At 32.3% G+C, this 115343-nt stretch carries 93 protein-coding genes and 1 pseudogene (1 of these 94 cut by a window edge); 32 read left to right on the top strand and 62 right to left on the bottom strand.

All coding sequences use genetic code 11. From position 1 onward, the window contains the following. The 15 genes and pseudogenes from N456_RS00750 to N456_RS00685 form a co-directional block, all read right to left on the bottom strand. Positions 1–4378, bottom strand: the 5' portion of a protein-coding gene (locus N456_RS00750) for a helicase-related protein (RefSeq protein ID WP_062052856.1). It extends 794 nt beyond the left edge of the window; 4378 of the gene's 5172 nt are visible here — the first part of the coding sequence; the start codon lies at positions 4376–4378; its stop codon lies beyond the left edge, outside the window. 98 nt (positions 4379–4476) lie between these two features. Next, positions 4477–4959, bottom strand: coding sequence for a hypothetical protein (locus N456_RS00745; protein WP_062052854.1), 483 nt, complete (start codon positions 4957–4959; stop codon positions 4477–4479). Between the two features lie 6 nt (positions 4960–4965). Continuing rightward, positions 4966–5400, bottom strand: coding sequence for a DUF1896 family protein (locus tag N456_RS00740; protein WP_205410237.1), 435 nt, complete (start codon positions 5398–5400; stop codon positions 4966–4968). 66 nt (positions 5401–5466) lie between these two features. After that, positions 5467–7539, bottom strand: a complete 2073-nt coding sequence (locus N456_RS00735) for a type IA DNA topoisomerase (RefSeq protein WP_062052852.1) — start codon at positions 7537–7539, stop codon at positions 5467–5469. Positions 7540–7541: 2 nt separating this feature from the next. After that, positions 7542–8927, bottom strand: coding sequence for a DUF3945 domain-containing protein (locus N456_RS00730; protein ID WP_062052850.1), 1386 nt, complete (start codon positions 8925–8927; stop codon positions 7542–7544). 147 nt (positions 8928–9074) lie between these two features. Next, positions 9075–9371 (bottom strand): helix-turn-helix domain-containing protein, encoded by a 297-nt coding sequence (locus N456_RS23560; RefSeq protein WP_082422387.1) that lies wholly within the window; start codon positions 9369–9371, stop codon positions 9075–9077. Between the two features lie 3 nt (positions 9372–9374). Continuing rightward, positions 9375–9704, bottom strand: coding sequence for a helix-turn-helix domain-containing protein (locus tag N456_RS00725; RefSeq protein WP_062052847.1), 330 nt, complete (start codon positions 9702–9704; stop codon positions 9375–9377). Between the two features lie 138 nt (positions 9705–9842). Next, on the bottom strand, positions 9843–10673 hold the full coding sequence (locus N456_RS00720) for an RteC domain-containing protein (protein ID WP_062052845.1): 831 nt from the start codon (positions 10671–10673) through the stop codon (positions 9843–9845). A 407-nt stretch (positions 10674–11080) separates the two neighbouring features. Further along, positions 11081–11680 (bottom strand): DUF6624 domain-containing protein, encoded by a 600-nt coding sequence (locus N456_RS00715; RefSeq protein ID WP_062052843.1) that lies wholly within the window; start codon positions 11678–11680, stop codon positions 11081–11083. A gap of 103 nt (positions 11681–11783) precedes the next feature. Beyond that, positions 11784–12083: a type II toxin-antitoxin system RelE/ParE family toxin gene (locus N456_RS00710; protein WP_062052841.1), complete on the bottom strand. Its 300-nt coding sequence runs from the start codon at positions 12081–12083 to the stop codon at positions 11784–11786. Then, on the bottom strand, positions 12076–12327 hold the full coding sequence (locus N456_RS00705; RefSeq protein WP_062052839.1) for a type II toxin-antitoxin system ParD family antitoxin: 252 nt from the start codon (positions 12325–12327) through the stop codon (positions 12076–12078). Before N456_RS00705 ends, N456_RS00710 begins: the two co-directional genes overlap by 8 nt. A gap of 89 nt (positions 12328–12416) precedes the next feature. Continuing rightward, entirely contained in the window at positions 12417–13772 is a 1356-nt protein-coding gene (locus N456_RS00700) for an IS110 family RNA-guided transposase (RefSeq protein ID WP_062052837.1), read from the bottom strand. A gap of 309 nt (positions 13773–14081) precedes the next feature. Then, a complete protein-coding gene (locus N456_RS00695) occupies positions 14082–14732 on the bottom strand; it encodes a peroxiredoxin family protein (protein WP_158447799.1) in 651 nt (216 codons plus the stop codon). 61 nt (positions 14733–14793) lie between these two features. Continuing rightward, positions 14794–15183: a DUF4369 domain-containing protein gene (locus N456_RS00690; protein WP_062052832.1), complete on the bottom strand. Its 390-nt coding sequence runs from the start codon at positions 15181–15183 to the stop codon at positions 14794–14796. Positions 15184–15246: 63 nt separating this feature from the next. After that, positions 15247–15682, bottom strand: a pseudogene (locus N456_RS00685) (tyrosine-type recombinase/integrase); the annotation flags it as partial. Positions 15683–15770: 88 nt separating this feature from the next. On the opposite strand from N456_RS00685, the gene N456_RS00680 reads away from it, so the two are divergent. The 4 genes from N456_RS00680 (at position 15771) to N456_RS00665 (ending at position 19273) form a co-directional block, all read left to right on the top strand. After that, a complete protein-coding gene (locus N456_RS00680; protein ID WP_062052828.1) occupies positions 15771–16322 on the top strand; it encodes a toll/interleukin-1 receptor domain-containing protein in 552 nt (183 codons plus the stop codon). Between the two features lie 420 nt (positions 16323–16742). Next, positions 16743–17138, top strand: coding sequence for a hypothetical protein (locus N456_RS00675; protein ID WP_062052827.1), 396 nt, complete (start codon positions 16743–16745; stop codon positions 17136–17138). Positions 17139–17182: 44 nt separating this feature from the next. Further along, positions 17183–17770 (top strand): penicillin-binding protein activator LpoB, encoded by a 588-nt coding sequence (locus tag N456_RS00670; RefSeq protein WP_062052825.1) that lies wholly within the window; start codon positions 17183–17185, stop codon positions 17768–17770. A 78-nt stretch (positions 17771–17848) separates the two neighbouring features. After that, positions 17849–19273 (top strand): COG3014 family protein, encoded by a 1425-nt coding sequence (locus tag N456_RS00665; protein WP_062052823.1) that lies wholly within the window; start codon positions 17849–17851, stop codon positions 19271–19273. Between the two features lie 32 nt (positions 19274–19305). Here the strand turns inward: N456_RS00665 and hemL are convergent, their stop codons facing one another. Genes hemL through N456_RS00645 form a run of 4 tightly spaced genes read right to left on the bottom strand, consistent with a single transcriptional unit; the run spans position 19306 to position 22795 of the window. Beyond that, positions 19306–20592, bottom strand: a complete 1287-nt coding sequence (gene hemL, locus N456_RS00660; protein WP_062052822.1) for a glutamate-1-semialdehyde 2,1-aminomutase — start codon at positions 20590–20592, stop codon at positions 19306–19308. Between the two features lie 3 nt (positions 20593–20595). Beyond that, entirely contained in the window at positions 20596–21519 is a 924-nt protein-coding gene (locus N456_RS00655) for a glucosaminidase domain-containing protein (protein WP_062052820.1), read from the bottom strand. A 4-nt stretch (positions 21520–21523) separates the two neighbouring features. Then, positions 21524–22468, bottom strand: a complete 945-nt coding sequence (locus N456_RS00650) for a 1-aminocyclopropane-1-carboxylate deaminase/D-cysteine desulfhydrase (protein ID WP_062052818.1) — start codon at positions 22466–22468, stop codon at positions 21524–21526. Beyond that, positions 22469–22795, bottom strand: coding sequence for a hypothetical protein (locus N456_RS00645; RefSeq protein ID WP_062052816.1), 327 nt, complete (start codon positions 22793–22795; stop codon positions 22469–22471). A gap of 47 nt (positions 22796–22842) precedes the next feature. Between N456_RS00645 and N456_RS24165 the strand changes: the two genes are divergently transcribed. From N456_RS24165 to N456_RS00635, 3 genes are all read left to right on the top strand, one after another. Then, positions 22843–23001, top strand: a complete 159-nt coding sequence (locus tag N456_RS24165) for a C1orf53 family protein (RefSeq protein ID WP_420834717.1) — start codon at positions 22843–22845, stop codon at positions 22999–23001. A gap of 84 nt (positions 23002–23085) precedes the next feature. Further along, a complete protein-coding gene (locus N456_RS00640) occupies positions 23086–23613 on the top strand; it encodes a DUF4136 domain-containing protein (protein WP_062052813.1) in 528 nt (175 codons plus the stop codon). 90 nt (positions 23614–23703) lie between these two features. After that, positions 23704–24318 (top strand): DUF4230 domain-containing protein, encoded by a 615-nt coding sequence (locus tag N456_RS00635; RefSeq protein ID WP_062053030.1) that lies wholly within the window; start codon positions 23704–23706, stop codon positions 24316–24318. Here the strand turns inward: N456_RS00635 and N456_RS00630 are convergent. The 3 genes from N456_RS00630 to N456_RS00620 all read right to left on the bottom strand — a co-directional run bounded on the left by N456_RS00630 (position 24315) and on the right by N456_RS00620 (position 26366). Further along, on the bottom strand, positions 24315–24851 hold the full coding sequence (locus tag N456_RS00630) for a GNAT family N-acetyltransferase (RefSeq protein WP_062052810.1): 537 nt from the start codon (positions 24849–24851) through the stop codon (positions 24315–24317). The genes N456_RS00635 and N456_RS00630 overlap by 4 nt on opposite strands. After that, positions 24844–25536 (bottom strand): nitroreductase family protein, encoded by a 693-nt coding sequence (locus tag N456_RS00625; protein WP_062052808.1) that lies wholly within the window; start codon positions 25534–25536, stop codon positions 24844–24846. Before N456_RS00625 ends, N456_RS00630 begins: the two co-directional genes overlap by 8 nt. A gap of 131 nt (positions 25537–25667) precedes the next feature. Beyond that, entirely contained in the window at positions 25668–26366 is a 699-nt protein-coding gene (locus tag N456_RS00620) for a DUF4377 domain-containing protein (RefSeq protein WP_082422386.1), read from the bottom strand. A gap of 284 nt (positions 26367–26650) precedes the next feature. Here N456_RS00620 and N456_RS00615 point away from each other — a divergent pair, with 284 nt between their 5' ends. Together N456_RS00615 and N456_RS00610 are read left to right on the top strand one after the other, a co-directional pair. Further along, positions 26651–26983 (top strand): single-stranded DNA-binding protein, encoded by a 333-nt coding sequence (locus N456_RS00615; protein WP_062052804.1) that lies wholly within the window; start codon positions 26651–26653, stop codon positions 26981–26983. Positions 26984–27294: 311 nt separating this feature from the next. Next, on the top strand, positions 27295–27870 hold the full coding sequence (locus tag N456_RS00610) for a helix-turn-helix domain-containing protein (RefSeq protein ID WP_082422385.1): 576 nt from the start codon (positions 27295–27297) through the stop codon (positions 27868–27870). Between the two features lie 55 nt (positions 27871–27925). Here the strand turns inward: N456_RS00610 and N456_RS00605 are convergent, their stop codons facing one another. From N456_RS00605 to N456_RS00580, 6 genes are all read right to left on the bottom strand, one after another. Next, positions 27926–28618: an HAD hydrolase-like protein gene (locus N456_RS00605; protein WP_062053028.1), complete on the bottom strand. Its 693-nt coding sequence runs from the start codon at positions 28616–28618 to the stop codon at positions 27926–27928. A 7-nt stretch (positions 28619–28625) separates the two neighbouring features. Further along, complete coding sequence (locus N456_RS00600; RefSeq protein ID WP_062052800.1) at positions 28626–29780, bottom strand: TIGR03364 family FAD-dependent oxidoreductase; 1155 nt, start codon at positions 29778–29780, stop codon at positions 28626–28628. Further along, positions 29767–31050, bottom strand: a complete 1284-nt coding sequence (locus N456_RS00595) for a DUF5690 family protein (RefSeq protein ID WP_062052798.1) — start codon at positions 31048–31050, stop codon at positions 29767–29769. Before N456_RS00595 ends, N456_RS00600 begins: the two co-directional genes overlap by 14 nt. A gap of 170 nt (positions 31051–31220) precedes the next feature. Further along, on the bottom strand, positions 31221–32102 hold the full coding sequence (locus N456_RS00590) for a hypothetical protein (RefSeq protein ID WP_062052795.1): 882 nt from the start codon (positions 32100–32102) through the stop codon (positions 31221–31223). Between the two features lie 245 nt (positions 32103–32347). Beyond that, positions 32348–36763, bottom strand: a complete 4416-nt coding sequence (locus N456_RS24910) for a fibronectin type III domain-containing protein (RefSeq protein WP_082422383.1) — start codon at positions 36761–36763, stop codon at positions 32348–32350. Between the two features lie 382 nt (positions 36764–37145). Further along, complete coding sequence (locus tag N456_RS00580; protein ID WP_062052791.1) at positions 37146–38015, bottom strand: bile acid:sodium symporter family protein; 870 nt, start codon at positions 38013–38015, stop codon at positions 37146–37148. Positions 38016–38442: 427 nt separating this feature from the next. Here N456_RS00580 and N456_RS00575 point away from each other — a divergent pair, with 427 nt between their 5' ends. Together N456_RS00575 and N456_RS00570 are read left to right on the top strand one after the other, a co-directional pair. Beyond that, positions 38443–41007 carry a M1 family metallopeptidase gene (locus tag N456_RS00575; protein ID WP_062052788.1) on the top strand — a complete coding sequence of 855 codons (2565 nt, stop codon included), beginning with the start codon at positions 38443–38445 and terminating at the stop codon, positions 41005–41007. A 191-nt stretch (positions 41008–41198) separates the two neighbouring features. After that, positions 41199–41423, top strand: coding sequence for a hypothetical protein (locus N456_RS00570; protein ID WP_148639126.1), 225 nt, complete (start codon positions 41199–41201; stop codon positions 41421–41423). Between the two features lie 486 nt (positions 41424–41909). Here N456_RS00570 and N456_RS00565 read toward each other — a convergent pair whose 3' ends face one another. From N456_RS00565 to N456_RS00545, 5 genes are all read right to left on the bottom strand, one after another. Beyond that, complete coding sequence (locus N456_RS00565; protein ID WP_062052784.1) at positions 41910–45233, bottom strand: VCBS repeat-containing protein; 3324 nt, start codon at positions 45231–45233, stop codon at positions 41910–41912. Positions 45234–45309: 76 nt separating this feature from the next. Next, positions 45310–47085 carry a RagB/SusD family nutrient uptake outer membrane protein gene (locus N456_RS00560; protein WP_062053026.1) on the bottom strand — a complete coding sequence of 592 codons (1776 nt, stop codon included), beginning with the start codon at positions 47083–47085 and terminating at the stop codon, positions 45310–45312. Between the two features lie 12 nt (positions 47086–47097). Further along, positions 47098–50541: a TonB-dependent receptor gene (locus tag N456_RS00555; RefSeq protein WP_082422382.1), complete on the bottom strand. Its 3444-nt coding sequence runs from the start codon at positions 50539–50541 to the stop codon at positions 47098–47100. 143 nt (positions 50542–50684) lie between these two features. Next, positions 50685–51692, bottom strand: a complete 1008-nt coding sequence (locus N456_RS00550) for a FecR family protein (RefSeq protein ID WP_062052780.1) — start codon at positions 51690–51692, stop codon at positions 50685–50687. A 150-nt stretch (positions 51693–51842) separates the two neighbouring features. After that, positions 51843–52394 carry an RNA polymerase sigma factor gene (locus N456_RS00545; RefSeq protein WP_062052778.1) on the bottom strand — a complete coding sequence of 184 codons (552 nt, stop codon included), beginning with the start codon at positions 52392–52394 and terminating at the stop codon, positions 51843–51845. 1094 nt (positions 52395–53488) lie between these two features. Here N456_RS00545 and N456_RS00540 point away from each other — a divergent pair. The 9 genes from N456_RS00540 to N456_RS00505 all read left to right on the top strand — a co-directional run bounded on the left by N456_RS00540 (position 53489) and on the right by N456_RS00505 (position 65606). Then, positions 53489–55027: a serine hydrolase gene (locus tag N456_RS00540; protein WP_062053024.1), complete on the top strand. Its 1539-nt coding sequence runs from the start codon at positions 53489–53491 to the stop codon at positions 55025–55027. Between the two features lie 682 nt (positions 55028–55709). Beyond that, a complete protein-coding gene (locus tag N456_RS00535) occupies positions 55710–56687 on the top strand; it encodes a hypothetical protein (protein WP_148639125.1) in 978 nt (325 codons plus the stop codon). Between the two features lie 746 nt (positions 56688–57433). Continuing rightward, the gene (locus N456_RS00530) at positions 57434–58072 is read left to right on the top strand and encodes a hypothetical protein (RefSeq protein WP_062052774.1); all 639 of its coding nucleotides are present in this window, start codon (positions 57434–57436) and stop codon (positions 58070–58072) included. 312 nt (positions 58073–58384) lie between these two features. Beyond that, positions 58385–58543 (top strand): hypothetical protein, encoded by a 159-nt coding sequence (locus N456_RS24160; RefSeq protein ID WP_158447797.1) that lies wholly within the window; start codon positions 58385–58387, stop codon positions 58541–58543. 81 nt (positions 58544–58624) lie between these two features. Further along, the gene (locus N456_RS00525; RefSeq protein WP_062052772.1) at positions 58625–59113 is read left to right on the top strand and encodes a DinB family protein; all 489 of its coding nucleotides are present in this window, start codon (positions 58625–58627) and stop codon (positions 59111–59113) included. A gap of 628 nt (positions 59114–59741) precedes the next feature. After that, the gene (locus N456_RS00520; protein ID WP_062052770.1) at positions 59742–60326 is read left to right on the top strand and encodes a hypothetical protein; all 585 of its coding nucleotides are present in this window, start codon (positions 59742–59744) and stop codon (positions 60324–60326) included. 745 nt (positions 60327–61071) lie between these two features. After that, on the top strand, positions 61072–61605 hold the full coding sequence (locus N456_RS00515; protein ID WP_062052768.1) for a sigma-70 family RNA polymerase sigma factor: 534 nt from the start codon (positions 61072–61074) through the stop codon (positions 61603–61605). A 216-nt stretch (positions 61606–61821) separates the two neighbouring features. Beyond that, on the top strand, positions 61822–62769 hold the full coding sequence (locus tag N456_RS00510) for a FecR family protein (protein ID WP_062052766.1): 948 nt from the start codon (positions 61822–61824) through the stop codon (positions 62767–62769). Between the two features lie 188 nt (positions 62770–62957). Further along, positions 62958–65606 (top strand): TonB-dependent receptor, encoded by a 2649-nt coding sequence (locus tag N456_RS00505; protein ID WP_062052764.1) that lies wholly within the window; start codon positions 62958–62960, stop codon positions 65604–65606. 438 nt (positions 65607–66044) lie between these two features. Here N456_RS00505 and N456_RS00500 read toward each other — a convergent pair whose 3' ends face one another. From N456_RS00500 to N456_RS00415, 18 genes are all read right to left on the bottom strand, one after another. Next, the gene (locus tag N456_RS00500; protein ID WP_062052762.1) at positions 66045–68144 is read right to left on the bottom strand and encodes an alpha-ketoacid dehydrogenase subunit alpha/beta; all 2100 of its coding nucleotides are present in this window, start codon (positions 68142–68144) and stop codon (positions 66045–66047) included. Positions 68145–68212: 68 nt separating this feature from the next. Beyond that, a complete protein-coding gene (locus N456_RS00495; RefSeq protein ID WP_062052760.1) occupies positions 68213–69286 on the bottom strand; it encodes a branched-chain amino acid aminotransferase in 1074 nt (357 codons plus the stop codon). 145 nt (positions 69287–69431) lie between these two features. Then, the gene (locus N456_RS00490; protein WP_240315458.1) at positions 69432–70703 is read right to left on the bottom strand and encodes a dihydrolipoamide acetyltransferase family protein; all 1272 of its coding nucleotides are present in this window, start codon (positions 70701–70703) and stop codon (positions 69432–69434) included. 114 nt (positions 70704–70817) lie between these two features. Further along, positions 70818–71417, bottom strand: a complete 600-nt coding sequence (locus N456_RS00485) for an acyltransferase (protein WP_062052756.1) — start codon at positions 71415–71417, stop codon at positions 70818–70820. Between the two features lie 157 nt (positions 71418–71574). Beyond that, entirely contained in the window at positions 71575–72327 is a 753-nt protein-coding gene (locus N456_RS00480; RefSeq protein WP_062052754.1) for an enoyl-CoA hydratase/isomerase family protein, read from the bottom strand. 143 nt (positions 72328–72470) lie between these two features. Then, positions 72471–72677: a GIY-YIG nuclease family protein gene (locus tag N456_RS00475; protein ID WP_338021341.1), complete on the bottom strand. Its 207-nt coding sequence runs from the start codon at positions 72675–72677 to the stop codon at positions 72471–72473. Between the two features lie 69 nt (positions 72678–72746). Further along, entirely contained in the window at positions 72747–75248 is a 2502-nt protein-coding gene (paaZ, locus tag N456_RS00470; RefSeq protein ID WP_062052752.1) for a phenylacetic acid degradation bifunctional protein PaaZ, read from the bottom strand. 77 nt (positions 75249–75325) lie between these two features. Beyond that, on the bottom strand, positions 75326–76534 hold the full coding sequence (gene pcaF / locus N456_RS00465) for a 3-oxoadipyl-CoA thiolase (protein ID WP_062052750.1): 1209 nt from the start codon (positions 76532–76534) through the stop codon (positions 75326–75328). A gap of 134 nt (positions 76535–76668) precedes the next feature. Further along, the gene (locus N456_RS00460) at positions 76669–77091 is read right to left on the bottom strand and encodes a PaaI family thioesterase (RefSeq protein WP_062052748.1); all 423 of its coding nucleotides are present in this window, start codon (positions 77089–77091) and stop codon (positions 76669–76671) included. Positions 77092–77393: 302 nt separating this feature from the next. After that, the gene (locus tag N456_RS00455) at positions 77394–77774 is read right to left on the bottom strand and encodes a four helix bundle protein (RefSeq protein WP_062052746.1); all 381 of its coding nucleotides are present in this window, start codon (positions 77772–77774) and stop codon (positions 77394–77396) included. 424 nt (positions 77775–78198) lie between these two features. Then, positions 78199–79377, bottom strand: a complete 1179-nt coding sequence (locus N456_RS00450) for a 3-hydroxyacyl-CoA dehydrogenase NAD-binding domain-containing protein (RefSeq protein ID WP_062052744.1) — start codon at positions 79375–79377, stop codon at positions 78199–78201. A gap of 251 nt (positions 79378–79628) precedes the next feature. Continuing rightward, entirely contained in the window at positions 79629–80408 is a 780-nt protein-coding gene (locus N456_RS00445) for an enoyl-CoA hydratase-related protein (protein WP_062052742.1), read from the bottom strand. A gap of 177 nt (positions 80409–80585) precedes the next feature. Further along, entirely contained in the window at positions 80586–81089 is a 504-nt protein-coding gene (gene paaD / locus N456_RS00440; RefSeq protein ID WP_062052740.1) for a 1,2-phenylacetyl-CoA epoxidase subunit PaaD, read from the bottom strand. A gap of 86 nt (positions 81090–81175) precedes the next feature. Next, entirely contained in the window at positions 81176–81931 is a 756-nt protein-coding gene (paaC, locus tag N456_RS00435) for a 1,2-phenylacetyl-CoA epoxidase subunit PaaC (protein WP_062052738.1), read from the bottom strand. 100 nt (positions 81932–82031) lie between these two features. Next, positions 82032–82316, bottom strand: a complete 285-nt coding sequence (paaB, locus tag N456_RS00430; protein WP_062052736.1) for a 1,2-phenylacetyl-CoA epoxidase subunit PaaB — start codon at positions 82314–82316, stop codon at positions 82032–82034. 33 nt (positions 82317–82349) lie between these two features. Next, positions 82350–83306: a 1,2-phenylacetyl-CoA epoxidase subunit PaaA gene (gene paaA / locus N456_RS00425; RefSeq protein WP_062052734.1), complete on the bottom strand. Its 957-nt coding sequence runs from the start codon at positions 83304–83306 to the stop codon at positions 82350–82352. A 12-nt stretch (positions 83307–83318) separates the two neighbouring features. Continuing rightward, entirely contained in the window at positions 83319–84392 is a 1074-nt protein-coding gene (locus N456_RS00420) for a 2Fe-2S iron-sulfur cluster-binding protein (protein ID WP_062052732.1), read from the bottom strand. Positions 84393–84491: 99 nt separating this feature from the next. After that, on the bottom strand, positions 84492–85061 hold the full coding sequence (locus N456_RS00415; protein ID WP_062052730.1) for a TetR/AcrR family transcriptional regulator: 570 nt from the start codon (positions 85059–85061) through the stop codon (positions 84492–84494). A 113-nt stretch (positions 85062–85174) separates the two neighbouring features. Here N456_RS00415 and N456_RS00410 point away from each other — a divergent pair, with 113 nt between their 5' ends. Continuing rightward, positions 85175–85612 (top strand): META domain-containing protein, encoded by a 438-nt coding sequence (locus tag N456_RS00410; RefSeq protein ID WP_062052728.1) that lies wholly within the window; start codon positions 85175–85177, stop codon positions 85610–85612. A 95-nt stretch (positions 85613–85707) separates the two neighbouring features. Here N456_RS00410 and N456_RS00405 read toward each other — a convergent pair whose 3' ends face one another. Further along, positions 85708–87378 (bottom strand): trypsin-like peptidase domain-containing protein, encoded by a 1671-nt coding sequence (locus tag N456_RS00405; RefSeq protein WP_158447796.1) that lies wholly within the window; start codon positions 87376–87378, stop codon positions 85708–85710. A 112-nt stretch (positions 87379–87490) separates the two neighbouring features. On the opposite strand from N456_RS00405, the gene N456_RS00400 reads away from it, so the two are divergent. After that, positions 87491–89242, top strand: a complete 1752-nt coding sequence (locus N456_RS00400) for an aromatic amino acid hydroxylase (protein ID WP_062052724.1) — start codon at positions 87491–87493, stop codon at positions 89240–89242. Positions 89243–89548: 306 nt separating this feature from the next. Here the strand turns inward: N456_RS00400 and N456_RS00395 are convergent, their stop codons facing one another. Further along, a complete protein-coding gene (locus N456_RS00395; RefSeq protein WP_062052722.1) occupies positions 89549–90499 on the bottom strand; it encodes a GSCFA domain-containing protein in 951 nt (316 codons plus the stop codon). A gap of 55 nt (positions 90500–90554) precedes the next feature. Next, on the bottom strand, positions 90555–93185 hold the full coding sequence (gene alaS / locus N456_RS00390) for an alanine--tRNA ligase (RefSeq protein ID WP_062052720.1): 2631 nt from the start codon (positions 93183–93185) through the stop codon (positions 90555–90557). A 210-nt stretch (positions 93186–93395) separates the two neighbouring features. Here alaS and N456_RS00385 point away from each other — a divergent pair, with 210 nt between their 5' ends. From N456_RS00385 to N456_RS00360, 6 genes are read left to right on the top strand one after another with little or no spacing between them, the layout of a single operon-like run. After that, positions 93396–94373: a M23 family metallopeptidase gene (locus N456_RS00385; protein ID WP_062052718.1), complete on the top strand. Its 978-nt coding sequence runs from the start codon at positions 93396–93398 to the stop codon at positions 94371–94373. A 7-nt stretch (positions 94374–94380) separates the two neighbouring features. Beyond that, complete coding sequence (locus N456_RS00380) at positions 94381–95487, top strand: CapA family protein (protein ID WP_062052716.1); 1107 nt, start codon at positions 94381–94383, stop codon at positions 95485–95487. A gap of 3 nt (positions 95488–95490) precedes the next feature. Beyond that, positions 95491–95820 (top strand): MerR family transcriptional regulator, encoded by a 330-nt coding sequence (locus N456_RS00375; RefSeq protein WP_062052714.1) that lies wholly within the window; start codon positions 95491–95493, stop codon positions 95818–95820. 25 nt (positions 95821–95845) lie between these two features. Beyond that, positions 95846–96469: a LemA family protein gene (locus tag N456_RS00370; protein ID WP_062052712.1), complete on the top strand. Its 624-nt coding sequence runs from the start codon at positions 95846–95848 to the stop codon at positions 96467–96469. Then, on the top strand, positions 96469–96909 hold the full coding sequence (locus N456_RS00365) for a TPM domain-containing protein (RefSeq protein WP_062052710.1): 441 nt from the start codon (positions 96469–96471) through the stop codon (positions 96907–96909). The genes N456_RS00370 and N456_RS00365 overlap by 1 nt, the downstream gene beginning before the upstream one ends. Continuing rightward, entirely contained in the window at positions 96910–97710 is an 801-nt protein-coding gene (locus N456_RS00360) for a TPM domain-containing protein (RefSeq protein ID WP_062052708.1), read from the top strand. It abuts the gene before it with no gap. Between the two features lie 606 nt (positions 97711–98316). Here N456_RS00360 and N456_RS00355 read toward each other — a convergent pair. The 4 genes from N456_RS00355 to era form a co-directional block, all read right to left on the bottom strand. Then, positions 98317–99147: a hypothetical protein gene (locus N456_RS00355; protein WP_062052706.1), complete on the bottom strand. Its 831-nt coding sequence runs from the start codon at positions 99145–99147 to the stop codon at positions 98317–98319. A 137-nt stretch (positions 99148–99284) separates the two neighbouring features. Next, positions 99285–100592 carry a ribosome biogenesis GTPase Der gene (gene der / locus N456_RS00350; protein ID WP_062052704.1) on the bottom strand — a complete coding sequence of 436 codons (1308 nt, stop codon included), beginning with the start codon at positions 100590–100592 and terminating at the stop codon, positions 99285–99287. Between the two features lie 239 nt (positions 100593–100831). Beyond that, the gene (locus N456_RS00345; protein ID WP_062052702.1) at positions 100832–102361 is read right to left on the bottom strand and encodes a choice-of-anchor I family protein; all 1530 of its coding nucleotides are present in this window, start codon (positions 102359–102361) and stop codon (positions 100832–100834) included. Between the two features lie 150 nt (positions 102362–102511). Continuing rightward, positions 102512–103399 carry a GTPase Era gene (gene era / locus N456_RS00340; protein WP_062052700.1) on the bottom strand — a complete coding sequence of 296 codons (888 nt, stop codon included), beginning with the start codon at positions 103397–103399 and terminating at the stop codon, positions 102512–102514. A gap of 231 nt (positions 103400–103630) precedes the next feature. Between era and N456_RS00335 the strand changes: the two genes are divergently transcribed. Further along, the gene (locus tag N456_RS00335; protein ID WP_240315457.1) at positions 103631–105634 is read left to right on the top strand and encodes an OmpA family protein; all 2004 of its coding nucleotides are present in this window, start codon (positions 103631–103633) and stop codon (positions 105632–105634) included. 22 nt (positions 105635–105656) lie between these two features. On the opposite strand, the gene N456_RS00330 is transcribed toward N456_RS00335, so the two are convergent. The 4 genes from N456_RS00330 to N456_RS00315 all read right to left on the bottom strand — a co-directional run bounded on the left by N456_RS00330 (position 105657) and on the right by N456_RS00315 (position 110015). After that, entirely contained in the window at positions 105657–107021 is a 1365-nt protein-coding gene (locus N456_RS00330; RefSeq protein WP_062052698.1) for an alanine/glycine:cation symporter family protein, read from the bottom strand. A gap of 122 nt (positions 107022–107143) precedes the next feature. Beyond that, positions 107144–108463: a DUF8202 domain-containing protein gene (locus N456_RS00325; protein ID WP_148639123.1), complete on the bottom strand. Its 1320-nt coding sequence runs from the start codon at positions 108461–108463 to the stop codon at positions 107144–107146. Between the two features lie 123 nt (positions 108464–108586). Further along, a complete protein-coding gene (locus N456_RS00320) occupies positions 108587–109060 on the bottom strand; it encodes an RNA methyltransferase (RefSeq protein ID WP_062052694.1) in 474 nt (157 codons plus the stop codon). Between the two features lie 115 nt (positions 109061–109175). Further along, positions 109176–110015 carry an N-acetylmuramidase domain-containing protein gene (locus N456_RS00315; protein ID WP_062052692.1) on the bottom strand — a complete coding sequence of 280 codons (840 nt, stop codon included), beginning with the start codon at positions 110013–110015 and terminating at the stop codon, positions 109176–109178. A 715-nt stretch (positions 110016–110730) separates the two neighbouring features. Here N456_RS00315 and N456_RS00310 point away from each other — a divergent pair. The 3 genes from N456_RS00310 (at position 110731) to N456_RS00300 (ending at position 115300) form a co-directional block, all read left to right on the top strand. After that, entirely contained in the window at positions 110731–111306 is a 576-nt protein-coding gene (locus N456_RS00310; RefSeq protein ID WP_062052689.1) for a hypothetical protein, read from the top strand. A 173-nt stretch (positions 111307–111479) separates the two neighbouring features. Then, positions 111480–114539 carry a sensor histidine kinase gene (locus N456_RS00305; RefSeq protein ID WP_062052687.1) on the top strand — a complete coding sequence of 1020 codons (3060 nt, stop codon included), beginning with the start codon at positions 111480–111482 and terminating at the stop codon, positions 114537–114539. Positions 114540–114550: 11 nt separating this feature from the next. Beyond that, positions 114551–115300, top strand: a complete 750-nt coding sequence (locus N456_RS00300) for a LytR/AlgR family response regulator transcription factor (protein WP_062052685.1) — start codon at positions 114551–114553, stop codon at positions 115298–115300. The last annotated feature ends 43 nt before the right edge of the window (positions 115301–115343 follow it).

The following is a 115343-nucleotide window of genomic DNA, read 5'->3' as shown; positions in this document are numbered from 1 at the left end:
CCGATTTTTCATCCATACTTCCTTCGTCAATGGTACGTTTTCCGAGGTTATTTTTCTTTAATTGGTCTATAAATAATTGCTTGTTATGTAGTAAATTGAACTTATAACTATCCAACGATTTTTCAACAGCATAAATTAGTACATCTACCTTATTGTCAGCGAAATGTTTTGAAATTTCATTACCTTTTCTAATGGCTCTACCATCTCGTTGTGCTAAATCACTCGGTCTCCAAGGGGTATCTAAATGATGAATAGCAACCGCTCGTTTTTGGGCATTAACACCTGTTCCCAACATTTCCGTAGAACCGAATAACACACGGATTTTTCCTTCATTCATTTGCTTAATAAAACTTTTACGAGCATTATCTGTTTTGGCTTCTTGTATAAATCGGATTTCACTCTCTGGAATACCATAATTCTCAACCAATTTTCGTTTAATTTCGGAATACGGATTCCACTGATTAGGCTTGTACGTTCCTAAATCTGAAAACACAAACTGTGTTCCTTTTTGCGCTTTGTATTTTTGATAATAATCGTTAATTTTCTTGGCACAATGTGAGGCTTTGTTGTTGATATGGTCGCTGTATCCTTGTGAAATCATTCGCATATCCAACGACATTTTTCGTGCATAGTTGGTGGCAATTAACATTTTGGCTTTTTCTTCAGATTTTGATAAAGGTTCTCTTCCTAAAATAGTCGCATCACCCGATTTTGCAAACTTCATTAACCGTTGAATAAAATCTTCTTGTTCAGGAGTTGGTGGAATATTGTATAATATTTCATTCTTTTCAGGACGGTCGATACCAATATCTTTAGCGGTTCGGTAATCGGTAATTTCTGAATAGAATTGTGCCAATTCAGGTACTTTGATAAAATATCGAAACCGCTCTTTTTGAACGATGTTATTGGTTACTGAAAATTCATAATCGGTTGTTTTTTTAGCGTAAATAGCCGACCAAGCATCAAAACAATGAATGTTTTGCTTTTCCAATGCTTTTGGTCGTAAGTACTTAAACAATAAATACAATTCTGTTAAGGAATTAGAAATCGTAGTACCTGATAGAAAGGTCGCCCCTAAATCTTTACCTGTTTTTTGTTGAATGGTACGCAATGCAAACAATAAATTCAATGCACGTTGACTTCCTTGTGAATTCCCCAACCCTGCCACTCTATCGTGACGTGTGTTGAACATCAAATTTTTAAATTTATGGCTTTCATCTACAAACAAATGGTCAATACCCATAATTTTAAAATCTATCATATCGTCCTTACGTTGTTCAATATCATAGGCGATTGATTTTAGTTTTACTTCTAAATTTTCTTTGCGTTTATACATTCCTCGAATCATTCCTCTCGACACTTCTTCTCCTTGTTTTTCTAACAGCCATAGATTAGTTTCTACGGTTTCTAACTCGGCTTGTAAAATTTCTTGTTGTACTTCTGCCGACTGCGGAATTTTACCAAATTGGTCGTGGGTTAAAATAACCGCATCCCAATCATTGTTTTTTATATCCGCAAAAATTCGTTGTCGTTTATTAGGTGTAAAATCTTGTTTGCCAGGATATAAAATTCGAGCATTCGGATAAGCTTTTCGGTAGGTTTCTGCAATTTCGTGAACATTGGCTTTCAAACCAATAATCATAGGTTTGTTGGCTAATCCTAATCGTTTGAGCTCATAAGAAGCACAACACATTACCAAGGTTTTTCCTGCACCTACTTCATGGTCGCAAATCGCACCTCCGTTGTTTTTAATCATCCAAACAACATCTTTTTGGCTATCGTATAAATCCTCAATTCCTAACCCTTTTCGGTCTAAATCTGGAAAGGTTTGATGAATTCCATCATAATCTGGACGTACAAAACAATTAAACGTATTGTTATATAGATTGGTCAATCGCTCTTTAAACTCGGGAGTTTGAGCCTGTAACCAATCTACAAATTCACTGCGTATTTCATCAACTTTACTATTGGCTAATTGGATGGCCTCGCTATCAGGAATTTTGACCTCCTTTTCATCGATGGTTGCTTTTTTAGTGATTTTTGGTGTGGTATTAACCAAAGCGTGTTTCATTAAGGCAATACCATCATAGTTTCTGCTTTCGCTTTTTACGTTGCATTTATCCCAAATAGTAGCATTTTTACGATTGCATTGTACTGAAAAAGTATCGCCATTGGGAGTATAACGAATATTCACATCGGTATCAAACAAGTGCGAAGCAAACCGACTGTAAATTTTTGTAGGAATCCAACGTTCGCCCAAGTTAAAATCCAATTCTTCAAATTCAATTTTTCGAGGAAAAACTGCTTTTAATTTGTCTAAAGATTCGTTTATTTCTTCTGAAAATTCATTCGTAGGATGTTCATTTTGATACGCTTCTATCGCTTTAGCTTTTTCAATAACATTACCTGCTAAAAACTGGTCGGCGATTTGATACTCGTTAACTAATGGATGATAAAAAACACGGTCTTTTAAATCGGATTTTAATGTTGTTATATCAATTCCACTGATTTTTTGCATATAGTCAAAATCAACCTTTGAAAACTTGTTTAGCGAAGCACTCAAGGCTTCGTTTGCGTTGGCAACCTCGGTAATTTCATTAGGATTAAAAGCAACAGGACGGTAAAAAATATCAGCTTTTTTAAACGTGTTTCCCTGACTACGTTCCAAGTACAAAATATCATTGCCAATGGTATCCATTTTCAATAATTTTATAGTATTGGAATTGTTTAAATTTCCGTTAGCCTTTACATAAGCATCGTAGTATGTATTGAGGTTTCCTCGTAGTTTTGGTTGTTCGGTTTGCGTTTCCGTTTCCTGCTGATACAACTCAAAATAAGCATCTCGAATAGGCAAGTAATTTTTGATACGTTGCTCTTGTAATGAGTTTAAAAACACAGGATGAAACATTGGTGTCGTTTCGTTCAACGATTTTAAGTAGCCTATTTGAGTTTCATAAAGCACCAAACACCCGTCTTTATAATGTGGTAAAATCGTATTTAAAAACGGCCGTGGTTCTTCTGAAATTTTGGGCAGTTTAGGAGTTTTGACAGGTGTTATTCCTGATTTTTGTTTCTTGTTTCGTTTTGCCTTTTTAGGTTTGTAATTCGGGTTGCGTTCTTCTTCGGTAAAATTGAATAAATCGTACAAAGTTACAAGAGGTTCTTCTTGAATGGCATTGCTTGATTTTACTTCCTTTTGAACATTTTTAGCAACTATTTTTTGCTGTTGTTGTACCTCTTGTAAATAAAGCTGTTTGTTGAAATTTGTCGTTATATCCTTTTGTAAAATAGTAGCAAAATCTTCTGAAATTTGAGTAATACCTTCAGTATGTAAATGAATAATTGCAGGTTTTCCGTAAGGGTCGGTATCAATAAAACTCTTATTCGTAACAATGTTATCAAACGATTGAAACAAACGACTGTTGGCAATGCCCTTTTCGGTAGTATAACTTTCAATAAAATTTTGTTCCTGTGGTGTTAATTGTTGCTTGTTGCTATCTTTTTGCAGTAAAATAAAGTCGCTTCCTACTTCCGTTCCTGCGTTTTCTGTAAATAGATTATTGGGTAAACGGATAGCGGTTATTAAGTGTGATTTTTCCAACAAACGCTCACGAACAACTTTATTTTTAGCACTGTTTAAAACACCTCGCGAAGTAACAAAGGCTAACAATCCGCCTTCACGGAGCGTGTCCATCGCCTTTAAAAAGAAATAATTATGAATGGTTTTAGATGCTTGTTTGCTAACTGCATCGGTACTTTTTGAAAAATCGGGGTCAAAAACCTGCATATCGCCAAACGGAATATTACTACTTACCACATCAAAATAGTTGTGATATTGCTTGTCAATGGTTTCAAATCCTTGTGCTTTTACAAGTGTATCAGGATAGGTATATTGTAACATTTTTGCGGTAAGTAAGTCCTTTTCAAAAGCTACGGAACTGTTGTTGCCTAAAGCCGACAAAAACACTCCCATTCCTGCGGAGGGATCTAAAAAACGATTAATTTGAATATTGTTATTTTGTAGCGTTTGCCCTAATTTGTGTACAAGTTCATTTGGTGTGTAAAAAGCGGTAAGCACACTGCTTCTAATACTATCAATATAGCGTTTGTAGGTCTTTTCGTTGGGTGTGTTTTCTTTTATAATGCGATGTAATTCGCTTACTAACGAAAATAAATCCAATTCCGAGTTGGACCAATGCGCAATATCACTAAACGAATTTGCTGGATGAAGTACGCATTTTAATCCGCCAAAGCCAACGTATTTTTGTAATTTTTGAAGTTCCTTATACGTGGCTTGTCGCTGTTCTTTTTCTAACTGAAAAACCGTTTGAATTGCTTCAATATTTTGTTGAAGATGTGCTTTTTTTGAAAATCCCATAGTTATGAATTGATACTTTTTTTAAAAGTACCCACTGAACTAATCGGATTTTAATTCGTTGTGTTTTTGGCGTTGTTTGGCGGTTTAGTTGCTGTATTTTACAGCCTTTTTAATGAAAGTAGTTTTCGTGTATGCAATAGTAATCGAACAGGAAACATGACCACACCCACAGCAATAGAAAGCAAAAATTTCACAATAAAATATATGCCCCAACCAACAAGGGGTAGAAATAAAAACACACTTGGGGTGATATAGGTTAAGGTTTTCCAACCTGCAACCAAGGCTCCACCTGCATAAAACCCAAAAAGAACGGACAATACAACACTAAAAGTTCTCGTTTTTAGGTTAGCAGAATCATGATGTCCAAAGAATTGAGAAAATAAATAATATCCCACACACCCAAAAACAAACATTAAAAATAACTCTTTGTAAATCGCTTTCTTTTCAGACTGCTGTCTTCTCTTGTTACAATCGCGACAAATAGGAAAAGAAAAAAGACTTGCACACGTAGTACACAAGCCTTTTTGGCAGTCTTGACAAGAAGCCACTGCATTTTCTTTTATATGGTTAAAACAATTCATTGCTTATTAATTTTCTTCTAGCCAAATTTGAATAGTTCCTGTAAGTTCGGTGTACAATGGGTCGTACATTTCATCATCCTCAAAATCTTTATGTAATTCGTACTTATCAAAAACCTCTTGACACACAGGAAGCATTTGTTCGGCAAATGAGCGAAGTTCATCATTCGCAATATCTCGATAAAACTCATCACAAACTACCTTAAAAACTAAATCCATTTTTGAAAACGGTAAATTAGCAAATAACACTTGATTAGCCTCATAAGATGCTTCTAAATGAGTATCGCCTCTCTTAATTACATCGACATAGGTATCTACTGCTAAATCACCTCGTGCGCTTATAAAATCTTGATCCTTGGCTAATTCAGGATAACTTTCTATTAAAAGTTCTTGTAAACGCAACTCAAAGTATGACATATCTCTTATTTCCATTGTTGTTTCCATAATCTTTAGGTTTTAAAAAGTCAAAACACTCACTATCAACAGTTATTGAACGAAAATTTAAACTTTTTATTTCTTTCTTTTTACAGGAAATTTAAAACAAGTAGTTCCGTCTTTATGTAATACCAAATACGCATCAAAAATTTTATTCCCTTTACTTTGTAAGCCTTTTAATAACGGACTTTTCCCTTTCTCCAATAACGTTGAAATAGCTTTTTCAGTCATTGTTTTGCCACAAATAGTTCTAAAAACAAGCCAATCGCAATCTTCCGCTGTACATTTTGCTACTTTTGGATATATTTTTACAGAAGACTTCTTGCATTTTGGACAACATAATTGTTGCTTTTTTGGAAGTGATTTCACCTCACTTTGCAACAGCTCTCTGGTAATTTGTTGTGTGTGAATTTCAATAGCTTTTTGAAAACTTGCCTCACTTATTTCACCTTTTTCTATACCTGCTAATGACCTTTCCCACATTCCTGTCATTGCTACATCGGCAATACGTTTGTCTTTTACAATTTGATACACTTGTAAGCCTTTTTCGGTAGGAAGTAATGCCTTTTTTTGGCGTTTAATATAATCACGTTTAAATAAGGTTTCGATACTATTCGCACGCGTAGCTGGCGTTCCTAAACCTACTTCTTTTATGACTAATCGCTCTTCTTTATTTTCAATAGTTTTTCCAGCGTTTTCCATTGCAAAAAGTAAGGTCGCCTCGGTAAGTAATGGCTTCGGTTGTGTTTGTTTTTCAACTAATTTAATTGCTTTTATCGTTAGCTCTTTTTTATCAGACACATCAGGTAATTGTTGAGTTGTGGTTTGCTCAAAATATCCTCGTATCGCTCTCCAACCTTCGGATACAATAACAGTTCCATTTGTTGTAAAGCGTTCGTCTTTTGCTATGCAACGTATCTGCGTAAGCTCTTTAACACAAGGCGCTGACACCGACTCTAACAATCGAGAAGCGATTAGTTGATAAAGCGTTTTTTCTTCATTTGAAATGGATGCTGGCATATAATCAGTAATCAACAAAGCGTGGTGATCGGTTACTTTTTCATCGTTTACAATGCGTTTTTGTAATTTTTGTAATCGCAAAAATTTAGCGTGTTCTTTTAAGGTTTCATTTCTTTCTAAAAATTGAATTAATTCAGGTATTTTCTGCCACATATCTTCAGAAATATAACGACTTCCTGTGCGTGGATAACTAATGAGTTTTTTCTCGTACAACGACTGTGCAATTTCCAAGGTTTTGGATGCCGAAAAGTTATATTGAACGTGTGCTTCTTTTTGTAAAGCGGTTAAATCATACAGCAAAGGCGGTTGTTCCTTTTTCTCTTTTTCAACAACTTCAAGTACTGTTACCGTTTTTACAAATGCGATGCTTTCAATCAGCTTTTCGGCAGTTTCTTTATTAAAAAAAGAGGTTTCAGATTGCGTATAAAAAGTAGTGCCTAATACCGAATGTTGAAGTTGAATGTTCCAATATGTTTCAGACGCAAAGTTTTTGTTTTCCAAATAGCGTTTACAAACCATTGCTAGCGTTGGTGTTTGTACTCTTCCTAATGAATAAATTCCGTTATTTGCTTGAACACTCAACGCTTGTGTAGCGTTGATACCAATAAGCCAATCGGCTTGACTGCGTGCTTTAGCTGATTGATACAAGGTATCGAAATTAGTTCCGTTTTGCAGATTTTTAAAACCTTTAGTAATCGCTTCGTAAGTTAACGAGCTTATCCATAAGCGTTGAAACGGTTTTTGACACTGTAAATACTGATAAATGTATCTGAAAATGAGTTCGCCCTCACGACCCGCATCGGTTGCTACAATGATACTTTCGCATCGCTCAAATAATTCTTTGATGATTTGTAATTGCTCAAAAGCACGTGCATCGATTTTGTAACCACCTCGTACTTTCAGTTGACGAGGCATTAACAAAAAATCTTTGGGAATAATCGGTAAATTGTCTCGTTGAAATCCGTTAATACCGTAGCTTTCTGGTAGTGCTAATGTTACTAAATGTCCGTAAGCCCACGTTATCGCATACCCCTTACCCAACCAATAGCCATTTTTGCGTTGGGTAAGCCCTAGATGTAGCGCTAAATCTTTCGCTACACTGGGCTTTTCTGTAAGTATTACTTTCATCTTTATAGTTTTTTACCCTTTGTTTTGGTTGGTTTATCGTCGGTTTTTTCTGCTTTACCTTTGCTTGTTTCTTGTCCGACTTTGTCCTCTTTTTTATTCGGATTTTTAAATGAAAAATCTACTTTTCCGTTTTTGCCATCCAACTTTAAATAGCCGTTATAGGCACTACCGCTTTTACTTAAAAATCCACTGATGTAAATGGTTTTTCCGTCTTTTAAAAGCTGACGTTGTTCTTCGGTAAGTTCTTTACCTCGTATCATTTTTGGAATTTCTTCTGATGGCATTTGCTCTTGTTTTTGCTGTTTGTTTTGCGTTGGTTTGTCAAACAGAAATTCTACATATCGCTTATCTGCATTGAACTGAACATTGGCACTAAAGGCTTTACCTTTGCTTGAAGTCATGCCTTCTAAATACAACGATTTTCCTTCTTGAAGCGTTTGTTTTTGGTCTTCGTTTAGTGTAATTCCTTTAATCTCATTAGGAATTTTGATGTATTCTGACTTTAAAGCAACTAATTCATTGGTTAGTCTATCTACACTTATTATTGAGGGGATCATTTCTCCTGTTTTTAGGTTTTGTAAATCGACAACGCGTCCCATATTACCTGTGTTTTTGAGGTTTTGTTTGTCTTCATCACTAAATTGATGTCCGAAAAATGGATAGTTGAGCATTGGTTCTCTACGGATACCGTGAATCGCCATTGTTATTTTTCCTTCGGCATTTTTTTGAAGTGATAAACGGGCATCTAATCGGCTAATTACCGTATCTACATTGAGACTTATATTTACTAATTCATTCGTTTTATAGCCTTTTAAAAGTGGTTCTAATAAGTTTCGCTTTTCTAATTTTTCTTTGGTAATACCAAAATTGGATAAGGTTGCCCAATCGATATCTTTTTCTTGATATTTGTAATCGCTGGTATGGGTTTTTGTTCCTTTCTTTTGAGGTTCTTGTTTTGGTGTTTCCTCTTGAGTGTTTGTGTCTTGTGGTTTTGCTTGTGTTGCCATTGTTGTTTCTTTTTTTGTGTTAAATTTTGATGTATCTACTTCGTGATGTTTCATCATCTCACTCATCGCTTTTGTAGGGTTCTTTAATTGTTCTTTAAAAATTTTTACTATTTTTTCTACTTGCTTTTTAGGAACTTTAAAAAATTTAAAGCGGGTTGGGTCTTTTGCTTGACGGAAGTAATTCAGAAAAAAATTAGACAGCATATCGCCGTGTTTATCCACCTTTAAAAACTCATTTTCATTTGCTTTTTTAGGGTCGGTGGTTTCTAAATTCCCGTTTTTATCAATGCCTTTTACGGCTCTGATTTCCTTTTTTTCTTGGTCTAATACCAATAGAATATCCGAAAACTGTTCGGGTAATTCTTGATGTGTTTCACTCATGTTTTTCTGATTTTAATCGCAGAGGGATAGCCAAGTGTTTAATTATCCGAGGCTTTTCTGAGATGGTTCATTTAAAATCGAAAGTACAATGTGTGATTTCTGAAAAAATAATTCTATTGATTTTGACCTTGTTTGACCTACAAAAACCTATTTTGGCGTTACAGGATGTTTGAATAGCGACTTGATAAAGTGGTTTACATCCGATAAACGGTAGTAGGTTTTTCCGCTGATAGAATAATACGGTAGCTTTCCTGATGAACGATAACGTTGTAAGGTGCGTTGGCTTACTTTTAAAATCGTTAGCACATCTTGATTGTCTAACAATTGTTCGCCCTCAACTACGTTTTTCTGCCGTTGTAATCGGTTTAGTTTTTCGTCTAGCAAATCGAAACGATCCTGGATTCTGTCCATCCACGCAAAAAATTCTCGTCTATCCAAATTCATAGCTTATTGTTTTAGGTATTTTTTGGCTTGGTCTGTAAGATTTTTGAGATATTCTTCTTTGGAAGGTACTGCATGTTTGTTTAGCAATTCTTCAATAGCTCCAATGGTATAAAAGTATTGTCGTCGGTTTTCAGAGTAGGTAATTTCTCCTGCTTTTCGCATTCGAGTAAGCGTTCGAGAACTGATGTGTAAATACTCACAGACTTCACGATGGTTGAGCCATACGTTTTTATATAACTCGCTGTCTTTAGGTGGTTGAAGATGTTCGTGTATAGTGTTAATTTGAGCTTGTAGTTGCGTCCATACTTCGGATTGTAGTGTGATAAGTTCCATCGTTAAAAAGATTTAAAATGATGGAGCAAAATTGAAAAGGTTGGATATGTTTTATTGCCAAGTTCTTGCCAATGGGTATGAAATTTAACAGTTTTTAGTGCAAAAAAAATCAGTCTCAACAAGACTGACAATTGCTCTTCAAGCATCGCTTACTTGAAGTTGATGTTCTAAAGAAATTTTTAGTCTGTCTAAAAAGAGGGTTCTACTGTTACTTCTGGATTTCATTCGGTGATACGTATGATGTATGTCGCCTAATTTTATTCTGAATAATTCTTCAAATGAACTGGCTATACTACGAATACTTACTCCTTTTACAGATTGTGAAGAATATAATGCGTAAATTAATTCAACCAAAGAGCTTTTTGAAGCTAACCATTGCAAATTTTCTGATTGTGCCTCAACGCTATACACCTTACCTTCTTTTCTTTCAATAAAGTGAAGAAGTTTTTCTTCCGAATAAATTAACGATAATAAACAATCATAAAATGTGGTAAATTTCGTATCAATAAAATTAAACGAATCGTAATTTTTGAAAACAATGTCTTTATTTTTTTGTTGTGTAAAAAAGACTTCATCTTTGTCAGTTCTCCCAGATTTAAAATATTGATAAAATGAATTTTTACAATATTTTTGTTGGTTTCTTTCTGATAGTTCTTTATAAAATTTTCGATAATGAATAATTATATTATCTCTACAACCTATAGGACAGGAAGTTTCTATGTGATAGATGTACTTGTAGTACAGTAGCATTCCTTGAATTTGTGGTTTTACCTCTTTAAAAAAAGTAATTTCATCATCAACCGTTTCAAAACCATATGATAAAACATATTCCTTAACTTTTTCTAATTGACTTTGAGTAAACAATGCCATTTCTTTGGCAGTTTTAATAGGAGATATATTCAAAACTTCTTGTATCTGCTCTTCTTTTTTCCAGATTTCATTTAGCGTTGTTGCAAATAATGGGTTCATAACTTTTGTTTTAAAGGGTTAGAAATATTTGATTAAAAATCGGAATGGTCGTTGATGATTTTTAGTATTTATTCCTCATAAAAAAGTGATGATTTTGAATTTACATCAAGGCTCTATTTTAAAAATGTCGTACACTTAAAACGATTAATTTCCTTTTTTATTGAATGTGAGTAGATTTTTTTGTTAAAGTTTAGAAAACTATCATTTAAGATACCTAACTTTGTGGAAGTTATTTGAAATTAAACGAAAGAAGAAGTTAGTTTCGTTACTAAATCATTACTTGTTTTTTTGAAATCTTATATATCTCCTATAAATAAAGGCTTTTTTATTTACTTTGGAAATTCCTGCGGATTTTCAGAAGTAGCCGAGAACAAGCAATTACTTATAACCATTGTTATGGACTGGTTTTATTTTGTCCAACCAACAGTTTTTTTCCATTCCTCAATTTCCTGTTTTCTTTTTTCAAAGTCTGTCGGTGGCGATTGTTTATTATTTTTAGCTTGTTTTCTTATAATTTTAGTTTGTTCTTCAATTGAATTAAACCCAATAGATTTTCGCCTTTGATTCACTTTTTTCAAGTCATCAAAAATATTAGGGCTCAATTCTCCGCTTTCATCCCAATCAAATTGAGTTCCATAAAGTTGTGGTTTATTCTCAAAAACTGCTATTCGGTCAGTCAAGTACGCTAAATTTTTTGAATTGGCTTTATTTTGATGAACAGCAATTTCTAATAATTTCACACATTTTTTCATAAAGTTAGGTTGTCCGATAGAATGTTGTATTATTAACCAAGTTGCTTCATTTGCTTCTTTGCCAACTTTGTCAAGCGTTGGATAACCTATTTTATTTATTATTTCATTTAGAGTTTTGGCATTTTTGTTGTGAATTTCAGCCATTTCTTTATTGTAGCCTTCACTAAGTTTTCCACTTTCAATTAGCTTTTCACGAAATTCCAAATCAGTATTTTTCAGTTCGATTATTTTTTCTGCAATTTCGTTGTAATTCATTCTGCTAATTGTGTTGTGTTCAACTTGCCCATAACGTTTCTTGTATGGTGCGTTTGCTTCCCGAAGGGAGCAAATGAACTATACAAATTGTTGTGGGTAGTTTTTATTCCAGTATTCGTTTCTTTAAATCCATTCTTTCGTGCAAAATCCTTGTAATTTCCACATAATTATCATCAACATTTCGATAGAAAATAATGTGTCGATTCGATTTTACTCCGAATAGATTTTTAGTAATTCCATTGTAGTTTTTTCCTAAATCTGGATTATCAGCTATTTCTTGGCAATTAGAAATCAACATTTCATAATATTTGTCAGCTTGTTTTTCTGACCAAACCTCAAAAGTATAATCCCAAATCTTTGATAAATCCTCAACTGCTTTATTGGTCAGTTTGAATTTAGCCATTCGAGTGTTTTTTTGCTTTTAGAGATTTAAGATGTTTTTCTGGGTTAAAATCGTGAGCAATTCCGCTGTCAATTCCTTCTTGAATAGCATTTTTTAGAGCTACAGCTTTACTTTCCTCTTCTTCTAAAAGTCTTAATCCAGCACGGATTACTTCACTTACATTTTTAAATCGTCCCTCACGTATTCGACTCTGAATGAATTGGTCAAAATAATTTCCGAGTGATATTGATGTATTTTTACTCATTTTAACATTATTTAGTTCAAAAATACCGAAAATTGGTAAAAAATACAAGTTTACAGATTCTGACTAACGTCAATTTTATTTATTCAAAATCAGGGAGTTTTAAATTCAAGATCTTCTGGTTTGATGTCAAATTTATCAATTTGTTTTTTAATTCTTTTGACGAGTCCAAGTTTTCTTTTTTGGTCAAGGTATAAGTATCCTTCTGGATTTTGATATGGTTTAGCCTTGACAATCATATTCCAGATAATTATAGCAAGTTTTCTAGCAGTTACTGTAATAGCTGAGACTCTTCCTTTTCTAAAATTTATTCTGTGGAAAAAATCTCTAAGCGGAGTACTATCTTTTAAATTTCCAATCGCATTTGCAGCATTTCTTAGAGCTATTTTGAGTCTACTACTTCCTTTACCTATTTTACTGGATAATACTTTTCCTCCACTTACTTTGTTATTAGGGGCTAATCTGAGCCAAGATGTAAAATGTTTAGCTGTTTTAAACTTATGAATACCTTCATATCCAATTTCACTCATTATGGTGAGTGCTGTATTGTAACTCGTTCCTTCTATTGCTAATAAATCTATTCCTTTGAAGATTTGATAAGATTTAAGATTGATATCAATATTTTTTGGAGTGTTTTTATTGATTCTTTTATGCTTTTTCTTATCTATATGATGCTCTTTTTTTTCAGGATCTTTACCAATGATGTCATCAATTTTCAAAGCTATTTGATCATCACATTTTCTAATTTTTTCTTGTAAATAGTTATATGTATCCAATTCATCATTTAATGCGTACAAATAATCATTTCTTCGGTTTGTGTGTAAAGCTTTAGCTATTTCTTCTTCACTTTTTCTACAGTTATAATGTCTTAAACTAGCTAGTTTTTTAGGATCTGTTTCTCCCAAACAAATAGCTGTAATAATTTTCAATCCTGTAAGTCCTACAATATCTTTCACTACAACATCTAATCTTATATTCATAAGCCTTAGATATTTTTGCATTTTTTTTGATGAAGCAGCAGCTTGCTGGATTAGGTTTAAACGATGTCTGGTAAAAGTTCTTAATATTTCTGTGTCTTCATCGGGTAAGAAGCTTGAAGAAAGTAATCCCAAAGCATGCAATTTTTGTATCCATTGGCAATCAATTACATCTGTCTTTTTTCCTTTTATATTTTTGGTAAACTTTCCATTACAAAGAGTAACTTCAAATCCATTGGCAATTAAAACAGCGTGTAAGTTTTGCCAATAATTACCTGTACTTTCCATAGCTACTGAGGTAATCTTATGTTCTCTAAGCCAATCTGCTAGAGCGTATAAATCTTCATTATATACTCCAAATTCTTTAATATCAGACTTTTTTTGACCGACGGCTACCCAATGACTACGACTACCAATATCAATACCAGCAGCATTTTTGTTTACGATTTCTAATGTCATTTGTTGTTCCATAACTTACGATTTTAAAAGCTCTAAGGAAATGTGCTTTAGGCAAAAAGAAATATTCTGAACGGGGTCCTAAGATTTAGGCCGCCAATGTACTAAATGGCAAACATTTCAACCAGGATTGCGCACGTGCTTACACAAAGTAGCAACACTTTAAAAAACGGCCTTACAAAGAGCTTAAATTATTTAGAGTGTAAAAATAAGACTTCGTTAGCATAGTACTAAAGGGTTTTCGGAGCTATGAGGGATTGCGCACAACGTTAAATATAACAAACGTTGTTATCCCGAAGGGCAATTATGTTTTGTTATATAATGTTAAAGGCTGGCTTTTTTTTCAAATATTTCTTTTAACTTATTTTTTAATTTATCTCCTCTTAATCTTCTTTCTATAATAATTCCATTTTGATCCATTAAGAAATTATCCGGTATTCCATTTACTTCATAAATTAAACTTATATCACCTTCAAACCCCTTTAGGTCAATTATATTTGGCCAAGTAAGACTATCTTTTTTAATAGCTTCGATCCAACTTTCTTTATTCTTGTCTAATGAAACTCCGATTATTTCAAAACCCTGAGCTTTATATTTTTTATACTCCTTAACTAGCTCAGGATTAGATTTTCGACAAGGCCCACACCAAGAAGACCAAAATTCTATTAAAGTATATTTTGCATTTATATCCGAAAGTTTAATTTCTTTTCCTTCAATATTTTTAAGTGAAAAGTCTACAAACTTTTCTCCAATTTCTGGTTTTTTGGGTAAACTTAGGTAATGAGAAATTTCTTTTCCATAATCTGACTCTTTTATATCGATATTCATCTTCGAGAATAATTCATTACTAATCTCTTTACCCCAATCTCGCATATACCTATTTAATACTTTAGTACTTTCTAAACAGTTAGGATACTCTTCTATGAATTTTTTACTTATTTCTGCCTCTTTTGGAATTAAGCGACTGTATTTCATAACCATAGAGTCTCTATAAGACTGAGTCAGACTTTGATCAATCGATAAGTTATAAAGACTATCAAAAAGCTTTTTTTAGTGGTTTTATTCTCGCATAATGTATGTCCGCTTGCCTCTGAGATTCAGAACCAGTAATCACCCTATCAATAAATTTGCCTTTTTCAGCGATAAAATTTATTTTACTATTTTCAATCCATAATTCTGAATAATCTCTAGTACCTTTTATTCTTAGGATAACATTTTCAGGTTTTTCTGTTTTTCCTATAAATTGAAATTTTTCTCCAATAACAAAAGTAGAATCAGTGGGCTTAAAAAAATCACCAAATGTAACCATTGTACTATCAGGAACGTTTTTAATAATTCCACTGATTTCATATCCATCAATCTTTGCTTCTTTTTGACAAGATGCTAAAATTAATATTGTAAAAATAAAAAGTCCAATTTCTCTCATAATTTTGTTTTGCTTGACTGTAACAATGATATATAGGATATATGTCCTATATATTCCATTTATTTATAAATCTAGTGGATTTCTGATTAACTTAAAATTATTTATAGCTACCTGAGTATAAATTTCTGTTGTTTTTGTACTACTATACCCCAAAAGAGTTTGTATATATCTTAAATCTGTTCCACTCTCTAATAGGTGAGTTGCAAAACGAATGCCTAAGTATATGTGGTGTAACCCTTCTTTTGATATTTGCTTTTAAAGCAGCTCTAGCAACAATTACTCCTACACTTTTTCCAGAATATTTCATCCCATTTGGGGGTTCAAAAAGATATTTTTTAGGTTTCCATTGCTTATAATACGCTCTTAAGTCTTTTAATGTTTTTTCAGATAGTAATGAATATCGGTCTTTATTATTCTTAGCATTCCTTACATAAACCGTCATTCGTTTACTATCAATATCAGTTAACTCTAAATTTAATATTTCATTTCTTCTTAATCCATTCTATAATCTCTTTAAATAAAAATCATCACAACAAAACTCATAACTCAATCGTTAAACATCTGTATAAAAACATGTTACAAAACGGATGAATATATTGTCAAAATATGGATTACTACAGTTTAGAAACAATGCTAGGATATACAATAAGTCTGTCATCAAAAGCTTGCAACTCTTTAAAGAAGAAACAAAGCTCCTTAAAACCTTACTATTTCTTTCTTACAAATATGATGAATTAGAAGAACTTGATAGCGCCATTAATTTCCTAAAAGGATTTAGAATACTTATTCACGTAGATTATATATTAGAAGAAATAACATCAGAAGATAAAATGGTTACTAAACGTATACAAGAGCAGATAGAGGATAAAATAAAAAAGAGTCGTAAGTTTATTTTTATTGCTACAGAAAACGCCATTAGTTCTAAACACTGTAAATGGCAAATCAGATATGCTAATACTCAAAAATCGATAGATCATATTGCAATTTTACCTATACGAGAAGATTACGCTGATTATAGTGGAAAAGAATATTTACAAAAATACCCCTATATTCAAAAGAATGAAATGAATCCAATTGTATATGAAGTAAAGTTCCCTAATGGGGATATAATAGAATTAGGTGATTGGCTAGCCCTATAACTTTATAATCATCTAACTTAAAATTAAATCCATCATCTTATTTTATTAAAACAACTAATCAATACTTATTTTTAACATCAATTTGTTTTTAGAAATACTTAAAAAACAAATAACAATTTTTGATTTAAATAAAAAAGTAACCAAAATATAACCCCAGTCAGTTTTATTTTGAAGTATTAATAACTATCTGATATATTATAGTTTAAGGTGTAAGCGATACCCTATTTTTTTAACTAACTTTAGCAATGTCCCTATAAAAAAACGTTATTTTTTATATAAAATATAAACTATTACATAACATTGTGCAACCTTTTTATTTTTAAATTGTCAGTATTTATTATTAATAAAACAAATCTTGACCATTCATTTTTGGCATAATGATTGATATTTGTTAAAATAACTAACTAATAATAAAGTATTATGAAAAAAATAGTTTCAATACTCGTTTTCGTTATTATAGGATTAACGAGTTATGCACAAAAAACCACAACTCTAGTAGAAGATCAAAATCCTAACTATAAAAAAGCTATGGATAAATTCTTAACAAATAGCAATGAATATACATTAGCTCAGGGAACTACTCTACAAGAAACTTATAAAGCTATTGATCCTCTAGAAGAGAAAAGAGAATTACGTTCTTTAAGAAGACAATATCGTGCTCAAAGACCATACTGGAGGCATCAACGAAGATTAGAGCGTGCTAGAAACACGACTTATTACGAAAACTATGGGTATTCTGGGTTTAACTCTGGTTATTACAATTACGGAAGTGATTTATTAACATTAGGATTATTAGGAGCCTGTCTTATCTGGTAAAGATACCTTAATCTATATAAAAACACCTTAATAAAAATCATATAATGAAAAAATCAATAGTAACAACTATAGTAGTGCTATTAGCAGTAGTCATAAACACCTCATGTTCCAGAAAAGTTACCCGAGTAGCTACAGATGCACAAATTGATATTAGTGGTCGTTGGAACGATACTGATTCTAGACTTGCTGCAGAAGAACTTACTGACGAAGTACTTACAGGAAATTGGATAACTGACCATATCCAAGAAAAAGGCAAAAAACCTGTAGTTATAGTTGGACTAGTACGAAACAAATCACATGAACATATCGAGAGTGAAACTTTTATTAAAGATATAGAAAAAGCATTTATTCAACGTCAGAAAGTTAGAGTAGTACAAGGTGGTAAAATGCGAGAAGAGCTAAGAAGCGAACGTGCTGACCAACAAAATAACTCCTCTGTATCAACGATGAAAAAATTTGGATTAGAGACAGGTGCAGATTATATGTTGCAAGGGAATATCAACTCTATAGTAGATGCTCATAACAGACAAAAAGTAGTTTACTATCAGATTGATTTAGAATTAACTAATATCCAAACTAATGAAAAAGTGTGGATTGGTGATAAGAAAATTAAGAAGTTTGTTAAAAACTAATTTTAAATTAGCTAAATAAAAAAAATAAGCACCTACTTACAGTAAGCTTTCTTAGGAAAGCTTTTTTTATAATTGACCATGATTTGTATAAAAATAAAATCAGCTTTCTTTAGTATATTATTATATTCAACTCTATTAATACTTAGTAGTTGTAGCAGTTATCATACCAAGAGTGTACTTTTTCAAACAAAAGTACAACAAGGGGATATACAAGGAGCCCTTACTGTTATCGATAAGAACAAATTTTTAACCAAACCAAGAAACCAGCTCTTATACTTATTTGAAAAAGGAAAATTAGCATATCTAACAGGAGATCACACCCTTAGTAATGAGTTATTTAACAAAGCTGATCTACTTATCGAATCTAATAAAAAAGCTCTAGGAAATCAAATATTAGGTGTTCTTTTAAATCCGCAAAAAGAGACATATAAAGGTGAAGATTTTGAAAAAGTAGCAATACACTATTATAAGGCACTTAATTACATGTTTTTAAATAAGTATGATGAAGCCATTGTAGAAGCTAAACGCATTACTTTACAATTACAAAAAATAAACGAAAAATATCCTTCTGGAAAAAAAAACAGATACAAAGACGATGCTTTTGCACACACATTACAAGGGTTATTATATGAAGCTTCTGGAAATATCAATGATGCATTCATATCCTATCGTAATGCTGTGGATTTATACCTAAATAATCAAGGAACCTATATTGGCGTCCCCTTACCCAGTCAACTTTGTCAAGATATGTTACGAACTGCACATATCATGGGATTTGATAGCGAAGTAGAACGTTATGAGAAACTATTAAATATTTCTTATGTTCCTAAAAACAATACCGAGGGAGGTGAAGCTATCGTTTTTTGGGAAAATGGATTAGCACCATATAAAGACCAGACTTATTACACCTTCACTATTTTACCTGGTAATAACACAGGAATGGTAACGATCATAAACGAAGAACTTTCACTAAACCTTCCTTTACCTATATCTACAGGTGGAAATGGACGTTCTGATTTTTCTGACATAGACATATTTAACGTAGCCTTTCCTAAATATGTTAGTCGACAACCTCTTTATAGTAATGCAGAGGTACAACTAGATAGTGTATCTTACCCATTCCAGTTAGCACAAAATTATAATGAAATAGCATTTAAAACATTAAAAGACAGAACTCTAAGAGAAATTGGAAAAGTAGCGTTGCGATTAGCAACCAAGAAAATTTCTGAATATACTCTAAAAGATCAAAATAGTGATCTTGGTGCTTTATTGGGGCTGTTTAATGCCTTGACAGAAGGAGCTGATACTCGTAACTGGCAAAGTTTACCTAATACAATATTCTATACCCGAGTACCTTTAAAAAAAGGAAAAAATAATTTAACAGTGCAATTAAAATCAAATCAACAGGTTATAAATTCGAGAAATATTAATACACAAGGAACTGGCAAAATTCAATTTGAAAAAATAGTTACTCCAGAAATTTCTACTCCTAATCGTTATTGATATAATATTCTATATCTATATTGTTTTTATGGTTAAAGTGCTTTCGCTACTTTTTGTACTGCCAAAATCGTTTCATCTAGATCTGCATATGTTAAAGCGTCTGTAATGAACCAGGTTTCAAAAGCACTAGGAGCAATATAAACTCCGTTAGCTAGCATTCCATGAAAGAATTTTTTAAACGTATCATTATTTCCTTTTGCTGCAGTATCAAAATCTACTACAGTATCTTCTGCAAAATGAACAGAAATCATAGAACCTATTCTATTAATAGTATGTATGACATTTTGATCTTGTAAAGCTTTAGTAATACCTTTATGCAAATATGTTGTCTTATCTTTCAGGCTTTTAAACACTCCTGAGTTTGTATTTAACTCCGTAAGCATTGCTAATCCTGCTGCCATTGCTAATGGATTACCACTTAAAGTTCCTGCCTGATACACCGGTCCTAATGGCGCTAAATGATTCATAATTTCTGACCGAGCAGCAAAAGCTCCTACGGGTAACCCTCCTCCTATCACTTTACCAAAAGTAACAATATCTGCATTCACTCCAGTAAGCTCTTGCGCTCCTCCTTTTGCTAACCTAAAACCAGTCATTACCTCATCAAAAATCAAAAGAATATCATCAGCATCACATAAGGTTCTAAGTCCCTCTAAAAATCCATTTACAGGTGGTATACACCCCATGTTTCCTGCAATTGGTTCTATGATAACACATGCTATCTCTCCTTTGTTAGCGGCAATAACATCTGCTACATTTTGTAAATCATTATATCTAGCTAATAAAGTGTCTTGTGCTGTTCCTTTGGTTACACCAGGACTATTCGGGCTTCCAAAAGTAACTGCTCCGCTTCCTGCCTGAATTAAAAAAGAATCACTATGTCCATGATAACATCCTGCAAATTTGATGATCTTATCTCTACCTGTATATCCACGTGCTAGTCGAACGGCACTCATACAAGCTTCTGTACCCGAATTTACAAATCGTATTTTATCTATATTGGGTACCATTCCTACAGCAAGCTCTGCTATCTGGGTTTCTATCTCTGTAGGCATCCCAAAACTGGTTCCTTTCTTAGCTTTATCAATAACTGCATTAACAACAGGAGGATAAGCATGACCTAAGATCATAGGTCCCCATGAATTAATATAGTCTATCAAACGATTACCATCTTCATCATATAAATATGGTCCTTTAGCTTCTTTAACAAATATTGGATCACCTCCAACAGCTTTAAATGCTCGTACTGGTGAATTAACTCCTCCTGGAATTACTTTTTGCGCTTCTGCAAATAGTGCGCTACTTCTTTTGTAGATCATATCTTAATTAAAATCTTCTTCCTCTTCCTCGGCAGTGGATACTTTTATAACTTGACCAATTTTGATCGTATTATCTGCTAGATTATTAAATGTTTTGAGTTCTTGTACAGAAATTTTATATCTTCTAGAAATCGAATATAGAGTATCTCCTTTTTTTACAGTATGCTCTCCTTTCTTATCTGTCGTTGTGACCGTAACAGCAGGGGTAACTGCTTCAATTAATACTACTTTATCTTTAACAATTTGTGCTTTTTCTACTCTTTTTGGCTTTTTTCCGCTAAGCACTTCCTTATCAAAATCATACAACTGATAACGTTCTATAATAGCAATCAATTTTTGCGGGTATTTCTTATCTGTAGCGTATCCTGCTTCTCGCAAACCTCGTGCCCAAGATTTATAATCTTTTTTGCTAAAAGTAAACAGTCTTGAATATCGTTTGCGATCTTTTAAGAATAAGGAATGGTCTCTAAAAGATTCACTTGCCAAGTTATATTTTCTAAAACACTCCTGTGACCTATCATCATCATGATATACTCGATCACCTTTCCAATCATGGCATTTGATCCCAAAATGATTTTTTGCTCTTTGCGTTAAATCACCATACCCTGCTCCTGATTCTAAAATTCCTTGTGCTAGAGTAATACTTGCCGGAATACCATATACTCTCATTTCATTTTTTGCAATACCAGCATATTCGTATATGTAGTGCTGTACTTTATCTTTATATGACAAAACAGGGAGTGGTTTTTTTACAGTCTTCTCGATATTGTTATCTCCTGATATAACTTCTCTAGTCGTTCGTTCTATATTAGTAACGGTAGTTCGTTTAGGAATTGGTCTATTTGTTCTAGAAGATGCTACTTTTTTGCTTCCTCCACAAGAAATCATGACTGTAGCGATACATAACAATATAATAAATTTTCTCATGCTACTATCTAATTGTAATAAGGGGTAACTTCTTTTTTTTTAATTTTTTATTCATTCCGGCTATTCCTTGCAAACCACCAGTATGAACAGCTAAAATACGAGTATTTTTCTTAAAAACACCTTTTTGTATCAAGTCAAAAATCCCAAAAATCATCTTACCTGTATAGACGGGATCTAATCCGATATGTTGCTGATCATTAAACTTATTTATAAACTCAATACCTTCTCGATTTATTTTACCATACCCTCCAAAATGATAGTCTTCAATAAGCTTCCAATTTGTTTTAGATGTATACTTTTTAATCTCATCAGTAAGAAATCTTCCTTTTAATGCAGGAAAACCTATGACTTTTTGATGGCTATCTATGCTATTAATAATTCCTGCAATAGTACCTCCTGTTCCCACTGCACAACATATAATATCATAGTTCTTATCCTGAGAAGTCAGAATTTCTTCGCATCCTTTAATAGCTAAAGAGTTAGTGCCTCCTTCTGGGATGATATAACATGCTCCAAATTCTTTTTTTAATTGTGTTATGAAAACTGAAGACGTTTTCTCTCTATATGTTTCTCTACTAATGAATTTTAGATGCATTCCTGATGTAGAGGCATGGTACAATGTGTCATTTTCTGATAGGGTTTTCTGAAGGTCTTTTGCTAATTCTTCTCCTCGTATAATTCCTATCGTTCTTAGACCCAAAATCTCTCCTGCTGCTGCTGTTGCAGCAATATGATTACTATATGCTCCTCCAAAAGTAAGTACCGTAGTATATCCTAATTTCTTAGCTTCAAGCAGATTATACTTTAGTTTTCTAAACTTATTGCCCGAGACATGTTTATGGATTTGATCTTCGCGTTTAATATCAAGAGTAACTTTAAAATCATTTAAAATAGAATCTGTAATCGATTGATTTTCTATAAATTTCTTTTCTGAAGAAAAAATATTCATCTATAAGTATTTTATAAAACTCCAAGGTTTTCTGACCTTAAGATAATATAGATCGTCTTCATTAACATATGCTTCTCTTTCAAATGAAATATTACGATAGGCCTGATGAGAATTTCGGTATTGAATCAATCTAATAACATATTCTATAAGATAGAATCCATAAAATGGTATTACCAAAAGTTCTGCTTGCTGTCTTAGATGAATTTTTTCGTGATTAATAAAGACCTCATCATTCTTAAGATACGAGTTATTGATCACAATAAAGGGCCATAGGGCAATACCTACAAAATGACGACCTATCAAATATTTGTTAACAACAATGGGCATATTAAGTGCAAGATACTATTTTTGTAGTTATGAATAACCCTAAAAAAATGTTAACCCCACAAGAGGGAGATTATTATATAACCCCTGAAGGATATCGATGTTTTACAGAACAATATCATCTTAGAAGAGGGTATTGTTGTGAGAGCGGATGCAGACATTGCCCATATGGGTATGATAAAAAGACGAATAGTTATTCTAAAAAATAAATCCCATAACTCCCTCATGGTATGATTATTGAGGTTATTTTTTATACAAAAAGCTATTGTTCAATCTATAAAAACACAAGGATTATGAAAAATTTTTCATTTTTATCATTAATCCTTATCATACTACTAAGTTCTTGTACTACAGTACGAGTAGCTTCAGACTATGATAAGCAGGCTAATTTTGATACCTATAAAAGCTATGCTTTTTATAAACCTGGAATCGATAAAGCAGAAATCAACGACCTTGATAAAAAACGTATTCTTAGAGCTATCGAAGCTGACATGAATGCTAAAGGTTTTAAAAAATCATCTAATCCAGATGTATTGGTTAGCATTTTTACAAAAACTAAAGAAAATATAAATATCTATCAAAATAACCTTAATTGGGGATATGGATGGGGTTGGAGTCCTTGGTTCTGGGGGCCTAACTACAATACAGTATCTAGATCTACTGAAGGCACTTTATATATTGATCTTATAGATGCTTCTAAAAAAGAATTGATTTGGCAAGGAATGGGATCTTCTGCATTAGTTAAAGATGTCCATAAAAAACAGGAGAAAATGAATGAAATTGTTACTGCAATCTTAGAAAAATATCCTCCACAAGGATAAATACATTTCATCTATTATAAATATACAAATAGCCTTTCCTATCCGGTAGGCTATTTTTTTATGTACATTTATAAAAAAAATGATACTTATATGCGTAATTTTTTACTTGGTGTGCTCTTAACAGCCTTTTTAATACTCGGTATCAAATATGGTATGGATCAACTTAATACCCATAAAATAGAGACTACCTCTTCTGGGCTTATTCTTAATCAGATAAAAAACGTAGGTAAGCTTGTTGTTACAGAAGGGCATTTTTCGGATATTATAACCTATGAGGATGATAAAACGTATTTTAAAGTTCTCTCTTCTAAGAAAAAAATAATAGTCCTTGTTAATGCCAATGTCCAAGTATCTTATGACCTAAGAAAAATTAAACACATCATCAATAAAGATGATAAAACAGTAACGATTACAGAAATTCCTAGTGCAGAAGTTAACATTAATCCAGAAATAAAGTACCACGATATCCAAGAAGGAGTTATTAATAAGTTTAGCCCTGAAGATCATAACTCGATCCGAAAAAAAGCCTTAATGCAATTAAATGAAAAAGTAAAAAAATCTCCTCTTATTACCAACTCTAAAAATAGACTTATCAGTGAATTACAAAAAATATATATTCTCACAAATTCTCTAGGTTGGACACTAAAATATAAAAATGCTGCTATAACTAACGATAATGACATTGAAAAAATAATTCAATACTAAGTATTGTTATAATACTCTTTTTTACTCAGCTTATATTTTCGTTCTACAGAATCTTCTTTTTTAACATATATTTCTGTTACATACTTCATTTCTTGCTCTAAAATACGTATTGAATTTAAATTATCTTTATCCACATAGGCCACTAGTTCTTTTAATTTCATTTGTTCAAAACAATATGTTATCAATCCTTTTGCTATTTCTAACCCAAATCCTTTTCCCCAAAAACATTCTCTTAATCGATAGGCAATCTCCAACTCTGACATATCGTTTTCGTATACTCCACATATGCCTATAAATTGATTAGTATTTTTATTTATAATAGCCCATATTTTGAAAAAAATAGAATCATCATTATAATACCCAATAAAACGATCTAATTCTTGTTTACTTTGTTCAAAATTCATCTCTTTCTTAATATATTTCATCACACCTCGATTGCTTTGCATGTCATAGAATGACTCTAAATCTTTATCTTCTAGTTGTCTTACATGCAATCGTAATGTTTTAAATAACAGTACATTAAAATTATTCATAAAAAACAGTCATTTCATCTAATCCTTTTCTCTTTAGATCCGGCACATATGTAGGAAGTTTAGGATACCCTACTGGGAGCAATAAAAAAGCTCTTTCATTACTAGGTCTTTTAAGAATATTTGTTAAAAAATTCATCGGACTTGGAGTATGTATTAATGTAACTAATCCTGCATTATGAATTGCTGATATTAACATTCCACAAGCTATTCCTATAGATTCGTTTACATAATAATTATTATGCTTATGTCCACCACTCTCGAGTTCATATACTTTTTTAAAAGCTATAATCAACCAAGGTGCTATTTCTAAAAATGGCTTGTGCATATCAGTATTTAATGGTTCTAAATCTTTTTTCCAGCGTTCACTCATTCTATTTTCATAGCTTTCTTTTTCTTCTATTTCTGCTTCGTTACGGATCTGTTTTTTTAGAGCCGGATTAGAGATAGCACAGAATGTCCATGGTTGTTTATGTGCTCCAGAGGGAGCCGTAGAAGCACTTTTAATAAGGTTTTCGATAACTTCTTTGGGAACGTTTTTATCAGAAAAATCCCTAACAGATCTTCTTTTATCTAGCCATTCATAAAACGATTTACTTTTTATAGTTAATTCTTCTTCAGAAAATATATCTGAATGATAAGAAACATGTTTATATCCATTAATATAAATAGTATCTGTAGCGTTCATTTTTATTTCTTTTTAAGTTTATAAAAATTTAGAGTCATTATAAAAGAGGATTTCTATTTTATAATAGCTAAATTGCTCCTAATTATTTTCAATATTTTATTAATAATAGTATACATTTTATTCAAAATATCTTATCTGCAACTCTCTAAAGTTACTAATTTTTCATTTTTTCTGTATAAAAACAATTCACAACCTATTATTTTAAAAGTTGTTACCGCTTCTAGGGCTTTTATAAATTTATTTTCTTGTTCTAAGTTTTCACAAGCCATTTCAGTAGAGATTATTTTTTCAAATCGTATAGCATTCCCAGAAATCAGTACATCCCCTGATATTGTATTACAAGCGCCATTTCCATTAAATTTATTTTCTTTTTCATCGATCATAATAAATGAATCTTTTGAAACAGGTATAGTCAAATTCTCTTGCTCAGCAAAACTCGAAATTATCCATTGATTAGCTATTGATAATCCATTTTGAATTTCTTTTTTTCTGATCACTTTCATTAAGGTATATTTTACAGAAGAAGCATCTGCTAGAGGGGTCTTCATTTTTTTAGTTTCTACCTTTATCTCATACTCATACCCCTCTTCATACTGAAACCCGATAATCTCATCAGAAAAAAGTTCCCATTCTTTTTGTTTTAGATTACGCTTAATCATATAACATTCTTTATTAATTCCTCCAGCATTACAAACCGCTTTTTTTGAATTAATCCAGATAGTGGATTCATATTTAAGTTTATGTTTTGTGCTATTTTCACTTGACTGGCAAGAGATTGTTATTGCTATCATTAACATAATAATCAATGAAATTAATATTCTTTTTCTCATACATTCTACTTATTTATCAAATTAGTCAATATTCTTGGTAGTGATAGTTTAGTACAGAAAGTAACTATTTTTCATTCTAATAGCTAATCATTAACATTTAATAAGCGACTACAAACGGATACAAACGAAAACAAGCATTTCCTAACCGAATTTACCTAGAAGTACACTATAAGTTTGCATCAAAAATACAGTTAACTATCTAACAGCACTTTAAAATTAATAAATTATAAAAAACCTGAATAATCATTTCTAGATATAATATTAATATATAAAAAAAGAGAACCATGAATACACTAAAAAACAAAGTACAGTTGATCGGAAACCTAGGACAAGATCCAGAAATTATCAATCTAGAGTCTGGTAAAAAGCTTGCAAAATTCTCGATAGCTACAAATGAGTATTATTATAATAAACAAGGAGATAAAATCACCGATACGCAATGGCATAATATCATCGCATGGGGTAAAACCGCTGATATTATAGAAAAGTATGTCAACAAAGGGCAAGAAATTGCTATCGAAGGGAAACTCACCTCTCGAAATTATGAGGATATTAAGGGTGAAAAACGATATATCACCGAGATCGTTTGTAATGAACTTTTAATGCTTAATAAGTAAGCATCTAAAAACCGTATTCGATTATATATTTTTACCCTACACATGCAAGTCTGAATTTCTAAAATTTTTTAATTAAGTACTCATACATCTTAATCCAAACAAATAATCAAAATCCTACCTTATGATTATTTGTTTTTTAAGGTACTATAGTTTTAAAATTCTTATTTCTTTAATAGTCTATATCCTTATTCTATCAGAGGTTTTCTTACCCTAACAATAGTTCTTTCTTATTTGTGTAATATTATGTTTGAAATAGCTTCTAAATCTTATCTTTTTTATTAATATTTGTAGTACTTACTATCTGTAAACAAATGAATGATTATTTAATAGGTATTGGTAAACGCTTAAAAGAAATTCGTAAAAGTGATAAAAAGACTATCAATGCAATTGCTTCTAAAGCTGGAGTTAGTAATGGACTTATTTCTAGAATTGAAAATGGAAGAACGATCCCTTCATTACCCGTTTTATTAAATATTATAACTGCTCTAGAGGTAGAGGTTTCTACATTTTTTAATGGAATGCCTTCACAAACTAATTTTAAATATATCGTAACAAGAGCTTCAGAATATAGTTCTATTGAAAAAGAAGATGCTATTGGATTTAGTTATAACTATATTTTTGGGAAGCAACTGAGTTCTATTGGTTTTGAAGTCGTTATTTTAGAAATACAACCTGATTCTAAACGTAATAAAGTAGAAACAGATGCATATGAATTTAAATATATGCTAGTAGGAGAATGTCATTATATTATTGGAGATGAAGAAGTTATTTTAAAAGAAGGGGATTCTATTTTTTTTGATGGACGTATACCACATGTGCCTATTAATCGAAGTAAAATATCTTGTAAAATGATTGTTTTATATTTCTTTTTGGATAAAGAGGATTAAAAAAGAGATCATCTCCTAAAAGACGACCTCTAAAAACAAAACAATTAATATAATTTTAATCTAAATAGAATATAATTTTTCTTAATTCTAACAATTCATTTATAATAAAATCTGGTTTGGCTTTTTGTAGCTGTTCCTTGTTTTGAGCTCCTGTTAAAACACCTACTGTAATTCCACAATCGGCATTTTTACCTTCTTCTATATCTATAGCAGAATCTCCTACTTTTAATACCCTAGATGGATCTGTGATAGTAAACATCTGCATTGCTTTACATATCATTTCTTTATGAGGTCTACCATTAGTAACATCATCCGCAGTAAGTAAGGCATCGTAATCAACTCCTTTTTTCCAATTTAATTTTTTGATCAGTTGATTTGCTGTTTTGGAATCATATCCTGTATTGAGAACTATTTTTACATTATTATTTCTTAAGATTCCGAATAATTCTTCTACTTTATCAAAAGCTCTTACATCCGATTGTTTATATATGTTTTTTAAAATAGGTTTAAAATTCGAAAAAGCTCTTTTTGCAGTATCTTCTATATCTTCACAAGAGGTTGTATTTTTTAGAATATCTAGTATCGCTTGGTATTTTTCTTTTCCTGCACCATGTTCTAACACCTCCTCTAAACTAACGGTATATCCTTGATCATTGATGGATTGCTGTACTGTTTTATATACTATATTATTCTCATTAACAGTAGTTCCTGCCATATCAAAAACAGCTAGGTCAATTTTTTTATTCATGGTTATATTATATATTAAATAATTGTGTAATATTTTCTTTTGCAAATCCTGCACTTCCTGTCATTCCTTTACCTCCAATTCCTGTAATGATATGAATAGTATCATCTATAGTTTGCTGAAATACATCACTAGTTTTACATTGCGAATACATTCCAAACCACCTATTTTGGATCGTGTAAGTAGGTAACTCCATAATTTTCTGTGCTTCTTCTATCATAAAATGATCTATATCCATATTAAGAGTGCATCCCAGATTTTCCATATCTTTAGCATCTGCATACTCATGAGAGTCTCCTATAATTATCGATCCATCTGGTGCTTGTTTAAACAAAATGTGTACACCCCATTTTTTCTGTAGAGAATCAAGGTCTTCTTTAGATTTTATTTTAAAAAAGGAAGGGCATTCTGCAAATGCTTCATATCGCCTGATGGACCATCCAGTTAGAATATTACCAGATAGTTTATAGTTAGATTGAGATTTAGTTTGCAACATTTGTAGTTTTGTAACTTCTAAGTCACTACTATTAAAAAGTTCTGGATATAAGTTTTTAAACTCATTACCATTACAAATAATTACTTTTTCTGCTTCAAAAATTTCTCCTGAAGAAGAGGTTATTTTAACAGAGTTATTTACTTGTTCACAAGCGATTACGTTTCTATTTGTAAAATAGTCTAAACTCATATGCTTTACCATAAAATCTTGTAAACGATGTATCATCTCACGAGCTTCTACGGTAACTTCTTCTGGAAAAAATAATCCTGCTTGTATATAATCGGGTCGTAATCCAGGATATTTTGTAATACACTCTTCTTTGGTTAATAATTCCGAGGTATATTGATTGTTTTGATTGATCTGATGTAGCTCTTCTATGAGTTGTACTTCTTCTTTATTAGATGCCAGATATACAGATCCATTCTCACGAAGTGTTATATCGTATTGCTGTTGGATTTCTTTGTATATTTTTAAACTTTCTCTACCATAAGTCTGCCATTTGGTATTCATTCCAGAAGGAACTACTTGTCCAAAATTTTGAGTAGTTGCTCCTTGTGGCATTTTATTTTTTTCGAGTAAAGCTACTTGTAATCCATTTTGCAATGCATGATATGCATGAAAAGTGCCTAGTACTCCACCTCCTACAACAACGAGGTCATATTTTTTCATAATGTAATTCTGTTTCTATAGTTGTTATTCTAGTACGGTATGCTTTTTTAAAATACAACAAAGAGCCTAGCATAATTACTATTCCTAATATTGTTATCCCATATGCTCCATAAATAAAAAAGTCTAGCCAACTTAAATTTGCTTGTCCAAAATTTTTATATAATAGTGCTGTGATACTACCTAAGTACCCAAAAGAGTCTGCGATATAGATCAAAAAACCTGCATTTCCTTTGATCTTAAACATTGCTATAAATCGGTCAAAAAACAAGCAATTAAAAGGAACGTAACAAATGTATAGTCCAAACCCACATATAACCATCCAAATAAAAGGGTTTAGTATTTCTAATTGAAAAAGAACCGTAGAAATTCCGATACACAAAACTCCTATTAAGATTAAGAAATGGTATATGTATACCGCTTTTGCATTATTTTTTATATAGAATGTGCTTCCTAAAATTAGGAGTACTACTACTGCAATACTAATTTCTGAAGTTGTATATACCGAAACATCCCCTTTATATCCTATACTATCCCATAGTTCTCGTGCAAAATTATCTCTAAAATCTCTAAATGCTGTTAGTAATGTATAGAATAGTACAATCCCTGTAATTGGTATCAAAAATGAGAGCAAAAGATGCTTTCTATCTTTGGCAGACATTGGTACACGTTCAGATCGCATTACTTTATCTTCTAATGTTGTTACAGGTAGTTTTTCTAACAACCACGCAAAAAATAATAATGGTACAATAAATAATGCTCCTGTAGCGGCTGGCATCCAAAATTGAGAAACATGCCAAATATTCATAAGAGATAGACCTACAGATTTTACAATTCCACTGGATACAATAAAACTGCTACATAAAGCTACTCCTAGTATCTCTGTAAACTTTCGTCCTTCGAGGTAAGAAAATACAATACCCCAAATCATTCCTAATGGTAATCCATTAAAAAATAAGGCTATCACATTATACGGTTGTGGCAAAATTGCAAAAAATACTAATGCTAATTCTGCCAAAAGAATTAATCCTATTAAATACTTTACCCGATTCTCAGCTTTTAATTCTGATATTATTTTTATTCCTAGAAACTTAGAGAATGTATACCCTAATACCTGAGCTATAATTAATACAATCTTATAATCTATATTAAAAACAGAAAGGTTTTCGAAAGTAGCTACACTAAAAGGTTTTCTAAATGCATACATACAGAAATAAGCTCCAAAAGAAGCTATTGATGCATGTATGATGAACTTTAGATAAGATGTCTTCATTTGCAGTCTTGAACTCTTATTACATATTTTTACTAATAGTAAATTTTAAGACACAAAAATGAACACTATTTTACTAATAGTAAAAAAATAGAGTTTAAGAAATATTTATTATAGCTTTGATTAATTGTAAAATCTTTTATGATATATAGAGCAAAAAAGGTTATTTAATATTAAATCGCTTGAGTTCTCTTCCAGAAATATAAATTAGGACGATCTGCAATCATTACAAACAAAGGAATAAAGGCATGAGGTAATCTAATAAGAACTTCCCATGTCCATTGATTAAATGTATTCCATAGAAAATCAACATGAAAATGTCCTGTTAGACGAGCAATCGCTGTCAATCCTCCCCATATAAATGCATAGACTAAAGCTACATAAGAAATCCTAGGAATAAAAATAGCAACAGCAATAACAAAATCAAGAATCCCTGCAATTTTTAGTAATACATGCGCATTAGGTTCACTAATTGGTATGCTGTTTAAAGTCATATCAATAAAATTACCTGGTCTAGGATAATATCCTATCGCATAGAGACCGTGACAACTAAATGTAAGCGCAATAGCGATAAGGGCTATTAGACGTATCTTTTTAAAATCAATCGTTGTGAATAGTATCATGTATAGGAGCACTGGACTTAAAAATTGAATTGTATACTCAAAAAACTGTCCTACATGAAAAAATTTTTCTTTACAATATAGTAGTGCTAAAATAAGAAGTCCGATACTGCCTCCTAATAAAAAGAATTTGCCTAATTTCTTCATATTAGGTTTCATCAGCAATGTAACAATGGCGCATAATAAATAAAAAACTCCTATTACTTTTATCGATAAAGAGATTGTATTATCAACAGAGAGGTTGGTTACATAATCATGCCATGCTACTCCAAAGATATTTTCAACAACATTCTTTAGAATACTTTCATCCCATAAAAATGTTCTATACGGGGGATCCCATAGTATATGCTGATAGGCTCTTCCTAAGAATATAACAAAAGCTGAAATTTTTAGAATTGTAATTAATCTATGCTTAGAATGTAATAATGATGTCATTAGTTTATGTAAAAATTAGTGTTTTAAAAAATAAACTATTTATTAAAAGTTTTTATCTAATCTAACTGCTGACCATTTAAAAAAATGGCTTAAATATCTTTTTATATTACTTTTTTGCCTTTAACGATACTAAAATGTAAAATTCTTAAATTCTTTTCGATAGAAAAAATTAAGATTACAAAAAACTGCCTGAATAATAATCTCAGGCAGTTTTTACTTTTTACAAAGAAATAAAGAAATTGTGATTATCTCTTAATAAATTTTTCACTGATTTCTCCTTTTTCTGTTTTAATAACAATAAAATAAACCCCTGTATTCAATTTGTTAATGTTATAAGTTGTTGTTTCGGATTTAAAAATAACTTTATCAACAACTCTTCCAAACATATCTCTAATTAATGCTTCTGATCTATGAGTATTGGTATAATTATGATATTTAATATGCAACATTCCAAATTCTATTGGATTTGGATAAAGATTTAATTTTCTTTTAGCAGTATTATTTTTTATCGATACAATATTAGTTCTTGGCAATGTAGCATTTACTTTATGCGGGTTATCAATAGTTACGACACTTCCTCCTGTTGGATTCCAAACATCAATATTGGTGGGCAAGACAAATATATTAGTATCACTTAATTGCCCTACACTACTAGCATTGTCTACTTTTATGGTTCTAAGTTCTATTTTATTGTTATCTATCCATAACCATTTAAACTGATTAAATGATCCAGAAGCTCTTGTCCATTTTTTAGTATCAGAAGCATTTCTTAGAGGAGCTCCCCAACATCCTTCTCCTACATACACTGCTCTTTGGGGGTCAGTAGCTGCTTTCACAAATCCTTCATCACTTCCTGAACCTGTTGATGGTTTAATTGGCCATGTGCGTTTCACTACATGAGAATCACTTTCCATTACCAGTTGCACTGCATTTGTATAAAATGGTTTTGACCACGCTTCATACTGATCATTTTGTTCTGATTTACCTGGTTCGTGAGGCCTAGTGGCTCTATGATATTGAGCTATAGCCCAAGTATGATTTGCAGAATTAGTTGTTAAGTCATTCGCTAACCATTTACCCTGAGTACCTGCTGGGCTTACTTCTGTATTTAAAGTATATGTCCTTACCAAATTACCTGCAAAACTTAAGGCATAGTACTCTCCACCTGCAGCAGTAGGAATATCAAAAAGATCTCTGATATCATTCGCTTTTTCGTGATTACCTCGCGCTGCTACTACAGGAATAATTCTTCCATCAGAACCTATCGTCAATTGCCAATCATCAAACCAATTTTGCCATTGAGAGCTAGAGGAAGAGCTTGTCATATCTCCTCCAAAAAACACTGCATGTGGTCGTATTTTAGCAACCAACCTATTTGCATTCTTTCTAGGAGTACGATTGTTTCTAGAATCTCCACCGGCAATAATAGATAGTCGAGTATTAGGATCACTCGGAGCAGTCTTAAACCAGAATCGTTTAGAAACACCTTCACTATCTTTTATCACAAAATAGTATGCAGTATCTGCCTGAAGTCCCGTTAATCGTGCATAGTTATTGTTCATTCCTTTACTAGAAACAGTTCTATCAACAGCTTTATGTAAAGGATAAGAAGTATAATTACTTCCAAAATCTGTAATCCCGTAATACACTACAGGGTTGGTTCCTCGTACTTGATTCCACCCTATAACCATAGTTGTAGCGGTATTACCTCTCCATGTTAAACGATATTTTTCTGTAGAGGTACTAATTACTGGAGTCTCTGTAAATGTAGCAGTTACTGTTTTATCAACATCCATCGTAATAGATGATGGATTTGTATTTACTGATAAATCACCTGTCCATCCACCAAATTCCCAGCCGGTAGAAGGAGTTGCTTTTACAGTCGCTACTTCTCCAGAATTGTAGTTTCCACCTCCGCTTACTATTCCTTGTCCTTTTATTTTAATATTCAATGTATACTGAACAGTATTTGTGGTAGTTATATTAACAGTATTACTATTCCCAGAGGTATTCCCTGCAGCATCTTTTGCTTTTATTGTAAAGCTATATCCTGTATTAGCTGTAAGACCATGAACACTATATGTTGTATTTGTTGATGAACCAATAGATATTCCTCCTTGATAGATATCATATCCTGTAACACCCGTATTATCTGTCGAAGCATTCCAACTAAGATCTACAGAGGTATTCCTTATATTAGAAGCTGTTAGATCTGTAGGTACTGTTGGTATCTCGGTATCAGGTACTACAGAAATAATTTTTAGATTATCAATTGCCATATCACTTCTATAACTACTCCCCGTAGTACCTTTAAGCTGTAGTTTTATAACACTACCTCCATAATTAGACAAAGATACTGTCTCAGATTTCCAATTATTGCCTTGATCTCCTTTCTTATTCCATATCGTTTTCCAAGTAATACCATTGTCTGTAGAAGCTCTAAACTCCATAGTTCCCATACTAGAACCATACATATGGTAGTCAAAACTAAGTTGTGAGTTTGGTTGATTTGACAGATCAATACAAGGGCTAGTTAACAAGGCTATTTTAGTATAGTTTCTTGTAGCTTCAGTATAGATATAATACTGTTTATTAGAAGCTTCTGATGGACCTGTTCTTTTTGATTTAGTGCCTTTTGATTTCCTTGTCCAGTCTATAGCATCATTAGTTTCTTGTATCCATGCTCCTATACCATTTTCAAAACTTTCACTATAAGGAAAACTACTGATTCCTGTACAAGTTGATTCTTCTGATGTAGTGATACTAGCTGTATTACTATTTCCGGAGCTATTTCCTGTAGCATCTTTTGCTTTTACTGTAAAGCTATATTCTGTATTAGCTGTAAGACCACTAACGTTATATGTTGTATTTACTGAGGAACCAATAAGTACTCCTTCTTGATATACATCATATTTTATAACATCGGTATTATCTGTCGAAGCATTCCAACTAAGGTCTATAGAAGTACTTGTTATATTAGAAATTATTAGATTTGTTGGTACTGTTGGTGATTGGTTATCAAGAGCTGTAGAAGTGATCTTTAGATTATCAATTGCCATATCACTTCTATAACTACTCCCCGTAGTACCTTTAAGCTGTAGTTTTATAATACTACCTCCATAATTAGACAAAGATATCGTCTCAGATTTCCAATTATTGCCTTGATCTCCTTTCTTACTCCATATCGTTTTCCAAGTAATACCATTGTCTGTAGAAGCTCTAAATTCCATAGTTCCCATATTAGAACCATACATATGATAGTCAAAACTAAGTTGTGAATTTGGTTGATTTGACAGATCAATACAAGGGCTAGTTAACAATGCTATTTTGGTATAGTTTTTTGTGGCTTCGGTATAGATATAATATCGTCTATCAGAAGCTTCTGATGGACCTGTTTTTTTTGATTTAGTAGCACCTGACTTTCTTGTCCAATCTATAGCATCATTAGTTTCTTGTGTCCATGCTCCTATACCATTTTCAAAACTTTCTGTATAGGGTAAACTACTAATCCCCGTACAAGCTGATCTCTCTGATGTAGTTATACTAACTTTACTACTGTTTTTTGATATATTCCCTGCGGCATCTTTTGCTTTTACTGTAAAACTATATCTAGTATTGGGTGATAATCCACTTACACTAAAATTAGTAACAGTAGATGTTCCTACACGTTTACTGTCCTGAAATATCTCATACTCTGCAACTCCTATATTATCTGTTGATGCTTTCCAAGAGAGATTTGTACTATTTGCAGTTGTATTAGAAGCCTTAAGTCCTGTAGGAATACTTGGAGCTTCTTTATCATTAGTATCAGCTAATAAATAAGCTCTATCGGATTTTAGAGATGTTGTTATTGCATTTTGTTGCTCGCTGGTAAACCCACCTGTACGGCAAGGTTTAGAGGTATATGACATTACATTTCTTGTATCTGGTTGATATGCATCTCCATTAGAGTCTTTAGAAGATCCAGTATATTTACAATTAGAATTTACTTTATTACTTAATTTTGGATCCGCAGGAGTATCACAAAAAAAATCTCCTGCACGACTACAATTAGTACGTTTTACAAGTTCTCTTCCATTGCTTGTAGAATGCGTATGTAAGATAGAAAAATAATGTCCTAATTCATGTGAAGCTGTTGATCCATTCTGGGAGCAAGATACTTTTAGTATTACTCTATTCCCTGTTCCTGGAAATTTAGCAAAACCACATATAGAACTGCTAGATCCTTTTACATTAGAAAAATAGAAGACATTAATAGCTTTTGCTTCTTCATATTGGGTCAATTGGCTGTCAGAACTTTTATTGAATGAAGAGTTCCAACTACTGTTATCTATATATTTAATAGGAGCATATTCATAAAACGAAATATTCATCGGTGCATAAGTAGCATTTAATTCGTCCATTACATTTTTAATTTTTGCACTGGTTATTGATGGAGAACTTCCGTTCGAATTTCGAGATACGTGATGCTGTACTGGGAGTGATACTGGTGCTAATAAAGCCCTATTACGAGTAATCGATTGAAGTCGATTAAGCATAAATCTGTTGTAATTTTCGGGTGGTTCTGCACCGCACTGTTCTTCTTTCTGAGCCCATACAGTACTTATCGCAGATAAGAACATAAGAACGACCAGAAAGCATAAATGTTTTCTTGTTTTCATGAGTTGAGTTTGTGTTTGTGTTAAATTTAAATTAGCCTTTTTTTAATTTCTATTCTTATAGTTATGTGTAGTTTTAATGTTTTAAATAGTCTTCCTTATTTAGACTCTAAGTTATTTCTATCTAATGCTATTTAAGTAAGATAGAATTTAGAAAAATAATACGACTGATTTTTGTTGATAATCACGAACGAAAATACATTACAATTCTGTAGAGAATTTGTAGAAATATAAATCTTGATATAAAATTAATTTTTAAAACAACAGAAATCACCATTTCTTATATGAAATTATTGTAAAGAAAATTTATATAAAAAAAGGTGTCTAAGATGTTTAAAATATGGTATAGTATTTCTAATGATTTTTAGATAGGAGTTCTGTAGTATCAGTTTTTGTTTTGGGCATTATGCTTCTTAATTCCTAAATACACAACAATACCTCCTGTAAAAAACATTATGATACTATATACAGCAGGAGCTACTGCAAATGAAGTGTTTTGAAGCAATACAATTGCTATGGTAATTGCTAAAGTCCCATTCTGGATTCCAGATTCAATTGCAATAGAAATCGCTCTTTGATCCGTAATCCTAAATAATTTTGCAGAATAATACCCAATAATCATAGTAACCGCATTTAAGCATAAAGCAATTACTCCTGCTTGTCGGAAATAAGAAACAATGTTTTCTTTTTCTTTAAAAATAATCGCTATTATTATAATGATAAGTAAAATACCCGAAGCACGTCTAACAGGTTTTGCCATTTTTAAGGCAAAATTTTCTTTATACTTTCTAATTAACATCCCAATACCTACGGGAATAACTGTAATTACTAAAATTTTAATAATTGTCTGAATGATATCCAGTGCTATTACTTGCCCTTGTTCTAAAAAATGTAAGAGTGCAAAATTGATGATAAAAGGTATTGTTAGAATAGTAACAAAGCTACTTATCGCAGTAAGTGTAACAGATAATGCAATATCACCTTTTGCTAAGTGTGATATTAAGTTTGATGTTGGACCTCCAGGACATGCTGCCAGAATCATAATTCCAATAGCTATCTCTGGTTGTGTTGGAAATATCGATGCTAGTCCAAAACCTACTAATGGTAAAATCAATATTTGATTAGTTAAACCTACCAATATTGCTTTTGGATGAACAAATATTCTTTTAAAGTCATCTATAACTAATGACAATCCCATTCCTAACATGATAATAATAAGAGATATTGCTAAAAAAATTGTTGAGATATTATCCATAATAATAATTCTAAATTTGATAAGTAAGATACCAAAAATATAACGAACCCGACTCAATTGTTATATTTATACAGCTATCCTAATTGGTCTGAGTAGGGAGGCTTCTACATTTTTGGTTCTCTTATGAATTGTGTCTTTAAAATCTCATTTGTCTATCTTAAGGTAAACTTTCTCTTCACTAGATGATATTCTCTGGTTTTTTGTTGAAGATAATTACTTGTTTTCTCCCTTACTTACCATATATTTAACCTTTTAGATAATTCTCTATACCATAATCTGATTAAATTCTCGGGTTAATTAAGAAAAAAAAAGCTTTAAAAAATGAAAAACACCAATACTATAAATAACTAAATATCAAGAAGTACACCTATCATTAGTCGAAATACTAAATTTAGAACTAAAATAATCTCCTCTACAAAAAAATATTATGATAAAACGTTTAATATACTTATTTATAATTCTTTATTACGCATCCTGTTCCCTTACTCCACAAAAAAAAGTATCTCTTAACAGTACTGGAGTTCCATTAGATATGGCAGATTATCGAAGTACGCAAGTACAAGATATTGTATATCATTTATCATTTAATATTCCAAAAGAAAAAGAACTTCCAATTCCTTCTAACCTTATCCTAGAAGCTACTATAAATGACTTATCCCATCCTCTTTATTTAGATTTTAAAGAAAAACCATCCACTTTACAAAACTTAATCGTTAATAAAAAAGAAACTACGATTACTTATGCTAAAGAGCATATTATCATTCCTAAAGAGGCATTACAATTAGGCGCAAATACTATAGAAATTGCTTTTACTGCTGGTGAGTTATCTCTAAATAGAAACACTAGTTATCTCTACACATTATTAGTACCTGATCGTGCTAGAACAGTATTCCCTTGTTTTGACCAACCCAATATTAAAGCAACATATAAACTTAATATTACGGCTCCAAAAAACTGGAAAGTATTATGTGGTGCTCCTATCCAGACAAAAGAAACTAATGATGAAACAATAACTTACCAGTTTAAAGAGTCTGATAAAATGAGTACGTATCTGTTCTCTTTTGTTGCTGGAGAATTTACAGAAACTATCTCTCGAGCAACCAATCGTCCAATGCATATGTTATTTAGAGAAACCAATGAAGAGAAAATTAGTGCCAGTACTGATCCTATTTTTGAATTACATCAATCATCTTTGGACTTTTTAGAACGTTACACTAAGTATAATTTCCCGTTTCAAAAATTTGATTTTGCAATAATCCCAGGGTTTCAATACGGAGGGATGGAACATACAGGTGCCATACAATATCGAGAATCAAGCTTATTTTTGGATAAAAGCGCTACGCGTTCACAAGAATTAGCTAGAGCCAAACTTATTGCGCATGAAACGGCACATATGTGGTTTGGCAATCTAGTAACGATGCAATGGTTTAATGATGTCTGGATGAAAGAAGTATTTGCTAATTTTATGGCTGATAAAATTGTAAATCCTGTTTTTACCGATATCAATCATGATCTACAGTTTTTAACCTCACATTACCCAAGAGCATATAGTGTAGATCGTACACTAGGTACAAATCCAATTCGTCAAGAATTAGACAATCTTAATAATGCAGGATCACTTTATGGAAGTATCATCTATAATAAAGCACCTATTATGATGCGCCAATTAGAGTTTTCATTAGGAAAAGAAAAATTTAAAGATGGTGTTAGAGAATACATTACCACCTATGCAAATAGTAATGCGAACTGGAACGAACTAGTAACTATTCTTGATAAAAAATCAGATCTTGATTTAAAAACTTGGAGTGATGTATGGGTTAACTCTACAGGTAGACCCATATTTTCTGGAGATATTCAGTTTGATGAAGTTCATAATATTAAGCGATTTACGCTAACTCAAAAAGCTGAAGATGGCTCTGCAAAATTCTGGCCACAATCTTTTGATATTAGTTTAGTATATCCAAACAAGACTGTTACAATTCCTGTATTAAACAATGCAAAAACTATGGAAATAACGCAGGCCATTGGAGCTCCAAAACCTATATGTGTATTGTATAATAGTAATGGATATGGGTATGGTGTATTTCCGGTTAATGAAAAAGTTATAGCACAAACCTCTTCGATAAAAGAAGATGTATCAAGAGCACATTCTTATTTAAACATCTATGAAAATACTCTTAGAGGAACTATTCATAATAGTATCGTTTTAAAAAATCTTAAAACAGGATTAAAAACAGAGTCTAATGAATTAATATTAAGAATGATCTCAATACAATTGACTAATCTTTATTGGAATTCATTAACAGAAGAACAACGCCTTAAATATCTACCAGAATTAGAAAAAACAATATACAATAGACTACAACAACCAGAATCTAAAAATATTAAAAAAAACCTCTTCAATACTTATAAATCTATTGCACATTCTAAGTCAGGAATTTCACGATTGTATAAAATATGGAATAAAGAAGAAACTATAGATAACCTTATTTTAAACCAAGATGATTATATCAATTTAGCACAACAATTAGCACTATTTGGTCATCCTAAAGCACCTCATATATTAGAAAAATCTAAATCAGAGCTTACCAATCCAGACAAAATAAAGCGTTTTGATTTTTTAAAACCGGCACTAGATTCTGATCCTGCAAAAAGAACCGCTTATTTTAGAACATTTAAAGATCTTAAGAATAGAGAAAAAGAAAATTGGGTTCTAACAGCTTGCTGGTATATTCATCATCCTTTATGGCAAAACGAAGGAATTAAAACTGTAAAAATGAGCTTAGATCTTCTTGAGGAAGTCCAAGAAACAGGAGATATCTTTTTCCCATTGGGATGGTTAAACAATACAATAGGTAGATATAACTCAATAGATGCTTATTCTATAGTCGATAATTATATCGCCACACATCCAGAGCTTAATAAAAACTTAAAAAATAAGCTATTACAAGCTACAGATAACCTTTACAAAAGATACGCTAACAATAAGTAAACATATAACATAATCCTATATAATCGAGTAATTCATCACAATTATTAAATTAAGTATAAGTAAGTTAGAGGTAAGCTTTTGGTAAATTAAAAAATACATAAAATGTAGTAGCAATTGTTATTTATTGTATTGTTGTCAGTAAGTAAAGTAAAGTGGAAATCACAAAAAAAGACATAGAAAAACTAATTAAATTGAGAAAAGAAGACACTTTTCTGAATCATTTATGGAATATTTTTTCTCGTGATTTTAGACCAAAAGGAGAAATTGATCGGAACGAAATAAAAGTTTGGAAACAGAATTTGTGGAATAGTGCTTTCTATCCGATTTTTAAATTTGAACTTAATACAAATAATCATCTGACGAATATAACGAGTAAATTGAATCCTATCGGAAAAACGTTCATTGGATTATTTTAATCGGAATTCTATACTTTGTTTTTATCAATTTCTCAACTGATTTTGATTTTCTAGAAAATTGGTTCCTAATTCTAATTGGGTTGGTTTTCTTGCTGATTCTAATAACAGTTTTTCGTAAACTCTATCTATTCGAAACAAAAAATCAGCTTGAAGAAATATATGAAATATTGGATATTGAAATTAGGGAAAAGCAACCTGAAAAAGAATGGTCATTTAACAATATATTGATTAGATTATTTACCTATCCATTTTGTCTATTTTTAATAGGCGTGAATATATTTTTACTTATCCCAGAAGGGTAATATATAATGGCTATAAGCAGTTTTGGATTTGTTGGGTTTTATTTAGTAACTGATTTGAAAATGGTATTTAGAAAAAAAGGCTAACCCTTTGATATTTTAAGTTACATACTTAACGGGATAGTGTCAAAAATTCTATTTAAATGAAACTTTTAAAAGCTTTATTCCTAAGATTAGTACGTTTCTGCTATGGTTGTTCCTCTTTTTTATATTGAGCATTGGTCTTTACCACCTGTAGATGATCATTATTTTTAGCTATGATACAATAATCTGATGTACTGGTCTGTAACAGAGCCATATCTTTAACATCTCCTCGTATAAACACACCACTTTCTGTAGCTGGCATAGGATTAAAACCTCCTTTTCCATTACCTTTTAGAAACAACCCATATCCAGCGTCATTTCTAGGAGTTTCTACTTCTGATCCATACATATTACCCGCAATAAGAGCATCTAGAGAACCATCTTTATCAAAATCATTGACCAAGATTTGATGAATTGAAGATATCTGGGCTTCCTTTGGCAAGGAATGAATTACAAACTTACTCCCTTGATTCTCTATATACACACTTGCAAAAGATTGTACCTGATAGTGCAATGAAGATTCTAAAGATTTTTTAGTATACACATCCACTAGTGTGGCTTCAGAAAAACTTTTATAATCTTTAAACTTATGTTTAATCGTAGCAATTTGATCCGATGAACACTCCCTCCCTCTTACCGGAAACTGTTTCCCATCATTATAATAACTCAGTACAATATCTTCTTTAGCATCCTTATCAAAATCATTAACATAGATATCAAAGGTTTCATCCTCTGTTGCCTTATATTTATAATTCAATCCATTATTCCCTGCCATATAATCCATATCCCCATCATGATCAAAATCTCCTTGTGCGATACTCCACCACCAGCCTGTAGTCGCTGTGGTTAATCCTAACTCTTGTGACACCTCTTTAAACCCTGTCCCTGTATTTTTAAAAACCCGTATAGGCATCCACTCCCCAACAATCATAAAATCTAACCAACTATCATTATTATAATCTGTAATTATAGCACTTGTAGCCATCCCTAGATCAGTTAACTCTTTAGCAAATGTAGCCGTAACATTCTTAAACTGCACCTTTCCATTTTCAGTAGTATTTTGTAATAAATAACTATTTGCCGCAGCAGGATAATGCCCAGGTATCTGACGCCCCAAAACTAATACATCCTGTTTTCCATCCTTATTAAAATCTATAGGATATACCCGAGATCCACTTGTTAATAGTACTGGTAATGCTCCTTCTTTTACTTTGGTAAAATTCCCTTTACCATCATTAAGATATAACCTATCTTGTAGTAATTCTGATGCCGCAGAAAACTCATATCCACCACTTACTACGTAGAGATCATTATCCCCATCCTGATCTACATCAAAAATAACAGCCCCCATATCTTCATACAATCGATCATTTTGGAGTACCGCTACCGCTTGTTTTTTAAAACCTGTTATATGCTGAAAAAATATACTCCCAGAATATCCCGATGCGCCCCCTATAAAATAATCCTCTAATCCATCAGCATTTAAATCTCCTACTGCTACTCCGGGACCTAGTGATGACATCTTATGCGGAAGCAAAACTTGTTTAGAAAAATCATTATATGCATTCTCCTGATGTCTATAATTAGGAAAAAAAGTACTGGTTTCTGTAGTAAATACAGTTGTTTCTTTTTCTGACAACTCTATAGTATCAGAACTTATTGCATCATCATACTTTAGTACCATCCTTTGATTCACATCAATATTATAAAGAGTTTGAGATTTTCCATCTGCCCAGACGACCTTTAGTTCTTCGATTATTTTGGATTGGTTTAGCCCAAAATGTAGTTGTGGCGCAACTGATGACTGAAATCCTCTGGATAAGGTAAGTTCCTGCATTTGGGTTTGCCCCTCTGTTGTTATATATACTCTATTACCTAATCCAAGAGTATTTGTATTACCTCCTTTAAACTGGATTGTGATATGATTATTCTTTTCCGAACTTTTATTTTTAAAAACTGATGCGTAGTCATCAATATTATTGGTAATCACTTCTAAATCTCCATCAGCATCTAAATCAGCATAGACTACTCCATTAGAAAAACCTTTATACTCGATACCCCAATCTTTAGTAACATCTTCAAAACTATAATTCGATACATTATGAAACATAAAATTAGCGATCTTCTCAGAAGGAATCATTAAGCTTCTTTGTAACAAACTATCATTCTTATGTGCTACTTTAGCTAAGGTTTTAAAATAATCATTGTTATTGATCTCTCTTCTGGTACCATTGGTAATGAATATATCTTTTCGTCCATCATTATCAAAATCTGCAAACAGAGGTCCCCAACTCCAATCCGTTGAAGAAGTACCTGTTATTCTAGACATATTAGAAAAATAGGGTACTCCATCCTTAATCACTCCTGTATTGAGCTGTAAACAGTTATGCATGTACTGATAATGAAAACCCGCATTAACTGTACTCCAAAATAATCTAGGATTCATACTTGCCATATTAGCTTTTTTGCGCTGATTCGTCTGCGCATCCATATCCACCTGAAAAATATCTAGATTCCCATCATTATTATAATCCGCAATATCAGTTCCCATACCAAAAAAAGCCGTGTGTGCTGTTGCTTTTTTAACAACCTCTTTAAACGTTCCATCTTGATTATTTATATACAGATAATCTGGGGTACTAAAATCATTAGATACATAGATATCTGACCAACCATCATTATTAACATCTCCTACTGTAGCACTTAGTGTAAGTCCAAAACTCTTAACCCCTGCAATCGCTGTAACTTCTGTAAACGTATCTCCATCATTTCTATACAAATGATCCGTTTCTGTATCCTCTATATTTGACATTTTAAATTTATAGTAAAAATTAGGAGCATTAAATGTAGTCGAAGGGTAATTGGCTACATACAGATCTAAGTCTCCATCACGATCATAATCAAAGAATGTTCCCTGAATACTGTTTCCTATATCATCAATACCATATTCAGCTGCCTTTTCTATAAATGTATGATCTCCATTATTTAAAAACAACTGATTCTTTTTAGAACCAAATTTTCCACTTACTGAGCAATAGATATCTAACCAACCATCATTATTAACATCTACCATAGTTACCCCAGTATACCATCTCTCATCTCCAGATACTCCTGCTGTAGTAGTGATATCTTCGAATCTAAGATTCCCTTTATTAAGATACAGCTTATTAGGCACCTGATTTCCTGTAAAATAAAGATCTAACAACCCATCGTTATTAATATCTCCTGTCGCAATACCTCCGCCCATATACAGATAAGAGTATGTAAAGTAATTTAACGAATCATTCTCTATCAGAGTATTACGAAACTGAATACCGGTTACAGCAGGGGGTACACTAGTAAATATTCGATCATCAATTGATGCTTGTTTTTGCCAACAACTAATAAACAGTACTAAACAGACTAACGAGCTTATAAATTTATACATATCATTATACAATTATACATAAAGAACAGCGTGTTTACATACAACACGCTGTTCTAAAAAAAATCAAAAAAACTAATTAGTATCCCTCATTTTGCTTAATCTTTCCATTACTTACTGAAATAACTGTTTGTGGTATAGGGTAACGTTCATTTTTTCCTGCAGTAAACGATGCACTGTTTAAGTGAGAACGTTTTGTAATCTCTGTATTTAGATATGTACTAAGCACTTGGTCTGCAACTCCTCTTCTTACTAAATCAAAAAACCGATGCCCTTCTAAAGCTGTTTCTATTCTATACTCATGTGCTACAGCTTTTATAGCCTGCTCCTGACTGGTAAAACTACCATAAGGCTGGATCACATAATTTGCTGCTGGATTCCCTGTTGGCTTTCCATTAGCATCTAATTCTTTAACAAAATCATCTGGATTGGCAGCACGTGTACGGATTCTATCTACTAATGCTACTCCTAGATCGCCTTCTCCTTTTACTGCCATAATTTCGGCTCTCCATAATAGTACCTCAGCAAATCTGATGATATTAGTATTCATAGAACTAACTCCTGGAGCCCATGCTAAGCCGGCATCTATACTTCCATTTTCAAATTGGCTTTTTCTAAATAAAGTTATCTTTTGTAAATACGGTCCTCCATTAGGTTGATTCCTAATCCATGCTTGTCCTGGCATAATTCCCCAACCATTATAATCAATTCCTCTACGCCCTACTTTCCAATCTAATCTAGGATCTAACTCTCCTGTATATGGAGTAAAACTAGCATCCGAAGCAATTCCATCATCATTAACCACATCTACATCATTAAATGTATCTAATAAAGGTAAACCTGATACATCTGTCTTATAGGCATTCACCAAATTCTGCGATGGCTGAAAAAAACCGCAACAAGAACTTCCCGTAGGCGAAGTACCAACAGGAGCACCATTAGGAAAATTAAGAGCATCCCCCCAATTGGCATTATCATCTCCTGCAGAGCCATCCCCTACAGTATTTTGTATTGCAAAAATAGACTCTACATTATTATTCGTCTCTGCATTAAAATTATCAGAATATTTTGGTGTTAGACTATAAGGTCCAGAATTTATAATCGCATCTAATACTGGTTTTGCAGCAGTATAGTCTAATTGATACATGTGTACCTTAGCTAAATATGCCCTTGCCACCCAGCTATTTGCTGCTCCGACAAATCTAGAGTTTTCTGCAAGCTTCTCTACAGCAAAGGCAAAATCTGCTTCTATAGCACTCCAAGAATCTACATCTATATTAGATTGAGATACCGTTACAGTCTCATCAATATATGGAATATTATCCCACATCTTTTTAGCTTCAAAATGGTAATGTGCTCTTAGAAATCTTGCTTCTGCCTCTAGTTGGATAGACTCTGCAGGAGTAAGTTCTCCTCTTTCTAATCCTTTCTTTGCCCCTTTGATGGCTTCATTACTTCTTGCCACCCCTTCAAAAACAGCATTCCATTTATAACCATAATATCGACTCTCATTAGAATTAGCAGCATATCGTTCTATATTATTAATGATAGGCTGATCTCCAAACTCACTCCCTTTATATGCATTATCCGATGCTACCTCTCCATACACCCAGTTAGATCCTGCAGCTCTCCACATATCATCTCCATCGAGATTTCCATCGAGCATCCCATATGCAGCCGTAAGCTGAGATCCAACCCAATTTGCATCATAAGTAATGACATCTGTACTATATTGCCCTTGTAACGGAATTTCTAATTCTTTCTGGCAAGACTGAAATGGTATACTTACTATTACTGATATATATACTAAAATCAGTATTCTTCTTGTTTTTATATCTATAAATACTTCTTTCATCTTTGATTTCATTTAGAATGTAACATTTAATCCTAGATTCAGTGATCTAGAAACAGGGTATGCTCCACGATCTACCCCTATTTCTAAGTTTGCTTGCTGCTGATTGGTATAATTGGTAAGATTAATCTCTGGATCTAAACCGCTATACTTTGTAAAGGTTAATAGATTCTTACTCTGTATAAAAAGACGTATTTTAGCTACCTTTAACTTAGCAGTAATCTTTTCGTTTAAGGAATATCCAACAGAGATATTTTTTAGTCTTAGATACGATCCATCTTCAATATAATAAGAAGACCCTACAGCCTCATCTGGTCGTAGTGTTAGTGCAGGCAATGACCCACCACGATTAGTAGGAGACCAAGAATTCTGTATATAATCGATACTCTTACCTCCTTCAAAATTATAGAAGTCAGTCCAGAATTTTGTGAGATTATAAATATCATTACCCTGTGATCCCTGAAAAAGAAAAGAAACATCAAAGTTTTTATAATCTGCATTAAAATTAATCCCGTATGTAAAATCTGGATGAGGATTTCCTATAACATCTCTGGCATCTCCTGTTATAATAGCTCTCCCTGTATTCTGATCGATTCCTTGCCATGTATATCCTACAAAAGATGATATTGGGTTCCCCTTACCAGTATTGGTAGTTTCGAAACTAGTCTGTGATCCTAACACAGGATTAGGGATTGGTGCTGGATTTTTATCATCCAAAAAATCTACCGTATTAGCATAATGAGATACATTTACACCTATAGTATACTTAAACTGATGATCTGGTGTATTAGAATAGGATATTCCCAGATCAAAACCTCTATTAGTCATCTGTCCTAGATTTCTATAAATAGTATTTACAGTATTACCATATACAGTAGGATCTACAGGAGTTGGTAAAAGCATATCTTTAGTAACAGATTCATATACATCTAAGTTGACACTAAGTGCATTATTAAAAAAAGCTCCTGCAATACCTAGATTAGTTGTCGTTGTGGTTTCCCATGATAAGTTAGGATCTCCTATATTGGTTAAAAAATATCCTGTCTGTCCATTATAATTATTAAAACTAAGATTTGGTCCATAAGCAGTTACTCCTCTAAATGCAGGAATATTATCATTCCCTAATTCTCCCCAACTAAATTTTAATAATAAATTAGTAACGACAGGAGAGTCTTGTAAAAAGGACTCTCCTGAGATTCTCCACCCTACACTTACCGCAGGAAAAGTACCTACCTGATTACTTTTTTCGAACTTAGAAGATTCATCTCGTCTTAGTGTAGCACTAAGGAGATACTTATCATCATAGGCGTAATCAGCTTTTCCGAATACCGAAAAACTTGATGATTTTGATTGACCGCTTCCTACATTAGCAGCACCCGTACCTGCGTTTAAAAAAGTAATATCTGGTGTCTCTATCAGAAAATCTGATGCTTGCGCATAGAAAGTCTCAAAGTTATTTTTCTTAAACTCTGTTCCTATAAAAACATCTACATTATGTACATCATTGATTGTTTTGGTATACTGTAGAATGTTATACCAATTGGTATTGATAATATCTGTAACAGTTTCTCTAAGCTGGTTTACTGCTCTAGCCGAGGAATTCTCATGATCTATAGGCTGAAAAAATGAAAATTTAGAATTTCCTAAATCGGCAGTAAACACTGTTTTTAACAATAGATCATCCGTAACATCTAATTCTGCATATATAGCTCCTAATGCTCTAAGCGTTTTAGTCACATTATTTTTATTTCTATGTGCTATCGCAATAGCATTGTTACCAATACCTACCCCAGGAGTATTTGCTGTTCCGGCATAATTTCCTCCAATATCATACACCGGAATAATAGGATGCAATCTATATAAAGCTGCGAGTTGGCTATCATTATTTTGATTATCATTATCATTTAAAGGGTCACTAATTCCTATTTTTTCTGAGTATGATACATTTAGGGTTTCTCCTATTCTAAAACTTTTTGTTACATCAAATTCAGAGTTTACTCTAAGATTATAGCGATCAAAACTTGTTGCTATCGCTACTCCTTTTTGATCTAACAATCCTATCCCTACATAAAATTTTGAAAACTCACTACCTCCTCTAATTCCTATATTATGCTGTTGCACAAATGCTGAATTAAAAAACTCATCAAACCAATCTGTTCCTCTTTTATTAGCTCTTGTTATTCTATTGTCGGGATAACTGTATGTGCTTTCATCTACTGTTCCTGATACTCCTTGTGGTAATATATAATCTGGTAAAACCGGTCTTGTCCCTGATCCATATTGTGGGTGTGATATTGCAATTCCATCATTTATAGATGCCTGCCAATAGGCATCTGCTAATTGTTGTGGAGTTGCCATTTTAGGGAATACTGAATCTGGTATAAAATCTACACCTGTAACCGCATTATAGGTAAATGTTACTTTATCGCTCTTTTTTCCATTCTTAGTGGTAATGATAATCACCCCGTTTGCTGCTCCGATTCCATATATCGATGCTGCAGCAGCATCTTTAAGCACTTGTATAGAAGCGATATCATCTGGATTAAGGTCACTTAATCCCTGACCTGTCTGTACGCCATCAATAACATATAGTGGGTCATTACCATTTATAGTTCCATACCCTCTAATACGTACTGCGGCATTACCTCCTGGTCCACCTTCTACCCCTACTGTTACACCAGAGGCTTGCCCCTGTAAAGCTTGTTCTATACTCGATGGTGTAGTCGCAGCTATATCCTTAGACTCTACTATAGCAACCGACCCTGTTATACTTCTAGTACTTTGTTTGGTATATCCTGTAACAATAACCTCACTTAGCTCACTTGCATCTTCTACTAATGTAATATCTACTACTGATTGCCCCTGATAGGTTACTTCTTTAGAAGTAAATCCAACATAAGAAAAAACTAAAACTTGTCCTTCTAAAATTTCTAATTCATAATTCCCATCAAAATCTGTTTGAGTTCCTTTAGTAGTACCTTTTATAATAACACTAGCTCCTGGTAGTGGTTCTTCTTGCCCCGTAAAAACCTTACCTCGTATTGTATTTTGTATAAGTGGTTTTGTATTTTTAATACTATTAACCTGTTGTTTTTGTGTGGATATAATAATCTGCCTATCCATTATAGTATAGGTAAGATTTGTTTGCATAAATGCTGTATTTAATATTTCTTTTATAGTGGATTGCTTAAGGGATAGCGTAATCCTATTAGCTGTATTGACCACATCATCTTTATAAAAAAATATAAACTCACTCTTAGAATGAATCTGGTCAAATAATTCTTCAAAAGTTCCATCTTTTAGGGTAATATCAAGCTTGGTTTGCGAATACGAATGATTCGCATAGGCACTTGTTAGCCCAAAACACAGAAATAAAATAAAAACTCTCATAATAGTTAATAAAAAACTGAATCTCCTCTTTTTAGGCAAAGAAGAAACACCGCTAACTTTTTTATTCATAATTTTGCTTTTTACATGTTACGTATTGCGATATCGCAATATTTTAATTCTAGGTCAGAAAATGTTGCCGCATTTTCTGACTTTTTTTACTAAGTATACTGGTTAATTATCATCTATAGCTACGTCATATTATTCTCTTTTTTTTAATTAATTATAATTTTTCCGTTTTCCTTTTTATAGTTTAAGTCCGTTGATCGTTTCAGAATTTCTAGTACTTTGTCTATAGTATCTTTTAAATCTAGATGACCCGAAAAGGTTTGATTTTTTAGAATTTCATTTTCGATAATAATCTTAGCATTATAGTATCGAGATAGTTTTTTAATGATAACATCCATGCGTTGTTTTTTAAAAATAAACTTACCATCTCGCCACGACATATATTTAGTCACATCTACTGTATCACTTCGTATGGATTTAGTTTTATTATTATACACTGCTAATGTTCCAGGAGTAATTTTTATCTTTGATTTACCAAACATAGAACTTCCTGGGTATGCTATCTCTACACTACCTTTTTCTAATGCAGTACTAGTATATGAATCATCATCATAGCTACTAACGTTAAATATGGTGCCCAAAACTTTTATATCATAGTCATTGGTAATGACATAAAAAGGTTTCTTTTGATTATGGTGTACATCAAAGATGGCTTCTCCTATAAGATGTACCTCCCTTTTGGTTCCATTAAACACTACAGGATAGGTTAATTTAGATCCCGAGTTAAGCCATACTTTAGTACCATCAGAGAGTATAATATTCGTTCTTTTTCCATAAGGAACAATAATGGTATTAAATGTGTTTTTGGAGGATTGCGCTACTTTTTTGGAGTTATTGATCTCTACTTCTCCACCAGAACCAGCATAACTAATATGAGAAGTCTGTTCTGTAATTTTTATCTCATCCGTATCATTCAGAACTAATTTTACATCTTCACTCGTATCAATAATTATTTTTGTAGCATCCACATAGTTTTTAATCTCAGAAGAACCTTGATCACTATTTATGTAGATCGTAGAACTTAGTACTGCCACGATTGCTGCAGCTACACCCATTAGATATCTTCTACGTCGCTTTCTTCTTTTATTGCGATGTGCAATAATAGAAGTCCCAATCCTAGATTTTAAGTATTGTTTTTCTTCTTCAGTTAACATTTTTAGGAAATTTTAATTTCAATTACACAGTTATACACATGTAGTATATCTAAATAAAATGATAACGTAAACTGTATCTAAGTATAGCCTACTATATTAAGAAAGCAGCAATATCAAAAAGTATAGACAAAAAAAATGATGTTTTTTTATTTACTGTATTTCGCTTCGTAGTTTTTTGACAGCTCTATAAATCAATGTTCGTACTGATTCTATAGAAATCCCTAAGATTATAGAGATTTCTTCATATGATTTTTTTTCGTCAAATTTTAAGGACAATCCTTTTCGCTGTTTAGTAGAAAGAGAAGTGAGTGCCTCAGAAAGTTTAGCACTAATCTCAGAAGAATTTTCTGATTGGATGATAACATCTTCTATAGATGAATACTCTGATTTAATTTCATTTTTTTTCTCTTCTGTAGAGAACAATTCTATTTTAGATTTAAATTTCCTATTAATTTTTCTCTTTAGAGATGTAATAAGATAGTAGTTTACATTATCAACATCAGAGAGTTTTTTGCGATACTTATAGATATCCAAAAAAAGATCATGAATACAATCCTTTACATAATCCCTATCATTAGTATGCTTAATGCCAAAATTATAAAGTGCATCTACATACTTATCATATAATTGATTATAAGCATCCAGATCTCCTAATTTAATCTTTGCCCATAAGATAGAATCTATAGTTTTAACAGATTGCATTTATACTATTTTATACATTAAAGAATTCTTAAAAAATTGGGTGTATCACCATAGTTTAAACACGGCTTTAACATTAATTAGGGATATAAATATAACCAAAAACAATCATAACTCTTTTTTTACGAGTTTTTTTTGAAAAAGATTTATAAATGGATAGGTTATAAAAACGTAACACAAGTCTACCTCTGGTACTAACTAGTAAATACGCTATCCTACTACTTATATCAATAGTAAGTAACAAATGTAATAGCTACTATAAAGCCCTCTAAATCATATAACTGATGTGTTATAAAAACTACGCTATAGCAGTAGTTTTATATACTATATAATGGATAGTATAAAAATAGTATGCACTAGTATAGAAATATAATTTTATATGATTACTTTTAGCTCGTTGCTATAAAATTGTAATCTGCTATTGTAGGAATGTAACCTGTTATTGTAAGAATGTAATCTGCTATTGTAGGATTGTAACCTGTTATTGTAAGAATGTAATCTGCTATTGTAGGATTGTAACCTGTTATTGTAAGAATGTAATCTGCTATTGTAGGAATGCAACTTGCTATTGTAAGAATGTAATCTGCTATTGTAGGATTGTAACCTGTTATTGTAAGAATGTAATCTGCTATTGTAGGATTGTAACCTGTTATTGTAGGAATGTTTGTTTCAATGAAACCACTTTTTATTAATGATATACTCTAAATACAGTAAAACCTACTCTTTATACATTCATCTCCTTTTCTTATACATTCTTATATAAATTAACCGTTTGGTTGATTTATTTTTGTTTAGCTTTTAAAACTTTAATTTAATGAAAACCTATTTTACGTATTGTACACCTAATTTTGCAAAAATCAGTCTATAAAACCATTACTCTTCAAACGATCGTAAAATATATCTTACCAAATATTCTAGTTTAAAGTTTAAGAGTAAAACCATAATAAAGGCCTCATTATTTTAGTGAAGCCTTTTTTTATTGAGAGTACTAATATGATAATTCAAAAAATTGTATGTACAAGAAAGATTCCCTAATTTTCTTAAATAAACTATATTTACTTTCTAATACACACAAAACAGCATCTAAAATTAATCTTATGAAAAAATTATCCCTACTACTCATTATATCTCTTGCTCTTACGACAACTATATTCGGGCAAACAACAACTACCGTTGACCTTAATGAGCTAGATAAATATTATACAAAAATGGTTAAAGATTGGGATATCCCCAGTGCCTCCATAGGAATTGTTAAAGATGGTAAACTGGTTTTTAGTGGTACTTATGGTGTATTAGAAAAAGGAAAAGAAGGAAAACCCGATAAAAACACCTTATATGCTATCGCATCCAATTCTAAAGCCTTTACTGCTACTATTATAGGAATGCTAGTGCAAGAAGGTAAGCTAAACTGGGATGATAAAGTAAAAAAACACCTCCCCTATTTTGCACTATATGATCCATGGGTAAGTAACGAAGTTACTATTAGAGATATCCTTAGTCATCGTGTAGGCTTAGGAACATTTAGTGGAGATGTGATCTGGTATAAAGCCAATCTTACATCAGAAGAAATTATAAAACGAGTGAAATACCTTCCAAAAAATCACGAGTTTAGATCAGGGTTTGGGTATTCTAATGTGATGTACATTACTGCAGGAGAGATTATAAAAAAAGTAACCGGTAAAAGTTGGGGGCAAAATGTAAAAGAGCGAATCTTAACTCCTCTGGGAATGAACAGAACTATAACATCCTATAAAAAACTAGATACCCAAAAAAACTATGCTACCCCACATGGTCGTAAAAACAATGATAACATTCCTATTAAATGGGTAGATTGGGAAGAAGTTGGAGCCATGGGCGGTCTTATTTCTAGTGTAGAAGATGTATCTAAATGGATGATATTTAATCTAAACAATGGTCGTATTGGCAAAGACACGTTGCTTACCAAAAATACACGCAATATAATCTGGACACCTCATAATAATTTTAAAGTAGATCATACTACAAAAAATGATTTCAATAAGCATTTTAATGGGTATGGACTAGGATGGGGACTTAGTGATTATCAAGGAAAACTAAGTGTTGCGCATACGGGAGGATTTGATGGTATGATTACCGCAGTAACCTTAATCCCTGATGAAAACCTAGGTGTTGTTGTATTGACTAATGGTATGAAAAGCCCTATTAGAGCCGCTACCTATCATGCATTAGATCAGTTTTTAGGAACAGCATCTATAGATTGGTCTGATAAACTATTAAAAAAAGCAAATGATAAGACCAAAAAAGATACCCGAATCTCCGACAGAAAAGAAAAGAGAGTGCTAAATACAAAACCTTCTGTTACTCCAAAAATAATCGCAGGAGAGTATATATCTGATATCTACGGAAAAATTAAAATCACTCAAAAAAATCAGCAACTACGAATGGAGTTCGAACATACTCCTGATCTATCAGCTACACTACGCCATTGGCATTATGATACCTGGGAAATCGTATGGGATCAAGAACATGCCTGGTTTAGTTTCGGGACAGTAAAATTTAATACCGATAATAACTTAAAGATAACAACTATAGATTTTGATGTTCCTAATGGAGATATCTTCTTCGAAGAATTAAAACCATATAGAGCCTCTAAGTAAAAGTAAAACTATTACGAATTAAAAAAAGGAGGTCGTCTAAAAATTACTTTTTAGGCGACCTCCTTTTTTGTTATTTCATGATTTTAAATATTGTTTACGCGTATTTAAAGTATAAAATAAAAAGTATGATTATCTAGCTATCTTGCTTATTTCTACATAATGATTAGAAGAGGTCTATAAAAAAATAATTAGACGTAGATACCTATAATGGATATATGTGTACTGGTGTTGCTCTTTATTGACAATTATAAAGGGCATTTAAATAACTTTATAAAACAGTATACTAAACATAAAGTCATATAAAGCTTTAAACATGAAAAACATATCGCCATTGAAGATATTGGTAATGGCATTTGGAAAGTATTTTTTAGAAATGTATTTTTAGGTTTTATTGATCAAAAGAACCTAAGAAAGAAACAATAAGCAACAAGAATAAAAACTAATTTAGTGTAAACCCTAATCTTTAACTTCTGTAAACCATACCCCTTAATAAACATTATAAAAAACGAAAATTATGACAAATCATCACGATGTGATAAATCAAAATATATCCCAGATTATTTAAATGAATTTTGATATAAATTTAATAGGAGATCGAAAATAAAATCACATAACTAATTATTGTTTTTTAATTAATATCTGATATTAATTACGGGTAGGCATATAATATTAAATTGTAATCATGAAATTAAAGATATCATTAATTATTTTCTCTCTCATAATGTTTTCTTGCATAACAGAAAAAGATCAGTATCCAGAGTTACCTTTATTTGATTTGAATTTGTATTCAGATAATCTTATAATAGAAGAATTAAATTTTAAAGAAAAGTTTGTAACCGATACCGATAATTATATTTACACAATTTTTCGTAAAGGGTATGATGATTGTTTTGATGGGGTTTCTAGAGAAATTATTATAAGAGATAAATTAGATTACAAAATAATTCATAAATCAAACATAGGAAAATTGTTTTCTATTGCAACAACAGGGAGTGTCTATTTTTTAGAAAATGATATTTGTTATAAGTTAGAACCACCCTTTTTCGATAAAACTATTATTAACTCTATAAGTTTAGAGGATTTACATATCAACAAAATAAAAAAAGATAATAGAGACGAAATGATAAGGTTAAATCTAAAGTATAATACAGAAAGAGAATTAAACGAAAAATATTGGGATTATATAAAAAAGAAAAGAAATGAAGTAATTGAAGAAAAAATTTTAAAAAATTACAAGCTTCTCTATTATGATCTTCATATTAATTTAATAGAATATAAAGATGGTAGCGAATTTTATATTAAAGAAAGAAGTTTTTTAGAAGATAGATTAGATGATTACCCAAGAGAATTAAAAATTATATCAAGAAATGAATCTCGTTCTAAAGAAAAAGATTTTTTTAGTAAAGTGAATCATTCTATAGAAGAATTTGATGATAGTAGTTTATTAGTATCTGAATTTGATTGGAGTAATAATTCTGGAAAATTCAGTAGTATAATTCCTAATAATTATTATTCAAGAACATTATATTATTATGAATTAAGAATAGGTGACAAATCTTTTAAATGTAAATCATATAGTCCATTATATAAAGTAATAAGTTTTAATGATGATATTTTAATTGGAGGATACGGAATAACATATAAAATAAAACAAAAATGACATTTTTATACTAATAGAAATTATCCTTAAAATTGTATTAACTACTGTTTTCAAAGCATTTAATTATGATTAATATAAGATTAAAGATGATCTTTTAAATACATCTATTCATACATTTCTTCTATTTAAACAATTGAAGTAAAGTTTTTACAACAATGACCATAATTAATATGGGGTTAATGTTTAATCAAAAACTCACTACCTTTAATTCCCGTACTAACACCATAGGTACTATCTTAAAAAGCATAAAATTTTGATAATTGAATTCTAAAAAATAAAATGGTGGAGCATAGGCTACCCTAAATACAATAATATCTAATAGCAATATATATACTCCTGTTTTGATCTTTTTTTAATTCGTCTTATTTCTTAATATAATCCATATAATACTATGAAAAAGAGAGATTCTGTTTTATAAATCAACAACCTTGGAGCAAGCTCACCAGGTATGCTTCCTAAAAAAATATTTTAATGTATAGGCAAGTCTCAGGGAATTAAACCCTCAATGAGGGATTAAAATTCAGGGCTAAAACCTCTATATTCGTTATATACAATTTGAAACAAAATTTAGGAATGATAATTAAACGGTCATTTCCTTTTTACAGTAGCACTAGATTTTTATAAATTGAATAAGAAATAAAAATACGCAGATAAATCAACTGACCAAAGTATACTTGTCTTGCTTAGATTCATATATTTGGCGTTAGCAGTCATTTACAAACATTCATCAAAAAAGAACAATTAACATGAAAAACAAAATTCTAACAATAACAGGAATTTTATTATTTACATTATTTTCTTCATGTTCTCAACACACGATTGACCTAAGTGGTGAGAATTTAGAACTTGTAAACCGAAACGCAATTACATCGAACCAAAACACACCAAATACATTAATCCTAAATAACAAAGAAGGAGCTGGAATGGCTATCCTCAAAAATGAAAATTTTGATAATGGAACGATAGAGTTGGAACTAAAAGGAGAGAACAATCCCGGAAAAAGTTTTGTCGGACTAGCTTTCAATATCCAAAACGATTCAACTTATGAAGCTATCTACTTTAGACCGTTTAATTTTAAAGCTAATGAATTAGAAAAAAGAGAACATTCGGTTCAATATATCAGTCATCCTAAAAATACATGGAAATTTTTAAGAACCAATCAAAAAGGACTTTACGAAGCAGAATATATCAATGCACCCTTACCCGATGAATGGTTTGAGATATCCGTGAAGATTGATAATAACAATGTTTATGTTTACGATAAAAAAACAAATACAGAATTATTAAGTATAAAACGGTTAGAAAAGCAAGTCTCGAGTAAAATTGGACTTTGGACAGGTTACAATTCTAAAGGAGAATTTAGAAATCTAAAAATAAAGAAATAAATAATAAACTACCAATCGTGTGACGAGTGACGGCAAAACAACCGTCACTGCGTCTCACACACCGCCATATGTATGGGCTCGTATACAGCAGTTCACTAAATCAAAGTTTACGCTTTATTTAAATAATCTATCATAAGAATGTATCCTTTTCTTTTAAGTCTAGAGATAGTAACAGTCGTTTTTAGTATAGGATTTTGCAATACAGCCTAGCCTCCCATTCTGGTTCAACTCCAAGCATAAACTTCTCCATATTGAATACCTAATCAAATCAGATTCTTACGTTTCTGCTCTGGCTTTCTCTAATCCTCCTAAATGCAATACCGTAATCGATTACGCAACCACTCATCCAACTTTTTGAAGTTTAATGTAGCTATTGAAGAACTAGAAAATGATACTTGGAAAGTATTTTATAGAAATGTATTTTTAGGGTACTTTAATGAAAAACAAACAAGAAGCAAACAACGAGGTTGAAAACCAATTTAGGATATCGTCTAATCTTTAACTTGTGTAAACGACATATCTTAACGAACATACCTAACGAACTCAATATTAATGGAAGAAATAAATAAAATAAAAGAGTTAGTTAATTATAATTTATGGGCTAACAAACGATTATTAACTTGGCTAAAAACTAACGGACAAGAATCGTTGACTAAAGAATGTCAATCAAGTTTTTCTAATATCTTAAATACAGTAAATCATATTTTAGATGGTCAAATCTTTTATTATTGTATTTTAAAAGAACAACCGCTCGAAAGATCATGGGAAAATACTATTGAAGAAATTCTCAAAGGACTTATTGAACAATCAGAGGTTTTTGTAGACTATATAAAAAGTCAAAAATCATTACATGAGTTTAGATTTTTAAAAACAAAAACCTTAGAAGGAAACTTCACTCAATCTGAATTAGTTCAGCATTGTATGAATCATAGTACTTTTCATCGAGGACAAATAATTACAATGGGACATCAATTAGGGTTAACAAAAGCACCTTCAACAGATATGTTGTTCTTTTTTATTCAACGGAACAAACTACTCTAATAACTCATTTTGATGGAACCAAATAGTATGAATTGACTTAACCTAAGAAAACTTATTCATTATGTAATTGAATAAAATGTTATTCAAATCAACACCCTCGGAGCAAACTCGCAAGGTATGCTTCCGAAAAAAATATGTTAATGTAGAGGCAAGTCTCAGGGAATTAAACCCTCAATGAGAGATTAAAAACTGGATTAACTCTGATTACTCCAAAACGTCAAATAAATAATCATGAACTTTAAAAAAACAATTTGCTGATTTAAAGTTAGAGTATGTGAATGAATCAAATCGAAAATAGAAATACTACTAACAACAACGGTAGCTGTTACACAATTCATAATTTTGAATAAATCAATATTTTTTTAAGTTGTGTAACAAGTACAACAGCTATAATTTATTGTAGCGTAATTTTCTTCTGAAAACTCCTATCTTTTAATCATCGCTTAGTCCTTAAAAATTGTCCTACTTTCTCTTACAATTTCAAAACAGCTTGCGACTTACTTTAAGAACCAATTAATTCTTTAAGCTAACGGATAGGGTTTTACACGCTTTTTAAGAACAAAATTTTTATCTTTAGTTAAAATTTTAACCTACTAAACTCTTAAAGAAAATATCAAGAATACATAATATGAAATCTACTACAATAAAATATTACTTAATTTCTTTATTTAGTATACTTAACTTTTCAGTAAAAGCGCAACAACTGGATGTTAAAACTAAAACAGAAATACAAGAGTTTGTAAAAAAAGAAACTAAATACTTACACGCACTTAAATTTAAAAAATATTATAAAAATTTTAATGATGCAGACGATTTTGTAATAATGTTTAAAGGCGAAAAAATAAATAGAAAAAGAGTTCTAAAAAAAAGTAAGAGAAAATTAAAAAAGAAAAAGGGTGAATACTCTAAATTAGAGCGAACCATAATGACTCCGTTTAAAGAATTCTATAATGATTTTGATTTGTATATTTTAACGAAAGAAGATATTGAACAAGATTCTAAAAAAACGACTCTCAATAAGTTATTTGGAATGGATATAACTAAAAACTGGAATCCCAAAATAGAGTTTACAAAGAATAGATACCTTGTCTGTTTACTTCCCAAGGTTGATTTCTCCAAATCCAAAATCACCTCTAAATATGGTGAATTTATGATACTTCAAATACTTGAAAAGAATAAAAGGAAATGGAAAGTTTACTCATCTTGGAATTAAACAAATTGAAAACAGAATAACTATTCACAACAATGATACCCCATACACAAGTCTAGAATTTGTTATGAAGATACATTCTAATCGTTTTTAAAGAGGATTTATTAAAAATATTAATCAATATTTAGAAGATCATATTTCTAGCCTAAAAAATCTTCCAAAAGTAAGTATTATAGATTCAACTAAAATAGAGCTATCTGCCTAGTTTGTTACCTTTTTATCGATAAATTTCAGATCCCTTTTTAGAGTATAGGCAATCGCAAATAAATGTATGACCTTATTGGTTGCATGCCCATGACATTTATTTTACGTAGTCCCATAAACTGTATAAACATACCTAAGACTAGCTCTACAGTATTTTCAATAACAACTACAGAACAAAAAAACGAATTTATTGGTGAATAACGTATAGGAAAATATACCATTATAGAACTATGCTAAAAAATTTTAAATCCCCAGACCAATAACAATAAACATAAAGCCTAAATGGTACTCATACTTCTTTATACCATGGATTTTCTTTTATTATTTTTTATATAAATAGTTTTGCTATCTTTTAGCTTTACACTTAGCTAACTACGGTAAAAACATTAAGGTGTTATGGTTAATTACAACTTGTTTAACACGAATTTTCTTTCGTTATTATCAAAAAATAGCATCATCAAAACATATTTTAACTTACTTATTTAGACTTAATAAATATAAATAATTTAATTTTGGTGCTCTAATTAGTGATAAATATCCATATATGGCCACCTTTAAAAAACATAACTATGATCTAAAAACGTCTTCTGGATTCGAAAAAATATACATGGATTATGCTTCAAAAATGTTTTATGTAGGGATAACCAAGATTGATGACCCTGAGAAATTAAAAGGGATCATTCAAGAAATATTCATTGCACTATGGGAAAGAAGAAATGAGCTACATATAAAAGGAGCTATTGAACATTATTTAATGAGAGCTTTAAAATATAAGATCATAGATTATTACAGATCCAAAACAAGAAAGAAAAAAGGATTAGAAAGAATCAGTACCACTATATCTGAGATAGATTTTTCTACTGAAAATGATATTGCTTATTCTGCTTTATGCGAAGAAATTGAGCAAATTACAGCTAAATTATCACGTCAAACTCAGAAAGCATTTAGACTCAGTAAGATTGAAGGAATGACTAATAAAGAAGTAGCGAATGTACTCTCTATATCAGAACGAGCAGTAGCCTATCACCTAGCAAAGGTGAATGATAGGCTTAAAAAATTATTGATTACATACTACTAGAATCATTTAAAAGAACTTTATAAAGAAATGATATTATATAACACTATTCTGATGACGTTTTTTATTCCTAATACCAAATACTCAAAAAAATAAACTCATCACAATCAATATTTTACTATTCTAAATTTTTATTTTTTATTTTTTATTTTATTTTCCACTTCACTAAAACCCTCTTTCATTCGACTATAAGAAAAAAAGGATATTTTTCTATATAGTATGAAGATTACCAAAGAACTTTTACAACGATATGCAGAAAACAAATGTACTCCTAATGAAAAGGAAGCGATTTTAGATTGGCTTTCAGAAATAGAAGGTGACATTCCTAATTCAATAATTGAAGAAAATAAAGCTCCAATCAAAGACATGTGGGAGCATATTGCCAAAAAGACTATAGAAAAAAATGAGACATCTAAGAACTCTAGAGTAATAAGTATACAAAAATGGAAAAAAATAGCTGTCGCAGCAAGTTTAGCATTATTACTATCTCTCTCTTGGTTTGGTAGAACATATTTAACTATTCCATTTGTAACGCAAAAAAACATAGCATTAGCCCCTGGCGAAGAGGCTAATCTACACCTTCAAGATAATAGTAAAATTCAATTACGATCAGCAAGTGTATTAGAATATCCTTCTTTCTTTGCAGGAAAAAATCGAGAAGTAAAACTCGTTAACGGAGAGGCTTATTTTAAAATAGCATCAGATCCAGAACATCCCTTTGTAGTACATACAGATAGTGTAAATATCACTGTACTAGGCACTCAGTTTAATATCGCCAATTATCCACTACAAGACCAGATAATGATTACTCTGGTAGAAGGAAAAATACAGTTTAAAAGTAAAGAAAAAACAGTGATCTTAACCCCTGATCAACAACTGATATACAATAAAAAAACAGGAGACACCCAATTATATTCCAATATAAATACAGCGCAGGCTATAGCTTGGACCAAAGGAGAACTCTGGTTTGATAACACCCCTTTACAAGAAGTTCTGAATACTCTAGAACGACAATATGAAGTACGTTTTATAACAAAAAAACAATGGAACCTCCCTTTAACCGCCAAGTTTAAAAAACAATCTCTAAACAGAACTCTGTATTTATTAGAAAAAAGTACAGGATTAAAATTTACTAGAAAAGGAAAAGAAATAACAGTAACACAATAGTAATATATAACAGAATGAAAGAAGAAAGCCCCCCTACATAAAAAAACTCATTTGAATTTTTATGATTCAAAATGAGAAAAAACTAAACAATTCTTAAAAAAGAAACCGACTGTGCGAGCACACAGTCAGTTCCATATAGAATTGTTTTATCTAAAATATCTAAACATAATAAATAAAACTAACGAACTATGAAATTACAAAATAAACTGAAATATACACACATAAAAACTATACAGCTATGGGGGTTTCTGTTTTTTTTGCATTTAGGAGCAATAGCTCAAAACCAATTACAACAACAAGTAACTATAAATTCAAAAAAACTTTCTGTAGCACAATTAATAACTCAAATAGAAAAACAAACTAATCTAAACTTTGTATATAGTTCTGTACGAACCGATGTAGATAAAAAAGTAAATGTAAAAAATACTACCACCACAGTAAAAAAATTATTACAAGATGTTTCGTCTAAATCATCACTTAAATTCTCTCTAACGGGAAATCAGATCATAATAAATAAACTACTCAAAGGAGATATTACTGGTGATGTAAAAGATGCTAAAGGCAATCCTTTAGAAATGGCTAATGTAATAATTAAAGGTACTAATAAAGGTACCATGACTAACCAAAAAGGAAATTACACTTTAAACAAAGTTGCAGAAGGACAACAAGTTATAACAGTTAGTCTTATAGGATATCAGACTATCGAAATGAAGGTAAAAGTTTTACCAAATCAAACCATAAATGTACCTAGAATCATACTCCAAGAAAAATCTCAACAATTAGGAGAAGTAATGGTTAAAACAGATGATAAAAACAAGTTTATTGTTACAGACCCTTCTTCTTCTCTACGTTTAAATACCGAAGTAGTAAAACTTCCTCAAAACATACAGATTATAAATGAGAATGTCTTAGAGAGTCAAAACCTTATCAATATGCGTGATGATGTAATGCGAAATGTAAGTGGTACAATTGTAGGTAATGCATGGCTTCATGATGTATCAATTTACATGAGAGGGTTTCCAATACCAGGATTTAGAAATGGAATGTTTGTAGAAATGACTTATGGACCATTACCAGAAGATATGGCAACAGTTGAAACCATCGAGTTTGTAAAAGGACCCTCTGGATTTATGCTTTCTAGCGGAGAACCTGGAGGATTTTATAATGTGGTAACTAAAAAACCAACTCCTTACAAACGTAATGAATTATCACTCACTTTTGGTAGTTTTAATAGTCATAGAGCAGCATTATCTTCGGGAGGATCACTTACAAAAGATAAAAAATTACAATATCATATTACAGGTGTATATAATTACAATGAGTCTCATAAAAAATATGACGAAAGAAAAACTATAGGAATTATACCTTCATTAAAGTATGAGTTTAGCGACAAAACTTCAATTTTAACTGAACTTACCTATAATAAAGCTAAAATGAGAACGGGTATAGAAAACGTAATACTTCCTAGAAATGTAGATGGGAATTTAAAAACACTACCAAGAGATTTTACATTTATGGACGAAAATTGGCCTAAATCTGATATTGAAGAAGTAAGTTTGTTTACCAAAATCTCTCATAAATTTAATGACAATTGGACAATAAATGGGCAGCATATGTATATGAAGTATGGTATAGATGGATTCTATACCTATGTAAAAGATGGTGTTAAAGATAATGGAGATACCAATAGAACCCTAAGTACTTGGGATGGGTTAACTAATAACCAACTAGGACAAATTTATGGTAATGGTAAATTTAGTACTGGGTTTATTACACATCGCATCATGGGTGGTATGGACTATAGACATATGAAATCTTATAATGATTTTGGTCGATGGTTTAGAGTAGACATTGATAAAAACGCCCCTTTTAATATTTATAATCCAGTGTATGGTAATGCAGTTATACCAGAGTTTAGACATTTATCTAATACTGAACTAAAAGAAATAGGTTCTTTAGTAGGGGCAAAAAGTATTTCTTTTTACTTACAAGATGAAATGTGGATGCTTAATGACAAGCTACGCATAACTTTAGCTGCAAGACATACCAATATCGAAAACTTTGCATACGGAAATACTGTCGAAGAAGAAAAATTCACCCCTCGGATCGGAGTTAGTTTTGATATGCTCCCAAATATAACTGTCTATGGTTTGTTTGATCAATCATTTATACCTAATTATGGAAGAAGCTTAGAAGATAAACCCTTTGATCCTGTAGATGCCAGAGATATAGAAGCAGGTATTAAAGGTTCTTGGTTTGATAAAAAATTAAATACATCTCTAACAGCATATCAAATCACCAAAGAAAACATCTTAGTTCCGCACCCAGAACAAAAGCTAGCTGTTGAAGGATATAATGTACAAATAGGAGAAGTACGATCTCAGGGAATAGAATTTGATATGCAAGGACAACTAACCTCAGATCTTAATCTTATTTTTAATTATGCATATACAGAACCTAAAGTAACCAAAGACACCAATCCAGCAAGGGTAAACCAACCTTTAGAAGGGCATGCCAAACATGTAACCAACGGTTGGCTTAGTTATACATTTAAAAAAACATCCTTCCTCGATGGTTTTGGAGCATCTATTGGATATAGATATGCAGTAGATAATACCCAGTGGGATTGGAAAGATAATGCACCTATAGTATTACCTGATTATTTTAGATTAGATGGAGCAATAAATTGGAAAAATGATAAATTTGCTGTTTCAGTAAACATATATAATATATTAGATGAGTACTTACTGTATTCTGGAGGAGGCTATTATAACTCTTATGTCTCTAGCTCTGAACCAGGAATTAATGGCCGTATAACATTACAATATAAATTCTAAAAAATAACCTTTATTAAAAATAGAACTAAGAAATCTACTCATCTAAGTAGGTTTCTTTTTTTATACTGTTTACCAAACTACATTTTACCTGCTTTTTTCATGGTAATTAAAAAAAATACATTGAAAAATAATCAGATTTATAGACAGACATTAATAACGTGAATTTCTATGTAAAAACTTGATTTTAAAAAGCAGTCAAATGGAGTGGTTTTTTGTCGTACTTCATATATTTTATTATAGCATATCAGTTCTTCAATCAATATTCTTACTTCTTAATTAGAATATGTACAATGATTGATCTAAATAAAAGAGGCTTAAAATTGGTACCATAATATAGATATTCCAAACTCAAGCTAAGGAAAGGAAAACCTCATCTATAAATTAAAGAACATATACCCTGGTAATTTTGAGCTAAAACTATCAGGGTATTTAGTATTCTTAATACTTTAACAACTCTTCAATCTTCGCTTTTACCTTTTCGGTAGAAGGAATCATCGTTTGTTCTAATGTACTGTTTAAAGGAATCGCAGGCATATTCTCTGATCCAATAGTCATCACAGGAGCATCGAGAGATCTAAAACATTCTTCCTGAATTTTACCTGATAATGCTCTTGCAAAAGAATTATTAGAAGGCTCTTCAGTTACGACAAGACACTTTTTAGTCTTTCTTACCGACTCCATGATAGTGTCTTCATCCAGAGGATATAACGTTCGTAAATCCACAATCTCTATAGCATCTTTACTATCTTTTGTAGCGTTTAATGCCCAATGTACTCCCATACCATAGGTTATAATCGTCATAGTTTCTTTTTCATCCTGCGGCCAGATACGTTGTACTACATTAGCTTTTCCAAAAGGTAATACATAATCTTCTGATGGCTCTATAGTTCTTGCAGCATCTGTTCCTTTTACCTTAGACCAATACAATCCTTTATGTTCTAAAATCACTACAGGATTTGGATCATGATAAGCAGCTTTCATCAACCCTTTTAGATCAGCTCCATTACTAGGGTATGCAATCTTAATTCCTCGTATATTGGTAATCACAGATTCTACAGAAGACGAATGATAAGGTCCTCCGCTACCATAAGCTCCAATAGGCACGCGTAAGATCATTGATACAGGCCATTTTCCGTTAGACAGATAACATGATCTACTTACTTCTGTAAATAACTGATTTAGCCCTGGCCAGATATAATCAGCAAACTGTACTTCTACAATAGGTTTTAATCCTACAGCCGACATTCCTACTGTAGATCCTACAATAAATGCTTCTTGGATAGGGGTATTAAATACACGCTCATCTCCAAATTTTTGAGCTAACGTAGCAGCTTCTCTAAATACACCTCCTAGTCGTCCTCCTACATCCTGACCATATAATAGACATTCTTTATGCTCTTTCATTAATTCTTCTACCGCAAACAAGGCACAATCTACCATCACTACTTCTTCTTTATCAGCAGGGGATCGTTCTCCTTTCTCTTCTGTAATTGGTGTTGGAGCAAAATCATGAGTAAACAAATCTTCTGGCTTAGGATCTTCGGCTTGCATAGCCTCTTCTAAATCTTTGGTCACACATACTTTTGCTTCTTCCTCTATGGCTACGATTTCTTCTTCGGTAAAACCATTCTCCAGCAATTGATTTCTCAATACGGGATATGGGTCACGAGAACGCGCTTCATCAAGATCATCACGATACCACTCCATACGTACCCCAGAGGTATGATGATTTAGTAATGGTACCTTTGCATGTACTAGCATAGGTCGTCTTTCTTCTCTAATGGTTTTTATGACTTCTTGGATTGCGAGATAACTTTCTATAAAATTTGCTCCATCTATAGATATCGCTTCTAATCCATTAAACCCTTGTGCATATTCAAATGCATTTTGTGCTCTGGTTTCTTCTGCGTTAGCAGAGATATCCCACCCATTATCTTGTACCAGATATAAAATCGGTAATTGTTTTAGAGCTGCCATCTGAAACGCTTCGGCAATTTCTCCTTCGGTAACAGATGCATCTCCAAGAGAACATACTACTAGCGGTGCAGCCATAGGCTGTTTTATTATCTCACTCTTAGTCGAGTCGTTTTCAGAAATGTGATCAATCCCTACCAATTCTTTATACTGCATTCCCATTGCTACTCCTGTAGCAGGTATCGCCTGCATCCCTGTTGCTGATGATTGATGTGGGATTTTTGGTTTATCGGCATCCCGCAAACTGGGATGAGCATAATACGTTCTGCCTCCAGAAAATGGATCTTCTTTTTTAGCCAATAATTGTAGCATCAGATCATATGGTTTCATTCCTATCCCTAATAACATGGCATCATCACGATAATATGGAAATGCATAATCCTGAGGCAATAATTGCATTGCTGTAGCAATCTGGATCGCTTCATGCCCTCTAGAGGTAGCATGAACATACTTAGAAACTACTTTAAAATTTTCTTCATATAACTCTGCCATTGACTTAGCTTTACAAAGTGTTGTAAATGCAGTTTGTAAGACTTCTTTTGCTATTGTTTTTTCAGCTAACATTTTAATTCAGTTTTTGATATATAGATTCTAACCTGCGCTAGAATGATACTAATACATCGTAATTCGTTTTATCCAACTTTTTCTTCTATACTCACTGGTATAATCCAACCATGAGTATCTTCTCGCTTTTGTGCTTTTATTTCATCTAGCGTAACTTTCATATCCTCACTTACAGGATTTGCTTCTGGCAAGGTAATTACCTCTTCATTATACCCTATCGCTTCTACCATAGCAATGGCTACCGCTGTACCTGTTCCAAAGGCTTCTTCAAGTTTTCCGTCTTTAGAATATTGGATTACCTCATCAATAGTAATTGGGCGCTCTTCTACTTCAAATCCTTTATCTTTTAGTAGTGTAATTACACTATCTCTGGTAATTCCTTTTAGAATAGATCCATCTGTAGTTGGTGTAATAAACTTACCGCCTACTTTAAAAAAGATATTCATTGTTCCTACTTCTTGTACATACTTATGCTCATTAGCATCTAGCCATAATACTTGATCAAATCCTTTGGCTTTAGCTTTTTCTGTAGGTAATATTGCTGCGGCATAATTTCCTGCTGCTTTTGCTTCTCCTGTTCCTCCATTTGCTGCTCTGATATATTCAGTTTCTGCATACAGTCTAATCTTTTTAGTAAAGAATGGTCCTGCAGGAGAACAGATAATAATAAATTTATAGCTTGTTGCTGCACGCATCCCTATAAAAGGCTCATCTGCATACATAAACGGGCGTAGATATAATGCGCTTCCTTCTTGCGGTGGGATCCAATTATGTTCTACTCCTACAATCTGTTTTGCTGCTTCTACAAAAAGTTCTTCCGGTACTGCTGGCATTCCCATTCTGGCAGCACTATGATTTAATCGTTTTGCATTTTCTTCTGGTCTAAATAATAAAGGGGTATTATCCTTGCCAACAGTAGCTTTCATTCCTTCAAAAATTGCTTGCCCGTAATGCAATGCCATTGCCGCAGGATGCGTTGGGATTAATGCTAACGCTTCAATACGTGGATTCTGCCATGCTCCATCTTCATACTCACAGATAAACATATGATCTGTAAAGGCTTTTCCTAAAGGAATGTTATCAAAATCAATGTCCTTTAATTTTGAGGTTGAAGTTTTTGTAATTTTGATTTCTTGTTGCATTCGTATTTATATTTGGGCGCATCCCTATCGGGTCGGGCTATTCGCTATATCTTTTTTACTTGTCTACATCTCGATTACCTTATTTATGGTCATTCTTCAAGTAAAAAAGGATGCCGCTTCTATCCCTTGCGCATTTATATTCGTTTTATATTTCTCTAGTACTATTAAAGGCTTCTAGCTCATCTCCTACTTTACGCAAAAATGATCCTCCCAAAAATCCATCAACTACTCTATGATCAAAAGATAATGACAAGTACATCATACTTCTGATTGCGATTTCGTCTCCTTTTTCGGTTGTTATTACTTCTGGTCTCTTCTTGATGATTCCTAATGCCAGAATCGCCACTTCGGGTTGGTTGATAATTGGTGTACCCATTAAACTCCCGAATGTTCCTACATTAGAGATTGTAAATGTGCTTCCTTGTACCTCTTCTGGTTTTAATTTGTTGTTTCTTGCACTATTAGCCAGGTGATTTACTCGTTTGGCTAATCCTAAAAGATTTTTCTCATCAGCATTTTTTACTACGGGTACAATTAAGTTTCCGCTAGGTAATGCTGTTGCCATACCGACATTAATATCATTATGTACCACTATTTTTTTACCATCTACAGATACATTAATCATAGGATACTCCTGAATGGCTTTGGCTACGGCTTCTACAAAAATTGGAGTAAACGTTAGTTTCTCTCCATACTTCTCTAAGAATGCTGCTTTTACACCATTTCTCCAGTTTACAATATTGGTTACATCAACTTCTATATAACTTGTTACATGTGGTGATGTATGCTTAGAGTATACCATATGATCCGCAATCATCTTACGCATACGATCCATTTCTACTATGCGATCTTTGCCTTCTACAAATGAGATCGGAGGTGCATTATACGTAGATTTCGGAGCTTGTGGTTGTGGCTTACTTGGTAAAGGATATTTCCTGTTCTTAAGGTATTGCATCACATCACTTTTACGTATGCGACCGTCTACCCCTGTACCTGCAATACTTTGCAGCTCTTCAATAGTTATATTTTCTTTTTGAGCAATACTAATAATCAAAGGTGATAAAAACCCATCGTTTACGCCTGAAGTCAGCGGTTTGAGGTCTGAAGTGGTTCTCGACTCTGCTCGAACTGGTACCTCTGGTTTCTTCTTTGGCTTCTCTATCGTTTTTGTTTCTTCAGGTTTTTGATTTGTTGTTACAGCTACTGCATCACCATCAATTACAGCTATTACTTGCCCTATCTCTACTACTTCATTAGATTGATACCGTATCTCTGTAATCACTCCATTACACGGAGATGGCACTTCAGAATCAACTTTATCTGTAGCCACTTCCAAAATGGTTTCATCTTCTTCTACTGTATCGCCTACATTCTTTAACCAGTTAAGAATGGTAGCTTCTGATATACTCTCACCCATTTTGGGCATTTTTAATTCGATTATCGCCATTTGGTTAACTAATGTTTGTTAGTTTTAAATTTAGTTATTTTTTTAATACTATTCTATATTTCTTTTATAAACCTATATAATTGGTTATTTTTTTTGTTTAAACTCTTCGAGTGTTTTATAAAACTCTTCTTGAGTTTTTCTGTCTTTTGGCACTTCTCGTAAGGGTTCTACTGCTCTTAATGAGTCATGACAATCGGTTGGTAATTGCTGATATAATTGTGTTCCTTTTGTTTTCCAGGCGATCATCTCATCACTTAGTTCTTTTATTGCCTTTGCAGGATTACCTACTATCAGGCTTCGCTTAGGAAATATTGTTTTTGCTTTTACAAAAGACATTGCTCCTACAATACATTCATCTCCAATTTCTGCATCATCCATAATTACAGTATTCATACCAATCAAACAATTACGTCCCAAATTAGCTCCATGAATTATGGCTCCATGTCCTATATGAGCACTTTCTTTAAGTACAATTGATTTACCCGGAAACATATGAACGGTACAATTTTCTTGTACATTAACTCCGTCTTCTAGAATAATCTCTCCCCAATCTCCGCGTATCGCAGCTCCTGGTCCGATATAGCAGTTTTTTCCAATAATTACATTACCCGTTACTGCTGCTAATGGATGTACGAAACTGCTCTCGTGTACTACGGGTATGTATCCTTTAAAACTGTAAATCATTAATTTAATTTTATTCTCTACACTCTCATTCTAACTAAACCTCACAGGTTTTAGAAACCTGTGAGGTTTAGTTAGAATAAGGTTTAGAATGAGGTTATAAACTTCGAATACATTTCGACAAACTCAGTGTTACAACCTCATATGACATTTATTCTTTTTACTTAAATCGTTTTAAGGTTTCTTTTGTAAAATCACTTAATACTAATCTACCGCTGATTACTGCTCTATCTGATAATAGCGTGTCCCAATCTTCTGTTCCTGCCCAAAATGCTTTTTTCATATCCTTCATTGCTTCTGGATTATAGGTACATAGGTTTTCTGCAAAAGTTTTTACTGCTTCATCTAAGGTTTCTATATCTTCAAAAACTTTGGTAAACAGCCCTTTATCTCTTGCCCATTCTGCATCATAAAATGAGTTGGCATCAATAGCGATCTGAGTCATTGCAGATAATCCTATTTTTCGTTCTACTGCTGGTCCTACTACAAATGGTCCTATCCCTACATTAAGCTCACTTAGTTTGATAGCTGCATATTTTGTTGCCATACAATAATCGGTTGCCGAGGCTAGTCCTACTCCGCCTCCAACAGTTTTACCTTGTACTCGCCCAATAATAAATTTTGGACATTTGCGCATAGCATTGATTACATTGGCAAAACCAGAGAAAAATACTTTCCCCGTTTCGGCATCATTGATATTAATGAGTTCCTTAAAGCTTGCTCCTGCACAGAATGTTCTGTCTCTTCCGCTTTTTAATACAATTACCTTGATATCATCATTAGTTCCTGCATCGGTAATGGTCTGCGCTAGTTTTGCCAAAATATCGCCTGGCAATGAATTATGTGCTGGGTGGAAAAATTCTATTGTTCCTACCTGATTCTCTACTGTTATAGTTACGTATGGTTGTGTCATTACTTATGTTCCCACATAGGTGGAATCTTATTATTTTAATTCTACATTATTTTAAAAATACTAGATCAAATTTTCAGTCAAATCGTTCCAACTTATATTATCTTTTTCAATCAATTTTATTTTCCACTCTCGATTCCATTTTTTCATCTGCTTCTCGCGAGTATATGCTTCTTCTTTTGTTTATAATTTTCATAATACACTAACTTATCCAAATTATATCTTGCTGAAAATGCTGTTGGATGTACTTTATTTTTATGTTGGTGTATTCTTCTTTTCAAATCTTTAGTTACTCCTATGTAAAGAACCCCGTTTGGTTTATTTGTAATTATATATATGTTCCATATTATCATCTACACGTAGTTATAAACTCTCGTTTTTGTATCATTTAGATTCCCGTTTTCACGGGAATTTTGATCAATTTAATCTAATAGATTAAATTGATCAAAATGATGATTCAGATGTTTTCTTTCTAATAGATACCATTCATATTTATTGAGTTCTCCAAAAACAATATTTTTTAATATCACTTCTGGATTTTCTTTAAAATATATTTTATAGGCTTCTCTTGCTTCGTTTAGCTTTGTTATAGCCGTTTCTAGATCAGGATGTATTAGTTCTTCTACTTCTCCTTTTTTCAGTAATGGAAATTCTGTGTTTTTAGGAAAAGGCTCATAATTGTATAAACTATTATGTACTTTTTCTAAAATCTTCTCTGGTGTTGCTATTTCAAAATCCTGAATTTCTCCTGCTGCTATTTTATAGGTATATTCTAAATGTTCTACCATATGCTGCGGTGTCATGATTCCCCATTTTGGTTTTGTATCTACCGTTAGCTTACCTAAACATTCTTGTATTTTTGTTTCGGTCATTTCTACCAATGTGGTTTGTTTTTTCTGTACCATTGTTAAAATAGTGGCAATAGCTACTAATTCATCTTCGGTATCAAATACTTCTACAAACCATTTTACGATTCCGCTAGGGTGTTCTGCACTTGCCACATCGCGATCTACTTTTTGCTTACAGGTCAATCGTACGTATACGGTATCATTATGATAGATTGGTCTTAAGAATCTACATTCTTCTAATCCGTAATTTGCTGCTACAGGACCTTTATTAGGATATACAAATAATCCTGCTGCTGCTGCAAGGATAAAATATCCGTGAGCAGTACGTTTTTCAAAAATACTACCATCTAAGGATGTGATATCTGTATGTGCATAGAAATGATCCCAAGTAAGGTTTGCAAAACCAATAATATCTGTATCGGTTATGGTTCGCTTATGGGTTTTTAGTGACATTCCTGGTTCTATATCTTCCCAGTGGTATGCAAATGGGTGTTTTTCTGCTTCTTTATATGCTGCGTTTGCTTGATAGATCCCTGTTACTTCGCTTAGTGTTGTTGGGGTTCCTTGTACGGCACATCGCTGCATAAAATGTTTGATTCCTCGTATTCCTCCCATTTCTTCTCCTCCTCCTGCTCGTCCTGGACCTCCGTGGGTAAGTAATGGTAATGGAGAACCGTGACCTGTACTTTGTTTGGCGTTTTCTCGGTTACCGACTAGTATACGACCGTGATGAGAAGCTGCTCCTACAACATAATCTTTGGCTATCTTATCATCGTATGTAAAAATAGAGGATACTAATGATCCTTTACCCATTTGAGATAGTGTGATTGCATTTTCTAAAGTGTCATAGGGCATAATGGTTGCTACAGGACCAAATGCTTCAATGGTATGTGCATTGTCATTTTTAAATGGGTTGTCTTCTCGCATAAGTACAGGGCTTACAAATGCTCCTTTACTGGCATCTGCCCCAATGGTTTCTATAGTATCTAAATTACCATAAATGATCTGGGCAGTTTTTGCTATTTCTGAGACATTATTTTTGAAGCTTTCTACTTGTTGTTTGCTTGCTAATGCTCCCATTCGTACTTCTTTTAGTCTTGGGTCGCCTATTGTAACTTTATCAAGTTGCTGACTTAATGCGATCTGTACGTCTTCTACCAATGCTGTTGGTACAATAATTCTACGAATAGCGGTACATTTTTGACCACATTTTACGGTCATCTCTTTTCGAACTTCTTTGATAAAGAGATCAAATTCTGGTGTTCCTGGCACGGCATCTTTACCTAATATAGAAGCGTTCAATGAATCTGCTTCCATAGTAAAGGGTACGGATTCTTCTATCAACCTTGGATGTGCTTTTAGTATTCTTCCTGTGTGTGCTGAACCTGTAAAGGTTACTACATCTTGAGATTGCACAGTATCCAGAATCGTTTTGGTCATTCCGCTAAGTAACTGCAATGCTCCCTCGGGCAATATACCTGAGTCTATAATTACTCGTACTACTGCTTCTGTTAGATATGCGGTTTGTGGTGCGGGTAATACTACTGCGGGTACTCCTGCCATCCAATTAACGGCACATTTTTCTAACATTCCCCAAATCGGAAAGTTAAAAGCATTGATATGTACGGCTACTCCTCTTTTTGGCACTAGAATATGATGCGCCATAAATCGCCCTCCTCTAGAAAGGTCTATAGGGTCTCCTTCTACATGATAAGATTGATTAGGGAATAGTTTTCGTAGCGATGCATTGGCAAAAAGATTACCAAAACCTCCTTCGATATCAATCCAGCTATCTACTCGGGTTGCTCCTGTGCGATAACTTAATTCGTAGAAATCTTCTTTTCGTTTGGTAAGATAAAATGCCAGTTTTTTAAGCATATTACCACGTTCTTGAAATGTCATTTTTCGAAGAACTTCTCCTCCTTTGGTTCTACCGTATTGTAATACTTCTGGAATATCTAACCCTTCTGTGGTCGATGCTCCTATAGTATCTCCTGTAATGGCATCGTGCATTATGATTCCATCTCCAGAACCTGAAGTCCATTTACCGTTTATGTAGCTTTCTAGTTTTTTCATCATCTAGATTTTTAGTTCCCTAGGGGACGTTTTATTTTTTTTATAGTATAGATTATAGCCTACGCTGGAATGATAAATCAGTTTACATTTTCTATCACACATGCATATCCTTGTCCTACTCCTACGCACATCGTAATTAGTGCGTATCGTTTATTTTGTTCTTGTAATTCTAGTGCTGCAGAATATGCTATTCTGGCACCTGTTACTCCTAGCGGGTGTCCTATTGCTATTGATCCTCCGTTAGGGTTTATTCTTGGATCGTTGTCTTCTAATCCCCATTCTCGTATACATGCTAGTGCTTGCGAAGCGAATGCTTCATTAAGCTCTATGATATCAATATCATCCATAGTGATTCCTGCTTTTTCTAATGCTTTATTAGAGGCTTGTACAGGTCCGATTCCCATAATTCTTGGTTCTACTCCTACTACCGCAGAACTTACTATTCTGGCTAGTGGTTTTAGATTATATTTTTTTACGGCATCTTCTGATGCGATAATGGTTGCTGCTGCTCCATCGTTTAATCCTGATGAGTTTCCTGCAGTTACACTTCCATCTTTTTTGAAGGCTGGGCGTAATTTTGCTAAAACCTCTTTGGTAGTGGTTGGTTTTATAAATTCATCGTTAGAGAATAGGATGGGATCTTTTTTACGTTGCGGGATTTCGACTGTGGTAATTTCTTTTGCCAGTCGTCCTGATTTTTGTGCATCGGTGGCTTTCATCTGGCTCCAATAGGCAAATGCATCCTGATCTTCTCTGGATATATTATATTTCTCTACCAAGTTTTCTGCGGTATTTCCCATCCCGTCGGTACCGTATAACTCGTGCATTTTTTTGTTTACAAATCTCCATCCAAAGCTAGAGTCATGCATCTTAGAATCATTACCAAAGGCTGATGATGGTTTTGCTATGACATATGGGCCACGTGTCATATTTTCTACTCCGCCTGAGATAAACAGATCTCCGTCTCCTGCTTTGATTGCTCTATTAGCATGGATGATTGCAGATAATCCCGAACTGCATAGGCGGTTTACGGTTTCTCCTGGAACGGTAAATGGTAGCCCTGCTAATAATGCCGACATTCTGGCTACATTACGGTTGTCTTCTCCTGCTTGATTAGCGCACCCCATAATAACATCGTCATAGGCTTCTTTTGGAATACCTGGGTTGTTATGTATTAATTTCTCTATTACTAATGCTCCTAGATCATCAGTTCTTACTGCTGATAATGTTCCTTTATAACTTCCTATTGGAGTACGAATTCCGTCTATGATGTATGCGTCTTTCATTTTTTAGTATGTGAATATTTTAGTAAATGAGTTTGTTAGTATTTTTGCTTTATATTATTTTAATTTTATCCTAAAATCCTAAAGTAGTTCTGGATTCTAAAAACTTTAAAATTTATCATTTTACGGTTTTATATTTATATCTCCCAGTCTTTACTGGTTCTGTATACTACTCCTTTAAATAATGCTACAATTTGCTCCCCTCTCTTAATTTCTACAATATTAAATCCTACTCTGGTTTTAACAATATCTGTTACAGCTTCTGCTGTGATATAGTCTCCTTCTTCTAGTGCTTCGATATGATTAATAGAGGTTTCTATGGATACTGCATATTTACCATGTGTATTTGCCGAAAAACCAAAGGCTGTATCTGCCAGGCTATAGGCTATGCCTCCATGTGCTTTGTTCATACTATTTAACATCTCTTTTCTAATAGTCATTCCTACTTTGCATCGTCCTTTTTCTACTTCGATAACTTCAATACCTAACCATTGGCTAAAGGGATCTTGACTGAGCATTTTATGTGGAATGGTTTGTGCATATGTTAGTTTTTTAGTCATTTCGTGTTTGAGTTCTTTAGTATGTTAGTTTTTTAGTATGTTAGTATTTGAGTTCTTTAGTGTGTGAGTATGTGAGTTTTTTAGTATGTTAGTATTTGAGTTCTTTAGTGTGTGAGTATGTGAGTTTTTTAGTATGTTAGTATTTGAGTTCTTTAGTGTGTGAGTATGTGAGTTTTTTAGTATGTTAGTATTTGAGTTCTTTAGTGTGTGAGTATGTGAGTTTTTTAGTATGTTAGTATTTGAGTTCTTTAGTATTTGAGTTTTTTAATCTCTATCATATTTATTCACTCCAATACTCTTCATTATCTATTATTCATTTTTGATTTTAAATGTTTTTTGAAAGAGGTAATCATTTTTGATAATTCTGTAATCTCTTCTCTATTTTTTTCATCTTGCATTTCTGTGATAAAACCTCTTAACCTTGCTTTTGTACTACATACAACACATTCATGAGCACTATCCCATGCTAATTGTAAATATCTATTAAACTGAGCTTCAGAACTTGCAGAACCTTCTGCAATATTTAATGCTAGTGAATCTGCGGCTCTTATAAATTGAGATGCAAGCCTATACCTTTCTTCTTTTGGAAACGTATTAATTTGATCATTTACTGACTCTCCAAAGTCAACTGCTTTATTATAAATCATCAAATCTTCGAATTTAAAATGATATTTACTTCTCATCACATTTTTTATTTAATCATTTTAGTTATTTAGTATGTGAGTCAGTTAGTCAGTTAGTATGTGAGTTAGTATTTGAGTTAGTTAGTATGTGAGTTAGTTAGTATGTGAGTTAGTTAGTATGTGAGTTTTTCACTCACCTACTCAAGCACTCACAACCTAATTCACTCATCTACTCAAGCACTCATAACCTAATTCACTCATCTACTCAAACACTCACAACCTAATTCACTCTCCTACTCAAGTACTCACAACCTACTTCACTCACCTACTCAAGTACTCACAACCTACTTCACTCACCTACTCAAGTACTCACAACCTACTTCACTCACCTACTCAAGTACTCACAACCCACTTCACTCACCTACTCAAACACTCACAACCTAATTCACTCACCTACTCAAATACTCATCCACTCAAATACTCACTAACTAATCAACTCATCCGTTTTATTAAAAAAAACTCTTTTCTCTTTCATCATTTTTCTCAATATCGGGCTACATCTATATCGGTCTTCATGATACTCATCATAAAGTTTGTCTAGCATATTTACACACCAATCGATTCCTTTTTCATCTGCCCAAGCTAAGAGTCCTTTTGGATAGTTTACTCCTTTGGTCATCGCATTATCGATATCTTCTGCAGAGGCTATATTCCAGAATAAGGCATCTGCTGCTTCATTAATTAGCATGACCAGTACTCTATCAAAAATAGACTGTGCTAATTCTGTATCTTCTTTTGGAGCATTTTTTACTGCTCCTTCTGCATAGTCATAGTATCCTTTTCCTGATTTTCGTCCTAAGTACCCTGCTTCAGACAATCTTTTTTGTGTAAAAGATGGTTTATATCTAGGATCGTAATAAAAAGCTTCGAATACAGATTCTGTCACAGTATAATTAACATCATTACCTATAAAATCCATTAATTCAAAAGGTCCCATTCTAAAACCTCCTAGTGTTTTTAAACTCCAGTCTATCGTTGCTATATCTGCCAATCCTTCTTCATAAATACGCAACGATTCTCCGTAAAAGGGTCGTGCAACACGATTCACAATAAATCCTGGAGTATCTTTTGCCAAGGCGACTACTTTTTTCCAATCTTTAATAATATCTACAACCTTATCTGTTACCTGAGTTGATGTTTGCACTGCTGGAATTACTTCTACCAGTTTCATTAAAGGGGCTGGATTAAAGAAATGAATCCCTATACATCGCTCTGGTTTTTGTAATGATGATGCTATTGATGCTATAGATAAAGAAGAAGTATTAGAGGCTATAATTGTATGTTCTGAAACATAGGTTTCTAATTCTGAAAATACTTTTTTCTTAATCTCTAGATTTTCTATAATTGCTTCGATAGTAAGATCTGCATCTTTAAGATCTTTTAGTGTATTTACATATGAGATATTATTTTGGATACGTTCTTTTTCTGGTTGGTCTATTCTACCTTTTTCTACTAAACGAGATAGAATTTTTTCTAAAGCTTGCTTACTTCTATCTAGTGCTTCTTGATTCGTATCAAAGACTTTTACTTTGCAACCAGCGGTAGATGCTACTTGAGCTATACCACTTCCCATGGTTCCCGATCCTATTATTCCTACAATCATAGTTAATTTCGAATATCGAATGTTACATATCGAATACTGAACTCTTTATTTTCAGCAAGTCTATTAACATTCATTACTTGTTTAGTATTTTAATTTTTACTTAGTTATGATCATGGATTCCAGTCTACACTGGAATGACATATCAAATTATAAATGTAAAATCTAAAAGTTTAAGGTTTGAAGTCCGAGATCAAGTGTCTGAAGTCGGAGGTCAGTTTATTTAGTATTTTACATTTTGCGATTTTAAATTCTTATTTCCCTTTAAATACTGGTTTTCTTTTTTCTATAAATGCATTTACGCCTTCTGCATAATCTTCACTTTCTGCAGATTCTATCTGTAGATCTGACTCCATTGCTAATTGCTCTTGGAGTGTATTTGTCATAGATTGATTTAGTAGTCTCTTGGTCAGCCCTAATGCTTTGGTTGGCATTTTTGCTAATTTCGATGCTAGTTTAACGGCTTCTTCTTCAAAAGTTTCTACTTCAACTACTTTATATACCATTCCTAATTGTTCTGCTTCCTTTGCACTTACTTTATCACCCAACATCATTAAGGCGGATGCTTTTTGGAAACCAATTAATCTTGGTAAAAAGAAGGTTCCGGCGCTATCGGGTACTAGTCCTATTTTACTAAATGCTTGTATAAAACTTGCTGCTTCTGAAGCTACTACGATATCGCAGGCTAATGCAATATTAGCTCCTGCTCCTGCTGCTACTCCATTTACTGCTGCGATTACTGGTTTCTCTATATTTCGAATTCTTTCTATAATTGGGTTATAGTGTTCTTCTAATATTTTTCTGAAACCTGGATTTAATTCTGGTGATGTTACTTCTTTAAGATCTTGACCTGCACAAAATGCTTTTCCGTTACCGATAAGCATAATTGCTCTTACTTTATCACTAGCACTACATTCGTCTAATGTTTTTTGAAGTAATAATGCCATTTCTCTGTTGAAGCTATTAAAAGTTTCTGGACGATTTAATGTTATTCTCGCTACTCCATTTTCAATTTGAAATTCGATTGAAGGCATGTTTAGTTCTCTATTTTAAATTCTGGGTTATACATTTTATTATTGTTCGTAATCCAAGTATATTTTAATTTAATCAGTCCTTTTCTTCTTCATTTCTATCGCCCTCTGTATTTATTTTATTATTCTTCGACTATATTTCCTGTCCCTTGAGCGTAGCCGAAGGGCACAGAGAATATATCACTTGAGACATTTGAAATAGTCGAAAGGTTCTAAACAATCATTACACTGAAATAGCGCTTTGCATGCCGTTGATCCAAATTGACTTATCATTTTTGTATTTATTGAGCCACATTGGGGGCATTTTACTATTTTTTTACCTCCGAGTAATGCTTCTTTATCAGCTTCTTCGTTTAAAGGTGCCGCAATCCCATATTTCTCTAATGCTTCTCTACCTCTTGGAGTAATCCAATCTGTAGTCCAAGCTGGTGATAAGACCAGGGACACTTTGGCTTTGATATTTTCTTTTGCAAAAGCGGTAGTAATATCATCTCCTATTACATCCATTGCGGGACAGCCACTATAGGTAGGAGTAATTGTAATTTTTGCAACATCATCTTCTATCTGGGCAGAACGAACAACCCCCATATCCATAATTGATAATACAGGAATTTCTGGATCACTAACTGTTTCCAGAATAGGAATCAAGGTTGGGTCAATATGTTGTTCTAGTTCTATTGTCATCATAAATATTGAATATCGAACATTTAATACTTAAGGCTGAAGTTTTATTTTTCCTCATCATTCAATATTCTAAATTCGGTATTATTTTACCATTTCATATTAGGGTAAGTACGTTGCATATATTGTAAATCTGAAAGCAAGTACCCCATATGTTCACTATGAATACCTTGTTTACCGCCTTTTTGAAACCATTTTGTTTCTGGTATAGTGATCGTAGCTTCTTCTAATACTTCTCTAATTATTTGATCGTATTTTTCTCGAAAAGCTACAGTATTAACTCCAATCTCATTTTCTATAGCAATCTTATCATCGTCTGTTATATGAAATAGTTCATCTGTATACCTCCATAGGTCATCAACAGCTTCCTGAACTTTTTGATGGCTTTCTTCTGTACCATCTCCTAATCTTTTTATCCAATCAGAAGAGAATCTTTGATGGTAACTTACTTCTTTAATTCCTTTCTTAGCAATTGCGGCTAATGTTTGATCGGTACTATTTTGTAACTCTTCTAATACTAGTAAATGAAAAGCATCGAAGAAGAATTGCCTTGCAATCACATATCCAAAGTGTCTGTTTGGTTGCTCAACAAGGAGTACGTTTTTATATTGCCTTTCTGTTCTCAAAAAAGCGATATCATCTTCGGTTTTATCTTCTCCCGATAACTGAGCTACATATTGATAGTAACTTCTAGTTTGCCCTAATAAATCCAATGCCATATTTGTCATTGCTATATCGGTCTCGAGATTAGGTCCATGCCCACATAATTCTGATAATCGTTGACCTAGGATCAAGGCGTTATCTGCAATTCCGTAGATATATTGTATTTTATTTTCGTTTTTCATAATACTGCCCGTAAAAACGGGTATCTTATTTAAATAACTTTTATTTCAAATAGTAAGTTTCCCGTATTCACGGGAATTGCAATTCTTTCAGTTGCAAAAATTACATATGCTTCACCTCATCTGGTAATGTATAGAACGTAGGGTGTCTATACACTTTGTCTTGAGCGGGTTCAAATAATTCTCCGTTATTTTCTGGATTTGATGCTGTAATATTTTTAGATTCTACTACCCATATACTTACTCCTTCATTTCTGCGTGTATATACATCTCTAGCATTTTCTAAAGCCATTTCTGCATCGGCTGCATGAATACTTCCAAAATGACGATGTTCTAAACCATTTTTACTTCTTACAAATACTTCCCAAAGTGGCCAGTTTTTTTTCATAATTATGAATTTTGAATTCTGAATTCAGAATTATTATATTGCTTTTTTTAGCTTTTTATCTTCTTGTTTTTTGGCATAAGCCATTGCTGCGTCTCTTACCCATTCTCCTTTTTCCCAGGCATCAACTCTAGCATCCATACGCTCTTTGTTACAAGGGCCATGACCTTTTACTACTTGCCAAAACTCATCCCAATCTATTTCTCCAAAATCGTGACCTCCTTTTTCTTCATTCCATTTTAAGTCTGGATCAGGAATGGTAAGTCCTATTAATTCTGCTTGCGGAACGGTTTGATCGATAAACTGTTGACGTAATTCGTCATTCGTTTTTCGTTTTAATTTCCATTTCATAGATTGAGCGGTATGCACAGATTCTGCATCTGTAGGTCCTAGCATCATCAATGAAGGCCACCACCATCTATTTAGTGCATCTTGCGCCATTTCTTTCTGCTCTGGAGTACCATTTGCCAACGTAATCATGATTTCATATCCTTGTCGTTGGTGAAAACTCTCTTCTTTACATACTCTAATCATAGCTCTTGCATATGGCCCATAAGAGGTACTACACAACGGTACTTGATTAATAATTGCTGCTCCATCTACTAGCCATCCTATAGCTCCCATATCTGCCCAAGTGATCGTAGGGTAATTGAATATACTAGAGTATTTTGCTTTACCAGTATGTAATTGCTCATATAGTTCTTCTCTAGAGACTCCTAAGGTTTCGCATGCACTATATAGATATAAACCATGCCCTGCTTCATCTTGTACTTTAGCGAGTAATGCAACTTTTCTACGCATTGATGGTGCTCTGGTAATCCAGTTTCCTTCTGGTAACATTCCTACAATTTCAGAATGTGCATGCTGAGAAATCTGTCGGATATGTGTCTTCCTGTATTTTTCTGGCATCCAATCTTTAGGCTCAATTTTTTCATCTCGAGCAATTCTTTGCTCAAAAAGTTCTTCTAGATTTTTTACTTCTTTTTCGCTCATAACAATTGCTTTTTATACATCAAAATCAACAACTACTTTCTCTGTAGTAGGAACTGCCTGACAGGATAATACTAAGCCTTTGGCAACTTCATCTTCTTCTAATGCGTAATTTATTTTCATCTCTACTGCTCCTTCTATAACTTTACACTTACAGGTACTACAAACTCCTCCTTTGCATGCAAAAGGGAGATCTGCACCAGAAGCTAAAGCTCCATCGAGTATATTATCATAGTCATCATCCATCTCAAAATGAAATTCTTTACCGCCATCGATAATAGTAACTTCGGTTCCTTCGAATTTATGTTTTACTGCTTGCGCTGCTTTTTCCTTATCTTCTTCTGAGCTTCCAGAAAAGAATAGCTCATAATGAATCTTATCTTTTGATAATCCTGCATTAACCAGTTGATCTCTTATCAAAAAAATCATTTCTTCAGGGCCACATACAAAACACTCATCTACATTAGTTACATCAATTATCTTATCAGTAAGTTCTTGCAACTTTTCTTCAGTAAATCGACCATTAAGTAACGGAATGTCTCTCTGCTCTTTTGTTAAAAAATAGAAAATCTCTAAACGACCAAAGTATGTATTTCTAAGGTTTTCTATCTCTTCTTTAAAGATAATTGATTTAACGTTTCGATTCAAGTAAAAGAGCTTAAAAGTGCTATTCTCCTCTTTTGCTAAGTGTGTTTTAAGTATTGATAATATGGGAGTTATACCACTTCCTGCTGCAAAAAAAATATAATCCTTTGTTTTAGAAGGTTCTACTTCTACATAAAAATTACCTGCAGGTAACATTGCCTCTAACGTATCACCTACCTGAAGGGTATTATTTGCGAAATTTGAAAATATTCCTTGATCAATTCTTTTAACCGCGACTTGCCATTTGTTTTCTACTGGACTCGAACAAAGAGAGTAAGATCTCCTTATTTCTTGATTATCTATTGTAGTCTTTAAAGTAAGATACTGTCCTTGCTTATAAGCGAAATCATCTCTGATCTCTTCAGGAACATCAAAAGTTATAGCAACGCAGTCTTTTGTTTCTTTTGTTAATTCAGAAACTTGTATGGGATAAAAATCAGTCATGTTTCGTTTAACTATGTGTAGTTACATAAACAAAACTAACGTTTGTTAGTTTAATAAACAAATATTTTCTTATTAATTTTAGAATTAACTAAATTTTAATTAAACAATACCTTTAAGCAATACAGACATCATATCACGTTTTAATATATCTGCATCGATACCGTGTTGTTTAGGATACCATAAGTATAGCGTTCTTAAAGTTGATAATGTAGAAAACACCATAATCTCTATATTATATGATTTTATTTCTCCATTAGCAACTCCTCTCTTAACAATAGTTCTAAAATTCTCTTCATATTCTTCTCTCATCTGTTCAAAATATTGCAAGTTACCTTCTTCTAAATGCATCCAATCACTATTAAGAGAAGCTAAACCATCTGCATTTCGTAAGGTTACATCTATATGCAGGTCTATTATATTTTTTAATTTCTGGATTGTACTCGCATCAGAACTCACAATCTTATTCATACCTACAGTAAATTCTTCTGCTAGTCCTATTATAATTGTGGATAGTATTTCTTGTTTTGATTGAATATGATTATACAGACTTGCTGCTTTAATCCCCATTGCCTTAGCTAAATCTCTCATTGTCACAGCACTATACCCTTTTTCTTTAAAAAGTATGGATGCTGCACTAATAATTTCTTTCTTTCTGTTTTCGGATTTCATTGACTGACTCTTTATTTTATACTCAAAAATAGATTTTAATCTCAAATAACCATTTTTTTCATCATCAAAAAGCCAAATTATAACTAATTTACAGTCTCAAAACATAAAAAATCATGAAATCTTTAATTATCATCTTATCATCCCTCATACTTTCTATCACGACCACATGTGGTGATAAAAAAAATAAAACCAAAAAAAATCAACTTACAGAGAACCAATTTACAGAAGAAGTAAAATTTTTTATCACTACACTACATAAAGAAAACATAGAAAAAGAGAAACTTTACATCATCTTTAATAAAGATGACAATTCAGCTTCTGGTTTTTCTGGGTGTAATCAATTTTCTTCGAAATATACTATAGAAAAAGAGACTATATCTTTTGCCTCACCTATGTACACAAAGATGTATTGTGAAAAAACAGCTATGTTAGAGAAAAAATTTATCTCTACCTTAACCAAATCTAAAATCAGAGTTGTTAAAGGTGATTCTTTATTCTTAAAAGATAACAATAACACTATTTTATTATCTGGTGTACAATCTAAAAATTGATATTTTTGAGGTTATCAATTTCTAAAAAATTAAAATGCATTCAGATAATAAATTTCTGAATGCATTTTAATTTATAAACAATAATCGTAGTCTGTTTAGATTTTATTATCTATAATTATTTTTTTGGTCAGTGAAGTCCCATTAGTAGTATTCTCTATATATACAAAATACATCCCAGATAACTTACCTAGCATATTTACATTCTCTTGTGCTGTATCTTCTGCTAACTCTCCAGAAGCTACAAGAGCTCCAAAAATATTATAGACATAATATTTTAGCCTTGCTTTTACTCCATTAGATATCGAAAATTCAGGTCTATCTGATTTAAAAAACACAACAATCTCTTTTTGAGGCGGTTCTGGTTTTGGAGTTACACCTGATAACTCTTGTGACAACATATTTAGAGTCCCTGTTTTTGATTTATTATCCGGATCTAACCAATTAGAAAGTCTTGTATCATCGGTTTTTCCAAAATCCCAAGAGACATTAAATCGACCATAATAGTCTTCTTCGCCATTATCATTTATACTATCTTGTATCATTATGCAATCTGCTCTTCCTCCAGAAAGCTGACCAATTATATGTCCTTTTTGATTAAAAAGAGCAGAACCAGAAGATCCTTGTTCTGTCACTCCTTTATCCCAATCACCTACGACCCAAGAATCTATAGGATCTGGTATACCTGGTATTGTAATTACTCTATTATCTAACTCATCATTTTCTAGACATGTTTTCATAATATCACCATCGGGGTGATGGATTCCCATTGCAGATCCTATTGTTGTACTTGTTCTGTCCCAACCGGCCCACTCTAGGTCCCATGATTCATCAAGTCCTCCATCAAGTCTAAGTAATTTAAAATCAGATTGCGGATTAGAAGCTAAAAGAGTTGCTCCACTAGTTACCTGGTTAACTTCTGTATCTGTACTTATTACCTCTGTAGCACAAGAAGGATTGGGGCTTATCCAATTAAAGCGAAATGCCCAAACGGATTCACTTACTCCAGCACAATGGTTTGCTGTTAGGAAATATGGTGTTTTATCATTTCTTGTATTATTAATCAGTGTACCTGTACATACAGTTTTACCTATAATAACAAGCGCAACAGAATGCTTTAATCGTTCTTTTAATGAATCATAATCCTTTCCTAAAGAACAGTCAACATCGAGGTTACAATCTCCTGAGCTCCCTATTTTTTTTTGAATTTCAGCATCTGTAACGGATCTGTATCCATGAATTACTTTAGCTATATTTAATTCTCCTTGTCCTTTTACTGAAGCTGGCTCGTAATATTCTACCCAAATATTATCTCCTTCTACCAACCAAGTACCTAACATATGATCTGGTCTATTAAAAACACTTGTATATGCGCCTAATAGATCTGTTTTATCATCATTATACAAATACATTTTTGCGCCTTCGGGCATTTTATAAGTATCAAAAATAAAATTCAATGTTTTAGCCCCTTTAGATATAATGTTAATTCTCCATATTCTATCTCCATTGCTCAGTTCTTCCCATACTCCAGAATTATCAAGTCCATAATTAACCTTATACTCATACCCGAATCGCCATGGTATTGATTGATCGCGATCATTTTTAGCATCTTCAGCATTGATTTTATTTAAATCAAACTTTTTCATCAGCATTGGAGTTATACTTTTTTTACTTTGCATAGTCCAACTTATAGGTTTTTCTCCTGTAATAACTTGCGAGTTCATTGCAAACACACAAAACAAACTTAATATCAACAATTTAACTCTCACAATCATTTATTTTTATAATGGAAACAAATTTAACTATTTAAGAACACTTCAATATCAAAATAAAACTATTAATTTACCATATAAATTGTCCTGATCAAATTTTTTTTTCATTATGTCTACAGAAATCACATCTAATCCATTAATTGACAGGCTTCCTGCTCATTTAAAACAATTCATAAAACCACAAAATTATGAAACATATACCCCTACGGATCAAGCTGTATGGAGATATGTAATGTTAAAAAACATTACATCACTTAGTAAAGTTGCTCATGATTCTTATCTGAGAGGTCTTAAAAAAACAGGGATTTCTATTAATACCATACCAAGTATGTATGGAATGAATAGGATTCTAAAAGAAATTGGCTGGGCAGCTGTAGCGGTTGATGGCTTTATTCCTCCTAATGCTTTTATGGAGTTTCAGGCATATAATATTCTTGTTATTGCTTCGGATATACGACAACTCGAAAATATAGAATATACTCCTGCTCCAGATATTATCCATGAAGCTGCAGGGCATGCACCTATCATTGCTAATCCCGATTATGCTGAATACTTACGACGGTTTGGAAAAATCGGATGCAAAGCTATTTCTTCTAAAAAAGATTATGAAATGTATGAAGCTGTGCGCAAACTTTCTATTCTAAAAGAAGCTTATAACACTGCTAAAAAAGATATCGAAAAAGCTGAACAAAAAATAGCTGAACTACAAAACCAGAAAGAAAATCCTTCTGAGATGGCTTTGATACGTAATCTACATTGGTGGACCGTAGAATATGGCTTAATCGGAACAGTAGAAAATCCTAAGATTTATGGAGCGGGATTACTATCCTCTATTGGAGAAAGTGAGTGGTGTATGACAGATCATGTAAAAAAACTCCCATATTCACCAGATGCTGCTTTTCAGGATTTTGACATCACTAAGCCTCAGCCTCAACTTTTTGTAACTCCCGATTTCGCCTATTTATGTCAAGTATTAGAGGAGTTTGCAGATACTATGGCATTACGAAAAGGAGGTCATAGAGGTCTTGCCAAGTTAATAGAGTCAGAAAATCTAGGAACTATCGAATTGAGTACTGGTTTACAAATTTCTGGAACTTTTACTAGAATGATCAAAAATGAAGATAACGAAGTTATTTATTTTGAGACTAAAGGAGCTACTGCTTTATCTTTTAGAGAGAAAGAACTTATAGGACATGGGATTGATGCACATCCTAAGGGATTTCGATCTCCTATTGGAAAATTAAAAGGAATTAACCTTGCCATAGAAAATATGTCTCCTAGAGATTTAAAAGCTTATAATTTTTATGATGGAGAGTATATCGAATTTGAGTTTGAGAGTGGAATCACCGTAGCTGGAAACAATATCACAGGTATGAGAAATATTAAAGGAGAGTTAATTTTAATCCAGTTTAGTGAATGTACTATTATGTATAAGGGTGAGTTTCTTTTTAAACCCGAGTGGGGAACCTTTGATCTGGCAGTAGGAAAAGAAATTGTCTCTGCTTTTTCGGGGCCAGCAGATGAGAACTCCTTTGATTTAGTAACTCATAATCCTTCTTCAACGACTATTAAAAGAACATATTCTAAAAAAGAAATAGAACTCCATTCTTTATATGAATCTGTAAAAAATATCAGAGAAGGTAAAAACGCAATCTTTTCATTAGAAGCTACATTCGAAATTATAGAAAAAGACCATCCTAATGATTGGTTACTTACTCTAGAGATATATGAATTAGTATATGATAGAGATGAAAAGTTTGCATCACAGGTTTTAAAACATTTGGAAAATATAAAATACAAAAGACCTAAAATACAACACTTAATAGACAGTGGAATTTCTATGGTCCCTCAAAATATCTAGATGTAGCTTATAAAAGCATAAAATCCCATAAAAAATATAATACGATAGTAAAAAACAACCCAGATCTTATTATTAAAAAACCTAAAACAGAAACAAATTTTGTTATAATTGTCTTTAGGACAACTTAGCGCTAGTGTGCAGAATTAAAAAAATGTAAAAAAGCAATATCAAAATATAAAAAAATTATGATGAATTTCTTCGCCTAAAAATACTTAATCTTGATTCATATTTTCTTGCTATAAAAAATACTTTAGACATTCAATCATAGCTTTCGTTGCAAGAAAATTTTCCAAAATCATATAAAATTTACTCGAAACTCATAAATGGATATGCTTGCTGCAATTGATGTTTTTTTGAGGCTATCCTTTTTAAAAACAAAAGATGTTGTTCGCTATTAGGGTTAAAAGGTCTATGTGCTATTCCTTTATTAATCTCTTCTACTTCTCTCATCGTTTGCATAGCTCTGGGAGCAATCCAAATTTCTGAGAAACGCTCCCATATATACGCTACCGCTAATGCACTAGGGTGAATCATATCTGTATCATAGAATCGATAATCCCTAAGCTCATCCATCATAATCTCATAAGAAGGAAAATAGCTTAGGTTTTTATGCTCTTCTATAATCTGATGTACTGATGCTATCAGATGTGCTTTGCTTCTATTATTTTCTATAAATCCATCTTTACTATGTCGTACAGGAGATACTGTACATATAATCTCTGCTGATGGGTTTAATCCTCTAATCATATGGATACAGTTCTGTAAGCATTGCTTACTCTCATCGATAGATAACAATTGTTTTTGAAATTCTCTCTGTGGAATTTTATGGCAATTTGCCACAATCATATCTAATGATTTTAACCGATATACCCATGCTGTTCCCAGAGTGATACAAATATGTGTTGCAGATTTAATTTTCTCTCGTGTATCATATAATGCCTGATTAAGACCTGAGAGCACACTATTTTTATTAGCATTACTTAAAGAGGAGTGCGCATCAAAACAATGCCATTGCTCATTACTATAAAATAGATCTGTTTCTGTATACTGCTCTCCCTGAGTAGCCATCCACAAAAATGTTTCGATAGCTTTAGGATGAAATAAAATCCCGAATGGATTGGTTTCTTTTTTAAACTTAAAATATCCAAACTTACTTCCTATATTTTCAGAAAAACAGGAGCCTAATAATACTATTTCTGACCCATAATCAATTTTAGGATCTTTGGACTCTAATGGTATTTTGGTTTGTAAGTTCATAAATTCCTTTCGTCTCCTATGCTTTTTAAAAAGGATAGGAGACTTTATATATAGATTATTTCAAATATTTTTTTGCATTCTCTAATGCTTCTTCTATACCTTCTGGTTTTTTACCTCCTGCTGTAGCAAAAAACGGTTGTCCACCACCACCACCTTGGATATATTTCCCTAGTTCTCGAACCATTTGTCCAGCATTCAGCTTTTTCTGTTCTACTAGATTTTTGGAGATATAACATGATAGTATGGCTTTTCCATTCTGATCAGACCCAAATAAAACTACAATATTTTCTAATTCACCACCTAGTTCAAACGATAAATCCTTAATCCCTGCCGCATCTAGATCTACTTTTTTAGCTAAAAATTTAATTCCGTTTATTTCTTCAAATTCTGATTTAAGATCTCCTTTCAGGTTTTTGGCTTTATCTTTTAGAAGTACTTCAATTTGTTTTCTCAAACTGGTATTCTCCTCTTGTAATGATGTAATTGCTTTTACTGGATCTTTAGTTTTTAGAATCGATGTAACTTTATTATAAGATTCTGACTGAGTTGTAAAGTATTCTTTTGCAGCATCACCTGTTATTGCTTCTATTCTACGAATTCCTGCTGCAATTGCACTCTCTGATGTGATTTTAAAATGCCATATATTCCCTGTATTTTCTACATGAGTACCTCCACATAGTTCCATGGATTCTCCAAATCGAATTGTTCTTACAGTATCGCCATATTTTTCTCCAAATAATGCCATTGCACCTTCTTTTACAGCCTGATCAAAAGAAATATTACGTCTCTCTTCTAAAGGCAATTGCTCTCGTATTCTGGCATTTACAAAATCTTCAACTGCTTTTAATTCTTCATTAGATACCTTAGCAAAGTGAGAGAAATCAAAACGTAGATAACCACTATGTACCATTGATCCTTTTTGCTCTACATGAGTACCCAAAATAGCACGTAATCCCTGATGCATTAAATGTGTTGCACTATGATTAGAAGCTGATCTAGTACGCTGTTTAGAATCTACCACCGCTTTTAAAGGTTGATCTATCTGTTTTGGTAAATTTTTAGTAAAATGAATAATTAGGTTATTTTCCTTTTTAGTATCTACAATATACACCACATCTCCATTGGGCACTTCTAAATACCCTTTATCTCCTACCTGTCCTCCTCCTTCAGGATAAAAAGGGGTTTTATCAAATACCAATTGATATAATTCTCCATCTTTTTTACTATCTACTTTGCGATATTGCGTAACTCTCACTTCTGTAGTAAGCTGGTCATACCCTATAAATCCTTCTGTATTGTTTTCTAATAATACCTCCCAATCTCCTGCTGATATCTGAGAGGCAGCTCTAGACCTATCCTTTTGTTTCTGTAATTCTATTTCAAATCCTTTTTCATCTAATTTATATCCTTGCTCACTTAGAATCAAAGCGGTTAAATCTATTGGAAAACCAAACGTATCGTATAATTCAAAAGCTTTTTCTCCAGAAACTGTATTGCTTTTAGTATTTTTTATAACATTTTCTAATAATACTAACCCTTGATCCAATGTTCTTAGAAAAGAGTGTTCTTCTTCTTTAATTACATTAATAATCAAGTTTTTCTGTGCTTTTAACTCAGGAAAAGCAGTACTCATTTGTTTACTTAATGTTTCTACTAGCTTATAAATAAACGGTTCTTTAGTATTTAAAAATGTAAATCCGTATCGAATTGCTCTACGCAAGATTCTACGAATCACATACCCTGCTCCTGTATTACTTGGCAATTGTCCATCTGCTATAGAAAAAGACACTGCTCTAAGGTGATCTGCGATTACACGAATCGCTACACTTACCTTACCATCAGGGTTTGTTGGTAAACTATTTTTATCATAAGTAGTACTAGTAATGGTTTCAATTTCGCGAATTAAAGGGGTAAAAACATCTGTATCATAATTTGATTTTACTCCTTGTAATACCATACATAAACGCTCGAATCCCATTCCTGTATCTACATGTTGTGCTGGTAGTTTTTCTAGCGATCCATTTGCCTTTCGATTATATTGCATAAAAACCAAATTCCAGATCTCTACTACCTGCGGATGATCCGCATTAACAAGCTCTCTACCAGAGATTTTAGATTTTTCTTCTTCAGAACGAATATCTACATGAATCTCAGAACAGGGCCCACAGGGTCCTTGATCTCCCATCTCCCAGAAATTATCTTTCTTATTACCCATAATGATACGATCTTCTGGAACAATAGCTTTCCAAAGATCATACGCTTCTTGATCCATATTAAGATTTTCATCTTTTGCTCCTTCAAAAACTGAGACATATAGGATATTTTTATCTATACCATATACTTCTGTTAACAACTCCCAAGCCCAATGAATCGCTTCTTTTTTAAAGTAATCTCCAAAACTCCAATTACCCAGCATTTCAAACATTGTATGATGGTAGGTATCCATACCTACCTCTTCCAAGTCATTATGTTTACCACTTACTCTTAAGCATTTTTGAGTATCTGTTAATCGATTATTTTTTGGAATACCATTACCTAAAAAGAATTCTTTAAACTGGTTCATCCCAGCATTGGTAAACATTAGAGTAGGATCATCCTTAATTACCATTGGTGCAGAAGGAACGATACTGTGTTTTTTTGATTTAAAAAACTCTAAAAATTGATTTCTTATTTCTTGGGATTTCATGAATTCTATGTATTACTATTTTTTACTCGAAATATACTATACTCTATAACTGTAACTACTATTTTACATTACTTTTATAAAAAAGTATATTATCGATATTTGTCAGTTTTTTCTGGACTTTGCAACAATTTATTATATTTGTTCTGATATCTTGGTTTTTAAAGAACCGTATATTAGTTGATATCATGCAAAAATAGCATATTTTAGATTATGTCAAAGGTTAAATATTACTATGATAGTGAGACGCTTTCTTATCGTAGAATAGAACAAAAGAAAGGGCGAAAGTTTGGTATAGCAGCACTAGGGGTTATTAGTGTCTTTTTAGCTGGATTTATCCTACTTCTTATCTATTTAAACATCCCACAATTAGAGACTCCTAAAGAGAAAGCTTATAAAAGAGAACTTGAGAATATGCAACTTCAGTATGATTTAATGAATCAAAGACTGAAACGCGATGAGGGAATTTTACAAGAAATAGCTGAACGAGATGATAATATTTATCGTTTATATTTTGGTGCTAACCCTATCCCAGAAGAGCTTCGTAATGCTGGATTTGGAGGAGTGAATAGGTATAAAAACTTAGAAGGTTTTCATAATTCTGATATTATTATCGAAAGTAGTAAACGCATCGACAAATTGACTAAGCAAATTGTAGTACAGTCTAAATCTCTTGATGAAATCGCTAATTTGGCAGAACAGAAAGAAGAGTTACTTGCCACTATACCTGCTATCCAACCCATCCAGAATTCTGATCTAAAACGTATGGCATCTGGTTATGGTTGGAGAAGTGATCCATTTACTAAAGCACGAAAATTTCATTACGGGATGGATTTTTCAGCGGCAACGGGTACACCTGTGTATGCATCAGGTAATGGGGTTGTAAAACGTGCAGATGCTAATTCTTCTGGATATGGAAAACACATTCGTATTGATCATGGATTTAATTACGTAAGTCTATATGCACATTTAAATAAATACAATGTAACAGTAGGACAAAAAGTAAAGCGTGGAGATGTCATAGGTTTTGTAGGTAGTACAGGGAGATCTGTAGCTCCTCATTTACATTATGAAATCTTTAAAGATGGTGAAAAAATTAATCCTAGAAATTTTTATTACGGAAGTTTAACCTCCGAAGAATTTGACGAAATGCTTAAAGCCTCTAATCTTATTAATGAAACTCTAGATTAAAATATCAATGCGCAAACTTCTTTTTCTTGTCATCGTTCTTGGCTTATATTCATCGATGCAAGCACAAAAATATCCAAAAGAGGTATTGGATTCGATGTATACTATCGTAAAAAACACTCAGCTAAAACTCGCAAAGCCTAAACATATTAAGGTTATGGCTGTTGGGGATATTATGATGGGAACTGATTTCCCTAACAAAAGTTATCTTCCGCCAGAAGGTAAAGGTCCTTTTGATGATGTAAATTCTATATTAACCAAAGCAGATTTGCTTTTTGGTAATTTAGAAGGCACACTTACTGATGAGGGCAAAAATGCTAAACACTGTTCTGATCCATCAAAATGCTATTCTTTTAGATCACCAGAATATTTTGGGAAATTTTTAGAAGAAGCTGGTTTTGATGTGATGAGTATTGCTAACAATCATATCGGTGATTTTGGAAGTATCGGAATCAAAAACACTTCTAAAACTTTAGAAAAACACAGCATCGCCTATGCCGGTGTGTTTGCTCAACCTTCTACTATTTTTGAAAAAGATGGAATCACGTATGGATTTTGTGCTTTTGCCCCAAACAAAGATTGCATAAAAATTCATAACTTAACCAATGCAAAAAAAATTGTAACCGAACTTAAAGAAAAAGTAGATATTGTGATTGTTTCTTTTCATGGTGGTGCAGAAGGCCTTAAACACACTCATGTTACCAGAAAAACAGAACGTTTTTATGGTGAAGACCGAGGTAATGTCTATAAATTCGCACACACTATGATTGATGCAGGTGCTGATATTATTCTAGGACATGGACCACATGTTACTAGAGCTTTTGAAGTATATAAAAACAGATTTATAGCCTATAGCCTAGGGAATTTTTGTACCTATTCTAGGTTTAGTTTAGGGGGAATCAAAGGTTATGCCCCTATTGCAGAAATTGAAGTCGATACTAAAGGAAATTTCATCAAAGGAAAATTGCACTCTGCTAAACAAATAGATGAAATCTACCCTTTTATAGATGAGAAAAAAAGAGCGTTAAAAGAAATCAAAAGGCTAACCGAAAAAGATTTTCCGGAAAGCAAAATTATTTTTGAAGATGATGGGAGTTTTACACAACAAAAGGAATAATTTATGTATGTAGACTTACCCGAAAAAATGTATTATGGTATCGGTGAAGTAGCCGATGCATTTAATGTAAATGCCTCTTTAATCCGTTTTTGGGAAAAAGAATTTGATATTATAAAGCCTAAAAAGAATGCAAAAGGCAATCGAAAATTCACTCCAGAAGACATCAAAAATCTAGAACTAATTTATCATTTGGTAAAAGAACGAGGGTTTACTTTAGAAGGTGCTAAGATTCATCTCAAAGAACAAAAACAGGAAGCCTTAGATAGTTTTGACATTATTAGAAAGCTAGAATACATCAAAGGACAGCTTCTAAAAATCAAAGAACAATTATAAAAAGAAATTATTATATTTTAATATTATGAAAAAAGGAATTTTTACAGGGTTAGGATGCCTAATAATTGTAATAATTGGTATCCTAGCAATCGTAATAATTGGAGGCTTTATAGCCTATAATTTTAATAATAAAGCTGTTGTTTTACAAGAAGATGCCAAAACAGCGTGGTCTAATGTAGAAAGTGCTTACCAAAGACGTAGTGATCTTATTGGCAATTTAGTTAAAACCGTTCAGGGAGCAGCAGATTTCGAACGCACAACTCTAAAAGAAGTCATCGAAGCTCGCTCAAAAGCAACCTCAGTAACTATTGATCCTAGTAATATAACACCTGCTCAAATGACTCATTTTCAGCAGGCACAAAGTGGTTTAACCTCTGCATTATCTCGATTATTAGTCACAGTAGAGCGTTATCCCGATCTAAAAGCAAATCAAAATTTCCTTAATCTACAAACACAACTAGAAGGAACAGAAAATAGAATCAATGTAGAGCGAAATAGATTCAACGAACAGGTTGGAGTGTACAATAAGCATCTTAAAATATTTCCTAATTCTATATTTGCAGGAATGCTAGGTTTTAATGAAATGGTACGATTCGAAGCTGATGAAGGTACTGAGAAAGCACCAGATGTTGATTTTGATTTTAAATAATGTCTAATCAAGTAGAAGATTTCTTAACCCCTGAACAAGAGCAGCAGATAATTGCTGCTATTAGACGTGCAGAAAAAATGACATCGGGAGAAATTCGAATTCATCTCGAAAAACATAGTGAAAAAGCTATTCTAGAAAGGACTATAGAGGTATTTCATTGGTTAAAAATGGATAATACGATTCAACGAAATGGAGTGCTTATCTATGTTGCTGTAGAAGATCGTGCTTTTGCTATTTATGGAGATCAAGGAATTCATACTATTGTAACTGATCATTTTTGGGAAGACACTAAAAATGTCATCCAAAAACAGTTTAAAAAAGGAAATTTTACACAAGGGCTAATTGATGGAGTTCTTCTTGCAGGAGAGCAATTACAACATTTTTTTCCTTGGGATCATAATGATAGTAATGAATTACCTGATGAAATCTCTAAAGGATAAATGAATAGCTTCAAAAAAAACATATTATATCTATTACTCATCTCAGGAATATTTTTTTTACCTGTAGATACACTGTATGCCCAAAGAGAAATCCCTACGAAACCTCAACTACAAACAGCGGTATATGATGAGGCAAACATGCTTTCTCCTTCTCAATCAAAATACTTAGAACATAAATTAGTTATCTATGCGGATACTACTTCTACACAAGTTGTCGTGGCCACCATAAATTCGCTACAAGGAGAAAACATAGGATTATACGCTGCAGAATGGGCACATAAATGGGGTATTGGGCAAAAAAAAGAAGACAATGGAGTCTTTATTCTAGTTGCCAAAAATGATCGAAAAATATGGATCACTACTGGATATGGAGTAGAAGAAAAACTTACTGACTTTACTACAAAAACCATTATTGATCAAATCATCACTCCCCAGTTTAAAAAAGGAGATTTTTATACTGGTCTAGATAACGGAACCACAGCTATTTTTCAGGTTCTTAACGGAACGTTTAAAGGAACTAGAAAAGAAAACTCTAAAGACATTCCTATTATAGAATTGGTCTTATTATTAATATTTGTTATTATCATTATTAAAGCATTTTCTATAAAAAACCACAATAACGGAAGAGGAAACCGAGGAAATCGATCAGGAACAGGCAGTCTTCTCGATATTATTATTCTAAGCAATATGGGACGGGGAAGCTATGATGGAGGAAGTTTTGGAGGTGGATCTAGTGGCGGATTCGGAGGTGGATTTGGTGGTGGTGGATTCGGTGGAGGCGGTGCTGGTGGAAGTTGGTAACGTTTCCTTAATTACTTTTTTTTTAGTTTATAATTATGACAGATCAATCTTAGGTTTATTAAATATATCTTGTAAATAGTAACTGCATATTTGGTGTTATAAACCATTACTCTAAAAATCTAGATTAACAATTTTGCAATCTAAAATACTTACTTATATAACAAATTAGAACGTAAAATTAGAACTAAAAAAATAATACTATTAGTTCCCGTATTTAAAATTACATTTATAAATACTGCTCAAGAAATTAAAATTAGATTTAGTACACATGATTCTTTTGGCGTATCAGGTAATTCAGTAGCACATTATGGAATGTCAAAAATATATATAATCCAACAACACAAAGAAATTAAAAGTCTCAAAAAAAGAAAATAAAGAACTAAAGTCTTTATCTAGTCGATTAGCTAAAATCGAAAAATTATTTGAATCAAAAAAAAACAAAAAACTTCTAATACCTTAACTTGAATTTGTATTACATAATTAGGGTTTAACACAATTTACTATTTGATATATAGCTTACTTTAGTTATCGCTTCGCAAATTATTGTCACTTGTTTTATCACAAAATTCAAATTTCGAATACTAAACAAATGGCTAGTAAACATCTTTATTCATTGTCGGACAACATAGCCCAATCTTTGATTAACGCTCTCTTTATAAATTGGTTAATTTCCCATTGTTCTGTTAGAGGTTCATTTGTTTCTGGATGTAAAAGTGTATAAGGAAACGGACCATACTCAGGAGTAATGGTTATGAAAGAGCGGTTTTCATCTTTTGCGTTTTTAAGCATCGCTAACCACCATTTTTTAAACTGAGTTAGTTCAGGTAAATATATGTTATTTCTTGGATCTATAACTTGTGGACTTTGTGCAGATCCTACTCTTGCATGGATATGGTAGGTATGTTGTATTGCTAAATCTGTAGCTTCTTTTTGATTCTCTAGTAATGTTTCTGCTACGCAACACCAATGCGAAAAATCCGAAGTTAATTTTAATAAAGGAAATTCTTTTAAAAAACGAAAACAAGTGTGTGCCGCATACGAAAACCTTGAACGATGTGTTTCATGTGTGATACTAATACCCGTTTCTTCTTCGATTAAAAAAGCTAGTTCAATTAATTCGGCATTTTCACTAAAGGAAAAGAAATCCATTCCTGTATGAGAATTAATAAGTAGAGGTTCTGATGCTGCTAAATTGTAGAGGTGCTTCTTATATTTTTCTTTATGCTTTTTAAAATCAGCTTCTTTGGTTTCCCAATGCTGACCGACAACATCTAATCCAAAATCATCAAACATGGATATAACTTCTTTCTTTTCTCTACTCAGAAGAGGCAAGTCAATTTCAACTCCTTGATAACCTTTTCTTTTTACTTTATCTAAAAACAATGGTAATTCGATATCTGCACTACCCCAGCGAGGATAAATAAATTTAAGCTCCATATGATATTTGTTTCTCTCTTTTCTTTAACACATACTAATCGTGTATCTAGCTACCATAAAATGAATCAAATCATTTTTGATTCAAGCAAAAAATAAAAATAGCTATTAACTTCTATCTAAAAAAAACTAATTCAAAACTATTTTTTCCTTAAATAAACTGACACAGGCACTCCATTAAAATTAAATTCTCTACGAAGCTGATTTTCTAGGAATCGTTTATATGGATCTCTTATATATTGTGGTAAATTACAGAAGAACGCAAATTGTGGTTGCGGTGTTGGCAACTGCGTTATATATTTTATTTTTACATATTTTCCTTTATACGCTGGCGGTGGATTACGTTCTATGATAGGTAATAAAATATCGTTAAGCTCACTGGTTTTGATTTTTTTGGATCGATTTTTATATACTTCGACTGCTGTTTCCATAGCCTTAAATATCCTTTGCTTTGTTAATGCAGATATGAATACAACAGGAACATCTGTAAAAGGTTCTATTTCTTTTCGAATATATTTCTCAAAATCCTTAAGAGTATTACTTTCTTTATTTTCTACAAGATCCCATTTATTCACTAAAATTACTACGCCTTTGCGATTACGCTCAGCTAGCCAAAAGATATTTTGTACCTGTCCATCAAAACCTCTGGTAGCATCCAAAACAATTAGACACACATCACTGTGTTCTATAGCCCTAACTGAACGCATTACAGAATAAAACTCTAAATCTTCCTTTACCTTAGATTTACGTCGTATTCCTGCCGTGTCTACTAAATTAAATTCAAAACCAAAACGATTATATTTGGTATCAATAGCATCTCTAGTAGTTCCTGCGATATCAGTAACAATATATCGATCTTCGCCTATTAAAGCATTTATAAAAGATGATTTTCCTGCATTAGGTCTTCCTACTACTGCAAATCGAGGGAGTTCATCATCCTTTTCTTCTTCTTTTTCTGGTAATACTTTTACTAAATCATCCAAAAGTTCACCTGTACCACTTCCATTGATACTTGCAATAGTATAGTATTCTCCTAGTCCTAGATTATAAAATTCTACTGCATTTGTCGCTCTACTTCCATTATCCACTTTGTTTACAACTAAAAACACAGGTTTTTCGACTTTACGAAGTAAATTAGCAACATCCTGATCCATTCCTGTTATTCCTGATTCTACATCAACAATAAAAATAATAGCATCTGCCTCATCTATAGCTAATTCTACTTGTTTATCTATTTCTGTTTCAAAAATATCATCACTTCCTACAACATACCCTCCTGTATCAATCAACGAAAATTCTACTCCATTCCAATCACTCTTCCCATAATGTCGATCACGGGTTACCCCACTAACAGCATCTACGATAGCCTCTCTTCTTTGAATTAATCGATTAAAGAACGTTGATTTTCCTACATTAGGTCTCCCAACAATTGCCACTATACCACTCATTTATCTTTATTCTAAATTTTGTGCAAAATTAGACTTTTTATTTTAGCAATACTATACATATTTTGATTTGATTACTAACTATAGAAATAAAAAAACAAAAAGCCCAAAGACCGTGTTTCAGGTCGATGGAGCTTTTCATAATTGATAGTCAGTCAGTGAAATAATTACTTACTCCAAATATAGCATGTATTATAGCTAAGTTGGTTACTGTAAAACAACAAAGTTTTTATGGATCTTTTTTAATTTTCCTTTATTTCATAGATTGCCACTGTATTAGACACTTCATTAGTTATAATAATTAAATCATTTCCTGTAGGGCTATCAGTCGCTTTAATCGTAATTAAACCTTCTGGAGCAATATCTACTTCATCTCTTATCCATTCTAAAAACTGTGGACTCGATGGATTAGAAATATCATAAATCATTACTCCACCTGTTCTTTCTAATCCTACAAACAATAATGTTTTATTACCTATTTTTATAGTTTCTACAGCTTCTGGTTCTGCTCCTTTATCATCAGATCTCTTATCTGCTTTACCACCTTCACTAGAATTAAATGCATCTGGGGCTAGGTCAAAAATTGTTTTTCCTATTTGATCTCCACTGTCGTAAATAACTGCTCCTGAGGTAGTCCATATTGTAAACGATCTTGCTCCATAAGCATATATTACATCGTAATCCCCATCCCCATCGATATCACCATTAACTGTAGTTGTTTTTAGCCTTCCTAAATTCTCATTTAATTGTAATGTTGCTGCATCAGGAAAAGAAGTAGGATCTAACGTAAGATCTTTTACTCTATCTTCTTCAGAAAAACCTTTATAATCTCTAGCATCTCCTTCATTAGCTGTGATTAAGTATCTTTCTCCTTTTATTTTTGCATAAGTTATCGCATCTGGCTGATAAAACCCAAAAACAGGCCAGTTCTTAAAATTACCTACTATATCATCTTTATCACTAGCATCTATTTGATTAGTTGATAATGCATAGTTCTTTACTCCTAATCCAATAATATCTGTAATAGCTTTAGATTGTAAATCGACAATTGCTATTCCGTTATTTTCTTGTAACGTAACATAGGCTTTTTTTGAATCATGAGAAACTGCAATATATTCTGGTTCTACATCTTGTGCCAAAGAAGCTCCTGGACCAAAAACTCTAAAGTCATTCCCTATCGTTTGACCATTAAAAGCCGTAAAACTCAGATTAGAAACCTGCCCCGTAGCTACTTCTATTATCGTTATGGAACCTTCTGGATCATTAGTATATAAGTCATTAGGTTCTCCTTCATTAGCCACTATAATATATTTTCCGTTAGGACTAAAAGTTACCATATCTGGTAATGCACCTGCTTCGTAAGTATTTAGTACTGCCTGCGAATCCGAATTATATGTTACAATCGTTCCATTAGCTTGCTTATTTGATGAGTTTTCTAAAGCAACAGCCACGATTCCTTTATGTACTGCAACACTATTAGGATTACCTGTTAGTGCTATGTCTACTCCTTGGGTTGGTGCACTAGGGTTAGAAATATCCCAGACTGAAAGTTCTGATTCTTTCGGGTTTATAACAAAAAGTTTGTTTGTTTTAGAGTCAAAAGCAGAAATTTCTGCATACCCTTCATCCCCTGTTCCATTAGTAAACCCTCCTATTTTTTTAAAAGTTAATTTATCGTTACCTCCACCTCCTTGGTAATCATCAAGGTTGCATGCACTAAAAACACTTAGTAGTACTGCCGAAAAAAGGGTAGTTTTGTTAAAAATTTTCATTATTGATGTTATTTATGTGATTAAACCTCAAATGTTAATAACAAATATATCCTTAACGTTATGTTAAGGATATATTATAATCATCAAATATTTTTAATACTGTATATAGATTTTTATAAACCAAAAAGAAAAAGTTAATTCATAGAGTTATCAACCTTTATTATTGTATCCAAATCGCTTTAATTGGCGCTCATTACTACGCCAATTTTTATTGATTTTTACATACAACTCTATATGTATTTTTTTACCAAAGAACTTCTCTAATTCTTTACGCGCCTCGGTACCAACTCTTTTTAATGCTGATCCTTTATGCCCTATAATAATTCCTTTTTGAGAATCGCGTTCTACCATAATTATAGAACGAATTCTTATAATATCTTCATCTTCGATAAATTCTTCTGTCTCTACTTCAACAGAATATGGTATCTCTTTTTTATAATGTACTAATATTTTCTCTCGAATTGCTTCATTTACAAAAAACCGTTCTGGTTTATCGGTCAATTGATCTTTCGGATAAAATGGTGGGGATTCTGGCAATAATTCGACTATTCTATCAAAAACTTCTCTAACATTAAAGTTTTCTAAAGCTGATATAGGATACATTTCGGCATTTGGCACTTTTTGACTCCAAAACTGAACTTGCTCTTCTAATTGCTCCTGATTAGACTTATCGATTTTATTGATAAGTAATAGAATAGGGATTTTAGCATTCGTGATTTTATTAAAAAAATCTTCGTCTTTCAACTCTTTTTCTCCGATTTCTACCATGTAAATTAATACATCTGCATCTTCAAAAGCAGATTTTACAAATCCCATCATTGATTCCTGAAGCTCGTATGCTGGCTTTATAATCCCCGGAGTATCTGATAAAATAGCCTGAAAATCATCTCCGTTAACAATTCCTAAAATACGATGTCTTGTTGTTTGTGCCTTAGAAGTAATAATAGATAATTTCTCGCCTATAAAAGCATTCATTAATGTAGATTTTCCTACATTAGGATTACCGATAATATTTACAAACCCAGCTTTGTGAACCATAAAATTGATTTTGATACAAAGGTAGATGAATATTCAAAAAGAAAACTATAGATCATAAAATTATTGTAACAATTACAAGGTTACTTTATCCTAATTAAATAAGGTTATCGTTTTTAATCTAAATGTTAAAAATTAATTTTAAAAATTATTATTTTTTCTTAAATTAGTGTCAAGTAAGTTTTCAAAAACCCCGTGAAAACAAGTTTTAATAACTCTTAAAACCGGGATCATTTGAAAAATCACTTAACCTCTTTGAAAAGATTGGCTGTAAACAATACCTCACTATTACTAATCTGTATTCTATCATCATATAGTCTTCATGCACAAAATTATAACAAACGGCTATCAAAAGCAGATAAAAATTTTAAAGCATTTGCTTATATAGATGCCAGAGCAATCTATCTGGATGTAGTATCAAAAGGATATTCTTCTGCAAATCTTTATTCTAAACTAGCAGACTCTTTCTATTACACAGGAGATATTGAGCATTCTGTAGAGTGGTATGAAAAACTAATCCAAACGTATCCTAATGGGTTAAATCCTGAGTATTTGTTTAAATATGCTCAGAGTTTAAAAAGTGTAGAGCGGTACGACGATGCTGATAGAGTTATGAGTCAATTCTATTTGGTAACAGGGGATGATAAACGTGCAAAATCCTTCATCGAAAAAAGAGATTATCTAAGTTTTATTGAACTACAATCTGGGAGATTTGATTTATATACATTAGATATAAATTCAAAAAAATCTGAACATGCTCCTAGTTTTACTCACCTAAATCAAATTGTTTTTGCATCATCTAGATCTAAAAAGTCTAATGACGTAGAAGTTCATGAGTGGAATAAAATGCCTTTTTTGGATATCTTTTCTTCAGAAATAGGAGAGGATCAGATTACATTAGAAGAACCTATGAAAGTAAAAGGTAAAATTAACACAAAATTTCATGAGTCCTCTACCTGTTTTAGTAAAGATGGAAAAACAATGTATTTCTCTAGAAATAACTATACCAATAATAAACTAAAAACTGATGGTAAGGGAGTGGTTCTATTAAAACTATATAAAGCTACACTCCAAGATAAAATATGGACAAATATTATAGAGCTTCCTTTCTCTAGTAATACATATTCGGTATCTCACCCTTCATTAAGCGCTGATGGCAAAAAACTCTATTTTGCCAGTGATATGCCTGGAAGTTTGGGAAAATCAGATCTATTTGTAGTTGATATATTAGGTAATGACACCTATGGAACGCCTAAAAATCTAGGAAATAAAATTAATACAGAAGGTAGAGAGACTTTTCCTTTTATTAGTGATAACGGAATGCTTTATTTTGCCAGTGATGGACATGTTGGCTTAGGAGGTTTAGATGTTTTTATTGCAGTACCTGATGAGTTCGGTTTTTCTGACATATTTAATCTAGGGAAACCTATAAATAGTTCTAAAGATGATTTTTCTTTTATTCTTAATGAAAAAACTAAAACAGGATATTTCTCTAGTAATAGATCCGGTGGCAAAGGTAATGACGATATCTATGGATTTAAACAGACCAAAGAACTTATTACTTCTTGTAATCAATATATAGAAGGTATTATTATTAATGAGACATCAAATGAAACATTCTCTGATGCTAATGTTGTTTTATTAGATGAAAACCAAAATATCATCAGTCAAATAGTTTCTGATAGTAAAGGACAATATCGTTTTAAAATAGATTGTGATAAAGAATATTTTGTAAGAGCAAGATTAGACCAGTTTATTTCTAAAGATATACCTGTAGAAAAAAATACTGTTTTTGAGTTTACTCACCAAATAAACATTCCACTCTCTCCTAATACATTATTAATAACTAAAGTAGAAATAAACCTTGGGGATGATCTTTCTAAAATTCTACAGCTCGATCCTATATATTTTGATCTTGACGATGCTTCAATACGTCCAGAATCAGAGGTTGAACTGCAAAAAATAATTTCGGCAATGAACAAATATCCTGAGTTAAAAATTGAAGTTCGTTCACACACCGATAGTAGATCTAGTCATTGGTATAATAAAAAGTTAAGCGTTAAAAGAATGAGGGCTACTGTTAAATATATTATAGAAAAAGGAGGGATTCATTGGAGGCGTACAAAAGGTAAAGCATATGGAGAGAGACAATTGATTAATAACTGTACTGATGAGAATCCTTGTACAGAAGAAGAACATCAGGAAAATAGAAGAAGTGAGTTTATTATATGGGAGTAAAAATGATCATCGTTTTATCAGTTTATATATTTTTGTAGGTTTTTGAATTTTTTATGTTTTTAAAATAAATTTTTGCTCTGGCATTTACCTTAGGTGCTAATAGTAATCCAGAAATTACAGTAGGAATTGCCATTATTGCAAAGGCACTGTCAATAAGATTTATTGCAAATTCTATTTTAACCACTGCTGCAATTATTATTGATACTATATATATGTAATTATAATATTTTCCATATTTAGGCTTGGTTAAAAAACCTAAACATAGTGTTCCATAATATGAATAAGAAAATAGTGTGGAAAACCCAAATATTAAAACCATAATTATGACTACAACATCACCTATACCGTAGGGAAGAACTGTATTAAATGCCTCTAGGGTTAATGATATCCCTGTGCATGTTGTATTCTTCCAGACTCCTGTAGAAAGTATTGCCAAAGCAGTTAATGTACAGATTAACAGGGTATCTATTGCAGGACCAATCATGGCTACTAATCCTTCTCTAATTGGTTCATTAGTCTTAGCTTTTCCATGCATCATTGGAGCTGTTCCTACACCTGCTTCATTAGAAAATGCTGCTCTTTTTATCCCTTCTTTGATTAAAAATCCTAAAAGCCCTCCTGCCGCTGCTTTTCCTGAGAATGCATCTGAAAAGATTAACAAAAACATCTCTGGAACCTCTTCTATTTGTAAGATCAGAATAGTAATAACTGTTATAAAATATAATACCACCATAAAAGGAACCAATCTACTTGCTACAACACCTATTCTTTTAATTCCTCCTAGAATAACTAATGATGTAATACTAGCTAAAGTAATACCGATATACCATTTATCATTGATACTCCAATCTAAAACGTCTACTATGGTTTGTGTTAATTGATTGGCTGTAAATGCTGGAAGGGTTCCAATCAATCCTGCTATAGCAAATACTACTGCCAGTGGTTTCCATCGGGCTCCCAATCCTTTAGTGATTACATACATCGGACCGCTATGCAATGTACCTTGTTCATTTTCTGATCTATACATCACCGCTAGCGAACATGTATAAAACTTAGTTGCCATACCGATCAATGCACTAATCCACATCCAAAAGATAGCTCCAGGTCCTCCCATAACAATTGCCACTGCTACTCCACTAATATTTCCCATCCCTACTGTTGCCGCAATAGCAGATGATAATGCTTGAAAATGACTGAGCTGACCAGAATCATGTGTACTGTCATACTTACCACTAAGTATTTCTATAGCGTGCTTAAAATAAAAAAAGGGAATAAATCTTGAGTATATTAAAAAGAATATACCTCCACCTATAAGAAGTACTAATAAAGGCCAATCCCAAACCCACGAACTGAAAACAGCGACATAATTCTCTAAGGCTTCAAACATAGTTATTAAAGATAGTAACAAAAATTATATTTACTAACTCCTTCGTTATTATTAAAAAAAATCTTTTTTATATAACTATATCTATTCTCTATCGTAGTAATCGTTAAGAGATCGTAATATTTTTAGTTTTTATTAACTCTATAAGTAATATTTCTATTGGTAATAACAGTATTTATACCTAATGCTAATGTAAATCTAACATTATTAGATAGTGTAGTTACTCCATTGAAACCGTAAACATTTCCTCCAAGCGGAGTCGCGTCAGAGATAGGGGTCTCATCATTAAAACTTCCATTATTATTGGTATCTACCAGAAGTCTTAAATCAGACGCTATAAACCCTGATAATCCCGTAAGGTCAAACCTAATATCAACTCCTCCTACATCTACTGCTGTACCTGAAGTATTTACTTCGCTAACTCTCCATACTCGATCTAACCTAGATCTTATACCAGTAGGGATATCTATTATATTATTAGCAACTAGGCTTCCATTATCATGCCCCCATAGTAAAAACTCATTATTATCTAATCCTGTTGGGTTTAGGATTCTTACAACTCCCGTTCCTTGGGCATCATTATGAAGATTACTCGCATCAATCCTTCCTATACCTGCCACATCATGATCATAATTTCCTGCTGCTACATCATCTTCGTTATAAATATCAACAGGAATTGAAATACTACCATATTTTGCACTTAAATAGTTATCTACAATAATAGTTTGTGCTGAATTGAGCATCGTATCATAAAGTAATACTTCTAAAAAATCTCCACTCGCTTCATCAGCTCCTGTAGAGTTTTTACCAATTCTATCGTAAGGAATACCTATAGTTGTAGAACCTATATTCAAAACTTGAGATGTCGCATTTACTCTTACATTAAGATCTGAAGATCCTCCAGCTTTATGATAAGACACTATAGAATTAGTACCAAAAGGAGAGGTTATTGATGTAACATAATCTGCAACTCCATAATGAGTATACCCAACTCTACCAGTATTAAACCATTGTTCTAATCGTAATGAACTAGTTCCATTATCAAACAAAGAGTGTGAATTTCCTATATTTACCGGATTTATTACAAAATAAGCACTCGCATTAGTATAAGAACCAGAAATAGTACCATTCATAAATTGTGGAGTGGCTAAACTAGAGTCGAAATTGACTGCATTAAAAGTTCCTGTAGTAGTATATGTTGGTCGATTAGCACCAACTTGGGCATAATTATTAGCATATCCACTATGATCAGACCATGTAGATACTGATATTCCATTTGCAGGATTATCAGTCTGATCTCCATCGGCATCTAAATCATCTGATTTTAACCAGACTCTCAGGGGTGATGTTCCATCAGAACTTCCTACGCCTCCTGGACCAGTTTGTGCAACTCCAAAAAAAGTAACCATAACTAATAAACTGAATATCAGAAATTGTTTTATCATACTCCTTATTTTTTTAATTACCCCTCTAATCAGTAAATATAAATACTATAACTTAAGTTTAGCATAAAGCTTCCTTTTTTTTAAAGAAACTAATATACTAACACAAAACAATTTATCCCAAAATTATTCTATTGACCGTATAAATCTCGGCTTGTTAATTCCTCTATCATACATAATAATACTGCCCGCTACAGCAACATTAATACTTCGTTCTGATGTAAACTTAATTATAAATTGTGATTTTTCAATAGCTTTTTTTGATAAGCCATGATCTTCTGCTCCTAATAAATATACACATCTCTTTGGGTGATTAAATGTTTCTAAAGGTTGTGCTATATCGGTCAATTCTACCCCTATCAACATTGCTCCTTTAGGTAAATGTTTATAAAAATCATCAAATGTATCATAATGAAAATAAGGCATTGCTTTCACTGCATTATGTGTATCACTTGCTTGTTTTGCATATCGATTACCTATCGTAAAAATAAAACTAGCTCCCATATTTTGCGCAGAACGCCATAAGACTCCTAGATTTTCAGGTGTTTTACCATTTTGAATCCCGATTCCAAAAAATTCATTTTCAAAATTATCTATCATTAAACAAAAATATAAAAACTCAGAAAACTGTTTCGAATCAAAATCATTCTAAAAAAACTGATGACTTAGTTAAGTCTCTAAATCATCAATTCTCGTAAGCAATATTAATTATTATTTACGCGCTATACTTATCATAAGCTTTCTTCAATTTAATATCATATTTATTCTTCTTATAACCTGGACCATTATATCCTTCTGCAAATCGAGCCCAATTTTTTTCTTTGATCCAATCTACTAATCTCTTACTTCTAAAAGAAGTATTAGCTATAAATTTGCCAAATGCTTTAAGGTGCTCTCTTTCATGCTCATACATTTCTGAAACAAAATGATCTATAGAGGAATATCCTAAATGCTTATAATGAAACCCCATAATCTGAAAAGCTCCCCATGAGGCAGCACAATGTGCTGCTTCATGAAAAGCATGTGAATCCGAAATCTTTTCTGCTTTTTTCAGACGATCATACTCTCCTACTCCTCCTCTATAATGAACTCTAGTCCATTTTTTATACAATATATCTTTAGTCTTATCTGAAGAATACTGTGATGGTTTTATTCCTCGTTTCTCTAATTCTCTCCAAAAAATATGCCCTTCAAATAAAATTCTTGGTTTGCCTCCTATCAAAAAACCTTTACCATTACTTTCTATCTCATTAACAGCTTTTACCATTGCTAACTCTAAACCAAACTGGTCTGCAAAATCTATAATATCTTGTTCTGATAAAAGTTTATCATTATAAGCCATTAGATCTTTTTTGACCTCGATAAGTTTAAACCAAGTTTTAAGACCTACAATGCCATCTATCACCAGATCATGTTTACTTTGAAAATCTCTGACAGATATATCTGTATCTTTTCCAAAAAAATTAGAGATATACACCTGATATCCTAAATCTGTTAAAAGCTCTTCTAAAAAATAAACATCTCGCCCATGTGAACGATATCGTATTGTTTTCATAATTATATTCTTTTTTAAGTCAAAAAATCTATTTCTATACTAGTCTATAAAACTTGTAATTTTCTTTTTCAATATGGTTGATATTCAAAAAAAATGAGATTAATCACCTTTTTTAAAAACGAATATTATCCTAAAATTAACCAAGACAACAAACTGGCATCAATTATCAGAAAATCTATAGGGAGAAAAATTTACCTTAATAATTACTATAATCAAAGATTAGTCATTAAAAAAATCAGTTATAATATATTTAAACCGATTCGACAGGATAATCATTATAAATAATAAATATAACAAAAAAAGCTTCTCTACTATGTTATCAAAAAATTAAATCATGATAGTAATACAAGAAATGGAATCACAAAACAATAATGCGAAAGAAGTAAACAACACATGCACATTGTTTATACTTATACAAACTATACAACAAAGTTTCTAATTCATTTATTTCTATTTCTTTGCTATAAAGTTTTAACAAACAACTATAGTTTTCTATAATTTCATGTATTGAACTAGAGTAAACTACCTCGGGGCAAGTCATGAGGGAGGGATTGAAAAACAACTTTGATTTCGAGGCAAGCCTTGGAGCATTTAAATCTCGATTATCGAGTAAAACGAATTCTAATTAAATCATTACGAATACTAAAACTTTGTCTTTAAGAAGTATTCAAACAATTACTTTCACACCAGATATCTAACCTAAAAATAAATTGTTATGAAAAATGTTGCCATAATCATTATTCTATTACAAAGTTTTCAAGGGATTAATGCTCAAAATATTTTTACTAAAACTCAGGAGTTTTTAGTAACTAAAAAAATCATGGATCAAGGAAAAGAATATCCTTCATATGTTCTTAATCTAATCCATGCTGAAAAAGAAAATAATATATCTACCCTTATACTCGAAGATACAGAACTTTTTGAAGATGTATTCATAACTACCTTAGAAAATCCAGGATTAGAAGGAGTTTCTAAAGTAGTTAAACTAGAAATAGAGTATCTAGCATGCTGTGCTCATGTAGAAGCATATTATTATATGATTAAAGAAGATCATACAATTGTAAAATTACCCAAACTTAAAAATGTGTATTGCGAAAATTCTGATACTGATCTTCAATACATATTTCCTAATCAAGAGTATGGTATACAAGGAAACATCTTAGAAACACAAACATTCTATAATGAAAACGCTACAGCTATTAAATATGTAAACTTAAAACAACGTTTTATTTGGAATAATGATATATTCCAAAACTCCAAGACAACAATTGCTATAACTGGAATTAATTAACACATCATAAATTCAACTAACTAAAATTAATTAAGTAGACAAAAGGGGGGAAACTTTTGTTTATTATACCGACACACCTTTACTAAGAGGTGTCGGTTTTTTTTATTTAAGTTTATGATCTCTAAAAAGAAAACTAGTTTATTTATATTTGTTATTAACGAGATTACCTTTTTGTGAATTCAGCCTATACAATACCTTTAGCAGTTTTAATTCTGATATCTAGTTTTATCAGCACACTATCTGCACAGAACAACCAACTAAGAGCATATACATTAGAGGACGGCTTACCACAGTCACAGGTTTATGATATCATACAAGATGAGGTTGGATATTTATGGTTAGGCACTCAAGGCGGTGGACTTTGTAGATTTAATGGAGATGAGTTTAAAGTATGGACTAAAAATGATGGGTTACAATCTAATTATATTCATTCTCTTGCTTTTGCAAATGATAGTCTTTTTATAGGTACAAAAAATGGATTAAGTATTAAAACAAAAAGCAAATTTATTAATCTTGAAGGTCCTCGTGTCAATAAAATATGCTTTATCAAAAACAGAACATATCTAGCTACCACTATTGGGATTTATGAATATCGTGAAAAATTAGGACTAATTAAGATATCTATTAATCCCAAAATCAATACTAGTATCATTAATGATATTGTTTTTGATGGAAAATTATTTTGGGTAGCTACCAATAAAGGACTCTGGAAATTAAATAACTTAAAAAAAGAGGCTACTATTATTAAAAGGCATAGCCCATATATTTTTACTGCTGCTATTTTTTACAACCATAAAATCTTTGCTGCTTCTTTTAATCATGGGATTTTAGTTTTAAACACAAATACAAAAACGTATGGTAATCGGTGGATTAAAAAACCTGTAAGAGTAACAAGTATTGCTATACATAACAACAATGAGTTCTGGTTTTCCACTGATAATGATGGAATTACAATACTAAATTCTGAAACATATGCACTAAAAAAGAAAATCAACCGAAAAAATGGATTAGCAGTCTCATATACTAAAAAAAGTATTTTAGATCGTCAATCTAATATTTGGATTGCTACCTCAGGTGGTGGGTTTTATAAATATTTTCAAAATAACTTTTTACATTATGATCAAAATAATGGATTAAAAAGTAATCGTGTCTATGCTGTTCACGCTACAAAAAATGATGTCTGGGCTTCTAATTCTGAAAATGGGTTAGTAAAGATTGATTCTCTAGGAGTTCATCATATTGCTCAGGAAAAACTTTTATCTGAGGTAAAAATTAAAACAATAGCCAGCGACACTTCTGGTAATATCTGGGCAGGTACAGATGGAAAAGGGATTCTTTTTAAAGAATTACACCAAATCGATAGTATCACTGTCGATACTCTTAGTACTAAAAAACTAGATAAAGATCCTATTATACTAACTGATACTATCACTAAAACTGTATTTAAAAATCATCATATTACTACTCATAAAGGGTTATTATCAAATTGGGTGAGGTCTATATTAGTCGTCGATACTACAGTTTGGGTAGCTTCGTATTCAATGGGGATTTCTAAATTCTCTTATGATCCAACAAAGAAACGTATTATATCACTTAAAAAATTCACTAAAAAGAATGGAATAAAAGATATAGATATTAGGGATATGAAAAAAGATTCTATTGGTCGAATCTGGTATGCTACTCAAAATGGACATCTCGGATATATCCAAAAAAATAAGGTTACTCATTTAGGTAGTGTTTTGCATCAAACGACAGCTATAAGCACCTTACTTTTTCATAAAAACAAACTATATATAGGTACTGCAGGGAGGGGAATCTGGTGGTCTAACCTAGATGAGGATATGTCTTTTAAAAAATTAAAAGGCAAAAAGAAACTCTATTCTGATAATATATATCAAATGATATTTGATGATGAAAACAACTTATGGGTAGGTAGTGAACGAGGAGTTGACAAAATTGAATTAAATCAATCAAATGACATTGTAGATGTTTTTCATTTTGGACGAAATGATGGTTTTTTAGGGATTGAAACCTGTCTTAATGCTGTAACCAAGGATCATCAAGGAAATCTATGGTTTGGAGCGATATATGGATTAACCAAATATCAGCCTTCCGAAGTTACCAAAACTACAATCAAACCAAGTCTACATTTTCAGGATGTAGAAGTTGCTTATCGTAGTGTAGATTCTATTCAGTTAAGCACATGGACTAATAGTACTAATATTTTACAACTTACTCCTAACCAAACAGAACTATCATTTAGCTATAAAACTATTGACCTTGATCACCCTAATGATATAGAATATCGTTGGAAATTAAATACTTCGGAGTGGAGTCCTTGGTCATCAGATCATAAGCAAAACCTTGCTGGATTGGCATATGGTCCACATTCGTTTTCTGCGCAGTCAAGGAACTATCGATGGGAAGAAAGTGATCCCATAACTTTTCGTTTTTTTATTGATAGTCCTATTTATGAAAAAACATGGTTTCAATTGGCTGTATTAGGTCTGATATTACTAGTAGTAGGAGGATATGGATTTTCTTATATCAGAAGAGTTAAACAAAAAAATAAAGAAGAACACAATCGTTTACAGATAAAAAACCATCTCCTTTCATTAGAACAAAAAGCATTACGTTTGCAAATGAATCCTCATTTTATATTTAATGCTCTTAACGGTATCAAAGCAATGGGAACTAACGACCCTAACCGTATGAATACGACCATAAATACATTTGCTGTTTTATTAAGAGAAACATTGTATAACTCTAGAAAAGATCATATCACACTACACCAAGAGGTACAAACTTTAAAACATTATATCGAGATAGAACAATTAATGGCTAATAGACCGTTTACTTATGACATCTCTATAGATTCTGATTTGGATCCTGAAGAAATTCTTATTCCCCCTATGTTAATCCAACCTTTTGTAGAAAACGCTGTTAGGCATGGAATTTTAAAAGGAGTTAGAGAAGGTAAACTACAGGTATTGTTTCATACCACTGAAGATTTTTTACATTGTACTATTATTGATAATGGACAAGGTATTTTTCAATCACAAAAAAATAAAATAAAAACAGATCATCAATCAATGGCAATTACTGTCACCAAAGAACGACTTGAATCTATTTCGGGAAAAGATTCTTTACATATAAAAGAAATTACCCAAAACGATAACTCTATAGCCGGAACCGAAATTTCATTTAAAATCCCATTACTAACCGATTATTAGAACACCCTATTATGCTTACAGCTATTATTGTAGAAGATATGCCTGATGCACTTCAGCTTTTAAAAAATGATCTAAAGGTAAATCATCCCGAAATAGAAATAATTGATACTGCACGAAGTGTTGTTGAAGCTGCAAAATCATTAGGTACTGCACAACCTGATATTTTGTTTTTAGATATTATGCTAGGTGATGGTACTGGATTTGATATTTTAGAAATATTTCCAGATTTAAAATCAAAAATTATTTTTGTAACCGCTAGCGATGAATTTGCAATTAGAGCCTTTAAATTTGCTGCTATAGATTATGTCTTAAAACCTTATTCTAATGAAGAACTCGCTCAAGCTATTAGTAGAGCAAAAGAGCAAATTCAACCCAATAAAGAGCGTCTTAATATTTTAAAAAATACCTTATCTGCACCAGAGCAAAAACCTGATAAAATATCATTACATACTTTTGATAAAATTAGTATTGTTAATCTAGATGATATTATTCGATGCGAATCTGACAGTAATAATACTATATTTTATCTTCAGAATGGGGAAAAAATTTTTGTTACAAAAACATTAAAGTATTTTTCTGATATGCTTAAGAGCTATCAGTTTCTAAGAGTACATCAGAGTCATTTGGTAAATTTACAATGTATCAGTGCATTTATCAAAACTGATGGTGGATATCTTATGCTTAAGAATGGAGAAAATATACCTGTCTCTGTCCGTAAAAAGATAGAAGTGATGGAGACTCTAGATCGCTTACATAGATAATAGTATACGCTCTCTATTTTTATTAAATTGTAATTTTAGATCT

Source organism: Aquimarina longa SW024, assembly GCF_001401755.1.
In the GTDB taxonomy this organism is placed as follows: domain Bacteria; phylum Bacteroidota; class Bacteroidia; order Flavobacteriales; family Flavobacteriaceae; genus Aquimarina; species Aquimarina longa.
Note: the sequence above shows the minus strand (reverse complement) of the source record. Positions and strands in the feature narration are given on the sequence as shown.

What these genes read in the sequence shown, in the direction of transcription:
- N456_RS00745 (WP_062052854.1), bottom strand. Translation starts at nt 4,959, where the DNA reads ATGAATTGTTTTAACCATATAAAAGAAAATGCAGTGGCTTCTTGTCAA.
- N456_RS00740 (WP_205410237.1), bottom strand. Translation starts at nt 5,400, where the DNA reads ATGGAAACAACAATGGAAATAAGAGATATGTCATACTTTGAGTTGCGT.
- N456_RS00735 (WP_062052852.1), bottom strand. Translation starts at nt 7,539, where the DNA reads ATGAAAGTAATACTTACAGAAAAGCCCAGTGTAGCGAAAGATTTAGCG.
- N456_RS00730 (WP_062052850.1), bottom strand. Translation starts at nt 8,927, where the DNA reads ATGAGTGAAACACATCAAGAATTACCCGAACAGTTTTCGGATATTCTA.
- N456_RS23560 (WP_082422387.1), bottom strand. Translation starts at nt 9,371, where the DNA reads ATGAATTTGGATAGACGAGAATTTTTTGCGTGGATGGACAGAATCCAG.
- N456_RS00725 (WP_062052847.1), bottom strand. Translation starts at nt 9,704, where the DNA reads ATGGAACTTATCACACTACAATCCGAAGTATGGACGCAACTACAAGCT.
- N456_RS00720 (WP_062052845.1), bottom strand. Translation starts at nt 10,673, where the DNA reads ATGAACCCATTATTTGCAACAACGCTAAATGAAATCTGGAAAAAAGAA.
- N456_RS00715 (WP_062052843.1), bottom strand. Translation starts at nt 11,680, where the DNA reads ATGAATTACAACGAAATTGCAGAAAAAATAATCGAACTGAAAAATACT.
- N456_RS00710 (WP_062052841.1), bottom strand. Translation starts at nt 12,083, where the DNA reads ATGGCTAAATTCAAACTGACCAATAAAGCAGTTGAGGATTTATCAAAG.
- N456_RS00705 (WP_062052839.1), bottom strand. Translation starts at nt 12,327, where the DNA reads ATGAGTAAAAATACATCAATATCACTCGGAAATTATTTTGACCAATTC.
- N456_RS00700 (WP_062052837.1), bottom strand. Translation starts at nt 13,772, where the DNA reads ATGGAACAACAAATGACATTAGAAATCGTAAACAAAAATGCTGCTGGT.
- N456_RS00695 (WP_158447799.1), bottom strand. Translation starts at nt 14,732, where the DNA reads ATGAAATACAGTCGCTTAATTCCAAAAGAGGCAGAAATAAGTAAAAAA.
- N456_RS00690 (WP_062052832.1), bottom strand. Translation starts at nt 15,183, where the DNA reads ATGAGAGAAATTGGACTTTTTATTTTTACAATATTAATTTTAGCATCT.
- N456_RS00680 (WP_062052828.1), top strand. Translation starts at nt 15,771, where the DNA reads ATGAATATATTGTCAAAATATGGATTACTACAGTTTAGAAACAATGCT.
- N456_RS00675 (WP_062052827.1), top strand. Translation starts at nt 16,743, where the DNA reads ATGAAAAAAATAGTTTCAATACTCGTTTTCGTTATTATAGGATTAACG.
- N456_RS00670 (WP_062052825.1), top strand. Translation starts at nt 17,183, where the DNA reads ATGAAAAAATCAATAGTAACAACTATAGTAGTGCTATTAGCAGTAGTC.
- N456_RS00665 (WP_062052823.1), top strand. Translation starts at nt 17,849, where the DNA reads ATGATTTGTATAAAAATAAAATCAGCTTTCTTTAGTATATTATTATAT.
- hemL (WP_062052822.1), bottom strand. Translation starts at nt 20,592, where the DNA reads ATGATCTACAAAAGAAGTAGCGCACTATTTGCAGAAGCGCAAAAAGTA.
- N456_RS00655 (WP_062052820.1), bottom strand. Translation starts at nt 21,519, where the DNA reads ATGAGAAAATTTATTATATTGTTATGTATCGCTACAGTCATGATTTCT.
- N456_RS00650 (WP_062052818.1), bottom strand. Translation starts at nt 22,468, where the DNA reads ATGAATATTTTTTCTTCAGAAAAGAAATTTATAGAAAATCAATCGATT.
- N456_RS00645 (WP_062052816.1), bottom strand. Translation starts at nt 22,795, where the DNA reads ATGCCCATTGTTGTTAACAAATATTTGATAGGTCGTCATTTTGTAGGT.
- N456_RS24165 (WP_420834717.1), top strand. Translation starts at nt 22,843, where the DNA reads ATGTTAACCCCACAAGAGGGAGATTATTATATAACCCCTGAAGGATAT.
- N456_RS00640 (WP_062052813.1), top strand. Translation starts at nt 23,086, where the DNA reads ATGAAAAATTTTTCATTTTTATCATTAATCCTTATCATACTACTAAGT.
- N456_RS00635 (WP_062053030.1), top strand. Translation starts at nt 23,704, where the DNA reads ATGCGTAATTTTTTACTTGGTGTGCTCTTAACAGCCTTTTTAATACTC.
- N456_RS00630 (WP_062052810.1), bottom strand. Translation starts at nt 24,851, where the DNA reads ATGAATAATTTTAATGTACTGTTATTTAAAACATTACGATTGCATGTA.
- N456_RS00625 (WP_062052808.1), bottom strand. Translation starts at nt 25,536, where the DNA reads ATGAACGCTACAGATACTATTTATATTAATGGATATAAACATGTTTCT.
- N456_RS00620 (WP_082422386.1), bottom strand. Translation starts at nt 26,366, where the DNA reads ATGAGAAAAAGAATATTAATTTCATTGATTATTATGTTAATGATAGCA.
- N456_RS00615 (WP_062052804.1), top strand. Translation starts at nt 26,651, where the DNA reads ATGAATACACTAAAAAACAAAGTACAGTTGATCGGAAACCTAGGACAA.
- N456_RS00610 (WP_082422385.1), top strand. Translation starts at nt 27,295, where the DNA reads ATGAATGATTATTTAATAGGTATTGGTAAACGCTTAAAAGAAATTCGT.
- N456_RS00605 (WP_062053028.1), bottom strand. Translation starts at nt 28,618, where the DNA reads ATGAATAAAAAAATTGACCTAGCTGTTTTTGATATGGCAGGAACTACT.
- N456_RS00600 (WP_062052800.1), bottom strand. Translation starts at nt 29,780, where the DNA reads ATGAAAAAATATGACCTCGTTGTTGTAGGAGGTGGAGTACTAGGCACT.
- N456_RS00595 (WP_062052798.1), bottom strand. Translation starts at nt 31,050, where the DNA reads ATGAAGACATCTTATCTAAAGTTCATCATACATGCATCAATAGCTTCT.
- N456_RS00590 (WP_062052795.1), bottom strand. Translation starts at nt 32,102, where the DNA reads ATGACATCATTATTACATTCTAAGCATAGATTAATTACAATTCTAAAA.
- N456_RS24910 (WP_082422383.1), bottom strand. Translation starts at nt 36,763, where the DNA reads ATGAAAACAAGAAAACATTTATGCTTTCTGGTCGTTCTTATGTTCTTA.
- N456_RS00580 (WP_062052791.1), bottom strand. Translation starts at nt 38,015, where the DNA reads ATGGATAATATCTCAACAATTTTTTTAGCAATATCTCTTATTATTATC.
- N456_RS00575 (WP_062052788.1), top strand. Translation starts at nt 38,443, where the DNA reads ATGATAAAACGTTTAATATACTTATTTATAATTCTTTATTACGCATCC.
- N456_RS00565 (WP_062052784.1), bottom strand. Translation starts at nt 45,233, where the DNA reads ATGTATAAATTTATAAGCTCGTTAGTCTGTTTAGTACTGTTTATTAGT.
- N456_RS00560 (WP_062053026.1), bottom strand. Translation starts at nt 47,085, where the DNA reads ATGAAAGAAGTATTTATAGATATAAAAACAAGAAGAATACTGATTTTA.
- N456_RS00555 (WP_082422382.1), bottom strand. Translation starts at nt 50,541, where the DNA reads ATGAATAAAAAAGTTAGCGGTGTTTCTTCTTTGCCTAAAAAGAGGAGA.
- N456_RS00550 (WP_062052780.1), bottom strand. Translation starts at nt 51,692, where the DNA reads ATGTTAACTGAAGAAGAAAAACAATACTTAAAATCTAGGATTGGGACT.
- N456_RS00545 (WP_062052778.1), bottom strand. Translation starts at nt 52,394, where the DNA reads ATGCAATCTGTTAAAACTATAGATTCTATCTTATGGGCAAAGATTAAA.
- N456_RS00540 (WP_062053024.1), top strand. Translation starts at nt 53,489, where the DNA reads ATGAAAAAATTATCCCTACTACTCATTATATCTCTTGCTCTTACGACA.
- N456_RS00535 (WP_148639125.1), top strand. Translation starts at nt 55,710, where the DNA reads ATGAAATTAAAGATATCATTAATTATTTTCTCTCTCATAATGTTTTCT.
- N456_RS00530 (WP_062052774.1), top strand. Translation starts at nt 57,434, where the DNA reads ATGAAAAACAAAATTCTAACAATAACAGGAATTTTATTATTTACATTA.
- N456_RS24160 (WP_158447797.1), top strand. Translation starts at nt 58,385, where the DNA reads ATGCAATACCGTAATCGATTACGCAACCACTCATCCAACTTTTTGAAG.
- N456_RS00525 (WP_062052772.1), top strand. Translation starts at nt 58,625, where the DNA reads ATGGAAGAAATAAATAAAATAAAAGAGTTAGTTAATTATAATTTATGG.
- N456_RS00520 (WP_062052770.1), top strand. Translation starts at nt 59,742, where the DNA reads ATGAAATCTACTACAATAAAATATTACTTAATTTCTTTATTTAGTATA.
- N456_RS00515 (WP_062052768.1), top strand. Translation starts at nt 61,072, where the DNA reads ATGGCCACCTTTAAAAAACATAACTATGATCTAAAAACGTCTTCTGGA.
- N456_RS00510 (WP_062052766.1), top strand. Translation starts at nt 61,822, where the DNA reads ATGAAGATTACCAAAGAACTTTTACAACGATATGCAGAAAACAAATGT.
- N456_RS00505 (WP_062052764.1), top strand. Translation starts at nt 62,958, where the DNA reads ATGAAATTACAAAATAAACTGAAATATACACACATAAAAACTATACAG.
- N456_RS00500 (WP_062052762.1), bottom strand. Translation starts at nt 68,144, where the DNA reads ATGTTAGCTGAAAAAACAATAGCAAAAGAAGTCTTACAAACTGCATTT.
- N456_RS00495 (WP_062052760.1), bottom strand. Translation starts at nt 69,286, where the DNA reads ATGCAACAAGAAATCAAAATTACAAAAACTTCAACCTCAAAATTAAAG.
- N456_RS00490 (WP_240315458.1), bottom strand. Translation starts at nt 70,703, where the DNA reads ATGGGTGAGAGTATATCAGAAGCTACCATTCTTAACTGGTTAAAGAAT.
- N456_RS00485 (WP_062052756.1), bottom strand. Translation starts at nt 71,417, where the DNA reads ATGATTTACAGTTTTAAAGGATACATACCCGTAGTACACGAGAGCAGT.
- N456_RS00480 (WP_062052754.1), bottom strand. Translation starts at nt 72,327, where the DNA reads ATGACACAACCATACGTAACTATAACAGTAGAGAATCAGGTAGGAACA.
- N456_RS00475 (WP_338021341.1), bottom strand. Translation starts at nt 72,677, where the DNA reads ATGATAATATGGAACATATATATAATTACAAATAAACCAAACGGGGTT.
- paaZ (WP_062052752.1), bottom strand. Translation starts at nt 75,248, where the DNA reads ATGAAAAAACTAGAAAGCTACATAAACGGTAAATGGACTTCAGGTTCT.
- pcaF (WP_062052750.1), bottom strand. Translation starts at nt 76,534, where the DNA reads ATGAAAGACGCATACATCATAGACGGAATTCGTACTCCAATAGGAAGT.
- N456_RS00460 (WP_062052748.1), bottom strand. Translation starts at nt 77,091, where the DNA reads ATGACTAAAAAACTAACATATGCACAAACCATTCCACATAAAATGCTC.
- N456_RS00455 (WP_062052746.1), bottom strand. Translation starts at nt 77,774, where the DNA reads ATGAGAAGTAAATATCATTTTAAATTCGAAGATTTGATGATTTATAAT.
- N456_RS00450 (WP_062052744.1), bottom strand. Translation starts at nt 79,377, where the DNA reads ATGATTGTAGGAATAATAGGATCGGGAACCATGGGAAGTGGTATAGCT.
- N456_RS00445 (WP_062052742.1), bottom strand. Translation starts at nt 80,408, where the DNA reads ATGCCTTCAATCGAATTTCAAATTGAAAATGGAGTAGCGAGAATAACA.
- paaD (WP_062052740.1), bottom strand. Translation starts at nt 81,089, where the DNA reads ATGACAATAGAACTAGAACAACATATTGACCCAACCTTGATTCCTATT.
- paaC (WP_062052738.1), bottom strand. Translation starts at nt 81,931, where the DNA reads ATGAAAAACGAAAATAAAATACAATATATCTACGGAATTGCAGATAAC.
- paaB (WP_062052736.1), bottom strand. Translation starts at nt 82,316, where the DNA reads ATGAAAAAAAACTGGCCACTTTGGGAAGTATTTGTAAGAAGTAAAAAT.
- paaA (WP_062052734.1), bottom strand. Translation starts at nt 83,306, where the DNA reads ATGAGCGAAAAAGAAGTAAAAAATCTAGAAGAACTTTTTGAGCAAAGA.
- N456_RS00420 (WP_062052732.1), bottom strand. Translation starts at nt 84,392, where the DNA reads ATGACTGATTTTTATCCCATACAAGTTTCTGAATTAACAAAAGAAACA.
- N456_RS00415 (WP_062052730.1), bottom strand. Translation starts at nt 85,061, where the DNA reads ATGAAATCCGAAAACAGAAAGAAAGAAATTATTAGTGCAGCATCCATA.
- N456_RS00410 (WP_062052728.1), top strand. Translation starts at nt 85,175, where the DNA reads ATGAAATCTTTAATTATCATCTTATCATCCCTCATACTTTCTATCACG.
- N456_RS00400 (WP_062052724.1), top strand. Translation starts at nt 87,491, where the DNA reads ATGTCTACAGAAATCACATCTAATCCATTAATTGACAGGCTTCCTGCT.
- N456_RS00395 (WP_062052722.1), bottom strand. Translation starts at nt 90,499, where the DNA reads ATGAACTTACAAACCAAAATACCATTAGAGTCCAAAGATCCTAAAATT.
- alaS (WP_062052720.1), bottom strand. Translation starts at nt 93,185, where the DNA reads ATGAAATCCCAAGAAATAAGAAATCAATTTTTAGAGTTTTTTAAATCA.
- N456_RS00385 (WP_062052718.1), top strand. Translation starts at nt 93,396, where the DNA reads ATGTCAAAGGTTAAATATTACTATGATAGTGAGACGCTTTCTTATCGT.
- N456_RS00380 (WP_062052716.1), top strand. Translation starts at nt 94,381, where the DNA reads ATGCGCAAACTTCTTTTTCTTGTCATCGTTCTTGGCTTATATTCATCG.
- N456_RS00375 (WP_062052714.1), top strand. Translation starts at nt 95,491, where the DNA reads ATGTATGTAGACTTACCCGAAAAAATGTATTATGGTATCGGTGAAGTA.
- N456_RS00370 (WP_062052712.1), top strand. Translation starts at nt 95,846, where the DNA reads ATGAAAAAAGGAATTTTTACAGGGTTAGGATGCCTAATAATTGTAATA.
- N456_RS00365 (WP_062052710.1), top strand. Translation starts at nt 96,469, where the DNA reads ATGTCTAATCAAGTAGAAGATTTCTTAACCCCTGAACAAGAGCAGCAG.
- N456_RS00360 (WP_062052708.1), top strand. Translation starts at nt 96,910, where the DNA reads ATGAATAGCTTCAAAAAAAACATATTATATCTATTACTCATCTCAGGA.
- N456_RS00355 (WP_062052706.1), bottom strand. Translation starts at nt 99,147, where the DNA reads ATGGAGCTTAAATTTATTTATCCTCGCTGGGGTAGTGCAGATATCGAA.
- der (WP_062052704.1), bottom strand. Translation starts at nt 100,592, where the DNA reads ATGAGTGGTATAGTGGCAATTGTTGGGAGACCTAATGTAGGAAAATCA.
- N456_RS00345 (WP_062052702.1), bottom strand. Translation starts at nt 102,361, where the DNA reads ATGAAAATTTTTAACAAAACTACCCTTTTTTCGGCAGTACTACTAAGT.
- era (WP_062052700.1), bottom strand. Translation starts at nt 103,399, where the DNA reads ATGGTTCACAAAGCTGGGTTTGTAAATATTATCGGTAATCCTAATGTA.
- N456_RS00330 (WP_062052698.1), bottom strand. Translation starts at nt 107,021, where the DNA reads ATGTTTGAAGCCTTAGAGAATTATGTCGCTGTTTTCAGTTCGTGGGTT.
- N456_RS00325 (WP_148639123.1), bottom strand. Translation starts at nt 108,463, where the DNA reads ATGATAAAACAATTTCTGATATTCAGTTTATTAGTTATGGTTACTTTT.
- N456_RS00320 (WP_062052694.1), bottom strand. Translation starts at nt 109,060, where the DNA reads ATGATAGATAATTTTGAAAATGAATTTTTTGGAATCGGGATTCAAAAT.
- N456_RS00315 (WP_062052692.1), bottom strand. Translation starts at nt 110,015, where the DNA reads ATGAAAACAATACGATATCGTTCACATGGGCGAGATGTTTATTTTTTA.
- N456_RS00310 (WP_062052689.1), top strand. Translation starts at nt 110,731, where the DNA reads ATGAAAAATGTTGCCATAATCATTATTCTATTACAAAGTTTTCAAGGG.
- N456_RS00300 (WP_062052685.1), top strand. Translation starts at nt 114,551, where the DNA reads ATGCTTACAGCTATTATTGTAGAAGATATGCCTGATGCACTTCAGCTT.